Origin of the sequence: Nitrospirillum guanabarense (assembly GCF_034653355.1) — a bacterium.
Lineage (GTDB): Bacteria > Pseudomonadota > Alphaproteobacteria > Azospirillales > Azospirillaceae > Nitrospirillum.
Map to the genome: position 1 here is coordinate 658,507 of NZ_JAYEER010000001.1, position 113,637 is coordinate 772,143.

Sequence of the window (113,637 nt, forward strand, 5' to 3'; positions counted from 1 at the left end):
CCAGGTACCAGGTGCCCAGGTTCCAGATGATGGCCGCGATCAGCAGCGAGAACACCATGGCGAAGCCGGCGTCGCTGCCCACCTGCAGAATTAGTTCGACCGGCAGCAGCGAGACGATGCCGAAGGCGACGGCGCCGGTGGAGAACAGAACGCCGGCGAAGTTGCACAGGCCGGACCAGACCACCGCCACGTTGGCGGGCAGGGAGTGGGTGTAGATCACCGTGGCCACGGCGTTGGCCGTGTCGTGGAAGCCGTTCACGAATTCGAAGCCCAGCGCGATCAGCAACGCCACGCCCAGCAGCACGAAGGGCAGGACGGAGCGGGTGTCGACCCCGCTGAGGTCACTGATCAGGTTGACCGCCATGTAGCCCAGGCCCACGGCCATCAGGGCCAGGAACAGCAGGGTTCCATAGCGCGCGGCCGGGCCGCCGGAGGTTGCGACGGGGGAATGCACGGCTTCCGTATGCGCCATGGCGCCAGTCCTTCTTGAAAAAGCAGGTCCGGCACCCTAAGGCGCGAGTCATGACAACTTTATGTCGCAGGCCCCACCATTTGGTTAATAAATGGCCGATTTGCCTTAACCATAAAGGTGTGGGTCTGCTGGCCGGACATCCCAAACCCGCACTGGATCAAGGCCTTAGCAGCCCACAGCCATAAAGATCCTTTAATCGTTTTGCGCGTCCAAAAGGCGGCGGAGATCCCGCAGATCGCGAATATGAAAGCGCGCCCGGCCATCCCAAACGACGCCGGAACGGAGACTCTGGACCGTGGGCATGCCCAGGCTGTTACCGGCGGCGATTTCCGACTCCGGATTGTCGCCCACCACCAGTGCCTGGGCCGCCGGCACGCCGGACTGGTCCAGCAGCATCCGGAACAGCGCGGCCTTGCCCGGGTGCCCCGCCTCATCGATGGCGTCGATGTGGACGCTCTTCATATGAGGGGCAAGACCCAGCGCCCGCACCTTGCTCTCCTGCAAGCGGCGAAAGCCGGAAGTGACGAGGTAAAGCGGCAGGCCCAACTCGGCCAACAGGGGCAGGTCGCCATAGTCGGCCATGGCGCCCGTCACCTCCAGCCCCGCCGTCGCCGCCCAGGCGGCCTGGTGCATGGCGGGGCTGAAGCCGTGTGTCCGGCTGACCCAATCCAGAGGATGGCGCCAGATGTCGGCGAAGGCGGCATCCAGGGCGTCCGGGGCCAGGGTGCCGCCGTTGGCCGCCGTGATGGCGTCGAATACCGGCCGCATGAACGCCACGCCCATGCCGTCGGCCGGGGCCAGGCAGTTATCCAGGTCGAAGATGATGATCCGGATCATACGGCGACGCTCCCCTGCCGGCGCGGCGGCGAACCGGGTCAGAACAGATGGCGGAACAGCCAGAACAGGCCGCCGGCCAGGACGATGGAGGCCGGCAGCGTCAGCACCCAGGCCGTGGCCATGTTGCGCACCGTGGACCATTGCAGGCCGGAGCCATTGGCCGCCATGGTGCCGGCCACGCCGGACGACAGCACGTGCGTGGTGCTGACCGGTAGGCCGAAGACGTCGGCGGCGCCGATGGTCCCCATGGCCACCAGCTGGGCGGATGCGCCTTGGCCGTAGGTCAGATGCTCCTTGCCGATCTTCTCACCCACCGTCACCACGGTGCGTTTCCAGCCCACCATGGTGCCCAGGCCCAGGGCGATGGCGACGCCCACCTTCACCCAGGCGGGAATGTAGCGGGTGGCGTGGTCGTAGCGGCCCAGCAGATCCTTCATCACCGCGCGGTCGTCATCGTCAAGCAGCGGGAAGCCCTGCTTCTGCAGGCGGCGCAGCGCTTCGGCCGACAGGTACATGTCGTTGCGCATCTGGCCCTGCGCCACGCCGGACAGGGCACCGGAGAAGCGCAGCTGGTCGGCGATGCTGGCCGTCAGTTCGTGCAGGCCGCCCAGGGTGGCGCTGGTCAAGGTGCCGGTGCGGACATAATCCTCCACCACCGCGCGGGGGTCGGCCGGCATACGCTCGGAATGACGGCCCAGCACATCGCCAGCCCGGTCGAAAGTGGCGATGTAGGCCGGCGTGTCGGCGGCGGTGATGGCCCGGTTCAGGCCATAGGCGGCCGGCATGGTGCCGATCAGGATGAGCATGATCAGGCCCATGCCCTTCTGACCGTCATTGGACCCATGGGCGAAGCTGACGCCGGAGCACGTGAGGACCAGCAGGGCGCGAATCCAGGCGGGCGGCGGCCTCCTGCCCTTGGGCGCCTGGAACAGCGCCTTGTCCTTGACCAGGACCCGCATCAGCGTCAAGAGCCCCGCCGCGCAGACGAAGCCCACCATGGGCGAGATCAGCAGCGTCTGGATGATCTTGAGGGCCTGGCCCCAGTCCACGCCGCTGGCCGAGGCGCCGGGGGCGGCCATCAGCTGGTTCATCAGGCCGACGCCGATGATGGACCCGATCAAGGTGTGGGAGCTGGAAGATGGCAGGCCGAGGGCCCAGGTGCCCAGGTTCCACAGCACCGCCGCGATCAGCAGGGCGAAGACCATGGCGAACCCAGCCTCGCTGCCGACCCGCAAGATCAGTTCCACGGGCAGCAAGGACACGATGCCGTAGGCGACGGCTCCGGTGGACAGCAGCACACCGGCGAAGTTGCACAGGCCCGACAGCACCACCGCGGCATGCGCCGGCAGGGAATGGGTGTAGATCACCGTGGCCACGGCGTTGGCCGTGTCGTGGAAGCCGTTCACGAATTCGAAGCCCAGCGCGATCAGCAGCGCCACACCCAGCAGCACGAACGGCAGCACGGATCCTGTGCCCATCCCGCGCAGGTCGCCCGACACGTTGACCGCGACATAGCTCAGGCCAAGGGCCAACACGGCCAACAGCGCCACCGTGCCCAGGCGGGCGGCCAAGCCACCGGACACGGCGGGCAAGGGAGTGAGGGGGGACTCATCCAAGGACGGCTGGAGGGCCTCAAGGTGCGCCATGGGTTCAGGCTCCGGTGCGTTAGCCGTTGGCAGCGCGCAACGGCGCCGGAAGATGGCGTGAGACGGGGCGCGGGGCCTTGATCATGATCATCACGCCGCCTTGACTTTGCGTATGGTGGTCCAGGCGACCAGGCCTGGCAGGAAGACCACCAGGTCGCGCAGGCGGCGGGCGGCCGCCAGGGCCAAGGCGGTGGGCGCGTCCAGGCCAAGCGCGCCGCCCAGCAGCAGGAAGGCGCCTTCCTGCACACCCAGCGCGCCGGGCACGACGAAGGCCGCACTGCTGACGGCCTGGATCAGGCCCTCGATCACCAGGGCCTCGACCAGGCCCATCGGATGGCCCAGCGCCCACAGCGCCAGCCAGATCTCCCCCGCCCCCAGGGCCCAGCCCAGCAGCTGCCACAGGAAGCAGCCGGTGATGGCGCCGGTGCGGCGGTACATGGCCTTGGACGCGCGATCGATGCGGGCGCTGTGGGCCATGATGCCGGCCAGGCGGCCGGACGCCGCCCTGTCCAGCACGCCGGTGACCCTGGCGAACAAGCCGGCGCGCTGCACCAGGATGAACAGCGCCACCAGCGGCACCATGGCCAAAAGTCCCAGGGTCACCTGTCCGGCGATGCCCACGGGGCCCTTCAGCGCCACCAGCAGGCCCACCGCCAACAGGGAAAAGCCCAGCTGACTGAGGATGGAGATGGCCATGTCCACCACCAGGCTGGCGGCGGCCGGGGCCACCCGCACCCCATCCAGGCGCAGGATGCGGAAGGACACGATCTCCCCCCCGATGCGGGCCACGGGCAACAAACCGTTGACCGACTCGCGGATCCAGACATTGCGCGCCATGGCGCCCAGCGAGGGCCGCGTGGCCCCGGGCAGCAGCACCTGCCAGGCCCGGGCGTTGGCCACCATGGGCACGGCATGGAACAGGCCCGCCGCCACCAAGCCCACGCCGGCGGTCTTCAGCAGGGCCCACAGGGCGCTGGTGTCCTCGCGGGCGACCAGCACCACGGCCAGGACCAGCCCCAGCAGGGCGAACAGGCGGGCTGCCTTTTCCATGGGTGCGGGCCTATTCCAGGGTCACGGGCAGGTCGCGGAAACCACCCCGGGGAAAGGTGGCGGCCAAGGCGTTGACCTCGGGATCCAGCAAGGCGGCCAGCTCATCGCGGTAGCGATAGCCCGGCGCGCCGCCGGGCACGTCGTCGCTGGTGGCGGGGTGCAGGTAGATTTCCGTGACGCCGGCCGGCAGGCGGGCCAAGGCGCCGCGCAGCTTCTCCGCCGTGACGGCGCCGGTCCAGGCCAGGCCCAGCACCTGGTCGGGGGCGGCCAGGCCGGCGCGGCGCACCTTGGCGCGCAGCAGCTTGGCCCAGGGACCGGTCACGCGGTGCAAGCCCAGATCGGCCTGCGGTGTCACGGCGCGAATGACATCGGCCGGTTCCACCGGCACGCGCATGGCACGGGCCCCATGGCGGCGCGCCGCGTCCAGCAGGATGCGGCCCACGGTGGGGTGCAGGTGATAGTGCTTGTGGGCGTTGACGTGGTCCAGCTTCAGCCCGGTGGCGCGGAAGGCCTGGAACTGCGCCTCCACCTCGGCCGCGACCTGGGCCGCCACCTTGGGGCGGAAGAAGATGGAGGCCCCGACCTTGGCCAGATCGTTGCGGAACAGGCCGTCGGGCCCCACCAGGTCGGGAAGGCGGTCGGGAGGAAGGAAGGGCTTGCCGTCGACCAGCACGACATGCAGGCCCACCGCCAGGCTGGGCTGGGCATGGGCCAGCGCCACCGCCGCGTTGGCGGCGGCCCCCGCCACCATCAGGCTGGCGGCGGTCAGGATGCCATTGAGGTGGGCATCGATGACGGCGGCGTTGACGGCGGCCGACAGGCCGAAGTCATCCGCCGTAACGATCAGGCGCCGCCCCGATCCCCCATTGCTGGGGGTCGCGGCGGCGCCTGGCGTGGATACGGACATGAGAAGGTGTGTCCTGAACCCGAGATAGCAGGCGCTTAAGGGCCGGCGTCAGGCGGCGTTGCGGCGTTCGCGCAGGAACTGCCAGAACTCCACGCCCTCGCGCAGGCGGCGCTTCATCATGTCCCGGTCACGGACCATCTCGCCGACGATGGAGGCGATCTTGCCACTGCGGAAGTAGAACTTCTTGTAGAAGGTCTCGACCGAGCCGAAGATCTCGGAGTGGCTCAGGTGGTCGTAATGCAGCGGGGCGATCTGCACGCCGTGCTCGTCCACCAGCTCGGCGTTCGCGTCGTCCAGCCAGCCATTCTCGATGGCCTGCTGGTACAGGAAGGTGCCGGGGTACGGGGCGGCCAGCGAAACCTGGATGGTGTGCGGGTTGATCTTCGCCGCCCACTTGATGGTTTCCTGGATGGTTTCCTTCGTCTCGCCGGGCAGGCCCAGGATGAAGGTGCCGTGGATCTGGATCCCCAGCTCATGACAGTCCTTGGTGAACTTCTCAGCCACCTCGACGCGCATGCCCTTCTTGATGTTGTGCAGGATCTGCTGGTTGCCGGACTCGTAGCCGACCAGCAGCAGGCGCAGGCCATTGTCGCGCAGGACCTTCAGCGTCTCGCGCGGCACGTTGGCCTTGGCGTTGCACGACCAGGTGATGCCCAGCTTGCCCAGTTCCTTGGCGATGGCCTCGGCGCGCGGCAGGTTGTCGGTGAAGGTGTCGTCGTCGAAGAAGAATTCCTTCACCTGGGGGAAGTTCTTCTGCGCCCACGCGATCTCCTCCACCACGTGGCCGACGCTGCGGGTGCGGTAGCGGTGACCGCCCACGGTCTGGGGCCACAGGCAGAAGGTGCAGCGCGACTTGCAGCCGCGGCCGGTGTAGATGCTGAGGTACGGCGCCTTCAGGTAACCGATGAAGTAGTTCTCGATCACCAGGTCGCGCTTGTAGACGGGCGACACCCACGGCAGCGCGTCCATGTTCTCGAGGATCTCGCGGTCCTCGTTATGGACGATCACGCCCTCGGAATTGCGGAAGGACAGGCCCTTGATGTCCGACCACTTCTTGCCGTCGGCCACGTCCTTGATGGTGAAGTCGAATTCGTTGCGGGCGACGAAGTCGACGACGGGGGCCTGGGCCAGGCTCTTGTCCGCCTCGACCGCCACCTTGGCGCCGATCAGGCCGGCCTTCAGGTTGGGATTGACGGCCTTCAGCGCCTCGATCGTCGCCACGTCCGACTTGAACGACGGGGTGGAGGTGTGCAGCACCACCATGTCGAAGTCTTTGATCTGGGACGTGATTTCCGACAGCTTGGTCTTATGCGGCGGGGCGTCGATCAGCTTGCTGTTCTCGATCAGCGCGGCCGGCTGGGCCAGCCATGTCGGATACCAGAAAGACTTGATCTCGCGGCGCGCCTGGTAGCGCGAGCCGGCGCCGCCGTCAAAACCGTCGAAGGAAGGCGCCTGAAGAAATAGCGTCCGCATCATGACCCACCATTTTCGCCGACCGGCACCATTGTGCCGTCGGATTTGACCGAAAAGCGCTGTCCGCGCCAACTCACACGTCGAATGCCAAAGCTGGCAACGAACACCACAAATGACAAGACGTCTCTGATCAATCCAGGCCATCGCGGCCGGGACCGTGTGATCCGTGCATCAATCGTCACCTGAAGCACGAGACGGGCGGCCACCGCAAGCCCCAGCAGCAGCAGGGACCACGCATGCCAGCCCGCGAAAATTGCGCCGATGAAGGCCAAGGGCACCGGATGGGTGACGATGGAGCCGGCGTAGCCACCCGGATCCAGGCCCCGGATGGTGCGGGCCCAGCGCAGCTCGTGATTCAACAGGGCACCCAGGCTGGACTCGGGCGCCAGATGGCCAACGACGAACGGCGGGACCGCCACCGTCAGCCCCAGGACACGTACCGCCATGCCCATGGCGTGGTCGTCCGCCAGGATGTCGCGGAAAGCCATGAAGCCGCCGATGCGGTCCAGTGTCTCCGCCGTCAGGGCGATGGTGGAACCGAAGCAGGGCTTCGCCAGCCCCAGGCGCAGGCCCACCAGCACATTGGGCAGGAAGTGATGGTCCACAGCCCGGGCCGCCTGGTCCTGCCAGAAGGAGCCGGCGGCCACCGGATCGCCCCGGTAGAGGCAGGTGACCAAGCCAACGCCGGGCCGCGACAAGGCCCCCACCACCTGGGCCAGATAATCGGGCGCCACGGCGATGTCACTGTCGGCCAGTACCAGCACATCATGCCGGGCGACGGTCATCATGTTGATGACATTGGAAATCTTGGCATTGGCCCCGTGGCCTGTCCCGTCGACCACCAGATCGACGCGCACGGCGCCGCCGGACGCGTCAAACTCCCGCGCGACGGCGTTGACGATGGCGATGGCCGGATCGTCGACGGCCTGGACGCCGCACACCACCTGCACCGGGCCGCCATAGTCCTGGGTGGCCAGCTGCCGCAAGCGATCGGCCAGCCCCGGTTCCGCGCCGTGCAATGGCTTCAGCACCGTCACCGCCGGCGCGGGCCCGACCGTCGTCCCCGCGCCGCCCCCCGCACCGTCCAATGCCGGCGCGAAGAAGCGCCGCGCGCTGTCCGCCGCCGCCAGGGTGTAGAGCGTGCCCGTGGCGGACAGCGCCCCGAACCCCCAGCCCAGGGCGTCGGTCAACAGGGTGATCGAGAACGGCATGCCGTGCGGGACTCTCAAATAGAAACCGCCCGGCGGGCGGGCGCGATACTGTCATTCAAGGGGTGGTCTTAACGTAAGCGCGGCGCACATGCCAGCGAAGGCCGCCGCAACGCCGTCACCGCGACAATGCGATACACCGACGACAAAAGCACGTCCTGTGATGGCCGACATAGCTCCGCCAGCCGTGCGCGCTAATGGCTTTGAACGTCACCCGTCGACCGGCATATTGCGTTGCACGCTCCGACATTACACTTCGGGAGTGCATTTCCAATTGTGGTGGTCGACACCATCCTTTGTTATCCAAAATGCCGCACCCCAGCGTCGCGCCCCGGCCCCTCTCCTCGGGCGCGCGACCATTCCCGAAGCAGCGCAGCCCGATAGGCATCCCGCAGGAAAGTATGGCGAGCATGATCAGACAGTCCCGCGCGGCCCTGGCCGCCTGCCTCCTGATGGGCCTTATGCTGGCCGGCTGCGCCACCCCCCCCAACGGGGGCCGCGATGAACTGGGCGTGGTCGAGCCTTGGGATCCGATGGAAAACGTCAACCGCGTCACGTTTGACGCCAATATGTGGCTGAACGACAACGCCATCGGCCCCGCCTCCCACGCCTACCGCGACGTGGTGCCCGATTATGTGCAGGTGCGTCTGCGCCAGGGCATCGCCAACCTGGGCGAACCGCTGATCTTCGGCAACGATTTGGCCCAAGCGCGGATAAAGTCCGCCTTCACCACCTTCTGGCGCTTCGTCTTCAACAGCACCATCGGCCTGGCCGGCATGTACGATGTCGCCACCGACATGGGGCTGACGCGCCAGACCGGTGACTTCGGCCAGACGCTGTACGCCTGGGGCGTGCGCCAGAGCCCCTATTTCGTCCTACCCCTGTTCGGACCCTCCACCGTGCGCGACGGCGTGGGCCTGGGCGTGGAACTGTGGGCGGACCCCATGGGCCGGGTGTTCGACAAGGCGAACGGCGGTGATGCGAATTACGCCATCGGCGCGGTCGGGGGCCTGGACAAGGCCCGCAACCTGGACACCCTGGATGAGTTGCGCAAGGGCACCATCGACTTCTATGCCCTGCTGCGCAGCGTGTGGCTGCAGAACCGCCAGGCCGCGCTGGACGAAGCCATCGGCGTCACCTCCAACAATATGCCGACGATTCCTTAAACGATATCCTCAGGCGGCGGGCGGAGCCCATCCGGGTCCTTGCCTTCCCCGCTCCGCCCTGCGGTGTTCGCTCCGGCGGATACGCAAGAAAAAGGCCCGGCCTCCCGCATGGGGAAGCCGAGCCCGATTCCGGATTGGTGGCCTGGGCGGCTTAGGCGCCGGCCAGCAGCTTCTCCGCCTGCTGCTGCAAGCCCTCGATCAGGGCGTCGGCGCCGCCCTGCTGGACGGCGGCGGAGAATTCCGAACGCCGGGTGGCGAGCTGGCTGATGGTGCCGTTGAGGTAGACGTCGACGATACGGATCTGGTCGCCCTGGCCGCGCATCAGGTAATTCAACGGAACCGGCGGCTGGCCGCTGGGGGTCAGCTTGGTTTCAACCACCTTGTCGGCCCCGCGCGCCTTGGGCGTGGGATCGACGTCGAAGACCTCGCCGTTGAAGCCGTCGAACTGGTTGGCATAGGTGGCCACCGTCACCTTGGTAAAGGCGTCGATGGCGCCCTGCTGCTGCGCCGGCGTGAACTTCTCCCACGCCGGGCCCACGGCGAGGCGGGTCATGGTCGCCAGGTCGAAGGTGGCCTTGATCACCGGGTCCAACTTCTCCGCACGGCCCTTCACGCCCAGCTGCTTGGCCTGCTTCATGCCGCTCAGCAGCGCGTCGTAGAAGCCCTTGACCTTGGCGACCGCCGGGTCGGCGGCCTCCGCCACGGCCGGGGCCTGCTGGGCCAGGGCCGGCAGCGAAACGCCGGTGAGGGACAAGGCCAGGAAGGCCGCCGCGACGGCCTTCCCTTTGAGAGTGGTAGCGGTGACCTTGGTCGTCATGCCGTCCTCACCTGAGCGTTGGCCCCCAGCGCCTTGAGCACGGTGTCGACGATGCCGTTGGCGTTGAGGCCGGCCTCGTCATACTGCTTGGCCGGGTTGTCGTGTTCCTGATAGCGGTCGGGCAGCACCATGGGGCGGAACTTCAGGCCGTTGTCGAACAGCCCCTCCTCCGCCAGGAACTGCATGACCTGGGCGCCGAAACCGCCCACCGAGCCTTCCTCGATGGTCACCAGCACATCATGCTCAACCGCCAGCCGGCGCACCAGTTCCCGGTCGATCGGCTTGGCGAAGCGCGCGTCCGCCACCGTCGTCGACAGACCCCGCGCCGCCAGATCCTCTGCCGCCTTCACGGCCTCGCCCAGGCGCGTGCCCAGGCTCAGGATGGCCACCGCGTTGCCCTCACGGACGATCCGGCCCTTGCCGATGGGCAGCACCTCGCCCTTCTCCGGCATCTCCACGCCCACGCCCTCGCCGCGCGGGTAGCGCAACGCGATGGGGCCGGCGTCATAGGCCACCGCGGTCGCCACCATGTGCACCAGCTCCGCCTCGTCCGCCGCCGCCATCACCACCATGTTGGGCAAGCAGCACAGGTAGGCCAGGTCGAAGGCGCCGGCGTGCGTCGCCCCGTCCGCCCCCACCAGGCCCGCCCGGTCCATGGCGAAGCGCACGGGCAGGTTCTGGATCGACACGTCGTGCACCAGCTGGTCATAGCCACGCTGCAGGAAGGTCGAGTAGATCGCCACGAAGGGCTTGTACCCCTCCGTCGCCATGCCCGCCGCGAAAGTCACCGCGTGCTGCTCCGCGATGCCCACGTCGAAGGTGCGCGTGGGGAAGGCCTGGCCGAACAGGTCCAGTCCCGTGCCCGACGGCATCGCCGCCGTGATCGCCACCACCTTGTCGTCCGCCTTCGCCTCCTTCATCAGCGCGTCGGCGAAGACACGGGTGTAGGTCGGCGCGTTCGCCTTGGCCTTGGCCTGGGCGCCCGTCACCACGTCGAAGCGGCCCACCGCGTGCAGCTTGTCGGCCGACGCCTCGGCCGGCGCGTAGCCCTTGCCCTTCTGCGTCACCGCGTGGATCAGCACCGGGCGGCCGTTCGGCTCGTCCCGGATGTTCTCCAGGATGGGCACCAGCTGGTCCAGGTCATGACCGTCGATGGGGCCCACGTAGTAGAAGCCCAGCTCCTCGAACAGCGTCCCGCCCATGACCATGCCGCGGGCGTATTCCTCAACCCGCCGCGCCGCGTTCTGCAGCGGCCGGGGCAGGTGTTCCGCCACCTGGCGGCCGATGTCCCGCAGGTTGCGGTACTGGCTGCTGCTGACCAGCTTCGCCAGGTAGCCCGACACCGCACCCACCGGCGGGGCGATCGACATGTCGTTGTCGTTCAGGATCACCACCAGGCGCGAGCCCAGCGCGCCGGCGTTGTTCATCGCCTCATACGCCATGCCGGCGGAGATCGACCCGTCGCCGATCACGGCGATGACGTGGTTGTTCCCGCCGCCCAAGTCCCGCGCCACCGCCATGCCCAGCCCGGCCGAGATGGAGGTGGAGCTGTGCGCGGCACCGAACGGGTCGTACTCGCTCTCCGACCGCCGGGTGAAGCCCGACAGCCCGCCGCCCTGCCGCAGCGTGCGGATGCGGTCGCGCCGGCCCGTCAGGATCTTGTGCGGGTAGGCCTGGTGGCCCACGTCCCAGATGATGCGGTCCGCCGGCGTGTCGAACACGTAGTGCAGCGCCACCGTCAGTTCCACCACACCCAGGCCGGCACCCAGGTGCCCGCCCGTCACCGACACCGCGTCGATGGTCTCGGACCGCAGCTCGTCCGCAACCTGACGCAGCTGCTCAGGGCGCAGCGCGCGCAGGCGCTCAGGCGTCGGACACTGGTCCAACAACGGGGTCTTCGTCGCCATTCATCGGCTCCCAAATAATTCTAACCGACCTCTTACGGGCCGGTGACAGACAAACACTTTTGCATAGATCGTGATAAATCACGACTCTCGGTCGATAAGCATGAAGGGCAGGCCGCGCAACGAATCCGCCGCCGGACCGAAACCATCCAGACGGGCCGCCGCTTGCTCGGCCAGTTCCACCACCTTGGCACGGGCGGCGTCCAGGCCCAGCAAGGAGATCAGGGTCGCCTTGCCCTGCGCCTCATCCTTGCCGACGGTCTTGCCCGCCTTGCCGGCGTCGCCGGTGGCGTCAATAAGATCGTCGGAGATTTGGAAGACAAGGCCGAAATCCGCGGCGTAGTCGCGCAGCAGGGCGCGTTCCGCTTCGCTGGCGCCGCCCAGGATGGGGCCGGCCTCGCAGCAGAATTCGAACAGCGCGCCCGTCTTCAGCTTTTGCAGGGTCAGGATTTCGTCGTAGCCGAAGTCGGAATTCGGCGCTTCCATATCCATCATCTGGCCGCCGATCATGCCCAGCGTGCCGCCGGCTTGGGCCAGCTTGGCGATCAGGGCGCAGCGCACGCCCGCGTCGGCGTGGGCCGCCGGCTGGGACAGCACCTCGAACGCCAGGGTCAACAGGGCGTCCCCGGCCAGCAGGGCCGTCGCCTCGTCGAACTGGACATGGGTCGTGGGCTTGCCCCGGCGCAAGGTATCGTCATCCATGCACGGCAGGTCGTCGTGCACCAGGCTGTAGGTGTGCACCATCTCCACCGCCGCCGCGGCCTGCAGCCAATTGTCGTCGGACACGCCGAACAAGGCGGAGGACGACTTCACCAAGAAGGGGCGCAGGCGCTTGCCACCGGCGAACACGGCGTAGCGGGCGGCTTCCTGAACCCGGCCGATATAACGGGCGGGGGTGGGCAGCAGCGCCTCCATGCGCTGTTCGGTCTGGCGCGATGCGAGGCCCATGGCCTCCAGCAATTCACGACCCGAGGGGTAACGGCCCGAGGAAGAGGGTGCGGCGGAAGAAACTAGGCCGGTCACTTGAAGAAACCTCGAAGATGATGACGCGTCGTATACGCTGGGCACACTCCGCCAGCCATGTGCCAGTGTCAATTACCGGCGACCGCAGGGCGCCGTTGCGTCGCACGTAACAAGAGGTTCGGCAGAAATGAACGCGCGGGCGGCCGTTCCGCGAAATTATTCGATCAAGCCGGGCTTGGCGGTGTCGGCCGACACAGACGAAACCGCCAGAGACTCGGCGGCCTCGTCATGCGGCAGGTCGTCCGGCAAGGTTTGACCCGGCCAGCGCTCGGGCCAGGGGCCGGTCAGCAGGGCGGCCACGCTGTCCGCCTCCAACATGCCGCCCCGGCGGATCCACAGGTCACGCTCAGGACCGGAGGGCACGCTGGCGGCAACACGATAGCATTGCTCGGCAGCGCGCAGCAGCGTCCATTGCTTCGGCTGACCCATCTATGACACCCCGATGATCCAGCCTTGGCAACCGGCGGGACCGATACCGGCCGGCGGACTGGTTCTTTTGGCACCGGCCCGCCCCGGGCCGGTCGCCTTATTTCGTGAAGCCAAGAGGGTAAACAACCGCGCCGTCTGCGGCAACGCCCTTCATGCCACCGGGAGCTGAAATCCGCCCGCGCCGTGGACAAATCAGCCAGGAATTGAGGCGGCACGCATCGTATTGCTATAAAATTAATGAAAAATTAGAATGCGCCTCAGAATAGTTCCAGTGGCCGCGCCGATCGGAGGACACGGCCAGAAAATTTTGCAGCCGAGCCGTCGCTAAAACCTTTTAATAGAAAAGATTTTCTATGGCAGACCTGGATTCGAACGTTGGAGCCGCCGCCCCGCGGGTGGTTCTGGTGGAAGACGATGTGGACCTTCGGGAATTACTGGCCCACTGCCTGGGCAGCCAAGGCCTGGCGGTCACGACGGCGGGGTCGGGCCTCGAGTTGTACCAGCAGATCGCCAAGGAGCCGGCGGACATCGTCATCCTGGACTTAGGCCTGCCCGACCAGGACGGCTACGCCATCGCCAGCTTCCTGCGCGCCAACACCAACATGGGCCTGATCATTCTGACGGCCCGGTCGCGGGTGGACGACAGGCTGAAGGGCTTCACCAGCGGCGCCGACCTGTATTTCGTGAAGCCGGTGGACTGCCGGGAGCTGGCCATCGCCGCCACCAACCTGGCGCGCCGCCTGGCCGCCGGACCGGACATCAACGATCTTCCCGCCCCGCAGACAACATCGTCCAGCGAGCCCTGGGTACTGGACAATTCGCGCTGGTCCATCCTGTCGCCCCGCGGCCTGCCCGTGCGCCTGACCGCCAAGGAATTCGACCTGGTGGTGGCCCTGACGCAGGAGCCGGGCCGGGCGGTGGACCGCACCGCCCTGCTGGAAATGCTGGACTACGCCAACACGGTGCAGGGCAGCCGGGGCCTGGACGCGCTGGTCAGCCGCCTGCGCCGGAAAATCGAGGCCGCGGTGGGTGAGGCCTTCCCTATCCAGACCGTCCATGCCAAGGGTTACCTGTTCTCCGCCCCCATCAAGCAGCTGTAATCCCCCACCCCACCATGACGGCCCCCGCCCTGCCCCCAGTAGCGCCTCCCTGGCGGCGCCCCAGCGGATGGCCACGGGGTGGTTGGTTGTGGATCATCATGGTGGCGCTGCTGTGCGCCTTGCCCGCGCGGGCGGAGACAGGCCCCGCCGGCTGGACGGCGCCGCCCCTGTGGCTGGGGCCTGGGGCGGGGACGTTGTCCATCAGCGGCCATCTGGAATTCCTGGTCGACCCTGACGGGTCGCTGACCCTGGCCGACGTGACGGCGGGGGAAGCCAGTCACCGCTTCCAGCCCTTGGCCGGCAACCTCAACCGCGGCTTCACCCTGACCGACACCTGGGTCAGGATGCGCGTGGCGCGCGCGCCTGAAAGCGACGACACCTGGTACCTGGAGCTGCTGCCCAGTTTCCTTGACACGGTGGAGACCAATGTCGCCTACACAGGCTTGGACGCCCCGCCCCCGCCGGCCGAGGCCTATGCCAGGACGGTGCAGGGCGATAGCGAGCCCACGGCCAACCGCATGCTGCGTTTCCGCAGTTTCACCCAGCCGCTGGTGTTCGATGGCGCCGGCCAAGCCTGGATCTACATCCATATCCACACCACCAGCGCCACCATCCTCAGCGGCCAAGTCCATCGGCTGATACCGCTGATGAACCATGTCAGCGTGCAGTCCATCTGGCTGGGCTTCGTGCTGGGCATGGCGGTCGCGGTGCTGATCTCCAACCTCATCTACAGCTACTGGCTGCAGGAGCGGGTCTATTTCTATTACGCGCTCTATCTGACCTCCCTGATCGGCCTGGCCTTCGGATCTTTCGGCGCGCTGGCGCAAATCCTGCCTGGGCCGGCGCCCAAGCTGGCCAACCTGATCACCGGCAGCAGTGTCAGCGGCGGCATCCTGGCCGGCGCCCTGCTGACGGAGAAGTTCCTGAACCTGCGGCGCACGCTGCCGCTGATCAGCCTGCTGAACCGCATTCCCATCATTCTGGGCGCCCTGGGCATCGTCGCCACCTTCGCCGACTATTACACGATGGCCGGCGCCACGCTGGCCACGGTCACGTCGGCCTACATGTTCATCTATATCGGCAGCGCCATCTGGCTCGCGCGGCGGGGGCATCCGGGCGCCTTGATGTACAGCCTGGCCTTCGGCTCCGCCTGCATGGCCGCCCTGATGGGCTTCATGCGCACCCTGGGCGTGATCCCCGAGATCAGCCTGACCGAGGCGGTGTCGCAGGCGGCGGCGCTGGTGCACATGATCCTGATGAACATCGCCATCGCGTCACGCGTGCGCCGGTCGGAAAGGGAGCGCAAGGAAGCGCAGGCCGCCGCCCTGTCGGCCTCCGTCCATGCCGAGCAGCGGGCCCTGGACATGGTGGCGCTGCGCACCCGCGAGCTGTCGGCCGCCAAGGAAAGCCTGGAGGAGGCCCTAGCCGCCGAGCGCCAGGCGGTGCGCGAGCAGATCCAGTTCATCGACATGGTGTCACATGAATACCGCACGCCGGTGTCCATCATCCGCACCGGGATCGACATTTTGCAGATCAAGGGCGCCACCGCGTTGGCGGAGAGCACCAAGGGCCATGACCTGCTGAAGCGCATGGGCCGCGCCGTGGACCGGCTGGTGGAAATCATCGAGGTCGGCCTGCGCCGTGAGACCGACCGCTCCCCCGGCCTGCACCTGGAAACCCAGTCCCTGACCCTGGAAGGGGTGGTGGCGGAGGCCATCCGGTCCTTGCGCGCCTCGCATCCCGAACAGGAGGTGAGCCTGGAGGGTGAGGTGCCCGAGGAGATCCAGGGCGACCCGGCCCTGCTGAAGACCTCCATCCTCAACCTGCTGGAAAACGCCGCCAAATACGGCCCCGCCGGCAAGGCCATCCGGGTCGAACTGGCGCAGACCGCCACGCGCAGCACCGTGCGCGTGATCGACGCCGGCGCCGGCGTGCCGCCGGCCGACCGGGAGCGCATCTTCGGCAAGTTCGTGCGCCTATCCTCGGCCGAGCGCATCCCCGGCATCGGCGTGGGCCTCTACCTCGTGCGCCGCATCGCGGAGCTGCACGATGGGCGGGCCTATTACGACCACACCCGCCTGGACGGCTGCTGCCTGGTGCTGGAACTGGCGAACGCCCCGCTGCCCAAGGGGTGAGCCTGGCGGCTGAGGATCAACCCCGGCCGGGGCCGGCGCCCACCACCACCTCGCTGACCTGGATGGTCGGCGACAGGGTGGTGTAGTTGGCGATGTCGGCCACGATCTCCTCGGCCACCGGTCCAAAGGCGGACCAGAAGCTGTCGGCGGACTCGGCGAAGATGTGACACATGGCGACATAGGTCGGCGGCTCGTCGGGCGGGGCGCCGGACAGGCCCTTGTCCACGGTATAGAACAGGCAGGCGGCGCCCAGCTTTTCCTGGACCAGCGGCATGTGGCGGTCCCGGTAGTAATCGTGGTCGAAGCGGGCGCCGGGTTCACTGGCGTACAGCACGCTGACTTTGATCATGGCGTCGTCCTGGCTCAGGGTTCAAGCTTGTGGGATCGCGCCACGGTACGCCGCCGCCGAGCCCCGGCGTATTGTCCTATGGTTGTATGGCCCCCCTCATATTTCCTGGGGGGAATCTTCAGCCCTTCAGGAAGTCGCGTTCCACCAGATCCACCGGCATGGGCCGGGCGAACAGGAAGCCCTGCACCTCGGCGCAGCCCTGCTGGGCCAGCCAATGCCATTGCTCTTCCGTCTCCACCCCCTCGGCCACGGTCTTGAGGCCGAAGCTGCGCGACAAGTCCAGAACCGCCGTGGCGATGGCGGTTTCGGCGGGAATGTCGTTCACGAAGGACCGATCCAGCTTCAGCGCCGTCACCGGCAGGCGGCGCAGGTAGGCCAGCGACGAATAGCCGGTGCCGAAATCGTCGACGCTGATGCCCACACCCAGGTCGCGCAGCCGGGCCAGCAGCGCCTCGCTATGGTCCAGGTCGCGCATCATGCTGGTCTCGGTGATCTCGATGTTCAGCAGTTCGGGCGGCAGGTAGGACTTGGCCAGGCAATCCGCCACCAGGTCGACCAGCCCCGCCTCCTGCAGCTGCCGGGCGGAGACGTTGACGGAGACGGGCACGGAATGCCCCGCCGCCAGCCAACGCGCCGCCTGTTCACAGGCCGTGCGCAACACCCAGGCGCCGATGGGCACGATCAGCCCGGTTTCTTCCGCCAGCGGAATGAAATCGCCGGGCATGACCAGACGGTCCGGCTTCTGCCAGCGCAACAGCGCCTCCACCCCGCTGAGCTTGCGGGTCAGCGTCTCCAGCTTGGGCTGGTAATAGAGGACGAACTGGTTTTCCTCGATGGCGCGGCGCAGCGCCGTCTCGTTATGCAGGCGGGCGACGGCCCGATCCATCATCTCACGCGCGAAGAAGCGGTAGCGCCCGCCGCCGGCGGCCTTGGCCGTGCACATGGCGACGTCGGCGGCGCGCAGCAGCGGTTCTGGATCGCGCCCGTCGCCGGGAAACAGCGCCATGCCCACGCTGGCGGTCAGCGTCAGGGAATGGCCATCGATGGCGTAAGGGGTGGCCAGGGTGTCCAGGATGCGCTCGGCCAGGCGGGCCGCCATCTCGGGCTGGGCGATGTCCTCGGCCACCACGGCGAATTCGTCGGCGCCCAGGCGCGCCACGCTGTCGCCCGCGCGCAACACGCTGGTCAGGCGGGCGCCCACCTCGCGCAGCACCCGGTCGCCGACGTCCAGGCCGTAGCTTTCATTGACGGTCTTGAAGCGGTCCAGATCCAGGTGGAAGACGGCGACGTGATAGCCCGCCCGCTCCGCCTTGGGCAGGGAACGGCCCAGTTCTTCCGTCAGCAGCACGCGGTTCGGCAGGCCGGTCAGCAGGTCGCGCGTGGCCATGCGGCGCTGCGCCTCCTGGCTGGAGGCCAGGCGGGACAATAGCTCGTTGGTTCGGGCGGCGATATAGCCCAGCTCATCCCGCTCATGCCCCGCCGGCAGCGGCAGGGCCGTTTCCATGGGACGGTCGGGATTGATGCGGGAAATGGACCGGCCCAGGCTGAACAGCGGCCGGGTCACGTAGCGGTGCAGCACCGCCACCAGGGCCAGGCCCAGCAGCAGATTGCGCAGCACGCCGCTGACCAGGCCGGTGCCGGCCAGGATCAACAGGTCACGGGCCAGCACCACCGGGTCCAGGTCCAGGCGCAGTTCGCCGATGACCTCGCCATTGGGGCTGTTGGGTTGGCGCAAGGGGCGACGGATGGTGGACAGGTCGCCGAACACCAGGCGCGACAGCGGCCCCGTCAGCCAGCCGTCCTGCGCCGGCTTGCGCCGCACGCCAGCCAGCCGCTCATTATCCTTCAGCAGAATTTCCACGCCGGACACGGCGTGGAGCTTCAGGTTGTCCATGATAACCTGGTTGGCCAGCTGGGCATCCAGGTTCCACGCGGCGATGGCGGCGCTGCCCTCGACCTGGGCGGCGATGTCATCGATGATGGTCAGGACCTTCTCACGCTCACGGCTGGCGGCCCAGCCGATCTCCACCGCGGAAAAGGCGAAGCCGATGAGCAGGGCGGCCAGGGCGCCGCGCACGCCTTCCTTGAACGACAGGGAGGACCAGAACGACCAGTGGAAGCGGGAGCCGGCCACGCGGGGGTCGTCATCGCCCTTGCCGCCGCCCGGCGTTCCACCCACCAGCGAATTGTCATGGGTGTCGGCGCCGTCCGTCGGAGCGCCGCCCATGCCCGCCGCGGCCGCGCCAGAACCGGCCGGATCACCCGCCGAGTGGTGGAAAGAGTACCTGACCAACGAGAGTAGCGCCCCAAATGTCTTATGTTCGGGCCCGTGCCCCGTGACACCCGGGGCCGGCCGGCTGACGGCCGCATCCGTCATCCTGCCACCAGGAACAGGTTGTCGGGCGCCGCCTTCGCCGCAGTTTTATGGACGGCGATCAGTTCCACAAGTGTTTCCAGGCCCGGGCGGGTGGCGCCGGCCAGAAGTTGCACCATGACGGCGCTGACCCGCAGCAGGGGATACCGCCGGACACGGCCCTCGCGGTCCTTGGCCTCAAACCACCCGCGCTCCCGTGTTTCCACGTCGTAGAGGCTTTCGGCGTCGGAGCGGAAGCGACCCAGGAAGCCCACCAGCCGTTCCCGCACCCGGTCGGCCGTCAGGCCGCTGCAGGACAGGAAGAAATCGTCGCCGCCGATGTGGCCGGCGAACCCCCCCAGGGCGGAGGCCTGGACCTTCAGCTGCTCACTGAACATCAGGATGGCCCGATCACCCTGGCGGAAGCCGAAATAATCGTTGAACGGCTTGAAGTTATCGAAATCCAAATAGACCAGGACATGGTCGCGCTCGCCATCCGCCACCAGCGTTTCCACCTGGGCGGTGATGGCGTTGTTGCCCGGCAGGCGGGTCAAGGGGTTCTGGTCCACCGCCGTGGCCAGGCGGTGTTCGTGCAGCAGGCGCACCATCGACTGGCTGCTGAGAAAGCCGACATACTCGCCGCCCTCGACGATGATGACACCGTCGCTGTCCGCCGCCTCGGCGAACAGCTCGATCACACGTTCCAGGGGTGTCCCGATGTCGCAGACCGGGCAGGGGATGACGAAATCCTTCAGCGTGTTGCCGAAGGCGCGGTTGCGGAGGATTTCCGTGCCGTAACGCGAATAGACGAAAGGCTTCAGGTGGCGTTCGCGAATCAGGCCGCGCGGCACACCCGCCCGGTCCACCACCGGCACCACCGGCGGGGCGGCCAGATTCCCGAAATACTCCAGCAGCTTGGCCTTGGGCGCCTCCAGCGGCAGGGGCGCGATGCGCTCGATCAGTTCGAACAGGCGCTGACGGGCGTCGGACGGGCGGCGGCGGTCGCTGCGGGTCAGGGACTCGGCGATCTCGCTGACGTCGGCCAGCAAGCCGGTGCCGGGACGCCCCAGCAGGAAGCCTTGGGCATGGTCGCAGCCCAGATCACGGCAGACATAGAACTCACGCGAGGTTTCCACACCCACGGCGATGGTGGCCAAGCCCAAGGCGTGGGCGCTGCCGATCAGTTGGCCCAGCAAGGCGCGTTTGGCCTGGTCGCCGTCCACGCCGCTGATGAAGGCGCGGTCGATCTTCACATAACTGGGCGGGCTGGCCAGCAGGCGCTGGAAATCCGCCATGCCCACGCCGAAGCGGTCAAAGGCGACGTCGACCCGGCCCCGCCGGTCACCACCGTCACGGCCGGCGCGGGTTGGGACGGGGGCTGTTCCCGACGTCTCGTAGACCAGGTGCAGTTGTTCCCCGCGGCGGCGGGCGGCACCTGGCCCTGGGCCAGGGGATGGATGTTCAGGAACAGGCGCACCTCGGCCGTGCCGCCCGCCGCCAGGAAGGCGGCCACGGCGGCGGCCTGGATGTGCGCTTCCAAGGCCAGCAGCGCGCCCTCATCCTCCGCCGCCTGGAACAATGCCACCAAGCTGGCGAAGCCCGCCGCCTCCCACCCGCGCAGCAGGGCCTCGTGCCCGTGCACGCGCGCGGTACGCATCTGAACGATGGGTTGGAAGACGGGATGCAGGTGCGCCACAACGTCGCGCCAGCGGGGCGGCAGGGCAACGGACGCCCCCTCCCCCGCCGGCGGGGCGGCAGGGGGTGGCGCTGACGATCCGGCGGCCGGACGCCCCTGGGTTCCCTGCCGGGGGATGCCGGTCTCTCTCTCTTCAGGCATCAAGATCAAGGAGGGATCGGACCTTCAGGCCGCAATAAAGAGTGTGTCCTTCAGTAATATCCGTTGACGGTGACAGTTATGTGATGACCCGGCAACCGTTGATGCGCGGGCGCCGCATGCCAGGACGCCGGTGCACCAGAACCGGATGCCGTGATTTGTAGATTTCGGCGGCAATCGGCCTATGACAACGGCTTAGGCCGTGGGCGGGGCTTTCGGCGGCGCACACATGGCCTTATATCAGGGGCGGCACACCAGGCTCACGGGGCGGCCGCCATGGTCGGCCGCGCGATGCCAACGGAATCGAGATTCACCGAACATCCTCAACTTATAGGGGTAGTCATGCTGAAGGGTAAATCCGCCGTCGTCACCGGTTCCACCAGCGGGATCGGCCTGGGCATCGCCCGCGTCCTGGCCTCCAAGGGCGCCAACATCATGCTGAACGGCTTCGGCGACGCGACGGAGATCGAGAAGATCCGCAGCGGCCTGGAAAGCGAGTTTGGCGTGCGCGCCGCCTACAACGCCGCCGACATCTCCAAGCCGTCCTCCATCAAGGAGATGATCGACACCACGGTGGAAACCTTCGGGTCCATCGACGTGCTGGTCAGCAACGCCGGCATCCAGTACACGGCGGCCATCGAGGATTTTCCCGAAGACAAGTGGAACGCCATCATCGCCATCAACCTGTCCGGCGTGTTCTGGGGCATGCACTACGCCCTGCCCTACATGAAGAAGCAGGGTTGGGGCCGGCTGATCAACATCGCCTCAGCCCACGGCTTGGTGGCCAGCCCGCACAAGGCGGCCTACGTCGCGGCCAAGCACGGCGTGGTCGGCCTGACCAAGGTGGCGGCCTTGGAAACGGCCGAGATCGACATCACCGCCAACGCCATCTGCCCCGGCTGGGTGCTGACGCCGCTGGTGGAAAAGCAGATCAAGGACATGGCGGCCAAGGAGGGCATCAGCGAGAAGGACGCCGAGTTGAAGCTGCTGTCGGAAAAGCAGCCGTCCAAGAAGTTCACCACGCCGGAAGAGCTGGGCGAACTGGCCGCCTTCCTCTGCACCGACGCCGCCGCCCAGATGACCGGCGTGCCCCTGCCCATGGATGGCGGCTGGACGGCACAGTAATTTTTGGGATGCCCTGCGGGCGGGCCCATCCGGCCCCTTGCCATCCTCGCTTTCCAGTCCGCTCCGCTCCCCGGAAAGCTCCGGCGCCCGCAGTCGCGGGCTAGGGACAAAAGGGGCGGGTAAAGAAAAGGGGCGGTGCCTAACGGTGCCGCCCCTGCACTTTTCAGCGCATCAGTTGAACAGCGGCGCCGCTTTCTGCAGGGTGGTCCACACGCCCCACAGGATGGGCAGGCCCACCGCCAGCCAGGCCAGCAGGGCCGGGCCGTTCAGACCGCCCCGGCCGATGCCGAAGGAACCGCCAGCGGCGTTGGCGTGCGCGGTCTTGGCCTGCAGGGCCGCGACCTGGGCGTCGCTCATGAACCACTTGGCCGCCAACTGCTTGATGGCCAGGTTGCAGAGCAGGCCGATGATCAGGAACACCGCCAGGACATAGAAGGTGACGTCGTAGACATGATCCTTCGGCACCTTCAGCGCCAGTTCCGCCTCGCGGATGTAGCCGACCAGGATGGGGCCGACGATGCCCGCCACCGACCAGGCGGTCAGCAGCCGTCCGTGGATGGCGCCCACGAACTGGGTTCCGAAGATGTCGGCGAGATAGGCCGGCACGGTGGCGAAACCACCGCCGTACATGGAGAGGATGACGCCCACGGCCAGCACGAACAGCGCCACGCTGCCGGCGCGGGCCAGGCTGGGCGCCGCCGCGTACAGCACCAGCCCGAGGACGAAGAAGACGCAGTAGGTCATCTTGCGGCCCAGCTTGTCCGACATGGAGGCCCAGAAGAAGCGGCCACCGATGTTGAACAGCGAGATCAGGCCGGCGAAGGCGGCGCCGATGGTGGCGATGGCCGTCTTCTGCCCCGGGTCCAGCTGATCGAAACCCAGTTCGGGATGGCCGATCAGCTTGCCGGCGAAGATTTCCTGCAGCATGGGCGAGGCCATGCCGATGACGCCGATGCCGGCGCTGACGTTCAGGCACAGCACCGCCCAGATCAGCCAGAACTGCGGCGTCTTGTGCGCGTTGTCCAGGTGGACATGACCGTGGGTGATCATGGCCCGCCGCGCCGCCGCCGGCGGCGTCCAGCCATCCGGCCGCCAGCCGGCGGGCGGGATACGGTAGCCGAAGGAACCGGCCAGCATGAAGACGAAGTAGATCGCGGCCATGACCAGGAAGGTCTGCCACACGCCTGGGCCGTCCGGCCCCTTGAACTGGTTGATCAGGATGTTGGCCAGGGGGGAGCCGATCATGGCGCCGCCGCCGAAGCCCATGATGGCCATGCCGGTGGCCATGCCGCGCCGGTCGGGGAACCATTTGATGAGGGTGGAGACGGGCGAGATGTAGCCCAGCCCCAAACCCACGCCACCGACGATGCCGCCCAACCACACCAGCCAGAGCTGATGGACCATGATGCCCACCGCCGACACCACCATGCCGCCGCACCAGCAGAAGGTGGCGACAACCCCGGCGCGCCGGGGCCCCACCCGTTCCAGCCAGCCGCCCCACAGGGCCGCCGCCGAGCCCAGGAGGACGAAGAACAGGGTGTACATGATCTGGATGTCGGCCACCCGCCAGTTGCAGGTGGTGGTGGTGAGGGCCGCCAGCAGGGAAATCTCCTTGCAGGCCGCCTCATCCGTGCCCGCCAGGGCCTTGGACAGCGGCAACCAAAAGACGCTGAAGCCGTAGGCCATGCCAATGCAGAGATGAACAGCGAGCGCCGCTGGCGGCACCAGCCACCGATTAAAACCCGCCTTCGCGACTATTCGGTCCCGATCCAGGATCGAGCCGGACGAGTTTCCACCCGTGGGGCCCGAAGTTGCCACACTCATTGACGTCTCCCGCTTTATTTATGGCCAGTAAAAAGCAGATGACCGCCCTTTCAGGAGCGCCACCGATCCCCCCGGTGTACTATTTTTATTCTACACAGTTAGTCTAATTTACTTTTGGCAAACTTTCCACTGCCTTGAGAACCTCCGGGTCCAATCCAGAGCCGCCTTGGGCCACATACGCCTGGATCGCCTGGCGCATCCGGGGTTCCCAGAACCTGGCGATATGGTTGGCGATGCCGGCCGCCGCCTTGTCGCCCGGCTGGGTGGTGAAGAACTTGCCGATTTGATTGGCCATGTAGACCAGCTTGTCAGGCGACATGCCGTGTATTCCCTTGCTTCGCTTCCGTCCCATCGCCCGGCACGATCCGGCCGGCATGGGTGAAAACCTCGAACCCGTCGCGGCGGGCCACCGCCACCAGCGTGATGCCGGCGGCCTCGGCCGTGCGGATGGCCAAGGCGGAGGGGGCGGAGACCGCCACCAGCACCGGCACGCCCATGGCCGCCGCCTTCTGCACCAGCTCCACCGACACCCGGCTGCTCATCACCACCAGGCCGGCCGCGGCGTCGACGCCGCCTCGGATCAGGGCGCCGGCCAGCTTGTCCAGCGCGTTGTGGCGGCCCACATCCTCGCGCACCGCCACCATGCCTGTGCCCGGGCGCCAGAAGCCGGCGGCGTGGACGGCGCGCGTGTCCTCGAACAGCGGCTGGTGGTTGGCGAGGTCGTCGCGCGCGGCCGCCACCTGGTCGGCATCCACGGTGAAGCCCGGCGGCACCACCGGCAGGGCCCGCGTCGCCTCCGCCAGGCTTTCCAGGCCGCACAGGCCGCAGCCCATGGGCCCGGCCAGGCGCCGGCGACGGCGTTCCAGCGCCTCCCCCGGGGTCTTGGCCAGCCACAGGCGGACATTCACCCCTTCCGGCACCACCACCAGGTCCAGGTCGGCGATGTCCGCACGGCCGGTGATGATGCCCTCGGTCACGCTGAAGCCCAGGGCGAAGTCTTCCAGGTCGCGCGGGGTCGCCATCAGCACGGCGTAGGCGGCGCTGTCGTAGCTGATGGCCACCGCCGTCTCCTCCGCCACCACGCGCGTCCCCTCCATCGGGACGCCGTCGCGCCAGGCGACCCGGGTCGCGGGGCGTCTGGCGTCTGGCAGGGACAGGGACGGCGGGGCCTGGGCCTGGGGAACCGGCGTCACGCGGTCCGTCATTCAGCGGCATCCGTGCCGACGATGCGGCGGCTGAGGTCGCTGTGGGTCTTGTACTTCTCCTGCCAGTCGGACGGGCCGTTGCTGGGGCTGACCTGCACCGCCGTCACCTTGTATTCGGGGCAGTTGGTGGCCCAGTCGGAATAATCGGTGGTGATCACGTTGGCCTGGGTCATGGGGTGGTGGAAGGTGGTGTAGACCACGCCAGGCGACACCCGGTCGGTGATCAGGGCGCGCAGCGTGGTCTCGCCGGCGCGGCTTTGCAGCTTTACCCAGTCGCCGTCGCGCACGCCACGATTCTCCGCGTCGTGCGGGTGGATCTCCAGCCTGTCCTCCTTGTGCCATTCGCTGTTGGCGGTGCGCCGGGTCTGGGCGCCGACATTGTACTGGCTGAGGATGCGGCCGGTGGTCAGCAGCAGGGGGAAGCGGGCGCCCGTGCGCTCATCCGTGGGGATGTATTCCGTCAGCACGAACTTGCCCTTGCCCCGGGCGAAGCCGTTGATGTGCATGATGGGCGTGCCCTCGGGCGCGTCGTCGTTGCACGGCCACTGGACGGAGCCACGTTCGTCCAGCATCTCGTAGGTCACGTTGCGGAAGCCCGGCGTGGTGGCCGCGATCTCGGCCATGATCTCCGCCGGGTGGCCGTAGCTCATGGGATAGCCCAGGGCATTGGACAGCAGCTGGGTGATTTCCCAGTCGGCATAGCCGTTGCGCGGCGGCATGACCCGGCGCACACGGTTGATGCGCCGTTCCGCGTTGGTGAAGGTGCCCTCCTTCTCCAGGAAGGTGGAACCGGGCAGGAAGACGTGGGCGTAGTCCGCCGTCTCATTCAGGAACAGATCCTGCACCACCACGCATTCCATGGCCTTCAGGCCGGCGATGACGTGGTGGGTGTCGGGGTCGGACTGCACGATGTCCTCGCCCTGCACGTACAGGCCTTTGAAGGTGCCATCGACCGCCGCGTCCAGCATATTGGGAATGCGCAGGCCCGGTTCCTTCTCCAGGGTCACGTTCCACATGTCCTCGAAGATGGCGCGGGTGGCGTCGTCGTGGACATGGCGGTAGCCCGGCAGCTCATGGGGGAAGGAGCCCATGTCGCAGCTGCCCTGCACGTTGTTCTGGCCACGCAGCGGGTTCACGCCCACGCCGCGCCGGCCCAGATTGCCCGTGGCCATGGCCAGGTTGGCGATGGCCATGACGGTGGTGGAACCCTGGCTGTGTTCCGTCACGCCCAGGCCGTAATAGATGGCGGCGTTGCCGCCGGTGGCGTAGAGGCGGGCGGCGGCACGCAGCTCGGCCGCCGGCACGCCGGTGTAGTCCGCGATGGCCTCAGGGCTGTGCCGATCCTCGGCGACGAAGGCCGCCCAGTCCTGGAACTCGTCCCAGTCGCAGCGCTCCCGCACGAAGGCCTCGTTCACCAGGCCCTCCGTCACGATGACGTGGGCCATGGCCGTGACCACGGCGACGTTGGTGCCGGGCAGCAATGGCAGATGGTGGGCCGCCTCGATGTGCGGGGTCTTCACCAGGTCGATGCGGCGCGGATCGACGACGATCAGCTTGGCGCCCTGGCGCAGCCGCTTCTTCAGGCGGGAGCCGAACACCGGATGGCCGTCGGTGGGGTTGGCACCGATGATCATGACGACGTCGGTATCCTCGACACTGTCGAAGTCCTGCGTGCCGGCGGAGGTGCCATAGGCCGTGCCCAGGCCGTAGCCGGTGGGGGAATGGCAGACGCGGGCGCAGGTGTCGACGTTGTTGTTGCCGAAACCGGCCCGCACCAGCTTCTGCACCAGATACGTCTCCTCATTGGTGCAGCGGGAAGAGGTGATGCCGCCGACGGAGGCACGGCCATACTTCTCCTGGATGCGCTTGAATTCCGATGCCGTGTGGCTGATGGCCTCTTCCCACGACACCTCGCGCCACGGGTCGGTGATCTTGGACCGGATCATGGGCTTCAGGATGCGCTCGCGGTGCGTGGCGTAGCCCCAGGCGAAGCGGCCCTTCACGCAGGAGTGGCCGCGGTTGGCGGCGCCGTCCTTGTAGGGGACCATGCGCACCAGCTCGGTCCCGCGCATCTCCGCCTTGAAGCTGCAGCCCACGCCGCAATAGGCGCAGGTGGTGACGACGGAATGCTCCGGCTGGCCGATCTCGATGACCGACTTTTCCATCAGGGTGGCGGTGGGGCAGGCCTGGACGCAGGCGCCGCAGCTGACGCACTCGCTGTCCATGAAGTCCTCGTCCATGCCGGCCGAGACCTTGCTGGCGAAGCCCCGGTCCTGGATGGTCAGCGCGAAGGTGCCCTGCACCTCCTGGCAGGCCCGCACGCAGCGGGAGCAGACGATGCACTTCGACGGGTCGAAGGTGAAATAGGGGTTGGAGGTGTCCTTGGCCTGGCCCAGGTGGTTGGCCCCCTCCATGCCGTAGCGCACCTCGCGCAGGCCCACGGCACCCGCCATGTCCTGCAGCTCGCAATCGCCATTGGCGGCGCAGGTCAGGCAGTCCAGCGGATGGTCGGAGATGTACAGCTCCATCACACCCTTGCGCAGGCGCTTCAGCCGTTCCGTCTGCGTCGACACCACCATGCCCGGGGCCACCGGCGTGGTGCAGGAAGCGGGGGTGCCCGCCCGGCCCTGGATTTCCACCAGGCACAGCCGGCAAGAGCCGAAGGCGTCCAGCGTGTCGGTGGCGCACAGCTTGGGGATGGTGACGCCGCCGTCCATGGCGGCGCGCATGATGGAGGTGCCCTCCGCCACCGTCACCGTCTCGCCGTCGATGGTCAGGGTGACCATCTTGGCGTCGATGTCGCCCTTCAGGCCGCGGGGATGCGGGGTGCCGTAGTCGATCTCAGGAACCAAGCCCATGGCCGGACCCTCCTTCACTCAGCCGCGACCGGCAGGGGCCGGCCGTAGAAATCCTCGGGGAAATGGCGGATGGCGCTCAACACCGGATAGGGCGTGAAGCCCCCCAGCGCGCACAGCGACCCGAACTTCATGGTGTTGCAGAGGTCTTCCAGCAGCGCGATGTTGGCCGCCACGTCCCGGCCCGCCAGGATACGGTCCACCACCTCCGCCCCCCGGGTGGAGCCGATGCGGCAGGGCGTGCACTTGCCGCAGGACTCCTCGGCGCAGAATTCCATGGCGAAGCGGGCCATGTGGGCCATGTCCACCGTGTCGTCGAACACCACCAGGCCGCCGTGGCCGATCAGGGCGTCGCGCGCGGCGAAGGCCTCGTAATCATAGGGGGTGTCGAACTGGCTGGGCGGCAGGTAGGCGCCCAGGGGACCACCGGCCTGCACCGCGCGCACCGGCCGGCGGCTATTGGTGCCGCCGCCCACCTCCATCACGATCTCCCCCAGGGTCAGGCCGAAGGCCGTCTCGAACAGGCCGCCGTGCAGGACGTTGCCGGCCAGCTGGATGGGCATGGTGCCGCGCGACCGTCCCATGCCGAAGTCGGCGTAATGCTGGGCGCCCAGGTCCAGGATCACGGGGATGGTGGCCAGGGACAGCAGGTTGTTGACCACGGTGGGACGGCCGAACAGGCCCTTCAGCGCCGGCAGCGGCGGCTTGGCCCGCACCACGCCGCGCTTGCCCTCCAGGCTTTCCAGCAGCGCCGTCTCCTCACCACAGACGTAGGCGCCGGCGCCCACCCGCAGTTCCAGGTGGAACTCCACCTCGCTGCCCAGGATGTCCCGGCCCAGCAGGCCGGCGGCGCGCGCGATGTCCAGCGCCGCCCGCATGGTGGCGTTGGCGTGCGGATATTCGGAGCGGGAGTAGATGTAGCCTCGGGTGGCCCCCACCGCGAGGCCGGCGATGGTCATGCCCTCGATCAGGCAGAAGGGGTCGCCCTCCAGGATCATGCGGTCGGCGAAGGTGCCGCTGTCGCCCTCGTCGGCGTTGCAGACAATGTACTTCTGGTCCGCCGCCGCGTCGCGCACCGTCTTCCACTTGATGCCGGTGGGGAAACCGGCGCCGCCACGGCCGCGCAGGCCGGACTTGGTCACCGCCTCCACCGTCGCGGCACCGCCCACCTCGATGGCCTTGGCCAGGCCGCGATAACCGCCGGCGGCCTTGTAATCCTCCACCGATAGCGGATCGACGATGCCGCAGCGGGCGAAGGTCAGCCGCGTCTGACGGGCCAGGAAGGGATGGTCCTCCGGCCGGCCGACACGCAAGGGGTGCGTGGCGCCCGTCAGCCAGCCGGCGGTGAACAGGCCCGCCACGTCGCCGGCCTGCACCGGGCCATAAGCGATGCGGCCCAGGGGGGTTTCCACCTCCACCATCGGTTCCAGCCAGAACAGGCCGCGCGAACCGGTGCGCACAATGGTGACGGCGGTGCCGAGGGCGGCGGCCTGGGTCTCCACGGCGCGCGCCACCTCTTCCGCGCCCACCGCCAGGGCCGCGACGTCGCGGGGAATGAAGATGCGGGTGCTCATGGCGTCGACCAATCGTTGCGGGCCTCGTTCACGGCGGCGTCCAGCCGTTCGCGGTTCAGGCGCCCCAGGGGACGGCCGTCGATCAGGGCCGCCGGGGCGCAGGCGCACAGGCCCAGGCAATAGACAGGCTCAATCGTTACCTGCCCGTCGCCGGTGGTGCCGCCCCATTCCAGACCCAGGCGGCGCAGCAAGCCTTCCGCCAAGGCATGGCCGCCCATGGACTGGCAGGCCTCGGCCCGGCACAGCTTCACGACGTGGCGGCCGGCCTGGGCCTCCCTAAAGTCGTGGTAAAAACTTACGATTCCATGAACATCCGCACGGGAAAGGTTCAGCGCGTCCGCCAGCATGGGCACCGCATCCTGGGGCACATGGCCGAAGGTCTCCTGCAAGGCATGCAGTATCGGCAATGCAGGCCCTTCAAGATTTTGGTGCGCCGCAATGACTTCGGCGGCCTTTTCACGGTCCCAGGCGGTACTTGTTGTGGCAGACGTCACAGCAGCGGCCTCACTTCTCAGGCAATCTCCCTGTCATTAGAAGTTGGCTATCGCCGGACCATAATCAACGCAGCCGTTCCATGTTGCGATAGAAAACTTCTATCACGCCGCCCGGCCCGCATCCGCCCGGCCCCCGCGGCACATCGAAACCACATAGGACGCCCAAACAGGACGCCCGTCACTGGGACGTGGATCATGCGTGCGCGTATTTTAGTTGCGACATCAACCTTGCTGAGCCTGATGCTGACGGCTCCGATCGCGGTGCAGGCCGCCTCGGTCGACAGCCCGGCCGCGATGACGGCGACGGTCCCGGCCGTGCAGCCCACCGATCCGGCGATGGCGCAGGACGTGACGCAACTGCTGCGCGACTGGTCGGTCATCAAGTACCAGATGCACGACGACAAGGCCCAGGCCCTGAAGATGCGAGACCTGCTGGTCCGCGCCACCGACCTACGGAGCCGCTATCCCGGTCGGGCGGAGCCCCTGATCGGCACCGCCCTGATCCTGGGCAGCATCGCCGGCTATGAGCAGAACGCCGGCTCGCTGGAGCTGGTGCGCCAAGCCCGCGACCTGTTCGAACAGGCCGACAAGATAGACCCGACCGCCCTGGATGGCGCCTCGGCCGTGAACCTGGGTTCGCTCTACTACCTGATGCCGGGCTTCCCCATTGGTTTCGGCAGCGACAGCAAGGCCCGCAAGTATCTGGAGCGCGGCATCGCGCTAAGCCCCAACGGGCTGGAATCCAACTACTTCTACGGCGAGTTCCTGTCGCAGCAGGGCGAGTACGAGCGGCTCGCCAAGGTGCTGGCCCACGCCCTGGAAGCGCCGGTGTCGGTGACCCAGCCCGTGTGGGACGCCGGCCGCCGGGCCGAGGCCCGCGCGCTGTTGGCCGACGTCCGTCAGAAGCTGGTGGCGTCGAACTGATAGCTCCGCCTGACGCGCCGGGGGACAGCCCATCTGGCCACCACATCCGAAACCAGAACCCCCGGGATGGCCGCCGCCTCCCGGGGTTTTTTATCGGCCGGCCGGATGTCGTTACGACAGATCGACCGGGGCGCGACCGTCAGGGCGCCATGGGCTCGCCAAAGGTGCGGGCCACCTTCTTGGCCTCCGCCACCAGGGCGGCGGTCAGGGGGGTCATGGGGTCGCGGTAGGGCACCACCAGGCCGATATCGTGCACCGCCGCCGGGTCGACGATGGGGATGGCCCGGATCTCCTCCGGGAAATTGAAGGCCGTGGTCAGCACCTCGGGCATGATGCTGGCCCACTTGCCCGTGCGCACATGGGAGAACAGCACGATCATGGAATTGGATTCCAGGGTCGGGGCCGAGGTGGCGCCGGCGATGGCCAGCAGCCGGTCGATGATGCGGCGGTTCTGCATGTCGGGCGTCAGCAGGCACAGCGGTATCTCCCCCACCTCCGCCCAGCTGACCTGGGTGCGGGCGCCCAGCGGGCTGTCGCGGGAGATCAGCAGGCGGTACTGCTCGCGGTACAGGGGCACGGTGCGCACGCGGCCCAGGGGCTCGTTATCCAAATAGGTCAGGCCGGCGTCGATCTCCAACCCTTCCAGCAAGTGCAGGATCTCGATGGAGGTGCGCGACAGCACGGTGAAGCGCACGCCCGGATGCCGCTCGCGGTAGGGCGTGGTCAGGATGGGCACCATGGCCAGGGCCGTGGGGATGACGGCGATGCGCAGGTGGCCGCTGAGGCCGTGACGCAGGGCGCGTACCTCCTGGCGCATGGCGCGGGCGTCGCCCACGATGCGGCGGGCCCAGTCCAGCACCCGCTCCCCCTCCTGCGTCAGACCCATGTAACGGGCGCCGCGGTTGACCAGCAGCACGCCCAACTGGTCCTCCAACTGCTTCAGGCCGGCCGACAAGGTGGGCTGGGTGACGCCACAGGCCTCCGCCGCGCGGCCGAAATGCTGTTCCCTGGCCAGCGCGATGAAGAATTCCAGCTTGTCGATCATGCCGTCCGCGCCCCCCTTGGCCCGGGCCTCGTTCCCGGGCGCCCGCGTCCCGCGCATGATCGGTGAACAGGGTCCGTTGATACAAGACCGCGCGTGGGAGAGGGCGCAAATTGGAGCCAAGCGGCTCCGAACCGCCGTCTCATGGAACAGGGACCATACCATGTTCGATCCAACCAGTTACGTGGGCTTCCATACCGACCTCAGCCTGCTGGCCCTGGCCGCCGGGCTGGTTCTGATCGCCGGCCTGTTCATCGGCCGGGTGCCGCCGGCGCTGACGGCGTGCTACCTGGCGGCGGCCGTCCTGACCGACATCACCGGCTTCGGCTTTCCCTTCACCGGTTTCCTTCCCTCGCACGGCGTGGGGGCGCTGTCTCTGCTGATCCTGGTCGTGACGGGCGCCGCCCTCTACGCCTTCGGTTTGCGTGGGGCGTGGCGCTGGATCTACGCCGCCGGCCTCACCGCCAGCGTCTTCCTGCTGGCCTTCGTCGCCGTCGCCCAGTCCTTCCTGAAGGTGCCGGCCCTGCACGCGCTGGCGCCCACAGGCAGCGAGCCGCCCTTCGGCGCCGCGGAGGGTATCCTGCTGCTGCTGTTCCTGGGCACCGGCATCCTGGCCACCCGCCGGTTCCAACCCCAGGTCCGGCCGGCGGTGGTCCAGGCCTGAACACACGGGCGGCGCATCCCCTCTTACCCTCTGGACAGCACCGCCAACCGACCCCACGCTAATGGGGCTGGTTGACGGGCGAAGGACGGCGAGCCTGGGTGCGGATGATGGCGCGGTGGCGGGCATGGATGTGGATGACGGTGCTGTTGTGGGCCGCCTTCACCGGCGGCCCGCTGTCCGGCGTCGTACCCGCGCAGGCCGGCGTGGTGGAGCCGGCGCCCGCCGCCACCCTGACCGGTGACTGGCGGGGCACCCTGGACACCGGGCTGACGCGCCTGCGCCTGGAGTTCCATGTCACCGCCGCCCCCGGCCCCGCCGGCGGCGCCCCCGCCCTGGCCGGCACGCTGGACAGCGTCGACCAGCAGGTGATGGGCCTTCCCATCCCCAGCATCAGCCGGGAGGGCGACACCGTCACCTTCGACATCCCGGCCGTGCTGGGCGGCTACACCGGCACGCTGTCGGCCGACGGGCAGACCCTGACCGGTACCTGGCGGCAGGCCCGGCAGGCCCGCCCGCTGGCCCTGACCCGCCTGACCACGGCGCAGATTCAGGCGGAACAGGCGCGGCCCCAGGTGCCCCGCCCACCCTTCCCCTACCGCGCGGTCAGCGTGGCCTACGGCAACCCGGCGGCGCCCGACGTGAGGCTGGCCGGCACCCTGACCCTGCCGCCGGGCAAGGGCCCTTTCCCCGCCGCGCTGCTGATCACCGGATCGGGCCCCCAGGACCGCGATGAGACCATCGAGGGCCACAAGCCTTTCCTGGTCCTGGCCGACGCGCTGACCCGGCGCGGCATCGCCGTGCTGCGGGTGGACGACCGCGGCGTGGGCCAGTCCACCGGTGATTTCGATGCCGCCACCACGCCCGACTTCGCCACCGACGCCGCCGCCGGTGTCGCCTATCTGCGCGGCCGCGCCGACATCGACCCGCGCCGCATCGGCCTGATCGGCCACAGCGAGGGCGGGCTCATCGCCCCCATGGTGGCCAGCCGCGACCCCACCATCGCCTGGCTGGTGCTGATGGCCGGCCCGGGCGTGGATGGGGAAACCATCCTGCTGAACCAGAAGCGCCTGATCGCCGGGGCCACCGGCGTGGGGGCGTCCGGGGCCGAGCGCCTGGTGGACATGGACCGCCGCGAGTACGCCATCGTGAAGGACGAGCCGGATCCGGAACGCGCCCGCGCCCGCCTGCGCATCCTGCTGCAGGGCGGCATGATGGGCGGCGACAACCGCATCGCCACGTCCGAAGCGGTGATCGAGGCGGTGACCAAGCCCTGGTACCGCTGGTTTTTGACCTACGATCCCGCCCCCGCGCTGCGTACCCTGCGCCTGCCCGTTCTGGCCCTGGTGGGGTCCAGGGACCTGCAGGTCTCGGCCCCTGAGAACCTGCCGGCCCTGCGCGCGGCCCTGGCCGACGACCCCAAGGCCGAGGTGCGCGAGGTGCCGGGCCTGAACCACATGTTCCAGACCGCCGACACCGGCGCCCCCACCGAATACGCCCGCATCCCCGAGACGATCGCGCCCGTGGCCCTGGACCTGATCACCGATTGGGTGGCGGCGCATAGTGGGCGCCCCAAGCCGTGAGCGTGACGCTGCGCGCGCCCGCAGCCGACGAGTTGCCCGCCCTGCAAACGCTGGAGGCCGCCGCCCGCCGCCGCTACGCCGCCTGGCCGGACTTGGCCTTCGTCGCCGGCCGCCCACCGATCGCGCTTGAACGCCTGGCGGCCGGCACGGTGTGGGTGGCCGAGCACGCGGGACGACCCGCCGGCTTCATCCTGCTGCAGCCGCAGGACGGCCAGCTATACATCGCCAATATTTCGGTGGCGCCCGAGGCCGGTGGGCGGGGCATCGGGGCCGCCCTGCTGGCCCAAGCCCTCACCGGCGCCCGGACTTTGGGCGCCGAGGCCCTGACACTGACCACCTTCCGGGCACCGCCCTGGAATGGCCCCTGGTTCCGCCGCCATGGTTATACGCTCATGCCGGCGGAACATATAAGGCCGACCTTACGCGCGACACTGGAGCGCCAGGCCATCACCGTGGTTCCGGCAACACGGGAAGTGTTGTGGCGCCCGGCCGAATAGAATATTTTGATATTAGATAAATATTATGTTCACTCGCTATTAACATAGGTGCGCTTTTGCTTTTATTTAAAAATGGCGACCTGCATCGCTTGACAATTTTCGTAGCCTTGGCCTTGTGCCTGCTCGCCGCACCCTCTGCCGCCTTGGCCGGCAATGAATACGCGGAGATCGACACACAGCCGACCATCGCCGTCATGCAGAAGCTGGGTGCCACCCAGGGCCATGAAAATGATGCCCTGCTGGCAACCATCCAGCAGAAGTCGCAGGACTATCCGCCGGCCGTCTTTTTCCCGCTGGCCCGCATCCTGTTCCAGCAGGGCGACGTCGATGGCGCCATTTTCTGGATGAACGCGGGCCGGCTGCGGACCACCTTCGACGCCAGGCTGTGCACCGATGCCTCCGCCGGGGCCGGTGTGGGCGCCCTCGTGGCGACCCTTCCCAACGAGTTGCGCAAGGCCCAGTTCGACGATACGGCGAAACTGACCGCCATCATTGAGCGGGTGATTAAATGGGACGAGACCACCCCCTACAACTACGACCACCGTTGGATCGCCCTGCACGGGCTGGGGGCCATGCGCCGCTCCATGGGCATGGATAACAATGCCCCTGCCCAACCCCTGACCATCCCCCGGGATCAGTGGGACGATGTGGCCCGAAAGGGGCGCAGTGAATTGCGGGAAGGTATCGCCCAGGCCATCGCCACCGTGGAGAAGAACCGGCAAGCACAGCAGTCGAGCGCACCGCAGCAGGGTAAGTCGGCTCAATAAGGTAGGGGAGAACTGGGGCCCGGCCTGCACAGATCCTGCACAGTAAGTGCTTGGCCTTTCGGAGAAAATGCGCACCGGCCCCAGGTAGAACACGGTTAGCGTGGCGGTTGTCCATCAACCGTCCGAGCCGCCTCATGAGTACCGTCGCCCTCACACCCGACCGTCCCGCCATCTGGCCCATCCTGGCCGCCGCCGTCCTCTTCGCCGGCCTGGTGCTGGTCGACACCGCGCTGGAGTGGGAACCACCGTTCGACGCCCTGGCGCTGCTGGCGCTCCTCGCGCTCTGGTGTGGTGCTGCGATGGGGGCGGCAAGTCAGGCGGTGCGGGCGTGCCGTGACGGGCGGCCCGGGCGCGCCGTATCCCTGGCGATACTGCCCCTGGCCTTCCTGGTGACGGTGGTTCAACCCCGCCTGGTCATGGGTGGCGCACAGTCACTGGGGGACCGCTTGCACTTCGCCAAGGGACGCCCCTCGTACCTGGCCCAGGTCCGCGCCCTGCCGGATACCGGCGAGCCCAAGCTGTTGGTCTGGGGCTGGGGCGGCTTCATCGTCGCCTCGACCAGCCTGGTCTATGACGAGAGCGATGAGGTCACCCTGCCGCCCGAGCGGCAATCCGCCTCCTGGAAGACGCGGATCGAGCACACCGACCTCGCTTGCCCCTATGGCTATCGCGTGCGCACTGCGCTGGGCGGGCATTTCTATGCCGTGGGCGTGGGGTGCTAAGACACCGCGCAGCCGGCTACCAGCGCACTCATCGCCCCAGCCAGGCCCTCGGTGGTGATTGCCGGGCTCACTGCCGATCCTATGCGAAATTGAAGGCGGCGGGCGCGGCCCAGGCGGTCCAGCGCTGCGGTCGGGAAGGGCACCAGAACGCCGCTCATCCCATCGGCGACATACCGTCCGACGCCCAGGGGCAAGGGCCGGCCATCCAGGACCAGGGCCACGGGACAGGTGTCGTCCCCACCGCAGTCGGTTTCCAGCCACAGGGTAAGGGGGCCGGCCTCACAGCTCAGCGCCATGCCGGAAAACTCCCCCGCCCCGTCATGGGCGAGGCCGGCCTTGTCGCCATTGGCCACCCAACGCGGCGTATCGGCCGCCATCGCCGGGGCGGCGGCCAGCGCACCGAGGAGAACCAGACGCCTCATCACACCGCCAGCAACAGCGGCGCCATGGCGGCCATGCCCAGGCCGGCCAGGCGCGGGGCCAGGGACAGGCCGTTGCGTTCCGCCAGGCGGGACAGAGCGACGCCGGTGAGGTGCAGGACGGCGGAGGCGGTGACGAAGCCGAGGCCGTAGGCCAGGCCATCGGCGTCCGCCGGCATCTCCACCCCGTGAGCGGCGCCGTGGCAGAGGGCGAAAGCGCCGATCAGGACGGCGCCGGCGGCCAAGGGCAATCGCGCGCCGAAGGCCGTCAGCCAGCCCAGGGCCGCCACCGACAGGACGATGCCCCACTCGACACCCGGCAGCGCCAGGCCGTTGGCGCCGGCGGCGGCACCGGCGACCAGCAGGGCCAGGAAAGCCAGGGGCCACAGCCACACCGCTCGGCTGCCTTGCCCCCCTTTGGCCTGCTGCCCAGCCCAAAGGCCCACGGCGGTCATGGCGGCCAGATGGTCCAGCCCGCCGAAGGGATGGGCGAAGCCATCGGTGAAGCCATGGGTGTGGCCGGGCATGCCAGGGTGGGCGAAGGCCACGGCGGGGGCAAATGCGGCGGCGGCGGCCAGGGCGGACAGCAGGCGGCGGTGCATCATGGTCGGGTTCCCCTGTTCGATGTCTATAAAGCTCAGGCGGCCAGGCCGCCCTTTTCCCCTAGGCGGCCAGACCGCCGGCGCGTTCGATGAAGCGGGTGACGACGTCCAGGCCCTGCGCGGTCTTCAGGTTGGTGAAGACGTAGGGGCGTTCGCCCCGCATGCGCTTGGTGTCGCTGTCCATCACCTCCAGGCTGGCGCCCACCAGGGGGGCCAGGTCGATCTTGTTGATGACCAGCAGGTCGGATCGGGTGATGCCGGGGCCGCCCTTGCGCGGGATCTTCTCCCCCGCCGCCACGTCGATGACGTAGATGGTGATGTCGGCCAGTTCCGGGCTGAAGGTGGCGGCCAGATTGTCGCCGCCGGATTCGATCAGGATGATGTCCAGGCCGGGGAACTTGGCGTTCATCTGGTCCACCGCCGCCAGGTTGATGGACGCATCCTCGCGGATGGCGGTGTGGGGGCAGCCGCCCGTCTCCACCCCCAGGATGCGGTCGGGATCCAGCGCGCCGACGCGCGTCAGGATCAGGGCGTCTTCCTTGGTATAGATGTCGTTGGTGATGGCGACGATGTTGTAGATGTCGCGGAACCGCTTGCACAGCGCCTCCATCAACGCGGTCTTGCCGGAACCGACGGGGCCGCCGATGCCCACCCGCAGGGGCCCATGGGGGGAAGCGTTGGGGGAAGACGTGCTCATGAGCGGAACAACCTCGTGTATTGCGTCTCGTGGTTCATGGAGGCGATGTCGGCCACCCAGGCCGCCCCGCCCAGATCATCCAGGGTGCTGAGGGCCGCGCGGGCCGCGGAGGCCAGCACCAGCGGTTCCAGCCGCGCCAGCGCGCGCTGGCCGTCCGTCTGGCCCAGGGGCACCAGGCGCAGGGCCGCCGACACCAGATTGCCGACGAAGCCGTGCAGATAGCCCAGCAGGGTCGCCGGCAGGCTGAGGCCATGGCCGGCCGCCACCGCGCCCACCGCCACGGGGTAGGCCAGATCGCCCCCCATCGCCTTCAGCCGGTCGACAGCCTCACACGGCCAGGCCGAGGCGATGGCGGCGGCGAAGGCGCGGCCCTGGGACAGGCTTTCCAGCCGCCGTTCCGCCGTGGGCGTCAGGGCCGCCGCCAACTCGGCCACCTCGGCCAAGCCCGGCCAGTCGCCCGCCGCCGAAGCCCGCCAGGCCGCCGCCGCCAGCACGGCGTCGTTCCAGCCGGAGCCCAGGGCCAGCAGGTCATCCACCCAGGCCACCAGGGCATCCACCGTGCGGATGGTGCCGTCCTCCACCCCCCATTCCAGGCCGTGGCTGTAGGAGAAGGCGCCCACGGGGAAGGAGGCCGTCAGCCAAGTCATGAGGCGGTAGACGCCGGCGGCGTCGGTGATGGCCTCAGCCATGGCCGTGCCCGTGGTGATGATGGTGGTGCCCATGGTCATGGTCGTGATCATGCCCGTGACCATGGGAGTGGCCATGCCCGCCGCCGGCCGGGCTGTCGCCATAGGCGCCGCCCTCGGGGTCGAAGGGGGCGGAGACGGGCGTGACGATGGCGCCCAGGCCGGTCAGCATGTCGGCCAGCACATGGTCGGCGCGGATGCGCAGGCGGTCGCCGCGCAGTTCGGCCGGGATGTGGCGGTTGCCGATATGCCAGGCCATGCGCAGCAGGTCGCCGATGGCCTCGCACCGCACCTCCATCAGGTCCTCCGGCGCCGCCTTGACCGTCACGATACCGACGCCGGTCAGCACCAGCCCGTCGCCATGGCGAATATGCCGGGGGCTGGGCAGATCCAGCAGGAAGGCGCCGCCGTTCCCGTCCCGCTCCAGCCGCAGGCGCCGGCGGCAGCGGTGGTCGAAGTCCAGCGTCACGGCGCCCACCGCCTTGGCGGCATCCCAATAGCCGGCGGGCAGGACGGTGTGGACTTTGGGTAAATCAGTCACGGGGAGCCCTCAGAACAGGAAATAGCGCTGCGCCATTGGCAGCACGTCGGCGGGCTCGCAGGTGACGATCTGGCCGTCCACCCGCACCTCATAGGTTTCCGGGTCCACCTCGACATGCGGCGTGGCGTTGTTGTGGACCATGGCGGCCTTGCCGATGCCGCCGCGGGTGTTGGCCACGGCCAGCAGGGTCTTCTCCAGACCCAGGCGCTGCCCCAGCCCATCGTCCAGGGCCGCCTGCGAGACGAAGGTGACGGCGCTGCGCCGCACCGCCCGGCCATAGGCGCCGAACATGGGGCGGTAGTGCACGGGCTGCGGCGTGGGGATGCTGGCGTTGGGATCGCCCATGGGCGCGGCGACGATGGTGCCCATCTTCAAGACCAGGTCCGGCTTCACCCCGAAGAAGGCGGGCGACCACAGCACCAGGTCGGCCAGCTTGCCGGCGGCGACGGAGCCGACATGCGCGCTCATGCCGTGGGCGATGGCGGGGTTGATGGTGACCTTGGCGATGTAGCGCTTCACCCGGGCGTTGTCGTTCTCGCCCGTCTCTTCGCTCAGGCGGCCGCGCTGCACCTTCATCTTGTGCGCCGTCTGCCAGGTGCGGATCAGCACCTCCCCCACCCTGCCCATGGCCTGGCTGTCGGAGGAGATGATGGAGAGGGCGCCCAGGTCGTGCAGCACATCCTCCGCCGCGATGGTCTCGCGCCGGATGCGGCTTTCGGCGAAGGCCACGTCCTCGGGAATGTTGGGGTCCAGGTGGTGGCAGACCATGAGCATGTCCAGATGCTCATCCACCGTGTTGCGGGTGTAGGGCCGCGTGGGGTTGGTGGATGACGGGATGACGTTGGCCAGGCCGCAGACCTTGATGATGTCCGGCGCGTGGCCGCCGCCCGCCCCCTCGGTATGGTAGGCGTGGATGGTGCGGCCCTTGAAGGCGGCGATGGTGTCCTCGACAAAGCCGAACTCGTTCAGCGTGTCGGAATGGATCATCACCTGCACGTCGAAGCGATCGCCCACATCCAGGCAGGTGTCGATGGCGGCCGGGGTGGTGCCCCAGTCCTCATGCAGCTTCAGGGCCGCCGCCCCGGCGCGCACCTGTTCCTCCAGCGCCGCCGGCAGCGCCGCGTTGCCCTTGCCGGCGAAGGCCAGGTTCATGGGGAAGGCCTCCGCCGCCTCCAGCATGCGGGCCAGGTGCCAAGGGCCCGGCGTGCAGGTGGTGGCGTTGGTGCCGGTGGCGGGGCCGGTGCCGCCGCCCAGCATGGTGGTGACGCCGGACATCAACGCCTCTTCGATCTGCTGGGGGCAGATGAAGTGGATGTGGGTGTCGATGCCGCCGGCCGTCAGGATCTTGCCCTCGCCCGCGATGACCTCGGTGCCGGGGCCGACGATGATGTCCACGCCCGGCTGGACGTCGGGGTTACCGGCTTTGCCGATATGGTGGATGCGGCCGTCACGCAGGCCCACGTCGGCCTTGACGATGCCCCAGTGGTCGATGATCAGGGCGTTGGTGATGACGGTGTCGACGGCACCCCCCATTGGCCCCTGGGCGCGCGTCGCCTGCGACTGCCCCATGCCGTCGCGGATGACCTTGCCGCCGCCGAACTTCACCTCCTCGCCATAGGTGGTGAAGTCCTTCTCCACCTCCACGATCAGGTCGGTGTCGGCCAGGCGCACCCGGTCGCCCACGGTGGGGCCGAACATGTCCGCATAGGCGGCGCGGCTGATCCTCACGGCCATCAATTGCCTCCCTTAAGGGGACCGGAAACCTGGGCGTTGAAGCCGTGGACCGTCCGGGCGCCGCGATAGGGCACCAGGGTGACGGTGCGGGTCTGCCCCGGCTCGAACCGCACCGCCGTGCCGGCGGCGATGTCCAGCCGGTGGCCATAGGCCTGGGCGCGGTCGAAGTTGAGGCCCGCGTTGGTCTCGAAGAAATGGAAGTGGGAACCGACCTGGATGGGCCGGTCACCGGTGTTGGCCACGTCCAGCGTCACCGTCGGCAGGCCGGCGTTCAGCTCGATCTCGCCCTCGGCCGTGAAGATTTGTCCCGGGATCAGGGTCATGGATGGGCCCTCAACGAATAGGATTATGGACGGTGACCAGCTTCACCCCGTCGGGGAAGGTCGCCTCCACCTGCACGTCCGGGATCATCTCGGCGATGCCCTCCATCACCTGGTGGCGGCCCACCACGTGGGCGCCCTGGTCCATCAGCTCCGCCACCGGGCGGCCGTCGCGGGCGCCCTCGACCACGAAATCGGTGATCAGGGCGATGGCCTCGGGGTGGTTCAGCTTCACGCCCCGTTCCAGGCGGCGGCGCGCCACCATGGCCGCCATGGCGATCAGCAGCTTGTCCTTCTCACGCGGGGTTAGGTTCACCGCATATCCTCCCTCAGCAACGCCAGACGCGCGGGACCGGCATCCCGCGCAGGAATTCGATCAGGGGCGCCCAGGCCCGCAACAGGGTCTGGCCGTCGGCGGCCACCAGGCGCAGGGCCAGCAGGCCGTTCCAGGCGCTGGCCCCGGCCCTCACGCCATCGACGCGCAACAGGTCGCGCGCCGCGTCCACCCGCCCCTCCGCATCCGGCGCCACGTAGAGGCAGGACGCCACCGCCCGGCCGCCCCCCGCCACCGCCGCGCGGGCCAGCTGGGCATCGATGTCGCCGCCCAGGCGCACGGCATCGGCGTAGACCAGGCGCCCGCCCCGGCGGACGCGCCATTCGTCCCGGAACAGGCCGTGGGTCACCCGCTCCCCCCGGGCGGTGCGGCCGAACACCGTGGCCTCCGCCGCCAGCAGGGTGGCGTCCGGCTCCATCTCCACGTCCAGCCGGCGGCAGAGGCGGGCGCCATCGAACAGAATGGTCTCCTGCGGCAGCCAGTCCAGCCGGCCGGCCACGGTCAAACGGTTCAGCACCCGCGCCTCGCCGGCGCTGGCGCGGTAAATCTTCTCGGCGGCCTGGGTGGTGACGGCGGCGCAGGCGCCCGCCGCCACCATGACCTCGGTCTCTAGCACGTCACCGCCGGTCAGGCCGCCGCCGGTGTTGATCAGCACCCCCTCCAGGCCCGGCCCCTTGGGCAGCCGCAGGCGGGCGGATCCGGATTGGTAGAGACGGTCCAGGCGGGTGACCCCCTCGGCATCCACCTTCACACCCAGAACGACGCGGCCCTCCAGGCGCTGCAATCGGGTAGCCTGCGGCAGGGCGGCGTCAGGCATGACACCCACCATTCCCCCATGGCATGTCCCCACGCCGCGTCATCCCAGGCCACCCCACTGTTCCCAGGCCGGTGGTTCGCAACCACCGTGCCACGATTTGACCACGCGGTCAGCGCGGCATGGCGAACCGTGCGGGCCGAAACCATCGCCCAGAAATTGGGCGTCTGCCCATGTGCGCCTAAAAGATGGGCAGGCCCCATACGTCATTTGACGTACGGCCTCACAGCAAGGCCTCGGGGTGGCTGGCTGCCAGCAGGCTGCGCACGCGCGGCACCAGGAAGTCTGACAGCGACTGCACCTTGGCCGGCAGCAGGGCCCGGTGCGGATAGACGATGGCCAGTTGCACCGGCTCCGGCGGATGCTCGGGCATCACGATCTCCAGCGCGCCGGACTTCACCTCGTCCGCCACCTCCCACAGGGGTTTCAGCGCGATGCCGTGGCCATCCACCGCCCAGCGGGTCAGCACGTCGCCGTCATCGGCGTCCATGGGGCCGGCGATCGACAGCTTGGTGCTCTTGCTCTCGTCCTTGTCCCCATCGCCTTTGCGGGGGCTGGTCAGCGTCCAACGGTACTGCTGCGTGCCGGGGAAGCGCAGCAGCAGGCAGTCATGTTCCAGCAGATCGGACGGCGCCTTGGGCCGGCCGCGCGCCTCCAGATACCGGGGTGCCGCCACCAGCACGCGCCGCAGGTCGGCGATCTTGCGCACCACGAAGCTGCTGTCCTTCAGCGTGGCCATGCGGATGGCCATGTCCACGGACTCGCGCAGCAGATCCAGCAGATGGTCGGACAGGCGCAGGCGCACGTCCACCATGGGGTTGGCGGCGCGGAATTCCGGCACCAGGGGGCCCAGCACGCGCCGGCCGAAGCCCAGGGGTGCGGTCACCCGCACGCTGCCCGACGGCGCCCCCCCTTCCGCCGCGATGCTGCTGTGCGCCCGCTCCACCGCCTCCAACACCTCCAGGCAGTGCTGGTAGAAGACCAGGCCGGTTTCGGTGGCCTGCAGCTGGCGGGTGGTGCGGTTCAGCAGGCGGGCGCCCAGGTGCGCCTCCAGCTGCTGGATGCGATGGCTGACCAGGGCCGGCGACATGCGTAGGTTACGCCCGGCCGCCGACAGGCTGCCCAGGTCCACCACGCGCACGAAGACCTGCATGTTCTCCAGCAGGGCCATCACCCCATCCCCCGACTAAGCGACCGCTTCCAGGCGACAATCTCACCCCTAGGGCAGTTTCTATGCAAGGGCGGGGCCGCCATCCCGATCATGCACCCGCTGGCCTTGGATATAGGTCGCGCGCACGGCGCGGTCGTCGCCCAGGGTCATCAGCAGGAACAGCTCTTCCTCCAGGTCGCCCTGGATGACGTCGCGCCTGTGGGCCATGGCGGGGGTGGCGGACGGGTCCAGCACCACCAGGTCGGCGTAACGGCCGGGGGCGATCTGGCCGATCTCTTCCGTCAGGCCCAACGCGGCGGCGTTGCCCCGGGTCATGAGGTCGAAGGCGGCCAGCGCCGGCCAGCTTTGACCGCGCAGCTGCAGCACCTTGTACCCCTCCCCCGCCGTCCGCAGCAGGGAATAACTGGTGCCGCCGCCCACGTCGGTGGCCAGGCCCAGGCGCACCGGGCGCGCCGGGCTTTCCAGGGCGGCACGATCGAACAGGCCGCTGCCGATGAACAGGTTGCTGGTGGGGCAGAAGACGGCGATGGACGCCGTCTCGTGCATCCGGGCCATTTCCCGCTCGCCCAAATGGATGCAATGGCCGAACAGCGAGCGGTCGCCCAGCAGGCCGTAGCGGTCGTAGACGTCCAGGTAGTCCGCCGCCTCGGGATACAGGCGCGCCACCTGGCGGATTTCCTCATGGTTCTCCGACAGGTGGGTCTGCATGTAGACGCCGGGGTGCTCGCGCAGCAGCGCGCCCGCCGCCGCCAGCTGTTCGGGCGTGGAGGTGATGGCGAAGCGCGGCGTGACGGCGTAGCGCTGACGGCCCACGCCGTGCCAAGCGCCGATCAGCGCCTTGGAATGGTCATAGGCGGTCTGGGCGGTGTCGGTCAGGGCGATGGGGGCGTGGCGGTCCATCATGACCTTGCCCGCCACCAGGCCCACGCCGCGCGCCTCCGCCTCCGTGAACAGGGCCTTGACCGAGCCGGGATGGACGCTGCCGTAGACCACGGCCGACGTCGTGCCATTGCGCGCCAGCTCATCCAGGAAGAAGCGGGCGTTGCGGCTGGCGTGCGCGTGGTCGGCGTACCGCTGTTCCTCAATGAAGGTGTACTTCTCCAGCCACTCCATCAACTGCGCCCCGTAGGAGGCGATGACCTGGGTCTGGGGGAAGTGGATGTGGGTGTCGATCAAGCCCGGCAGGATCAGGCTGTTGGGGTAATGGTCCACCGCCATCCCGGCCGGCAGGGTGGGCAGCAGATCCGAGGCATTCCCCACCGCCGTGATGCGACCGGCCGTGACCACCACCAGCCCGTCGGCGATGTACCGATAGCTGTCGCGGTCGCCCGGGCCCTGGGGCGCGCGCAGGAAGGTCAAAAGCCGGCCGCGCAGGGCGGTGGTTCCGGGGGTGAACGCCATGACGAATATCCAGGTTACGGGACGCTTGCGGATGCCATATGGGGCGATGCCGCACCGGCGGACCAGGCGGCCAGGATGGCCCGTTCCTCCGGCGTGATCAGGGTGACATTGCCGGGCGGCATGGCGCTGCTGAGCGCGGCCTGGCGCCGGATGTCGTCGGCATGGCGCAGGATATCGCCCGGATTGTCAAGGATGACGCCATGCGGCGGGGCGTTGATGCCGTCCCAAGCCGGGGACGCCGTATGGCACATGCTGCACCGGTTCATCACCACCTCCTGCGCCTGGGCGAAGGTGGCGGTGGGTATTGCGGCGCTGGCGGCCGGGCCGCCGTCGGCCGACCCCTGGGCGCTGAGCCAGGCGGTCAGGACAATGCCCGCCGCCGCCACGGCCCAGGTCCACCAGGGCACCGGCTTGCCGGCGTGCTTGGTGTTGAAGAAATGGCGGATGGCGGCGCCCACCACCAGGATGACGGCGAAGATCACCCAGTTGTGGCGGGTCGCGTAGGTCAGCGGGTAATGATTGCCGATCATCAGGAAGACGACCGGCAGGGTCAGGTAGTTGTTGTGCATGGACCGCTGCTTCGCGGCCTTGCCCAGCGACGGGTCCGGCGTGCCGCCGGCCAGCAGCGTCGCCACCACCTTGCGCTGGTTGGGGATGATCAGCAGGAAGACGTTGGCCACCATCATGGTGCCGATCAGGGCGCCCATCTGCAGCATGGCGCCGCGCGGGCTGAAAACGTGGGTCGTGCCCCAGCAGGCCGCCACCAGGAAGACGAAGCCCACCGCCGCCAGGGCGCCGTTGTGCCGGCCCAGGGGGAGCGGCACATCAGGTCATAGACGATCCAGCCCGCGGCCAGCAGGCCGACGCTGAGGCCGATGGCCTGCCATTGCGTGAACGCCATGACCGACTGGTCGATCAGCAGCAGGTCCGCCCCCCGGTAATAGAGGACGCACAGCAGGAAAAAGCCGCTAAGCCAGGTGGTGTACGCCTCCCACTTGAACCAGGTGAGTTCGGCCGGCATCTGGCTGGGCGCCACCAGGTACTTCACCATGTTGTAGAAACCGCCGCCGTGGACCTGCCAGGCCTCCCCCTGCACACCCTGCGGCAGGTGCGGCCGCTTGCGCAGGCTGGCGTCCAAGGCCATGAAGTAGAAGGAGGATCCGATCCACGCCACCGCCGCCACGATATGCAGCCAGCGCGCCAGCGTATTGACCCATTCCCAGAAAATGAACTCCATGGCCCCGCCGCCCCGCCTTTTTGTGCAACCGCACAACGCTACGGGGACGGGCGCCGTCGCGCCAGGGTTCGCGTATCGGCAACAGCTTCAAAAATCATGGAAAGCCGACGGGCGTCATGCCCGATCAGGCCGCGTTGCCGTCCCACCATCTCAGCACCCGCAGCGCCCGCAGGGTGACCCAGGGCGACGGCTTGCCCGGCCCGTCGTTGACCTTGAACCACACCCGCCCGCGCAGATCCCAGTCCAATGGCCAGGTGCCGTCAGCCTGGCGACGGGAGCGGAGGTGGGTAACGGCCTCCGCCAGCCTTGGGTCAGGCGGCGCAACGGTCAACTGGCCGGCGGCGCGGAAATAGTCCAGGGCGCGCAGGATGTCATAGCGCCAGCGGTTGGGATGCAGCAGGTCCAGGAACTGCGGGTCGGCCGGTTCGCCCGTCGTCAGGCGGCGGAACAGGTGGCGGGCCAGCAGGTAGTCCTCCCCCGTGCGCCGCGCGTCCCACGAGCGGTCGGTGCCGCCGGTGGCGCGCTCATACTCCAGCAGGCCTTCCAGCACGTTGAGGGTGCTGGCGAAGGAGGAACAGGTGGAGCCGGCGGCGCGCTCGCAATTCCAGCCGCCGTCCGGCTGGCGGTCATCCACCAGGCGTTCGACCAGGGCGGCGACGTCGGCGCCAAAATAGGCGCCGTTGGCCACCGTGCGGCCGTTGATGCATTCCTCCACCTCGCCCTGCCAGTAGGGCTGGCCACCCTCATCCCAGCGGGAGTGGGCACCGATCAGGGCGACAGTGCGGCGGGCCCGCTCCGTCGTGGGGTCCAGGCCGAATTCCCGCAGCTGGTCCAACGCGAAAGCGGTGGCCGTCCACGGCTGGCCGCTACGGTGCCACTCATCCGGGGTGAAATCGGCGGGGAAGAAGGCGCCGCCGGCCCATTGCCCGTCCGCATCCTGGCAGGCCAGCAGGCGGGCGCCCCAGCCTTCCGTTTCCACCTTGGCGCGTTCCGCCGCCCAATCCGCTTCCGGCAAGTCCAGCAGGTCACGCATCACTTGCCAGCGGATGGCCGGGTCGGCGCGCGTCAGCCAAAGGATCACCGCGTCTTGCTCAGGCATGGGCCATTCCCCCGTTTGCGCATCCGGGATATTAGCGCGTCCGCAGCACCGCCGCGATACGGGCCACCGCCTGGTCAACATCCACCGGGGTGGTCCCCCGTCCCAGGCCAAAACGCAGGCTGCCGAAGGCCGCCGCCGCGTCCAGGCCCATCGCCGTCAGCACATGCGAGGGCTGGCCGGTGGTGGAGCGGCAGGCGGAACCGGTGGACAAGGCGAGGTCGGGCAGGTCCAGCAGAAGGTCGGCGGCGTCCACGCCCGGCAGCGTGACATTGAGGCAGCCGGGCAGGCCATCGGCCGGGCCGTTGCGCGTGACGCCGGGAACGGCGGCGCTCAGGCCCGCCCACAGCCGCGCCGTCAGCGCCACCAGACGATCGCGATCCGCGTCGCGCCGCCGCAAAACCAGCCGCGCCGCCTCGGCGAAGCCCATGATCAAGGCGGTGGGCGGCGTACCCCAGGACCACGGTGCCGCCGGCGCCAACCCCGCCCGCGCCACCAGCGCGCCCACGCCCTGCGGCCCATAGAGTTTATGCGCCGACAGGGTGATCATATCGGGTCCGGAACGATCCTCGCCCCCCAGGGCCAGCGGCCCGGTGGCCACGCGCTGCACCCCGTCGCAGTGCCACAGGGCGCCGTGGCGGCGGCACAGGTCGGCCACGGCCGCCAGCGGCTGCGGGCTGCCGACCTCATTGTTGGCGGCCATGAGCGACAGCACGGGCCGGGGACCGGCCCGACTCAAGGCGGTCTCAAGCGCATCCAGGCGGATGACGCCCTTGCCATCCACCGGCAGCAGGGTCACGGCATGGCCGGCGGCGCGCAGGCCGTCCAGCTGGCGCAGCACGCTGTCATGCTCGACCGCCGAGACCAGCAGCGGGGCGCCGGCCGGCGCCAGCCCCTGAAGCGCCAGGCGGTTGGCCTCGCTGGCGCTGGGGGTGAAGGTGACTGTCGCATCCGCCGGCGCATCCACCAGCGCCGCCACGGCGCGGCCGGCCTGGGCGACGGCCCGTGCGGCCTGGCGGCCGGGATTGTGATGGGCGGACTGGGCATTGCCGGCGTGGTCCGGGTGGAACCAGGGCAGCATGGCGGCCAGCACGGCGGGGTCCAGGGGCGTGCTGGCCAGATGATCCAGATAGATCACGCCGGTGTCGGCGCCGGCCAACGGACCGCCCTCCCCTGGATGGCCGCCCACTAGATGGCCCCGTAGATGTCGCCCATCATCACCGTGGTCTGCGGCGGCCGGCGCAACAGGGCCGTCAGCACCTCCGCCGCCGTCAGGGCGGCGATGACCTCCGGCCGCTTGTCGCCCGACAGGCCCGCGCCGATGGGGCAGATCAGGCGCCGCAAATGGTTGGGATTATACCCCTGCGCCTGGTACCAGCGGGAGAAGCGCTGGCGCTTGGTGTGCGACCCGATGAGGCCGACATAGGCCGTATCGGTGCGCTGCACCGCCTCCGCCGTGATGGCGAAGTCCAGGTCGTGGTTGTGGGTCATGATCAGGTAGCCGGCGCCGGGTGGGGCCAGGGCCACCTGGCTGGGCAGTTCCGTCGCCACGCGGATGTCGGCATCCACCGGCGGGTCGGGCGGGAATTCCGAGGCGCGGCTGTCCACCCATACCAGGCGCAGCGGCAGGGGCGCCATGGCGCGGGCCACCGCCTTGCCGACATGGCCGGCACCGAACAGCATCAGCCAGGGCTGACCGGCCAGGGCCGTCGCCTCCGCCGCGCGCAGGCGGTACAGCACCGCCTCGTCCACCCGCTCCACCGTCAGCACGACATGGCCGCCGCAGCATTGGCCCACCGCCGGGCCCAGGGGCACGTCCAGGCGCACCGGCTCGCCGCCCTCCGCCAACAGGCGGCGGGCGGTTTCCAGGCCCAGATGTTCCAGCCGGCCGCCACCCACCGTGCCTGTCTGCCAGTCGGCGCCCACCGCCATGGAGGCGCCGACCTCACGCGGGGTTGAGCCGCGCGCCTCCGTCACCGTGACCAGCACCACGGCCTCACCCCGGGCCAGGCAGGCGGCCAGGCCGGCGGATTGCGGACCGGGGGCGGAGAGCGGAACCTTGGGTGCCGTCATGCCGTCCGCTCCCGCAGGCGTTCGATGCAGGCCAGCACCCGTTCCGGCGTGGCCGGCGCGTCCAACTGCGGGCAGATCTTATGATCCGCCACGCTGGCCACGGCGTCGGACAGGGCATGCAACACGCTGATGCCCAGCATCAGCGGCGGCTCGCCCACCGCCTTGGACCGGTGGATGGTGTCCTCCACATTCGGGCTGTTTCGTACCAGGCGGACGTTGAACTGGCGCGGGCGATCGCCGCAGGCCGGGATCTTGTAGGTACTGGGGGCGTGGGTGCGCAGGCGGCCCTGGGCATCCCACCACAGCTCCTCCGTCGTCAGCCAGCCCATGCCCTGGATGAAGCCGCCCTCGACCTGGCCCTTGTCCAGGGCCGGGTTCAGGCTGTCGCCGCAGTCGTGCAGGATGTCCACGCGGTCCACCACATACTCGCCCGTCAATGTGTCCACCGTCACCTCCGCCACCGACGCACCATAGGCGTAGTAAAGGAAGGGGCGGCCCTGGCCCTCGGCCCGGTCCCAGTGGATCTTGGGCGTCTTGTAATAGCCGGTGGCCGACAAGGAAATGCGGCCCATGTACGCGGCCTTCGCCACCTCCCTGAAGGTCAGCAGCTGGTCGCCCACCCGCACCCCGTCGGCGGTGAAAACCACGGCGTCTTCGGAAACGTTCCAATGGCCGGCAGCGAATTCCACCAGGCGGGCCTTCAGCACGCGGGCGGCGTTCTGCGCCGCCTTGCCGTTGATGTCGGCACCGGAGGAGGCGGCGGTGGCCGAGGTGTTGGGCACCTTGCCCGTGGTGGTGGCGGTGATGCGGATGCGGCCGATATCCACCTGGAACTCATCGGCCACCACCTGGGCCACCTTGGTGTTCAGGCCCTGCCCCATCTCCGTCCCGCCATGGTTCAGGTGGATGGAACCGTCGGTATAGATATGGATCAGCGCCCCGCCCTGGTTGTAGGGCGTGAAGGTGAAGGAGATACCGAACTTCACCGGTGTCAGGGCCAAGCCCTTTTTCAGGTAAGGGTTGGCGGCGTTGAAGGCGCGGATGCCCTGACGGCGGGCGCGATAGTCCGACCATGCCTCCAATTCATCGACCAGGGGGCCGATGATGTTGTCCTCGATGGTCTGGTGATAGGGCGTCACGTTGCGGTCGGTGGTGCCGTAGAAGTTCACCTTCCGCACGTCCAGCGGGTCCAGGCCGGTGGCGAAGGCCACCTCCTCCACCATCCGCTCGGCGGCCACCATGCCCTGGGGGCCGCCGAAACCGCGGAAGGCGGTGTTGGACACCGTGTTGGTCTTCAGCGGCAGGGAGGACATGCGGGCGTTGCCGTAGAAATAGCAATTGTCGGCATGGAACAGGGCGCGGTCCGTCACCGGGCCCGACAAATCCGCCGCGAAGCCGCAGCGCGCGGCGAACAGCATGTCGGTGGCCAGGATGCGGCCCTGGTCGTCAAAACCGACCTGATAGTCCACCTCGAAATCGTGGCGCTTGCCGGTGATGCGGAAGTCGTCGTCGCGATCGGGACGCAACTTGGCGGCGCGACCCGTCTTCTTGGCCACCAGGGCGACACAGGCGGCGAACAGGTTGGCCTGGGTCTCCTTGCCGCCGAAGCCGCCGCCCATGCGCCGCACCTCCACCGTCACCGCCGCGTCGGGAATGTCCAGGACGTGGGCGACGATATGCTGCACCTCGCTGGGGTGCTGGGTGGAGACGTGGACCAGCACGTCCTCATCCTCCCCCGGGATGGCCATGGCGATCTGGCTTTCCAGATAGAAATGCTCCTGCCCGCCGATCTTGATGCGGCCGGACAGCGTACGGGGGGCCGTCTTCAGCGCCGCCTCGGCATCGCCCAGGCGCAGGGTCATGGGCGGGGTGACCAGCGTGCCCGGATCGCGCGCCGCCGCAATGTCCAGCACCGCCGGCAGATCCTGGTATTCCACCTTGGCCAGTTGCGCCGCGCGGCGGGCCTGGTCGCGCGTCTCGGCCGCCACGGCGAACAGGGGGTGGCCGTGGTACTGCACCACATCCTCGGCGAACAGCGGCTCGTCATGACGCAGGCCGGCACCGATGTCATTGTCGCCCGGGATGTCGGCGGTGGTGAACACCGCCACCACGCCCTGGGCCTGGCGTACGGCCGACAGGTCCATGGACAAGATGCGGGCGTGGGCGCGGGCGGCCAGGCCCAACTGCACATGCAGCAGGCCGGCGGGCTCGGCGATGTCGTCGACGTACAGCGCCTCCCCGCTCACATGCTTGTGCGCGCTTTCGTGGTGGCGGCTGTCGTGCACGGCGCCGTCGACGCGGCGAGCGACCGCCGGGATGTCGATGGGGGTCTTGTCAGGCATGGGGCACCGCCTTTGCGATGTCGCAACCCTGTGATCGCTGAGCGAGGACACGGGTGGCGGGGGCATCGACCACACTTTCCGCCTGGAACTTCAGCAACAGGTTGCCGGCCACGGTCAAGCGATAGACGGCGCTGGCGCGCCAGTCGCTGAGGGGGGTGAAATCCTGGGCCAGGGCCGCCTTGGCGTCCCGCGCGGCCGCCGCGTCCCAAGGCCGCCCCAGCAGCGCCGCCTCCGCCGCGTCCGCCCGCTTGGGCGTGCCCGCCATGCCGCCATAGGCCAGGCGGGCGCGGGTGACGTGGCCATCATCGCCCAGCGTCACCAGGAAACAGGCGCAGAGGGCGGAGATGTCCTGGTCAAAGCGCTTGGAGATCTTGTAGGCGGCGAACAGGTCGCCCTTGCCCGGCTTGGGCACGGTCACGCTTTCCACGAACTCACCCGGCTGGCGGTCCTGTTTGCCGTAGGCCAGGAAGTAGTCCTGCAGCGGCAGCGTGCGGCGCTGCGCACCCCGTCGCAGGGTCAGGCTGGCGCCCAGGGCGATCAGGGCCGGTGGAGTGTCGCCAATGGGGGAACCGTTGGCGATGTTGCCGCCGATGGTGCCGGCGTTGCGCACCTGCTCCGCCCCCACCCGGCGCAGCAGTTCGTCCAGGTCGGGGTGCAGCCTGCCCAGGGCCGCCTTGGCGGCGGTGAAGGTGACGCCGGCCCCCAGTTCCAGGGCATCACCCCGGTCCGTGATGCGTGCCAGGCCGGCCACGCGGCCGGTGTAGATCACGGTGGACAGCACCTTCTGGTGCTTGGTCACCCACAGACCCACGTCGGTGGCACCGGAGACGATGGTGGCGTCGGGGTTGGCCAGCACCAGGTCGGCCAGTTGGTCCACCGTGGCCGGCGCCAGGAAGCGGCGGCCGTCGCGCCCCGTCTCCACCACCGCGTCATCGGCCAGGGCCGCCAGCGCCCGGGTCACGGTGGGCAAGGCGTCGTCTATGTGGTCCGGCGTCCGGTCGCGCAGCTGTTGGGCCGCCGCCACGATGGGGGCGTAGCCGGTGCAGCGGCAGAGGTTGCCGGCCAGGGCGTCATCGATGCGCTGCTCATCCAGCATGCCCCCTGAGAGCGCCGCCTCCGCCCGGTTCAGGGCGTACAGCGACATGACGAAGCCGGGGGTGCAGAACCCACATTGCGAGCCGTGGCAGTCCACCATGGCCTGCTGCACCGGGTGCAGGCCACCGTCCGGCCGCTTCAGATGCTCCACCGTCAGCAGCTGGCAGCCGTCCAGGGTGGCCAGGAAGCGGATGCAGGCGTTGATGGCCTCATACTTCACGGCACCGTCGACCAGGCGACCCACCACCACGGTGCAGGCGCCGCAGTCGCCCTCGGCGCAGCCCTCCTTGGTGCCCATGCGGCGTTCCGTGCCGCGCAGCCAGTCCAGCACGGTCAGCGTCGGATCCACGTCGGTCAGCGTGCGCGATTCATTCCCCAGCAGGAAGCGGATGGTGGTGCGATGGGCCATCTCAGCTGCCCCGGTATGTCGAGTAGGCGTAGGGGCTGATCAGCAAGGGCACATGGTAGTGCTGGCCGGCATCGGGTATCGCGAAGCGAATGGGCACCTCATCCAGGAAAGGCGGGGCGGTCAGGGCCACGCCGCGCGCCTGGAAATAGGCGCCGACCGCGAAAGTCAGCTCATAGCGGCCGACGGTCAAATCGGCACCCGCCAGCAACGGCCCGTCGCAGCGGCCGTCGGCGTTGGTGCGGGCCTCCGCCACGCGGGTGCGGGCGCCGTCGTCGCCCAGCCGGTCCAGCACGATGGTGATGCCGGCCCCCGGCCTGCCCGCCATGGTGTCCAGCACGTGGGTGGTCAGGCGCCCTTCGCCCCGGCCCGCACTCATATGGCCTGCACTCATGATGATCGCCCGTTCTTCGCCCTGATCTCGCTTATGCACAAAAGGTACATGGGGTCTGACCGCCCCGTCAGCCAGCCACCCCAGGGAAAGTCTTTCAAAACAATCAGGAAAGCGCCCGTGCCCGCGCGCACGATATGCTGACCTCGCCATGCTGGACCTTTAAGGGTCGCGGCGGCAACCCTATCGGGCGATGATGCGCCTTAAGGGGCTGGCGGAAAACGGGGACGGGCACGGGCATGATGACGGCGGACTATCCACGCGACCTGATCGGCTATGGCGCCAACCCGCCCCAGGCGGACTGGCCGAACGCCGCCCGCATCGCGGTTCAGCTGGTGCTGAACTATGAGGAGGGCGGGGAGAACTGCATCCTGCATGGCGACGCGGCGTCCGAGGCCTTCCTATCGGAAATGGTGGCGGCCCAGGCCCTGCCCGGCGTGCGCCACATGTCCATGGAATCGCTGTATGAATACGGCTCCCGCGTCGGCGTCTGGCGCCTTTTGCGCCTGTTCGAGAAGAAGCGCATTCCCCTGACCATCTTCGCCGTGGCCATGGCGGCGGAACGCCACCCGGACGTCATCCGCGCCATGGTGGACCAGGGCCATGAAATCGCCAGCCATGGCTATCGCTGGATCAATTACCAGTATATGGACCCGACCGAAGAGGCGGCGCACATGGCCAAGGCCATGACCATCCTGGAACAGGTCAGCGGCACGCGGCCGGTCGGCTGGTACACCGGCCGCACCAGCCCCAACACCCGCCGCCTGGTGGCCGAGCATGGCGGCTTCCTCTACGACGCCGACGCCTATGACGACGACCTGCCCTATTGGCAATTGGTAGGCGACAGGCCGCAGCTGATCGTGCCCTATACCCTGGACTGCAACGACATGCGCTTCGTCCAGGTCCAGGGCTTCCATTCCGGCGACCAGTTCTTCACCTACCTCAAGGACAGCTTCGACGCCCTGTACGCGGAGGGGGCGGAGACGCCGCGCATGATGTCGGTCGGCCTGCACTGCCGCCTGGTGGGCAAGCCCGGCCGTATCCAGGCGCTGGAACGCTTCCTGGATTACGCTGCGGCCCATGAGGGCGTTTGGTTCGCCCGGCGCGCCGACATCGCCCGCCACTGGCACGCCCGCCATCCTTATAAGGGGTCCGGCGCATGACCGGCTTCTTTGAGACGCGCGACGCCTTCGTTGCCCGCTTCGGCGGCGTGTTCGAGCATTCCCCGTGGATCGCGGAAGCCGCGTGGGATGCCGGCCTGCCCGCCGACGCGCGCACGGCCGACGGCCTGCACGCCGCGCTGGTGACGCAGTTCCGGGCAGCCAGCCGGGAGCGGCGCCTGGGTGTGCTGCTGGCCCACCCCGACCTGGCCGGCCGCCTGGCTGTGCGGGGGGAACTGACGGCGGATTCCACCGCCGAACAGGCCTCCGCCGGCCTGGACAAGTGCACACCCGAGGAATACGCGCGCTTCCAGGAACTGAACGACGCCTATAAGGCGCGCTTCGGCTTCCCCTTCATCCTGGCGGTGCGCGGCCTGACCCGCGCCGCCATCCTGGAAAATTTCGAAAGCCGCGTGGCCAATGATGCGGAGACGGAATTCGCCACGGCGACAAACCAGGTGGAGCGCATCGCGCTGCTGCGTCTGAAGGAAATGCTACCGTGATCTTCGGCCCCGCCCTAATGGCGCGCCTGGACGACTTCGCCCGGCACAGCGCCGACCGGCCGGCCCTGACCCGCCTGTACCTGACGCCGGAGCACCGTGCCGCCGCCGACCAGCTGCTGACCTGGATGCGTGAGGCGGGGATGGCGGCGCATTTGGACGCCGCCGGCACCGTCGTCGGCCGCTATGAGGGAGACACGACCGGTCTGCCCGCCCTGCTGCTGGGCTCACACATCGACACGGTGCGCAACGCCGGCAAATACGACGGCAATTTGGGTGTGCTGGCGGCCGTCGCCGCCGTCGCCGAACTGAACCGCCGGGGGGAACGCCTGCCCTACGCCATCGAGGTGCTGGGCTTCGGCGATGAGGAGGGCGTGCGCTTCCCCGTCACCCTGACAGGCAGCCGCGCCGTGGCAGACACCATCGCCCCCGACGCCATGGCCGCGCGCGACCGCGACGGCATCGCCCTGGGCGCCGCGCTGAAGGATTTCGGCGGCGACCCCGACGGCCTGGGGGCCGTGGCGCGCGACCCGTCCCAGGTGCTCGGCTTTGTCGAGGTGCATATCGAGCAGGGCCCGGTGCTGGAATCCCGGGGCCTGCCCCTGGGCATCGTCACCGCTATCAACGGCGCCAGCCGCTACGCCGTCACCGTCACCGGCCAGGCGGGCCACGCCGGCACCGTGCCCATGGCCCTGCGCCACGACCCCCTGGCGGCGGCGGCGGAAATGGTGCTGGCGGTGGAGACGGCCGGCGGGGCCGAACCGGATTTGGTTGCCACCGTGGGCCGCATGGAGGCCAAGCCGGGTGCGGTCAACGTCATCCCCGGCCAGGCCACCTTCACCATCGATCTGCGCAGCCCGCGTGACGACAGCCGCAAGAAGGCCGCCGCCGGTCTGCTGGGCACCCTGGCCGCCATCGCCAAGCGCCGGGGCGTGGCGCTGGACATCCAGCCCACGCACGACGCCCCCGCCGCCCACTGCCACCCCGGCCTGATGCGCCAGCTGGGCCAGGCGGTGGCGCGGGCCGGCATCATCCCCCACCACTTGCCCAGCGGCGCTGGCCACGACGCCATGGCCCTGGCGGCGTTGTGCCCCATGGCCATGCTGTTCGTCCGCTGCAAGGGCGGCATCAGCCACAACCCCGCCGAAAGTATCACGGTGGAGGACGCCGACCTGGCCGTCACCGTGCTGCTGGACTTCCTGCGCCGTTTCGACCCTGTTTCCCCTCCTTGAAGGACCCCTGTCATGACCGCCGACACCGCCGCCACCATCCAGGGGGCCGTCCACACCTTCCTGACGGCCAAGCGGGAGGAGCAGGTGCGCTTCCTGGCGGAGCTGATCAAGGTGCCCTCCGACAACCCGCCGGGTGACTGCGCCCCCCACGCCGCCCGCGCCGCCGAACTGCTGGAGGGCCTGGGTTACGCCGTGGAACGCCATGTCGTGCCCGACGCGTTGGTCAAGGCCAACGGCATGATCAGCGCCACCAACCTGATCGTGCGCCGCACGTTTGGTGCCGGCGGCCCCACCATCGCCCTGAACGCCCATGGCGACGTGGTGGCGCCGGGCGAGGGCTGGACCGTCGATCCCTATGCCGCCACCGTCAAGGACGGCTGGATGTACGGGCGCGGCGTCGCCGTCTCCAAATCCGACTTCGCCAGCTACACCTACGCCCTGATGGCGCTGGATGAGCTGGCGCGCCACGGCGTGGCGCTGAACGGCACGGTGGAACTGCACCTGACCTACGATGAGGAGGCGGGCGGGGAAATTGGGCCGCGCTGGCTGTTGGACCAGGGCCTGTCCAAGCCCGACTATGCCGTGTCCGCCGGCTTCAGCTATGGCATCGTCACCGCCCATAACGGCTGCCTGCATCTGGAGGTGGAGGTGCGGGGCAAGTCCGCCCACGCCGCCCTGCCCGCCACCGGCATCGACGCGCTGGAGGCCGCAACCGTCATCCTCAGCTGGCTGTACCAGCACCGCGCCGGCTATGTCGCCACCGTTTCCGCCGTGCCCGGCATCGGCAGCCCGCAGCTGACCGTCGGCCTGATTTCCGGCGGCATCAACACCAATGTCGTGCCCGACCGCATCACCTTCCGCCTGGACCGCCGCATGATCCCGGAGGAACAGGGCGCCACGGTGGAGGCCACCCTGCGCCAGGTCATCGCCGCGGCGGCCGCCGAACGGCCGGAGGCGACCGTGGCCGTGCGCCGCATCCTGCTGGCCGAGCCCCTGAAGCCCATCGCCGGCACCGACCGCCTGACGGACGCGATCAGCCGCCACGCCACCCGCATCCTGGGTGAGCCTGTCGCCGCCAAGGGCGTGCCCATCTACACCGACGCCCGCCACTACGCGGCGGCCGGCATTCCCACCGTGCTCTACGGCGCCGGCCCACACACCATCGAGGAAGCCAACGCCCACCGCGCGGATGAGCGCCTGCCGCTGAGCGACCTGTACAAGGCGACCGAGGTCATGGCCCTGACGCTGGTGGACTTTCTGACGGCCTGACGCCCCAGCCCCCGCCTCACCGCCCAGGCCGGCGGGGGTTCCACGGCTTGCCGCGGACGATCTGCGCCAGGACCAGGGCGCCGTTGATCAGACCCATCACGCCCAGGATCACGGCGCCGAAGCGCGCGCCATGCACCAGGCCGATGGCCACGACATTGTCCGCCACCAGCACACCGATGGCCACCAGGGTCACCACGGCCATGAGCAGGAAGCCCGCACGCTTCTGCGGCGTGCGCATGCCGTGGACGCAGATGGCGAGGATGGCCAGCAGGCCCAGTGCGGCGATGATGTCGAGAATCATGACGGCTGATCACGCTTAAGCAGGACTACCGCTGTCTTACGGGATGGCTTGCCGCCTTGGCTATCGGTTTTCACCGTGTCCCATTGACCTTGCTGGCGAGCACGCGGATGACTATGATGACCAATATAGTCATCAAAAGGGGAACGGTATGAAAACCTGGACCATCGCGGAAGCGAAAGCCAAGTTCAGTGAGGTGATCGATCGCGCCGCCGCCGGAACCCCACAGGTCATCTCTCGTAATGGCCGCACCACCGCCGTGATCGTCTCGGCCGAGGAGTGGGAACGCAAGACAAGGCGTGTGGGCAATCTGGCCGAATTCTTCGCCGCGTCCCCTTTGCGTGATTCCGGCTTGATAGTGGAACGGGCGGTAGATAGCGCCCGCGAGATTGATCTGTGAACTATCTGCTGGATACCAACGTGGTGTCGGAATGGGTGAAACCTCACCCTGACGCCGGCGTCATCGAATGGCTGGCCACGGCTGATGAGGATCGCCTCTACCTCAGCGTCGCCACCCTGGCGGAACTGCGTCAAGGCGTGCAGCGATTGGCGCCGGGGCAGCGCCGAGCCCGACTGGATACATGGTTGCGGGATGACCTGCCCTTGCGTTTCGATCGCCGTGTCCTGGCCATCGACACGGCGGTGGCCGATGCCTGGGGTGCCATCGTGGCGCGCGGCCAGGCAACCGGCCGATCCATTAGCGTTATGGACGCCTTCATCGCCGCCACGGCGGAAATTCACGACCTTACATTGGTGACGCGCAACGTCGCCGATTTTGGCCTGTTGCAGCAGCCGATTTTAAATCCTTGGCGGACTGACTGACAACACCTGCTGTGGCCCCCGACGAGGCCCTTGACTCATCGGTTCGCCATGACTTACCGTAAGTCATGTCTTACGAACAAGCGCTGACCGCCCTGGCCGATCCTACCCGGCGGGCGGTGTTTGAGCGGTTGCGGGCGGGGCCGCAGCCGGTGGGGGAGTTGGCGCGGCATCTGCCTATCAGCCGACCGGCGGTGTCACAGCACCTGAAGGTGCTGAAGGACGCCGGGCTGGTGACTGATCGGGCGGAAGGGACCCGCCGCATCTATCACGTCGACCCGCACGGCTTGGGCGCGTTGCGCCGCTGGCTGGACCAATTCTGGGAGACCGCGCTCGACGCCTTCGCGGCCGAAGCGGAGAGGACCGCCGACAAACCATAAGAGGGAGGCACCGCCGTGACGCTAGCCGAACGCACCATCGCCATCGCCCCCGTGGTCAAGACCGTGACGGTGAAGGCCGGCCAAGCCCACGCCTTCACCGTCTTCACCACCCGTTTCGCCAGCTGGTGGCCGGCCACCCACCATATCGGCAAGGCGCCCCTGGCCAACGCCATCATCGAGCCCAAGGTCGACGGCCGCTGGTACGAAGTGGGTGACGATGGGTCGGAATGCGATTGGGGCCGCGTGCTGGCGTGGGAGCCGCCGGCCCGCCTGGTGCTGAGCTGGCACCTGGACGGGGATTTCCAATTCCGTACCGACACCTATTCGGAGGTGGAGGTGACCTTCACCGCCCTGGATGAGACCCTGACCCGGGTGACGCTGGAACACCGCGACCTGGAGCGCTTCGGCGCGGAGAATGGCGAGCGCCTGCGGGCCAAGGTGGGCAGCGACGGTGGCTGGGGCGGCATCCTGGACCTGTACGCGACCGCCGCCAACGGGTGAAAACGGAACGGGGGCCAAGGGGAGGAGACTCGATGGGGAAGATGGTCGACCGCGCGCTGGCGGTGCTGCTGATCCTGGGCGCCGGCGGGCACACCGCCGGGTCTTTCAATGCTTATGGCAGCCAGCCCATGGTGCTGCTGTGGGCCTTGAGCGCCAGCATCCTGGTCATCCTGATCGGCGCCCTGAACCTGCTGCGCAGCACCCGGGCGGGGGACCGGCCGCTGGCCTGGATCTGCGCCGCCGGGCTGCTGGCGTGGATGGGCTGCTGCATCGCGTTCGCCGCCATCGCCGGCACCTGGCTGGAGCCGCACGCCGCCCTCTTCCTGCTGCTGTCGGCCGGCCTGCTGGGTTTCAGCCTGCGGACCGCGCTGCGCCCCGAAGGATGGCCGCCAGCCGGCTGACGGCCGGCGCGATGGCCTCCGCCTTCACCCCGCCATAGCCGAAAGCCAGGCCGGCGACCCCAGGCCGCAGGGCGTAGTTGGCCAAGCTTTCCACCCCGATACCAGCGGCCAGCGCCTGGGTGGTGACGGTGTCGGCATCCACCGGCCGGCGGAAACGCGTGGCCAGGTGCAGGCCGGCCACCGCCGGCACCGGTTCCAGCAGGTCGGCGCAATGGGTGGCCAGCGCCCCCAGCAGGGCCGTGCGCCGTTCGTCATACAGGGTGCGCATGCGCCGGACGTGGCGGGCCAGGTGCCCCTCGGCCATGAAAGCGGCCAGCGCGTCCTGCTCCACCACCGGGGCGTGCCAATCGGCCACCTGCTTGGCCTTCAGCACAGGGTCCCGCGCCCAGGCGGGCACGGCGATGAACCCGAGACGCAGGCCCGGGAACAGGCTTTTGGAGAAGGTGCCGACGTAGAACACGCGGCCTTCGCCATCCAGGGTCTGCAAGGCGTCCAGCGGCCGGCCGCCGTAGCGGAACTCTCCATCGTAGTCATCCTCCACGATCACGGCGCCCGAGGCCGCGGCGTAGGCCAGCAACGCCTGGCGCCGCCGGGGCGACAGCGGCACACCCAGGGGGAACTGGTGCGACGGCGTGACATAGACCACGGCCGCGTCCGGCGGCAGGGCGTCGACCACCAGGCCCTCCTCATCCACGGGGGTGGGATGCAGACGGGCCCCGGCCGCCAGGAAGGCGCCGCGGGCGGAGGCATAGCCCGGATCCTCCATCGCCACCACCGGCCGACCCGGCGTCACCAGCGCGCGGGCCAGCAGATCGAAGGCCTGCTGCGCCCCGGCGGTGATAACGATGTCCTCCGCCCGGCAGGCCACGGCGCGGGTGAAGGAAACATGGCCCGCCACCGCCGCCCGCAGCGACGGCCGGCCCGCCGGTTCGCGATAGCCCGGCTGGGCGCGGGCGAAAGCGCGCAAGGCCCGGATGTACAGCCGCCCCCAGATGTCGAAGGGGAAGGCGCTGGTGTCCGGCAGGCCCAAGCGGAAATTGACCGCCACCTCGGGCGGGACGGTGGGCGCGCGGGCCCCGCCAGGCGTCAGCAGGGCCGGGTTCAGGCGCACGCCCGGGGGCGGACCGGGCGGCGGCGCGCCCGCCTGGGCCTTGGGGCGCGTGTCGGCGACGAAGGTGCCGGCGCCGGTGCGGGCGACGACGTAGCCCTCACTCAACAGCAGATCATAGACCATGACCACCGTGGTGCGGGACAGGCCCAGTTCCTGCGCCAGGGCCCGGCTGGGCGGCAGGGCCAGACCCGGCGCCAGCCGCCCGTCCAGGATGGCGGCGCGCAACTGGTCATGCAGGGCGCGGCGGACATGGCGGGAACCGGGCGGTGGCAGCGTCAGGCCCAGTTCCAGGGCGATGGTCATGGGGTGTTCATGGTTCCAAATTGGACCACCAACAATACCATGGATCGGTTCTCGTTCATGGTCCAATTCCAGGCCATGCTGGGGGACATCGGATTGTGAAGGAACGCCCCTGATGCGCACCCTGTTCTATGCCGGCCTCCTGGCCGCCGCCCTGGCCACCACAGCCGCCGCCGACACGGCGACCGTGAGCGATGAAAGCGGCCAGGGCCGGGCGGAGGCGGCGGGCAGTGGCCTGTTGGGCCTGCCCGGCCCCGCCGCCACGCTGACCACCCTGGAAGGGAAGCGCATCGACCTGTCCGCCTACTACGGCAAGAAGCCTGTGTACCTGAAGTTCTGGGCCACCTGGTGCGTGCCCTGCCGGGAGCAGATGCCGGGCTTCGAAGCGGACTACGAGGCGTTGGGCGACAAGATGGCCATCATCGCCGTCAACACCGGCTTCAACGACAAGCCGGCGACGGTACGCGACTTCCGCCAGAAGATGGGCCTACGCATGCCGGTGGTGGTGGACGACGGTAGCCTGGCCGCCGCCCTGAACCTGCGGGTGACGCCGCAACACGTGGTCATCGGCCGCGACGGCCGCATCCTGTACGTCGGCCATCTGGCGGACGACAAATTGCACCAGGCGCTGCAGGCGGCCCTGGCGGAGGGCGGGAGTGCCGCCGGCATCGCCACCGCCCCTGGCCATCCGCAGGAAGCGACCTATAAACCAGGCGACATCCTGCCAGGACTGACCACCAGCATCACCACCGGCCAGGCCTTCCCCGTGGGTGGCCCCAGCCGCGACGGCAAGCCGCGCGCCGTCCTGTTCTTCTCCCCCTGGTGCGAGTCCTATCTGGCCGCCAGCCGGCCGGCCATGGCGGCCGCCTGCCGCCAGGCGCGGGAGGTGGCGTCCAGCCTGGCCGACCAGGGTCAGGCCCATTGGCTGGGCGTGGCCTCGGGCCTGTGGGCTTCGGCCAAGGACCTGGCCGACTACCAGGCCAACCCCAAGACGGCGGTACCAAGCGGCCTGCCCCTGACCCTGGACGCCGATGGCCACCTGTTCCGCGCCTTCGGCGTGCGCGAGGTGCCCAGCCTGGCCATCATCGACGCCAAGGGCCGCATCACCCGCATCATGGGGCCGGGGGAAATCACCCTGGCCACCGCCCGGCGCACCGTCGCCCAGGCCCGTTGACGCGCAAACCGGAGGAAACCTCATGACCAGTCTCACCGCCCATCCCATCGACGCCCTGGCCCAGGCCTGGGTTCCGCTGCGCCCCGGCCTGTCGTTCCGTCCCCTGCACTTCGCCGACGACGGCTATGACCTGCAGCTGCGGGTGGAGCCTGGCACCGTCATCCCCCGCCACCGCCACAGCGGGGAGGTTCACGCCTACACCCTGTCCGGATCGCGGGAGATCATCGAGACGGGGGAGGTCATCGGCCCCGGCGTCTTCGTCCACGAACCGGCGGGCAATGTCGACAGCTGGCGCACGGTGGGGGATGAGCCGTGCGTCATCCACATCAGCCTGACGGGGGATATCGATTATCTGGATGAGCGGGGCCACGTGATAGGGACCACCAACAGCGCCAGCGCGCGGGCCGCCTATCTGGCCTGGTGCGCCGCCCAGAGGGTCGAGCCCCACCCCGCCCTGGCCTGATGAAAGCATCGCCATGCACGCCATCTGCGAGACCTGCGGCACCCAGTTCGCCGTCACGACGCCACCCGAGCGCTGCCCCATCTGCGAGGATGAGCGCCAATATGTCGGCTGGCGGGGCCAACGCTGGACCACCATGGACGGGCTGGCCGCCCGCCACCGCAACCGGCTGGAGCAGGATGCGGGCCTGTTGGCGCTGGGCATGACGCCGCCCTTCGCCATCGACCAGCGCGCCCTGCTGCTGCCCACCGATGCCGGCACCATCCTGTGGGAATGCGTGCCACTGGTGACGGAGGAAGGGGTGGCGGCGCTGAAGGCGCGGGGTGGCGTGGACAGGATCGTCATCTCCCATCCCCATTTCTACGCGTCCATGGTGTCGTGGAGCGAGGCGCTGGGGAATATCCCGATCCTGCTGCATGCCGCCGACCGCGACTGGGTCATGCGCCCGGCGCCGCAGGTGGAGTTCTGGGAGGGCGACCACCTGGTCCTGTCGGACGCCGTCACCCTCATCCGCTGTGGCGGGCATTTCCCCGGCAGCACCGCCCTGCACTGGCGCGACGGTCCCCGCCCCGGCGGCGCCCTGTTCCCCGGCGACGCGCTGCAGGTGGTGATGGACCGCCGGCACGTCACCTTCATGTACAGCTACCCCAACTATCTGCCCATGACGGCGGCGGACGTGCGGGGTATCCGCGAGCGGCTGGCCGGGTGCACGTTTGAGGACGTCTACGGCTACACCTGGGGCCGCAACATCATCGGGGGCGGCCGCCAGGCGGTGGATGCCTCGTTCGACCGCTTCCTGAAACGGGTGGAGGCCTGATCAGGCCTCCACCGCCACCTTGGCATGGCGGTCGACGTAGGCGCCGATATGCTGGGCCAGCGTGGCGGCCTGCATGCGGATGTCCGGCACGGCCGTCATTTCCCAGAAGGTGCCGCGCGTGACCGGACCGATGGCGTAAAGCCCGGGGACCGGCCGACCGCCGACGTCCAGCACCCGCGCCTCGGCATCCACGTCCAGACCCAGGTGCAGGGGATCGGGGCGGATGGTGCCCTGGGCCAGCAGGTCGCGCACCAGCGGGTCGGTCACCCGCAGGATGTCACAGGCCGGGCCGGAACAGTTGATGACCTGGTCGACCGGGAAGGTGATGTCGCCGTCCTCGTTCCGGGGGCGGTAGGTCACGCGCACCCGGCCCTGCAGGGCGTCGGGCACCTCCTCGATGGACTGCAGCCGGCCGGCGGTGACGATCAGCGCGCCCGTGGCCTGCAAGGCCGTCAGCTGGGTGGCGACGGCCGGCGCCAAGCGGTGACGGTGCACGTCCCACCAGGGACGCAGGTGGCGCAGGAAGCGCTTCTTCTCCCCCAGCGGCAGGGCCTGCCAATAGGCCACCGTGCGCGGGCGCAGGCTGTCGATCACCGGCTGCCAGGCGCGCCCGGCCGCCTGTTCCTGCCGCACCAGCCGGCGCACATGGGCCAGCGCGCGGGAGAGGGAGGTGGGCATGTCCGGTGGCGGCGGCACGACATGGGGCACGGCATCGGTGTGCCGGCGGGGCAGCAGGCCACGGCGCGACAGCGCCACGATCTGCCCCTGGTGGCCGCGCGCCCGCAGGGACAGCACCGTGTCGACCATGGTCAGCCCGGTGCCCACCACCAGCACGCTGTCGCGCACGCCGATATCCCGCGCCACGCTGGGCGCCCAGGGGTCGGGGTGGAAACGGCTGGACCGGAAAAAGGCGCCGTCGAACAGGAGCGGCGGCTGCGGCGGGAAATTGCCGATCGCCAGCACGGCCGCATCCAGCTTGTATTCCCGGCCCACGTCCAGGCGCACCACCATGCGCCCGCCCTCCTGCCGCAGGGCCACCGCCGTGTCCGGCACCAGGATGAGGCGACCGGCGGAGCGTGACTGCTTGGCGGCGTCCGAGATCAGCTTTTGCAGGTAATGGCCGTAGGTCTGGCGCGCGACGAAGCTGGCGGGGCCGGCCCCGGCCGCCCCCGGCACCGCATCGCCCTGCTGGCGCAACCAGGCCAGGAAATGCTCCGGCTGGTCGGGAAACGCGCTCATGTTCCCGGCCCGGACGTTCAGCAGGTGGGCGGGATTGCCGGTGGCGTAGGCCAGCCCCCGGCCGAAGTCGGAGGCGCGTTCGATCAACAGGATGCGGGGACAGTCGGCCCCGCGGGAAAGGAGGTGCAAGGCCAGCAAAGAACCGCTGAAGCCCGCGCCGATGATGGCGATGGTCGGCCGTGTCGTCATGGGTGTTCCTACCCGGCGCCGGTGGGGTGAGCCCAAGGGGCCGCAAATTGATCCCCATGCTCAATGGCGTCCACCCCCGCTGTCAAGCGACGTTTGGCTTACATACCACATTGGTGGTAGCGTGAAATAGAATGGGCGATAGACCAGTCAAACGGCAAGCGATCTATACAATTCTGGCATGGCTCCCCCGCCGCGCCCCGTTCCAGGCCGACGCTTGCGAGACTGCGACGATCTGCGTCATGCTCTCGTCGTATGTTGAATAAAAATATGAACACAAAAAAAACGTTGTTCCTGTCCGTCCTCCTGATGGCGGGCGGGACAACCCATTGGGAGCCTTTCATCCATGACCGTTTCCTCAAGGTCCCTGTCCCTGGGCAAGCACCGCCGGGCCGCCACCGCACTAGCGTTGATCCTGGCCGCCCCCCTATTCGTTCCGGCCGCCCAGGCGGCCGATCCGGCACCGCAAAGCAATGCCACCTTGAGCGACCTGGACGAGGTGGTGGTGACCGGCACGCGGCGCAGCGACCGCACCGTCGCCTCCTCCCCCGTGCCCATCGACGTGCTGCCGGTGGATGAGCTGGAGAAGACCGGCCTGGTCCAGACCACCCAGATGCTGCGCGCCCTGGTGCCCAGCTTCAACTTCCCCCAGCCGGCCAACACCGACGGCACCGACCACGTGCGCCCCGCCACCCTGCGGGGCCTGAGCCCCGACCAGACCCTGGTGCTGGTCAACGGCAAGCGCCGGCACGTCAGCGCCGTCCTGAACCTGAACGGCAGCGTGGGCCGCGGGTCCGACGCCGTGGACCTGAACACCATCCCGTCCATCGCCATCGAGAAGATCGAGGTGCTGCGCGACGGGGCCGCCGCCCAATACGGTTCGGACGCCATCGCCGGCGTCATCAACATCCGGCTGAAGGGCCAGGACAGCGGCGGCAGCGCCGCCGTGGAGTATGGCGAGTACGGCGCCGGCGACGGCCAGACCGGCAGGGTGGAGGCCAATGTCGGCCTGCCGCTGCCCCGCAACGGCTACGTCACCCTGTCGGCGGAGGCGCACCGGTCGCGTCCCACCGACCGCTCCGGCGACGACCCCCGCCAGCAGTATCTGACGGCCGGCGACCCGCGCGAGGCCACGTTCAACCGGCACGACAGCCGCTTCGGCGACCCGCTGGACAAGGAATACAACCTGTTCCTGAACGCCAGCCTGCCGGTGAACGACAAGGCGGAGATTTACGCCTTCGCCAGCCTGGGCCAACGCGACGGTCAGAGCGCCGGCTTCTTCCGCCGGGCCCAGGACGTGCGCACAGTGCGGGCCCTGACGCCCGACGGCTACCTGCCCTTCATCACGTCCAAGCAGCTGGACCTGTCGACGACGGTGGGCGCGCGCGGCGACCTGCCCGACGACTGGACCTATGACCTGAGCGTCGATTACGGCCGCAACCGCTTCGACTATGGGGTGGAGAATTCGGTCAACGTCTCGCTGGGCACGGCCAGCCCGCGCAGCTTTTACGCCGGCGAACTGGTGTCGGACGAACTGGTGGGCAACCTGGATGTCCGCAAGCTGGCCCATGTCGGCTTCCTGCCCGACACGCTGTCCATCGCGGTGGGCACCGAGGTGCGGCGCGAGGACTACACCATCAAGGCGGGCGAACCCGCCAGCTACATCAACGGCGGCGTACGGGTGCTGGACGGGCCGTCCAAGGGCACGCCGGCCGCCCCCGGCGCCCAGGTCTTTCCCGGATTCGAGCCGGCCGACGCCGGCACCAACAGCCGGGGCAGCGTCGGCACCTATGCCGAGCTGGAAACCAAGCTGACGCCCGACTTCCTGGTGAACTTGGCCGGCCGGTATGAGCATTACAGCGATTTCGGCGACACCACGAACGGGGAGCTGTCGGCCAAGTACGACCTGATCTCCTTCCTCTCCGTCCGCGGTGCCATCAGCACCGGCTTCCGCGCGCCGTCGCTGGCCCAGTCGCACTATTCCGCCACCAGCACCGTGTTCATCAACAGCGTGCCCTATGACGTCCGCACCTTCCCGGTGACGGATCCGGCGGCCAAGGCGCTGGGTGCCGAGCCGCTGAAACCGGAGAAGTCCACCAACTACAGCGCCGGCCTGGTGTTCCGCCCGGCGGACAACTTCTACGCCACTGTGGATTTCTACCAGATCGACATCGACGACCGCATCGTGCTGTCGGAGAACCTGACCGGGGCGGCGGTGGTGCGGCTGCTGGCGGCCAACGGCGTGACCGGCGTCGGCGGCGGCCGTTTCTTCACCAACGCCATCGATACCCGCACCCGGGGTGTGGATATCGTCGGCCGCTATGCCATCGACCTGGGCGACGCGGGCAGCCTGTCGCTGACCGCCGGCCTGAACCTGAACGACACGGAAGTGACGCGGGTGGAGGGCAATCCGTCGCAGCTGGCCAGCCTGGGCACCGCCGTCTTCCGCTTCGGCCGGTCGGAAAAGGGCCGCATCGAGAAGGGCCAGCCCAAGAACAAGCTGAACCTGGCGGCCACCTATGACTGGGACAAGCTGTCGACCACGGTGCGCACCACGCGCTACGGCAGCACCACCTCGCTGGACAGCAGCAACCCGGCGCTGGACCAGACCTATGGCGCCAAGTGGATCACCGACATCGCCATCAGCTATCAGGTGACGGACGCCATCGGCGTGACCGTCGGGGCGGACAACGTGTTCGACGTCTATCCCGACAAGGTCATCGCCGCCAACAGCACCAGCGGCATCTATCCCTACAGCAACTACTCGCCCTTCGGGTTCAACGGCGCGTTCTATTACGGCCGCGTCAGCTACAAGTTCTGAGCGGTCGGCATGGAAACGGTCACCCTGAGCATTCCCGGGGTGGCCGTTTCCTTCTTGTCAGGCCTTGGGCGCGGGCTTGGGCTTATGCGCGTCGAGAAAGGCGCGGAACTGCTCCTGGTCCAGGAAGTACAGTTCCAGGCACTTCTCGTAATCGGCCTTTTCCTTGATGACGCGGCAGAGGCTTTCCGCGTCCTCGTTCTCTTTCTGCTGCTGGATCACCGCCTTCTTGTCGGCGTCGGCCGGCGGGGCGCTCTGGGCCGCCGCCGGCAAGGACAGCAGCAGCGAGGCGGCAAGGGGGGCGCAAAGGATGAGGGCGGAAAGGGCGCGCACCTGGGATCTCCTGACGGCTGGAAGGACGGCCCCGGGACGGAGCGCCCTGAACAGCCGGAAGTTTAGCCGCCAACGGTTAAGGTTCAACATCGCGTTTTCATAGCCGGCGGCTATGGCGGACACCCGTGCCCGGCTTGAAAGTGTTCCAGGATTTGGGCGGTGGCAGCGCTGGCCCCCAGCCCTCATAATGCCCTGGACTGGCAACGGCATACCCACCCGGAGGCGGGTCCCGCCGTGAAATGAAAAAGGATAAGGGGCGAGGGGAATGAGCATGGGGGCACTGCGCACCCAGATGGGGCGCACCCGGTTGGGGCGCACCCGCACGACACTGGCCGCGGGCGCCTTGACGCTGCTGGCCGCCTGCGCCACCGATGGCGGCCGTGACGCGGCGCCGCCGTTCCCACCCCTCCCGATGGCCGAAGCGCCCCAGGGGCCGGAATCCCAGACGGCGGAATCCCGGACGGCCGCCCTGTTCGGCCGCCTGCGCGCCGACCCCGTGCGCCTGGCCATGTTCCTGCGCCGGTTTCCCAAGGGGGCGGACCTGCACAACCACATGAGCGGCGGCATCTATGCCGAGAACATGGTGGGTTGGGCGGCGGCGGAATCGGCGTGCGTCGACCCCAAGGCGCTGGTGCTGAAGCCCGCCCCCTGCACCGGCGGCCTGGTGCCGGCGGCGGACGCGCGGCGCGACGTCGGCCTGTACAACCGGCTGATCAATTCCCTGTCCATGCGCAACTTCGTGGCGGGGCCGGAGTCCGGTCACGATCACTTCTTCGACAGCTTCGCCAAGTTCGAGCCGGCGCTGACGGCCCGAGTGCCCGAAATGCTGGCGGAGGCGGCCAACCGCGCCGCCGCCAGCCACGTGCTGTACCTGGAACTGATGTGGTCCAACGGCATGTCCAAGGCGGCGGCCCTGGCCGCCCCGCTGGGCGCGCCGGCACCCGGCAGCGTCCCCGGCGACACCGCCACGTTCGACGCCTGGCGCGCCAAGGTGGAGCCCGGCCTGCCGGCCATCATCCGTGCCGCCAAGGCCGATACCGACGCGGCGGAGGCGCGCATGCGCCAGATCCTGCGTTGCGGCACCGCCGACGCCCAGCCGGGCTGCGCCGTCACCATCCGCTATCTGGCCCAGGTCATCCGCGTGCTGCCCGCCCCACAGGTGTTCGCGCAGAGCCTCTATGGCTATGCCCTGACCGCCGCCGACCCGCGCTTCGTCGGCGTCAACCTGGTGGCGCCGGAGGACAACCCGGTGACGCTGAAGGACTATGGCCTGCAGATGCGCCTGCTGGGCTATCTGGGGAAAATCCACCCAGCGGCCAACCTGTCGCTGCACGCCGGTGAACTGGCCCTGGGCCTGGTGCCGCCGGAGGATCTGCGCGACCACATCCGCCTGGCGGTGGAGGTGGCGGGCGCCAAGCGCATCGGCCATGGCGTCGATATCGGGCAGGAGACGGACGCGCAGCATGTGCTGAAAACCATGGCCGACCGGGGCGTGCTGGTGGAGATCAACCTGACCAGCAACGACGTCATCCTGGGCGTGAAGGGCCGCGACCACCCCATCACCACCTACCGCGCGTTCGGTGTGCCCCTGGCCCTGTCCACGGATGACGAGGGCGTGTCGCGCATCGACCTGACGCATGAGTATGTGCGGGCGGCGGAGACCTACGGCCTGGATTATTCCACGCTGAAGACCTTTTCCCGCGACGGGCTGGAGCACGCCTTCCTGCCGGGCGCCAGCCTATGGGCCGCGCCGGGCCAGCTGGCCACACCCTGCGCCGCCGATCATGCGGGCACGGTCCCGTCCGCCGCCTGCCAAGCCTTCCTGGAGCAGAGTCCCAAGGCCGCCCTGCAATGGCGCCTGGAAGCGGACTTCCGTGATTTCGAGGCGGCCGTGGCCGCCGAGGCTGAAACCGGCTTGTGGGGCCAGGGCCACGGCCCTAAAACCACGGCCGAATCCCTTGGCAAATCCCCCAATTGAGTTTGAAGCGAGAGACCGCGCCCATGCGCCTCCTGATCGACACCGACACCGCCGGCGATGACGCCTTTTCCCTGCTGCTGGCCCTGCGCAACCCGAAGGTGACGTTGGAGGCCATCACCATCTGCCACGGCAACGTGACCTTCGACCAGTGCGTGGAGAACGCGCTGTACACGGTGGAGGCCGCCGGCCGTGGCGGCGAGGTGCCGGTCTATCCCGGCGCCCGCCTGCCGATGATGCGCAAGCCGCTGGACGCGGCCTACGTCTTCGGCAAGGACGGCATGAGCGACGCCAACTACCCGCCAGCCAAGCAGCGGCCGGAGGTGAAGCACGCCGTCGACGCCATCATCGACACCGTCCTGGCCCACCCGGGTGAGGTCACCATCATCGCCCAGGCGCCCCTGACCAACCTGGCCCTGGCGGTGATGAAGGAGCCGGCCATCGCCCAGGCCACCAAGCATTTGTGGATCATGGGCGGCACCGACAACGCCGTGGGCAACGTCACCAGTGCGGCCGAATTCAACTTCTACGTCGATCCCGAGGCCGCCAAGATCGTGGTCAACGCCGGCTTCAAGGCCAGCCTGCTGACCTGGACCCGCTCCATGGTCGAGGGCGTCATCACCAGCGCCGAGTTGGACGCCATCGCGGCCCTGGGCACGCCGGTGTCCCAGTTCTTCACCCGCGTGAACCGCGACAGCCTGGCCTTCTCGCGTGAGCGCCAGCGCATCGACGGCAGCATCCATCCCGACGCCCTGACCTGCGCCTGCGCCTTGGACGAAAGCCTGGTGCTGGAGGCGGAGGAGTGCGTGGTGGACGTTGAGACGGCGGGCGTCCTGACGCGCGGCTATTCCAGCGTCTCCTCCGCCATCCTGCCGGACGCGGCGGACGCCGACCCGGACCTGGCGCCCCAGGTGCCCAACATGCGCGTCATCAAGCGTGCCGACCGCGAGGGCTTCGTCCGCCTGATGACGGACGCCGTGCGCTGATCCGGATGGCGTCACCACCACCGATGGTGGCGCTTTCTCCCCCTGCCCCTTTGGTGTAGCCTGTCCGGATAGACTACCGAACCGAGCTGTTTCCAAAGCGTCTTATGACGCACGTCCCGGCACCTTCGATCATTCAGGACCGAATACGCGGGGGGCTAGATGAGTGGCACTATCGTGGACCGCCGCGCCCTGTTGCTGGGTATGGGCGCCGTCGGCCTGGACTTGGCCTTGGGTCGCCGCGCCGCCCGCGCGGCGGTGCCACCCCCGCGTTTCGCCCCCTTGCGTTTCGTCTACGCCGACAACGTGGTGCCCTTCAGCTATGCCGACGCGGACGGCAACGCCACCGGCCTGCTGAAGGACGACGTGGATGTGGTGACGGCCACCGCCGGCTACAGCCAGACCACCAGCCTGATGCCCTGGGGCCGCGCCCAGGCCACCGTGCGGGCGGGCCAAGCCGACGGCTTCTGCACCGTGCCCTCCGCCGACCGCGCCGTTTATGTCCAGTTCTGCCTGCAGCCGGTGATGACCAGCGACATCGGCATCTGGCACCGCCGCGACGACGACCGTTTCAAGGCGATTGGTAGCCTGGAAGAACTGGCGGCTTTCCGTCTGGGCAGCTACGTCGGCAACGGCTGGGCGACGGAGCACATGGACGCCATCCCCACGCTGGCGGTGGTTCCGGATCCCGTCAGCGTCCTGAAGATGGTGGCCGCCGGCCGCATCGACGCGTTCGTCCATGATGAGCTGCAGATGGGCTATCTGGCCCGCGCCGCCGGCTTGACCGGCGCCCTGACCTACGCCCCCCGCCCCTTCCTGGGCACGGTGGTGCGGACCCTGGCCATCCGGCGCAGCCTGCCCGACTGCGCCGCCGTGGTGGCGGCCCTGGACGCCGCCATCCTGGCCCGCCGCACCGACCTGGACGCCCTGACCCACCGCGTGCGCCTGGGCATGGCCTGACCGAAGGCGCGCTTAGAGCGGGGTGCGGCAGGGTGTAGATTGCGTCCCGTGGGGAAACGGGGGCCCGCGTGGGACGGAAACGCCGATATCGAAAAGGCCTGGGACAACGGGCGCGCCGTGCCGCCCTGCTGGTCGCCGCCGTCCTTGGCGCGTGGACCGGGGCGGGTGCCTCTCCCGCGCCTGGCGGCTTGCCGACACCGGTTCAGGAACTGCGCATTCCGCGTCACGGGCCGTCGGACGCCAAAGCCCCCGCCATGTGCGAGGAAATCCTGCTGGCTTTGAGCCGGCAGGTGGATGGCGTGCGGCTGGTGTGGTCCACGGACTGGCTGACCCACGATCGGGCGGCCCAGGAATTGGCGGCGGGGCGGCTGGACGCGGATTGCGGCTATTACCGCACGCCGGAACGGGAGGCCCGGATACTCTATTCCCGCCGGGCCGTCATCCGCATGGAAACGGTGCTGGCCGTCCGCACCGGTGATCCGGCCACCGTCGCCACCTTCGATGAATTGCGGATCGCGTTGGCGGACGGACACGACACCGTCCTGGTCAATGCCGGCTCCGCCTTCCTGGACCGGCTGCACCGCGCCGGCATCGAGGACCGCAATATCGACGCCTGGGCCGCCCACAGCGACACCAATCTGCGCAAGCTCATGAGCGGCCGGGGCCGCTTCTTCATTTTCCGCAACCCCGGTCTGACGGAAGTCATCCAGAACAACGGGTGGGACACGCGGATCCGCGTCCTGCCCCACCCGCTGGCGGTGGACGACCAGTACATGGTCTTCTCACCCCACCTCGACCCGGGGGTGCGCGAACGCCTGGAAGCCGGCCTGGAACATCTGGCGGCGGACGGCACGCTGGCGCGCATCATCCAAGGCCATTCCGGCCGGGCGGCCCAACCCTGACTCAGCCCGCGTCCTTCACGCAGCGGAAGCCCACCAGGGCGGAGCGGTCGCGCGAGGGCGCCATCAGCAGCAGCTTGCCGTGCTGGTCGTTGCGGTAGGCCTGTGGGAAATACCAGATGGAACCCTGGGGCTGGTACAGGCTGCCCCCCCGCAGGATGGCGGCACGGGTGTGGTCGTCCTGGTATTCATCCGTCCACTGCCAGACGTTGCCGACCAGATCCTGGACGCCGAAAGGGCTGATCCCCGCCGGATGGGCGCCCACGGCGTCGGGTGGGCGCACGGCACGGCCCCGTTCGGGCGCGGGCACGGCGTCATCCCGCCAGGTGTCGCCCCAGGGATAACGGCGGCCGTCCGCGCCTTGCGCGGCGTACTGCCATTCCCATTCGTGCGGCAGTCGCTTGCCCGCCCAGGCGGCGTAGGCGCGCGCGTCCTCCTGCGACACCCAGGTGACCGGGCGGTCATCCCAGCCGGCCGGATAGGTGCCGCCCCTCCAATCCCTCAGGAAGTTGCGGTCGTCCTTGGGATGGTAGCCGCTGGCGTCGAGGAAGCGCTTGAACTGCGCGTTGGTCACGGGGAAGCGGTCCATGAAGAAGCGCGGCAGCGACAGGCGGTGCTCATGGTAACGCCGCGCCTCCCCCTCCCACGGGTAGGCGACATCGACGCCGGCGTTGGTGCCACCCTCGATCTCCAGCCCTTGGACGCGGAAGGTGAAGTCGCCGGCCGGAATCTCCACCATGCCTTCAGGTGCGCCGGCGGCGGGGGCCGTGGTCGGGATGTCGACCAGGCGCTGGGGCAGCGGCGACCAGGCGCGCGGCAGGCTGGCCAGATCGGTGGCCGTCATCGCCTTCATGGCCCGCATCAGGTCCCCGGTGGCGGCGTCCGGGCGGCCGGGCAGGGCCAGCACGGTGCCGAAGCCCTGGGCCTCCAGCGGGAAGGACAGCAGCAGCTGGCCGCCTTCACGGCGCGGCGTCAGTTCCACGCCGTGATAGAGGTCGAAATAGCGCAGGGCCGCCCCGTCCGCCGGCACGGCCAGCACCGTCTGATCCAGCGGGTGGTCGTTGCGGTTCACGATGGTCCAGGCCACCCGGCCGTCGGCGCCAGGCCAGCGGCTGGCGTACACCCCGGCGGCACGGGTGGGATAAAAGGGCTGCCAGTCCGGGCTGGACAAAAGGGGTCCCAAGCCCCGTTCCAAGGTCGCCACCCGGCGCATCGCCTCGCCATCGCGGGCGCTGATGCCGTTCCAGATACCCCAGACGTTCTCCCACGCCTCCCAGCCGACGCCGTTGAAGAAGGCGTAGTGCAGGTCGTCGGTCTTGTCCCGGGCCCAGCGGTCCGAGATGTTGACCATGTGCCGGGGCTCCAGCCATTTGTAGCGGTCGACCTTGGGCACGGGCGCGAAGGTGTATTGGCCCCAGGACATCAGGTCCCAGGCCACCGCCTCGTCCGCCAGGACGCCTTCCGGCTGGAAGGCCAAGGGATGGCCCGCCTTGTCCGCCGCGAGGGAAAAAGCCAGCGGCACGCCGTCCTGGGTGTCGCCGTTGATGCCATCGATGCCGATCTGCCTGGCGAGATCGGCGATGGCCTGCGGCCAGGGCCGATCCGGCGCCCGCGTCCCCTGGTCCCACATCATCATGGGCAGCAGCACGCGCACGCCCCGCCGGTGAAAGTCCGCCACCATGGCCTTCACCCCCGGCAGCCCGCCCGGCAGGTTGGTCACCTGATCCAGCTGGTTGCGGTCGTCGATGCCCATGTTGGGGTAATCGGGCCACAGCAGCACGGCGTCGATGCCGCCGAAGCGGGCCGTCAGATCATCCAGATACCGGTCGACGGTGTAGCGGCCCGCCACCGGGTCATAGAAATAGCGATCCTCCACCATCATCTGGGTTTGGACGAAGCTGGTGCGCGTCCAGGCCAGCCGGGGGTCGTCATAGCGGGCGGGGTCATAGCCGACGCGGATGCGGCGTTCCTGGCGCCAATGGCGGACATCGGCCAGCCAGGCCTCATAATCGGCGCCGGTGCAATCCCGGGTCCCGCCCTCCCACGCCTCCCGCCAGGTGAGGCAGGCCGGGCCGTTGATCATCGGCTGTTTCCAGCTGCCGTAGGGCACCGTCTGGGTGTCCTGCGCACCGGCCGGGACGCTGAGGAGGAAGGTGCCCAAGAAAGCGGCGGCGATCCGGCGGCGCATGCACCGTCCCCCTCAATGCTGGGCCAACAGGCCGGTCATCAGCAGGTCCAGGATGCCTTCCTTGTCTTCCTTCAGGCAGACCTGGGCATTGGCGGGGCCCGCCGCGGGCGTCGTCTCGCCCCTGTCGCCCACCATCAGGCGCAGCGGCGTGGTGGGGCACAGCTTCGGGTCCAGCACATAGGCCACCGGCACCAGGTCGAACAGGGTGGGCGTGATCTGGCCCCAGCCGTTCAGGTGGCGCCACTGGTGGTACATCAGGGCCAGGGCATCGGTCATGGGTGTGCCGTTGGCGAACAGGAGGTCGCGCTTCACCTCGTCCAGCTTCAGCTGGGTGCTGTCGAGCGGCATCACCACCAGGGGCACGCCGCTGGTGAACAGCTTCTTGGCCGAGGGGATGTCGGAATAGATGTTGTACTCCGGCGTCGGGCCCTTCAGCGGGCCGTAGCCCGTGTCGTCATAGCCGGCATGGACGGAGCCGCCCATCATCACCACCCGCTTCAGCTTGGCGAAGCCGGTGGGGTCGCGATCGACCAGGGCACCCAGGGTGCTGGGCGGCGCCAGGGAAATGAGCGTGACCTGCCCTGGGTAGCGGCGCGCCTGGTCCAGGATGAAGTCCACCGAGGACGGCACGGGCGTGGCCGGCGCCGGCTGCCCCTCCGCCCAGCGCTTTTGCGTGTAGGGCGTGGCGTTGGGCGTGGCGGGCCCTTGCGCCACGGGAATGTCCGCACGACCGGCGATGGTCAGCAGGCGTTGCAGCTGGCGCACCCGCAAGCCGGTGTCGCCCCAGGCCGCCGTGACGCCCAGGATGTCCAGGCGCGGATCATTCAGGGCCGCCGCCAGCGCGAAGGCGTCGTCGATGTCATCGCCGATGTCGGTGTCGATGATGACCTTTTCCTTGAGGGGCGCGCCCTCTTTGGCGATGGCCGGAGTGGTCAGAAGAACGGCGCCCAGCGCGCCCGCGCGCAGGCAACGGAACAGGAAAGCGATCCGGGTCATGGGAAATGCCTTTGCGGCCGGCCGGGTAGAAACAGGGGCCCGCCGCTGCCACGGCCGGGCCCCTGGAACAGACCCTGTCACACCTTCCCGGCAACGGCCAGCGCCGCCGGGAGGATGCCAGGGGTATTAGAACGAGTACTTGGCCTGAACGCCGATGATACGGGGTTCGTTGACCATACCCGTCAGGTTGTTGAAGTCGATGGCGCCGATGACGCGCACCTGGTCCAGCACGTTGCGGACGAAGGCCGCGACCTCATAGCCGGCGTCGTTCTTGTAGCCCAGGCGCAGGCCGCCATCCAGCAGCCACTTGCCGGTGAACTCCGTCGACTTGTACAGGAAGAAGTTCACGTCGCTGCGGTAGGCCCAGTCGGTGTAGAAGAACACCTCGCCCTTGTCGCCCACCGGCACGCCGTAGCGGAAGGTGGCGTTCAGCACCCATTCCGGCGCCTCGGGCAACGGGTTGCCGTCCAGCAGGGCGTTGCCCTGGGCGTTCAGCGCGTTGGTCACGGTGCAGCCGCCGCCGCAAGTGGCGACCGACACGTTCGGATCCTGGATTTCGGTGTGGTTGTAGCTGCCGCCGAAGGTGACCAGCATGTGCTCCACCGGCTTGGCTTCCAGTTCCGCTTCCACGCCGTAGCCGATGGCATGGTCGGCGTTCAGCAGGCGGGCGGTGTTGCTGGCGCCGCCCACGGCGGTCAGCTGCATGTCGCTGGTGTCGTAGTAGTAGCCGGTCAGGTTGAAGCTGGCGCGCTTGTCGAACAGCGACGACTTCACGCCCGCTTCATACGAGATGGTGGTCTCGGCCTTGGCGGACGAGGTGGTGTTGGCGAAGGCGATGCGGTCCTGGATGGACGGGGCCAAGTAGCCGGTGGCCACGCGGGCGAAGACATTCACGTCGCTGTTGACGGCGTAGTCGGCCGAGATGTCCCAGGAGGCATTGCCGCCGTTGACGCTGGTGCGCAGGTAGATCGGGCCGGTGAAGCCGAAGTCGCGGATGGATTCAACCGACTTGTTGTCGTGCGAATAGCGCACGCCGCCGCCCAGGGTCAGGTCGTCGGTGATCTTGTACTTCACCGAACCGAAGACGCCGTCGGTCTCGCTGCGGTCCTTGTGGCGAACCTGGTTGTCGATCGACCCGTCGGCGGTGACGTAGTCGTAGTCCTTACCGGTCAGGTAGGAGTTGAAGTAGTACAGGCCACCCTGCAGCAGCCACGGGCCCAGGTCGTTGGAAGCGAAGCGCAGTTCCTGGCTCAGCTCACGCGGGGAGTTGTAGCCGCCGGTCTCCACCGAGAACGGCACGTCGGAAGGGACGCCGCCGTCGATGTCGCCGCGGCTGAACACGTTGGCGCGCTCAAAGCCGCTGACCGAGGTGACGGTCACGGGGCCGGCGTCATAGACGACGTGCAGGTTGGAGCCGAAGGAATTCAGCTTCTGCGGGTTGGCGCCGTCCTGGTTGGCCTTCTCGATGTCGAAGCCCGGGACCAGGTCGTTGGTGCCCTTCTGGATAATGTTGGCACGGAACAGACGGGCGGACCCGTCCAGCTGGCGGCCGTGGACGTTCAGCAGGATGTCCAGGTTCTCGTTCGGCGTGTATTCCAGCTGGAAACGGCCGGCCAGGTCGCGATAGCCCTCGAAGTCGGTGTCGTTCTTCGTCGAGATGTCTTCGTTCTGGACCCAGTCGTTGCGGCGCTGCAGGCTGACCGAGGCGCGGTACTTCAGCACGTCCTTGACGATGGGGCCGCCCACGGCGCCGGTGAAGTTCACCGTGTCATAGCTGCCGTAGGTCAGGTCGGCGAAGCCGCCGAAGGTGTCACTGGGCTTGGCGCTGTCGATCTTGACCACGCCGGCCGGGGTGTTCTTGCCGAATAGCGTGCCCTGCGGGCCGCGCAACACTTCCACGGCACCCACGTCGAAGACCGGGAAGGCCTTCAGCATGGGGTTTTCCATGGCGACGTCGTCGAACACCACCGACACCGGCTGGGAGGCGTTAGGGTCGAAGTCGGCGTTGCCCAGGCCGCGGATGTAGAAGCGCGGATAGGTGCGGCCGAAAGACGACTCCGCCTGCAGGCTGGGGGCGCGCCCCGCCAGGAAGCGGATGTCCTGGCCACCGGAGTTCAGCACGTCCAGCTTTTCGCCGCTGATGGACGTGACGGCGATCGGCACCTCACGCTCCAGCGCCGGCCGGCGTTCGGCCGACACGATGATCTCATCCAGCTTGTCGGAATTGTCATCGGCGGCGCGCGCCACGCTGGCCAGACCCAGCAGGCTCAAAGCCGACATACCCAGCAGCGCGGACTTCAGCCCGCGGCCCTTCTCAACCCTCATCATGCTCGATCCCTTCACTTTTTCCAGGCCCTTGCCGGACCTGCTTTTGCGTTGCCCGTCGCACCGATCCCCCGCCCAAAGGCTAGGCTGGGAACAGCCGGGGGAGGGTACACGGCAGATTTCGTTTGCGGCAGCCCCACTACTACCGAAGGTCTTTCAAATCCAACAAGAAAGCGAGGATCCGACCGAAATTTTGCCGCAACGCACATATTTGATGCGCGGGTGTTGCCGCAATGCGGCACCGAACCTGGGTCTTAGCAAGAATGGCGCCAATTCGGGACGGTCCCAGACATTCGTGAGACGCGCGAAGGGAACGCTCTGCCTTTGAAGGCCATTTGCCCGCAATCTAGGCAAGACGCCTGCGGAACCGGCCCAATCCTTAGGCACGACATTGAGGCTTTACCCCGGAGGGAAGGTTTGGGGTGGAAGTGGCTGGAAGGCGTATGTTACCCCCTCCTGCGGTTAAGGACGATGATGCCGGGCCGATCCATCGCCCTGATCTTCACCATGGCCATCCCCCCGCCAGTAAGGCGAAGCCGCCAAAGACCGAGGCCTTCATGTCGTCTTCCGCCGCCTTTGTCCGATACGCTCTCGATCGTCTGCTGCCGCTGTGCCGCGACCGGTTCGCCGATGGGCCGCATGGCGGTTTCCATGAACGCCTGGACGCGGCGGAACAGCCCCTGCCCTTGGGCTATAAGCGGTCCATGGTGCAGGCCCGCCAACTTTACGTGCTGGCCCATGCGGCGCTACAGGGCGACCGCAGCGGCCAAGCCGCCGCCGAACGCGGCTACGATTTCCTGGTCCGCCATTTCTGGGATGACGGTAACGGGGGCTGGTTCTTCAAGGCGCAGCCGGATGGCCAACCTCTTGACAGATCCAAGGACTTCTATGGCCACGCCTTTGTCCTATTTGGCCTCGCCTATGCGCATGCCGCCTTCGGCGCCCCCCGCGCACTGACGCTGGCGCAGGAGACCTGGTCGCTGATGCGCGATCGCCTGGCCATGCCGACACTGGCGGACGGCGGTTGGGGCGGCTTGGCGGAAGGGGCCAGTGCCGAGTGGGTGCCCAATGGCGCGACACGACGCCAGAATCCACACATGCATCTGTTGGAAGCGCTGCTGGCGCTGCACGAATTCACCGGCGACGGCGCCTGGCTGTCGGAAGCCACCACCGTCGTCCGGCTGTTCCAAGCCCGCTTCTTCGACGCCGCGACCGGCACCCTGGGGGAATTCTTCACCCAGGACTGGCGGCCTGATCCCGCCACCGGCCACATCGTGGAGCCCGGCCATCATTTTGAATGGGCGTGGCTGCTGGATCGTTACGTCAGCCAGGGCGGCGACGCCGCCCTGCTGCCCCTGGCCGACACCTTGTTCAACAAGGCGGTCGCGCATGGCTTCCTGCCCGACGGCGGCATCATGGACCAGATGGATGCCCAAGGTGCGCCCATTCTGCGCACACGGCGCATCTGGCCCGTGGCCGAAGCCATCAAGGCCACCCTGTCCCACACCCGCCGCCATCGCGGCACGCCCGCCGGCGACGCCGCCGAAGCCCTGGCCCAACGCCTGATGGCCCATCTGCAGGCCGCCTTCCTGGATCCGACCAGCGGCCGGTGGATCGAAACCCAGGATGAAGTGGGCGCCCCCAGCATGCGCGACCTGCCAGGCAGCACGCCTTACCACCTGTTCCTGGCGGCGATGGAGGCCGCGCGCGCCGCGGCCTGAACCAGGCGCTCAGGCGCGCCGGTTCAGGCTGGCCGTCCAGGGGTCGAAATTGGCCAGCGTCCGGAAGGCGTCGGAAAGCGGAGCCGGCCGGTCGAGCAACTCTACCAGAGACCAAGCCATCTCCAGGGGGGGGAGTGCCGGACGGGAATTGCCCCCTCGGCCCACCACATGCTCGTGAGCGAAAGCCACGGCCCCCTCCACGATGGCGGACACGGCCAGAGGCCGCGCGCCATCCCCAGCCCAGCGCATGTCCTCGATACCGCGTACGCCACCGGTCATCGATTCCATGCCGATGATGGGGTTGTGGGGAGCGCTGAACAGCAGCCCCACGGACGTGCGGTTCATATGTAGGCGCCGCAGGATGGATGGAGCCACGCTGTTGACACTGAACAGCGCCGCCATCTGGCGCGCGCGCTGCCGGCGCCGGCTTTCCTCCGTGTCCGCCAGGCAAAAGGAATAGCCGTGGATGTCGAGATTCACGATACCGCGCAGCGCCACCTCCAGCGCTTCCTGCGTGGCGCCCTCCCATCCCAGGTCAACCAATGCCACGGGCGCGTCTTGTTCCAAACCCAAGCGTCGCATCTGGTCGAACAGGGCTCGGCGGTTGCGTCGGCAAATCTTCAAAATCTCGAAGCGATATTCGAAGAGGAACCCACGGAGACGCGCTTGCGTCGCCGGCGAAAGTTCGACTTCGTCCCCGAGATCATATCGCTCCATGACTTCCGGCGCGGGCGCGGGAACACCGATACGCTCCAGCACCTCGAACGGCGCCAAGCCGTCGGACCCCGCGGTCAGGAACGGCAGATGTTGTGGAAAGTTCTGGTCATCGATCGTCGCCAGGGCGAAGGCCGTCCCTGAGCCTGGAAGGAGGCTGCAAGGCGGCAAAGTCCACGCGCCGGGGTTTTCACGGACGATCCGATCCAGCAAATGACCGTCGTGAGAATGAAACAGCACATGTTGAACATCATTCAGCTTGGCCTGGCCTTCCATCCAGTTCAAGAAGCCGACAGCGGCGGGGCCAGCCACATGGTAACCCAGATCATGGGCCGATAGCGTGCCTGCGGGCAGGGTGGCGGAAGCGGAAATCGCCGAACCGACGGATCTGCCATCGCCCTGGTCGTGGCCCTGGTAATAGATGGTGGCCAATCCCCTGGAGCGGGCCTGGGCGATGTCGCCACCGATATGCAAGATGCGATCCCGAGGCACTTCCAGATAATCGATGGCCAGGTCGAACAGGTCGCCATCCCGGCCCGCCGTGAGGTTACAGTCGCCGGAAATGAACAGGGCGACGGATTCCAGCCCGTGACGGCCGAGCGCCTCACGGACGAAAGCGCGGCCCAGATGGCTGTCGGCGATAATCAGTACACGCCGCCCCTGCGCCAGGGCGTGCCGGAATGCGTCAAACGCCACGATGTCCGGACAGAGCAGATCCAGTTCCAAAGCGATCTCCGCCGCCTGCATCGCCTGCGCCAGCGCCGAATCCAGCACCATGCAGTCGTAGATGCCGGCCAGCGTGACCTCTCGCCGGCCCGCCTTGCGCGCGCGGTCGAAAGCTTCCGCTTGGGCCGCTTTGCGCTGGGCGGCGAATCCCGGTTGGGCGAAGCGCCGCGCCAGCGTGTTGAAGACGGCCTCAGGCGTCGTCGCACGCTGGAACAGCGTACCATGAAAACCGAACGATACCGCCTGGGCGGCCGCGATGGCGTCGCGCAGGGCCGAAGCCAAAGGCATGGCCGCCTCTGGAGATGAGGTGGGAGGGGCCATGATCTCTAAGGCGGTGGTATTGGTTTCGGCCATCATCACACGATTTCGAAATTAGCGCCGTTGGGATGCAGATTGGGATTGCTGAAGGGATCGTGCAGAAACAGGCCGGGATGCCGCTCATACAGCCGCAACCGTTCCCGTTCCAGCCGCGCCATTTTTTCCGGCGACACGAAGTCCAGGCCCCGGCTGATGGATTCGTGATGGATCAGTTCCGCGGCCTGGCACATGACGTTGTAATAGCCGGCCTCATGCAGGCGCATGCAGAGGTCCACGTCGTTGTAGGCCACGGGCAGGGTCTCATCGAAGCCACCCACCGCTTCGAACTTGCGCCGTTCCACCATCAGGCAGGCGCCGGTCACGGCCAGCCAGTTGTATTCCAACAGATTACGCAGGAAGTAGCCGTAGTGGTTCCGGTCCTGCCGCAGGAAGGCGTGGCTTGGACCGTTGTAGAGGTTCAACACGCCCGCATGCTGCGTCTTCTCGGCCCCCGGGTAAAGCAGCTTCGCCCCCACCGCGCCCACGTGATTCAACTGCGCGTAGCCGGCCATGCGCTCCAGCCAGTCGGTCGTCAGCACCTCGGTATCGTCATTCAGGAACAGGAGGATATCGCCCGTGGACGCGGCGACGCCCAGGTTGTTCAATTCCGAATAATTGAAGGGCGCGTCATGGCGGATGACTTTGGCCCCCGGCCAGGATCGGATGCGCTTCAGGTAGCCCAGTGTGGCGGGTTCCCGGCTGCCGTTGTCCAACACCACGATCTCGTACCGATCATAGCTGGACAGGGCGCGGATGCTGTCGAGGCAGGCCGACAGCACCGGCTGGTTGTCGCGTGATGGTATGATGATGGAAATGGTGGGCGTGCCCTGGATGTCGTAGCGCACGCGGTGATAGGCGGGCAGCTGGGGCAGCGGCTCAAGGGTGCCTTTCAAGCCCCGGCGGGCCAGGGTGTCAGCGCGCAGCCGTTCGGATACGGACACCACATAGGGCTTGGCGTTCAGGTCGGCCGCGGTGGATTGCGGGATGATGCGCCAATGATAGAGCACCTTGGCCACATGCTGGATGCGCGTGGTCCTTTCCATCAATCGCAACACCAGGTCCCAGTCCTGGCAGCCGTCGTAATCCGAGCGGAGACCGCCCAGTTCGTCCAAGAGGCCGCGCCGGATGCAGCTGACATGGCACGTGTACATCGTGCTCATGATCGTGTCGGGTGACCAGTCCGGCTTGAAGAAGGGCTGCGTGAACCGCCCCTCTTGGGTGATCTTGTCCTCGTCGCTGTAGACGAAGTCCGGATCATGCGTGGCGATGCATAGCGCCAGCTCATACAAGCAGTCGACCGTCAGCTCGTCGTCATGGTCGAGGAAAACGACGAAATCGCCCGTGGCGGCGGCCAAGCCGGCGTTGGTGGCGCCGGAGATGCCTTGGTTGGCCGGCTGCCGCAGGATGGTGACGCGTGGATCGCGCGGCTGCGCCAACGCCGCCCGCGTCGCCGGGTTGGGGCTCGCGTCATCCACCAGCACCAGCTGCCAATGCGGATACCACTGCGCCTCCACCGAGCGGATGGCGGCTTCCAACAAGGCCGGCGGCGTGTTGTAGACAGGCACCACGACGGAGAAAGTGGTGGAGAGATCGTTGAGCCGCGCCTGTAGGTCCGCAGGCCGGCGGGGGGTGCGATAGACATAGCCGTCGGGCCCGCGCAAATCCGCCAGGGCACCCTTGGTCGATGACAGATCGGTGCCCGGTTCGCCCTGTTGCGCGCCACCCGGCGCCACGCCGTTCAGCAGCCAGAACTTGACTCCGCTGATGCCATGGTCATGCCGAATCCGGCGAACGTCGGCGAGGGTCATCGACAGTCCCCGGCGCCGGACGGCCCACAACAACGTGGCCAGTGTGGCGCGACCTTGGAAAGTACGACGCAACAACCAACGAATGGGCGCGGTCAACCGCCAACTGCGCGACTGATAAATCCGTGTCAGTTCCGCCCGCAACGCGACGTTCACCGCCTCGGTATCCTGCAAGGCGAGCCCGCGCGCGCCGGCCAGCTGATTGAGGCGCGCAATGGTGCGATCGCGATCCGCCAGGGTCCGCGTCAGGCTTGCGATGTCGCTATCCCGTTCCGCCAGAACACGCACCGCGCTGCCCTCATCAGCCGGGGCCGGTGTACTAGAGAGTGTCATCGTCAATACCAAGTCATTATTTCGAACCACGGCGCGAATCAAGAAAATGGCCGCAGCCATTACTTCGGTTTTCTCAAGAGGAAAACCTGCGGAACGCTATATGGATCAGGTAGCGCTGTCAACAAACGGCCCCTGCCGCCCCGGTACAGGGAGGTCAGGCACGCCTTTCACTCCCGCCCGGCCGCCACGGCGGCGGTCGGGCTCGGTTCACCGAACCGCCGCGCAACGACGGACCAGCCTTCCCGGCCGGCCGCGACCGCGGCATCCGCCAGCGACAGCACCCGGTCGCGCCGCCGGTCCGGGGCGGCGCAGGCGGCGTGCAGGGCTTCGCCCAGCGCCTGCAGCTGCTTGAGGCCGGCGTTGCCGGCGGTGGAGATCAGGTCGTGCGCCTCGGCCCGCAGCCCGTCCAGGTCGCCCCGGGCGCGCAGCGTCGCCACCCGGTCCAGCCGCTCCCCCCATGGGTCACCAGGCTGGCGATGAGGCTCTGGAACTGCTCACGGCCGGCGATGACCTCCAGCCGCTGCAGCACGCTGTCGTCCAGCACCGGGGCGGCCGGCAAAGGATCGGCCGGGGCCGCCGCCGGCGCCCGCGCATGGGGCGAGGCATTGGTCCAATGTGCCACGGCGCCCAGGAACTTGCGCTGGTCGAAAGGTTTGGCCACCACGTCGTCCATGCCGGCGCCCAGGTATTCCTCGCGCATCCCGGCCATGGTGTTGGCCGTCAGGGCGATGATGGGCACGCGCACGCCGTCCTGGCGCGCGCGAATGAGCCGCGTGGCCTCCAGCCCGTCCATGCGTGGCATCTGCACGTCCATCAGGATCAGGTCGAAGACGGCGCCCGGCGCGGTCGCCGCCCGCACGCCATCCTCGCCATCCTCGGCCAGGGTCACCTCGTACCCTTCCTTGCGCAGCATCAGGAGGGCCACCTGCTGGTTGATCTGGTTGTCCTCCACCAGCAGCACGCGGCGGCCGGCGCCCACCTTGGCCGGGTCGGCTTTGGCCGGGGACGCCGCCAGCTGGCTCAGGAACAGGCGGCTCAGCACGTCCAGCAGGGTCTGCCGGCGCACCGGCTTGGCCAGAACGGCGGCGAAGACGTCGACATCGGCACTGCCCCGGTCCATGACCCCGAAGGAAGAGATCAGCACCAGCTTGGACTCGGCGAAGCGGCTGTCTTGCCGGATGCGCTGGCCCAGCTTATCGCCGCGGGTGCCGGCCATGGAAAAGTCCACCAGGACCAGGTCGGGCGGCCGACCCGCTTCCCAGCTTCTTTCCAGTGCCGCCAGGGCCGACGCCGCGCCATCCGCCAGACTGACCACGAGGCCCAGGTCGCTGAGCGCCCGGCTCAGGATCTTCTGGTGCAGGGGGATGTCATCCACCACCAGCACCCGCAGGCCCCTGATACCGTCCACCAGGGCGTTCTGGTCCACCAGGGTGGCGGCGACCGGCCGCAAGGGCACGGTGAACCAGAAGGTGCTGCCCTGTCCGGCGGCACTGTCCACGCCGATCTCGCCGCCCATCAGTTCCATCAGCTGGCGGCAGATGGACAGGCCCAGGCCGGTGCCGCCGAAGCGACGGGTGATGGAGCTGTCGGCCTGGCTGAACTTCTGAAACAGACGGGCGCGCTGTTCCTCGGGTATGCCGATGCCGGTGTCGCTGACGGCGATGCGCACCCAGCGGCGGCCGTCCGCCACGGTGGCCGCGCCCGGTTCCTGTCCGATCTCGATGGCGACTGTGCCGGAGGTGGTGAACTTGATGGCGTTGGACACCAGGTTGGCCAGGATTTGCCGCAGGCGGGTGGGGTCGCCGCGATAGGCGCCGCGCGCCGCGTCCTCCACATAGCAGACCAGGTCCAGATCCTTTTCCGCCGCCTTGGGCGACAGCAGCATGGCGACGCTGTCCGCCAGCTCGTCCATGGAGAAATCGATCTCCTCCAGCTCGACTTTGCCGGCCTCGAGCTTGGAGACGTCCAGGATGTCGTTGATGATGGACAGCAGCATCTCCCCACTGTCGTGGATGGCGGCCGCCAGCACCCGCTGCTCCGCGTCCAGCGGGGTGTCCAGGATCAGTTGCGCCATGCCCAGCACGCCATTCATGGGCGTGCGGATCTCGTGGCTCATATTGGCCAGGAATTCAGACTTGGCGTGGCTGGCCGCCTCCGCCGCCAGGCGGGCCTGGTCGCGCTGTTCCGCCAGGGTGGCCATCTCCAGCGCCTGGGCCTGCAGGGCCGCCTCGGCCCGGCGCCGCTCCGCCACCTCGACCTCCAGCCGGGCGACGGTGGCCGTCCGTTCCTCTAGCAGCATCTGCTTCTCGTGGAAGCTGAGTTGCTTGCCTAGGGCGCCGCCCAGGGCCTTGGCCATCATCCGCAACAGGGCCACGTCCTCGGCCGTGAAGGCGCTGGGTTCCGTGCCCATGACCTTCAGCACGCCGACCACACGGCCCGCCTCGAACAGCGGCGCGCAGATCATGGAGCGCACGCCCACCATGCGGCAGGCGTTGCGGTCCACACGGTCGTCAGTCTCGCTGTCCTCGCACATCAGGACCTTTTCGGTCTCGACGCAAAAGCCGGACAGGCTGCCGTTGCGCTTCAGCCGCACGCCCACGAACTGCGACACGGCCCCGCTGGCGGCGCGGTAGACCATGTCGTCGCCTTCCGCCAATTCGACGACGGCGCCCTTGGCGCGCGACAGACGTTGCAGGCGGTCGACCACCGTCTGCATGAACGCGTCCAGGTCCAGTTCGGAATCGGCCAGCAAGGACTGGGTGAGCACCACTTCGCTCAGGCGTTCCACCTGATGCTCCAGTGCGCGGATGCGATCCGCCTCGGACTCCGACCGGGTCACGCCTGCCTCTTCCACGCTCAAGCCATCGTACCTAGTCATACCCAGGTACTCACTATACGTGTGTCCCGCCCCGCGGACATCGTCCAAGTGGGGCGCAAGGATTATCTTTGGCAGTAAATGATGTGCCACACCAGCCACAGCGCACCCGTAGCAGGGCGCGGCCTGGACGACCCATCGTGGTTCACGCAACCTTAACGTGGACGCTATATCGCTATATTTGGTGGAAAGCGCCTCGGTCCACGTCAGGCTAGCCAGGAGATGCCCCATGAACATCAGCAAGACCGTCTTGTCGGGTATCGGCGGCATCGCCGCCCTGGCCGTCGCCCTGTCGGGAATCATCGCCTTCGTCGCCGCCCGGGACCTGGCGGCGCAGGCTGCCGCCGGGCGCAGCCTGGCGGCCTATGGCGACGCCTTGCGGCTGGGCGCCCTGCTGGCCTCGGAACGCGCCGCGTGGAACGGCGCCTTCAGCGCCGACGGCCCTGTGGACACCGGGGCCGCCGGCGCGCCGGGCAAGGCCATGGCGGCCACGGACGCGGCCCTGGCCGCCGCCCGGGCCAGCGCCGCCGACGCCGGCCTGGACCCCGCCGGCCTGGGCCAGGCGGAAAAGCTGCTGGCCGACATGCGCGCGGGCGCAAAGTCCGAAACGTCCAGGGGCAAGGCCGACCGGGCGGCGGACGGCGCGGGACGCATGCAGGAGGGCATCGCCGCCGCCGCGGGCGCCGTGGACCGTACCGCCGACCTGGCCTTCCGCCGCACCGCCGCCTCGGCCGCCGACCTGACGGTGCCCCTGCAGATCGCCGCCATGGCGCAAGACCTTCGCGCCACCGCCGGCACCCGTTCCGCCATCCTCAGCCTGTTCCAGGCGGGCCAGACCTTGGACGCCAAGCGCCTGCAGACCGCCACCCAGCTGACCGGCCAGGTGGCCACGCTGTGGCGCCTGCAGACGCAGGCCGTGGCCAACCTGGGCAGCCCGGCCAAGCTGGCGGACGCGCTGGCGACCGAGGAAAGCACCCTGATGAAGGAGGGGGAGCCGCGCTATCAGGCCATCCTGGAGGCGGCGCGCACCGGCGCGCCCAGCCCCATGGACAACGCCGCCTGGCGCGCCTGGACCAGCCCCATGCTGGACAAAGCCTTGATTTTGCGCGACCGCGCCCTGGAAACGGCACGCGACATGGACCGCGACGCCTTGGCGGAGGCGCGCTGGCGTCTGCTGCTGGGTGGCCTGACCCTGGCCTTCGTCGCCGGCATCACCGCCCTGGTGGCCTGGGTGCTGCGCCGCCGCGTGACCCTGCCCATCAAGGATCTGACCCAGGCCATCACCCGCCTGGCGGAGGGCGACCTGGATGTGGCCATCGCCACACCCCGCGTGCAGGACGAGGTGGGCGCCATGGCGACCGCCCTGATCGTGCTGCGCGACAACGCCGCCCAAGCCCGCGCGGCGGAGCGTGACGCCGCGTTCGCCCGCCAGGCGGCGCTTAACCGCGCCCAGGTGGTGGATGGCCTGTGCCGCGATTTCGACAGCCGCGCCACCACGGGCCTGAACGCCATGGAAGAGGCGGCGGACCATCTGGCGGCCACCTCCGCCGCCATGACGGAAACGGCGCAGCACTCCAGCCGCCAAGCCTCCACCGTGGCCAGCGCCGCCCAGACCGCATCCAGCGGCATCAACACCGTGGCCGCCGCGGCGGAGGAACTGTCAGCCTCGATCTCCGAGATCAGCCGCCAGATGGCCCAGTCCACCACTATCGCCAACGACGCCATGGCCAAGGCGGAGGAGACGGACCAGGCCATCGCCGTTCTGGCCGCGGCCAGCGCCAAGATCGGGGAGATCGTGGGCCTGATCACCGCCATCGCCAGCCAGACCAACCTGCTGGCCCTGAACGCCACCATCGAGGCCGCCCGCGCCGGGGAGGCCGGCAAGGGCTTCGCCGTCGTGGCGTCGGAGGTGAAGAATCTGGCCAACCAGACGGCCCAGGCAACCGACGAGATCACCCGCCAGATCGGAGAGATCCAGTTGGTGACGCGCAGCGCCGTGGCCGGGGTGCGCGCCATTTCCGACGTCATCCACACCATGGGTGGTATCACCGCCGGCATCGCGGCGGCGGTGGAGGAACAGGGGGCGGCGACGCAGGAGATCGCCCGCAATGTGCAGGAGGTGGCCATGTCCACCCACCAGATCACCGCCAGCATCGACGACGTGCGCACCGCCGTGGAGCAGTCCACCACCGTGGCCGGCGACCTGCGCCAGGCCGCCACCTCCATGACCGACCGGGCGGAACGGCTGAAGGGCGACGTGGCGGGCTTCCTGGGCGGCGTGCGGACGGCGTGATCTGGTAAGCTCGCGCGCTTGGCCCTACAAGGATCCCCAGTGCAAATGGGGGATCACATGCATCTGATGGACCGCCCGCTGACACCCAATGACCTGGACCTGGTGTGCCGGCACCGTGCCGCCATGTTCCGCGAGTTCAGCCGGCCGGAAGAGGCCATCGCGGCCATGGCGACGCCCTTCCGCGACTGGCTGGCGCCCCGCCTGGCCGATGGGCGCTATTTCGGCTTCGTCCTGGATGACACGGACGGCGCGGCCATGGCCGGCATCGGCCTGATGGAGATCGACTGGCCGCCCCATCCCGCCCATCCCGGGGAAGACCGGCGCGGCTATATCCTGAACGTCTATGTCGAACCCACCCACCGCCGCCGGGGCCTGGCCCGCCGGCTGATGGATCTGGCGGAGGCGGAGTTCCGCCGGCGCGGCGTCGCCTATGCCATCCTGCACGCCACGGCGGCCGGCCGGCCCCTGTACGAACAGGCGGGCTGGGGCCCGACCACCGAGATGGCCAAGGCCCTTTAGGCTTAGGCGCGCGCCAGGCCCAGGCCCTCGTCGATCCAGCCTGTCAAGCCGCCGATCATCTCCTTCACCGGGCGGCCCATGCGCGCCAGCTTCAGCGCCGCCTTGGTGGAGCCGTTGCAGTGTGGTCCGGCGCAATAGACGACGAACAGGGTACCGGCCGGATACTCGGCCAGGCGCGTCTCACTCAGTTGCCGGGTGGGGATGTTGACGGCGCCCGGCACATGGCCGGCGGCGTACAGGGCCGGGGTGCGCACGTCGATCAGCACGAAGTCCTTCACCTCATGCTGGGTGGCGTACCAGACGTCGGCGCAGTCGGTCTCGAACGCCAGCTTGGCTTCGAAGTGCGCGGCGGCGGCGTGGGAGGCGGCGGCTGGCGTCTTGGCGACGACGGAGGGGCCGGCGGATGTTGAGGCGGCGGCGGTCATGGTCGGTATTCCCTGTCAGGCGGTGGTGATGCCCCTTTCTCGCCCGGCGTCCGAATTCCCGCCAGTGGCGCGTCCGCCAATAGGCGGGCATTTCCAGCCAAACAACGCCTAAACGGAAGAGGGCTGGCGCGAACGCCCCTGTTGCCCCATATTATGACCATGGATAGGGATAATTGATGAGGCGCCCATGGGCCCGCACGCGGCCTTCCTGGCGGAAGTGATGGCGTCCGACGGCTTGGTCGCCACCGACCGCCTGGCAACCCAATTGCACATCACCAAGACCGAACTGGCAGGGGCGATGGGCCTGTCCCGCGACGCCGTCTCCAAATCCAGCCGGTTGCGCGCGCCCAGCACCCAGGCCCGGCTGCGCGACGGGGTGGAGATCATCAATCGCATCCTGGCCTGGTCGGGTTCCCTGCCGCAGGCCTTCGCCTGGTACCGGGCGCAGCCCATCCCATCCTTTGGCGATCAGACGGCCGAGGACCTGGTGAAGGAAGGCCGGGCCGAGGCGGTGAAGCGATACCTGAGCCGCATCGCCGTCGGCGGCTACGCGTGAGGCTGACGGGCCTGGTCTACCGGGCACACAACCCGCGTTGGGCATTCCTGCCGGACTCTGGCGACGGGGCCGCCCGGTTCGGCGGACGCTTCAACCCGCCGGGACTGCCAGCCCTCTATACCGCGCGCCGCCTTGAGACGGCTTGGCTGGAGGCGCAGCAAGCCTTCCCCTTCAAGGCGCAGCCCATGACGATGGTGGCCTATGAAGTGGACTGTGCGGGCGTCGTGGATTTGACCGACCCCGCCGAACGGGCTGCCCATGGCATCGATGGGGCCGACTTGGCCTGCGCCTGGGAGGATCTGGCCGACCGGGGCCAGATACCAGCCAGTTGGCGAATTGCGCAGCGGCTGCATCAGGCGGGGCATGTCGGCATCGTGGTGCCCAGCTTCGCCCCCGGCGCCGGCGCCATCGACATCAATGCCGTCTTCTGGACCTGGGGACCGATGCCGCCCCATCAGGTGCGGGTGATCGACGACGCAGGGCGCCTACCCCGCAACGACCTGTCGTGGCGCTGATGCCCGGGGCCCGATCCTGCTGACAGCTTCTGTCACCCGGCGCGGCTAGGAAGGTCCCACCAGACAAACGCAGGACGAAGGCACGCGATCCTATGGCCCGCCCCAACTACATCGAGCTGCCCACCCGCGACATCGCGGCGTCGCAGCGCTTTTACGAACAGGCCTTCGGCTGGTCGCTGACCGGCTTCGGCCCCACCTACGCCTGCACCATGACCGGTGATGTGGACATCGGCCTGCAGGCCGACGCGGCGGAGGCGACCAAGGCTCCCCTTACCGTCATCCAGGTGGATGATCTGGAGGCGGCGCTGGCCGCCGTGACCGCCGCCGGCGGCACCGTCGTCCGCCCGACCTTCAGCTTTCCCGGGGGCCGCCGTTTCCAGTTCACCGACCCCTCGGGCAATGAGCTGGCGGTGATGCAGCCGGACGCCGACCACGGCTGACAACGCGTACCGCTGGAGGAGTGCCCCCTAGCCTGAACGGTTAGGGCAAATCCTCCGGCCAAAGCTGCGCCGTGTGCAGGACACGCAGAATGAGGATAACGCCCTTTTCCACATGATACGCGGCAGTGCACGGCGTATCGGGGATCACCAGTTCTCGTGTCGGCGGCACACACCCGGGCCGACCTTCTCGGGAAAGGCCTTCAAGCCTTGGACGGCGGCATGGATACGATCATCCATGACCAAGGCGGCTTGGGGATTCCGCTCGGCCAGATAGTCGAAGATGCGCTCGCGATCCGTAACGGCCCAGGGGGACCAGCGCAGTTTCACGTATCACCCTCGTCCGCGTTGCCCGCGACCCGGCGCAGGGCGGCGCGCCGCTGCGCGAAGCGGGCCTCCACCTCCTCTTCCTCCAGGCTGGGGCGGGCATCTTCCAGCGCTTGGCGCACCTTGGCGCGAAACCAGGCATCGTGGGCGGGACCATCCGCTAGCAGGAAGGGCAGCGCCCCCTCATTGGCGGTCCGGGTCAGCAGGATACGCACGGCATCCGATACCGTCAGCCCCATGCTTTCCAGCACGGCGGCAGCCCGCTCCTTCACATCGGCGTCAATGCGCGTCTGCACCAAGGCATTGCTGACCATCGCATCCTCCTTCATAGTTTGCATGACAATGTAATGCATTTGATGGCTAAAGACCATATCCACCAGGCAAGGCCTTGGCGCCCACGCCAATAAACGGGCATTTCCGGCCACGCCGGCGATGTGCCCTTGGCGTCCCTTTCGCGTCGGTGTTTCATGACCCCCATGACCCTGCGCCGCCCCGCCCCCGCCGCTCCGCCGCCCCCGCGCAACCGCACCGTGGCCGTCCTGGCCTATGACGGGCTGTGCACGTTCGAGTTCGGCGTGGCGGTGGAGGTGTTCGGCCTGCCCCGGCCGGAGATGGCGGATTGGTACGAGTTCCGCGTCTGCGCCGCCGACGCCGGCCCCCTGCGGGCCGTGGGCGGCATCCAGGTGCTGGCCGACGGCGGGCTGGAGGATCTGGCCGGCGCCGGCACCATCATCATCCCCGGCTGGCGCGGCAAGGACGCCCCGGTGCCGCCGGCCCTGCTGGAGGCCCTGCGCCGGGCGCACGCCGCCGGGGCGCGGCTGGTGTCCATCTGTTCCGGCGTCTTCGTCCTGGCGGCGGCCGGCGTGCTGGCGGGCAAGCGCGCCACCACCCACTGGCGTTATGCCCAGGCCCTGGCGGAACGCTTCCCCGACATCCGGGTGGAGCCCGATGTGCTCTATGTGGACGAGGGGTCCGTGCTGACCTCAGCCGGCAGCGCCGCCGGCCTGGACTTGTGCCTGCACATCGTGCGCCGCGACCATGGCGCCCGCATCGCCAACCAGGTGGCCCGCCGCCTGGTCATCCCGCCCCATCGCGACGGCGGCCAGGCCCAGTTCGTGGAGGCGCCGCTGGCCGATGAGGCCGCCCCCCTGTCGGCCCTGTTCGACTGGATCCGCCGCAACCTGGACCAGGACTTGCCCTTGGCCCGCCTGGCCGTGCAGGCGCGCATCAGCGAGCGTACCCTGGTGCGCCGCTTCCGCGAGGCCACTGGCACATCGCCGAAGGATTGGATTCTGACGGAACGCCTGAACCGCGCCCGCACCCTGCTGGAGGCGACGTCCCTGCCGCTGGAACAGGTGGCGGCCGACTGCGGCTTCGGCAGCGCCGACACCCTGCGCCACCATTTCCGCGCCCGCCTGCGCACCAGCCCCGCCGCCTACCGCGCCCGTTTTGCCGACGCGGCCGAGTAACCCCTTATAATTTTCCCCCGCAGGCGTTCACGGCGGCCAGGACATTGGCGACGTCCTCGGCCACTGTCTGATGGCTCCCACCGACCAGCAGCGTCGCCTTGGCCGTGCCGCCCGGCACAATCTCGGTGGGCAAAGGCGGGCGCAGCAGCGACACGGCCACCCCCCGTACCCACAGCGCCGATCCGTCCGGCCGCGTCAGGCGGGCGAAGTCCTGGGCCAGGCCCAGGCGGGCCAGCAGGGCGTCCGGCGCCTCCGCCGTCGTCACCCCTTCCGCCAAGCCGCCCAGCGCCGTCCCGGATGGACCCCCAACCAGGGTGCTGATGCCGCCGGCATCGATATGGATGGTGGTGCCGGCGGATGTCTTGATCTCGGCCATCGTCTTCCTCCTCACAGCAATTTTGCTCCAGCCAAACCCAGGGCCGCATCGGCGGCCTAGACGCGCATTCGGCCATCAGCCATCCGGCCTTGCCGCCAGGGCCGCACAAAACCGGTTGCGCCAGTCCGGGCCAAACCCTAGAGTGCCCGCCATATGACAAGGTTGTCATATGCCCCGTCGGGCCCCTTCCGGCGGCAATAAAACTAGGGAGTAGACGTTCGTGCCCCATGCGCCGTTTGGGTCCTGCCTGCCTTCCATTCCCCGTGCCTTCACCCGCCGCCTTGCCGCTGGTGCCGCCCTCAGTGCGCTGATGATTGGGGGCGTGCTGACCTCGCCGGCCCACGCCCAGATCGCGCTGGAGGCCGAGATGTCGGCGCGGGCGACCGCCGCTGCCGTGCCGCCCACCCCGTCGGTGCCGGGGCCGTGGATGAACACCAAGCTGTCGCCGGATGAACGGGCGCGCCTGCTGGAAAGCCAGCTGACCCTGGATGAGCGCATCGGCATGCTGCACGGCATCATGGCCCTGCCCTACAAGATCGAGGGCCTGCCGGACGGCGTCGTCTGGTCCGCCGGCTACATCCCCGGCGTGCCGCGCCTGGGCATCCCGGCACTGCGCGAGACGGACGCCAGCTTGGGTGTGGCCACCCCCCACCGCCTGCGCCCCGACGGCGCCACCGGCCTGCCCGCCGGCCTGGCCATCGCCGCGACGTGGAGCCCGGAACTGGCCTACCAGGGTGGCGCCATGGTGGGTGACGAGGCGACGCGCAAGGGCTTCAACGTCCTGCTGGGCGGCGGGGTGAACCTGACGCGCGAGGCGCGGAACGGCCGCAACTTCGAATATCTGGGCGAGGACCCCCTGCTGGCCGGAACGCTGGCGGGCCAGGCCATCCGCGGCACCCAGGACCAGCACATCGTGGCGACGGTGAAGCACTTCGCCATCAACAGCCAGGAATCGAGCCGCCGCGCCGTGAGTGCCGTGATCGATGAGGCGCCGCTGCGCGAAAGCGACCTGCTGGCCTTTCAGTTCGCCATCGAGGCGGGCAAGCCCGGCTCGGTCATGTGTTCATACAACCGCGTCAATGGCCCCTGGGCCTGCGACAGCGACTTCCTGCTGAACAAGGTGCTGAAGGGTGACTGGGCCTATCCCGGCTGGGTCATGTCCGACTGGGGCGCCACCCCGGCCTTGAGCGCCGTCACCAACGGCCTGGACCAGCAATCGGGCGAGCAGATCGACAAGGAGGTGTTCTTCGATAAGCCGCTGAAGGCGGCGGTCGAGGGCGGCCAGATCCCGGCGGCCCGCGTGTCGGACATGGTGCGGCGCATCCTGCGTTCCCTCTTCGCCACCGGCGTGTTCGACGTGAAAGCGCCCACCGGCCCCATCGACTTCCAGGCCCACGCCGACATCACCCGCACGGTCGCCGAACAGGGCATCGTGCTGCTGAAGAACAAGGGTGACGTGCTGCCCTTCGCCAAGGGCAAGCGCATCGCCGTCATCGGCGGCCTGGCGGATGTTGGCGTGCTGTCGGGCGGCGGCTCATCCCAGGTGCTGGCGGCCGACGGGCCCAACCATGACTACAAGAACGGCGCCTTTGTCCACATCGGCGGCACCGGTGAACTGGTCCACATCTCCGATGCCGTCTACCAGCCCGATGCGCCGCTGAAGGCCATCGAGGACAAGGCCGGCAAGGACAACGTGTTCTTCGCCGATGGCCGCTACGTCAGCGAAAGCGTGGCCGCCGCCAAGGACGCGGACATCGCCATCGTCTTCGCCACGCAATGGAACATCGAAGGCCAGGACGTGCCGGATCTCAGCCTGCCCCAGGGCCAGGACGCCGTCATCGCCGCCGTGGCCGCCGCCAATCCCAACACCATCGTGGTGCTGGAGACGGGCGGCCCCGTCGCCATGCCCTGGCTGGACAAGGTCGCGGGCGTGGTGGAGGCTTGGTACCCCGGCACACGCGGCGGCCAGGCCATCGCCAACGTGCTGTTCGGCGACGTGAACCCCTCGGGCCACCTGCCCATCACCTTCCCCAAGGACGAGAGCCAGCTGCCCAGCCCGGTGCTGGCCGGCTTCTATGAGCGCGACCGCACCAAGCTGATCGACGCCCATTATCCGGAGAAGTCGGACGTGGGCTACCGCTGGTACGCGGCCAAGGGCCTCACGCCCCTGTTCCCCTTCGGCTACGGCCTCAGCTACACCACCTTCGCGCAAGGCGGGCTGAAGGCATCGGCCGGCACCAAGGCCGGTGAGGCGATGAAGATCAGCTTCACCGTCACCAACACCGGCAAGCGCGGCGGCCAGGACGTGGGGCAGGTCTATCTGGTGTCGGGCCCGCAGGGCAGCCGCACCCGCCTGCTGGGCTTTGGCCGGGTGGACCTGAAGCCGGGCGAGAAGAAGACGGTCAGTGTCAGCGTCGACCCGCGCCTGCTGGCCGATTTCGACGCCCAGGCCCATGAATGGAAGGTGGCGGCCGGCAGTTACACCGTGGCCCTGGGCAGCGACGCCCTGAGCCTGGGGGAGAAACAGACCGTGACGCTGAAGGCCCAGACCCTGAAGCCGTGACGGGATCGCCTGGCAAGTCGCCCCGGCGCTTGCCAGGCCCCACCCCTGGGGCCGACACTGGCGGCAAAACAGCCGCCTGGGAGAACGCCTCATGTCCGCCGCCGCACAAGCCGACATCTTCGACTACGTCGTCGTGGGCGCGGGTTCGGCCGGGTGCGTGCTGGCCAACCGGCTGTCGGCCGACCCGGCCGTGCGCGTGGCCCTGGTGGAGGCCGGCGGCAAGGACGACTGGATCTGGTTCCACATCCCCGTCGGCTATCTGTTCGCCATCGGCAATCCCCGCGCCGACTGGATGTTCAGGACCGAGGCGGTGCCAGGATTGAACGGCCGCAGCCTGGCCTATCCGCGCGGCAAGGTGCTGGGCGGCTGTTCCGCCATCAACGCCATGATCTACATGCGCGGCCAGGCCGCCGACTATGACAGTTGGCGCCAGATGGGGTTGCAGGGCTGGGGGTGGGAGGACGTGCTGCCCATCTTCCTGGCGCAGGAGGACCATGTGGCAGGCGGCAGCCTGTTCCACGGGGCCGGCGGCGAATGGCATGTCGACCATCCCCGCGTCCGCTGGGCCCTGCTGGACGCCGTCATCGACGCCGCCGAGCAATGCGGCATCCCCCGCACCGAGGATTTCAACCGGGGCGACAATGAGGGCTGCGGCTATTTTCAGGTGAACCAGAAGGGCGGCCGGCGCTGGAGCGCGGCCCGCGCCTTCCTCGACCCCGTCCGCCACCGCCCCAACCTGACCGTCATCACCGGCGCCCTGGCCGACCGCCTGGTGTTCGAGGGCACGCACGCCACCGGCGTGCGTCTGCGCACCCCGGATGGCATCCGCACCCTGGCGGCGCGGCGGGAGGTGGTGGTGGCCACCGGCGCCGTGGCCACGCCCGCCTTGCTGGAACGTTCCGGCATCGGCGCCGGCCAACGGCTGCGCGATCTGGGGGTGGCGGTCGTGGCCGACCGGCCAGGGGTGGGCGAGAACCTGCAGGATCACCTGCAACTGCGCCCCATCTTCAAGGTGACGGGCGTGCCCACCATGAACCTGCTGTACAAATCCCTGCCCCGCCGGGCGTGGATGGGCTTGGACTATGCCCTGCGCCGGCGGGGGCCACTGACCATGGCGCCGTCGCAACTGGGCGCCTTCACCCGCAGCGGGCCGGAATACGCCACCCCCAACCTGCAATTCCACATCCAGCCCCTGTCGCTGGACAAGTTCGGCGACGCCCTGCACTCCTTCGGCGCCTTCACCGCCAGCGTCTGCAACCTGCGCCCCACCAGTCGGGGCGGCATCCACGCCCGCAGCCCCGACGCCGGCGACGCCCCCGTCATCCAGCCCAACTACCTGGCCACGGAAGAGGACAGGCGGGTGGCGGTGGACAGCCTGCGCCTGGCCCGCCGCATCGCCCAGGCCCCGGCGCTGGCGGCCTTTCACCCTGAGGAATACAAGCCCGGCACCCACTTGCGGAGCGACGCGGACATCGCGCGCGCCGCCGGCGACGTGGGCACGACCATCTTCCACCCCGTGGGCACCGCCCGCATGGGAACGCCCGACGACGCCCTGGCCGTCACCGACGCCCGACTGCGGGTCATCGGGGTGCAAGGCCTGCGCGTGGCCGACGCCTCGGTCATGCCGCGCATCACCTCGGGCAACACGGCCTCGCCCACCATGATGATCGCGGAGCGGGCGGCGCGGATGATCGTCGAGGACTGGCACACCTAAGCCGCCCCGGATGCGGGTCACCCAGGCCAAGGTGCGCCGCATAGATATTCACACACATGAGAGTGAATATTGACTTTGCCCCGAGCCTGCCCCATGGTGCCGACACACGCCGGCATGTGATCGGCGATCTTGGGGAGGGAGAGCGTCCATGAGGGCCAGGCTACTCGCGTCCGCTTGCGCGGTTACGCTGTTCACCATTTCCGCGCCGACGCTGGCGCAACAGGCCGCTCCGGCGGCCAGCGCGGCACCGGCTGGCAGGGCCGACCAGCCGGCCGTCGACAGCCTTCAGGAAATCGTCGTCACCGCCACCCGCCGGCCGGAGCGCCTGCAGGACGTGCCGCTGAGCGTCACCGCCTTTTCGCAGGAGGAAATGACCAAGCAGGGCATCGTCGGTTACGAGGGGTTGGCGCGGGAGACGCCGGGCGTGGTGCTGAACAAGCCCACCGCCAACTTCAACAACTTCACGGCGCGGGGCATCGCCACCAACGGCTATGGCGCCAACCTGCAGAGCACCGTCGCCATCTATATCGACGAGTTGCCCATCTCCACCATCGGCAACACCACGGTCATCGACCCCAACCTGTTCGATGTGGAACGGGTGGAGTTCCTGCGCGGGCCTCAGGGCACGCTGTTCGGTTCCGGCTCCCTGTCCGGTGCGCTGCGCATCCTGCTGAAAAGCCCGGACCTGCAGAAATACGACACCAGCGCCCTGGTCGACATCGGCCTGACGGGGTCGGACTCCTGGCGCCAGCGCTATAACGCCATGGTCAACGTGCCCCTGGTGGAGGATAAGCTGGCCCTGCGCGTCGTGGGCTTCCACCGGCATGAGGAAGGCTACGTCGACAACATCGGCACGGGCGTCCACAACTCCAACACCCTGATCGACGATGGCGGGCGCATGAGCCTGCTGTGGAAGGCGACGGACCGGCTGCAGGTCAAGCTGCTGGCGTCGTATGAGGACAGCAATCCCCACGACAGCGCGCTGGTCGACACCAGGCTGGGCCGGGACAAACGCAACTCAAATGAGCCCGACCTGTTCACCGGCAAGCTGGCCACCGGCAACGGCACCATCGACTACCAGTTCGATTTCGGCCATTTCACCAGTTCGACCACCTGGTCGGAATTCGACCAGAAGTTCTTCGTCGACCTGGCCGGCACTTTCGCCGGCACCATCCCCTTCGGCCTGGACGCCTCCGCCTTCCAGAACACCTTCGTGGAGGAGGCGCGGCTGTCGTCCGACCCGGGCGGCAAGTGGGACTGGACCATCGGCACCTTCTACCTGGACCGCCGCCTGGACGTGGACTACCTCTACCGCTCGTCCCTGGCCTACCTGAAGGCCCACGGCATGACCGGGGTGCCGGACCAATACTACCAACGCAACTACACCTACGCGAATTCACACGAACTGGCCGGCTTCGGCGAGATCAGCTACCATTTCACGGACCAGTTCTGGCTGACCGGCGGCCTACGCTACGGCAGCACCGACGCCCAGGCCTTCACCCAGGGCGGCTACAACTCCAACTACCTGGTGAACGCGCTCTCCGGCATACCGGGGCCGTTGACCATCACCTCCGTGGCGCCGGCCACCGGCGTGAAGGCGGAAGGCAGCCAGCCATCCTACAAGGTCAGCGCCTCATTCAAGCCCATCCCCGAGCTGACGACCTACGCCACCATCGCCACCGGCTTCCGCGCCCCCGTGGTCAACGCCTATGGCGGCCGGGCCAGCGTGGTCAACGCCAAGGACCTGATCATCCCCAACGGGGCGGATTCCGACGACCTCACCAACTATGAGATTGGCGCCAAGAGCCGCTGGTTCGGCGGGGAGCTGACGGCCAACCTGGCCATGTACCTGATCGACTGGAGCAACATCCAGGTGCAGGCCAATCGCGTGTCGGACAGCGTGCAGTTCGCCACCAACATCGGCGCGGCGCAAAGCAAGGGCGTGGAGGTGGAGATCGCCGCCATGCCGGTGACCGGCCTGACCCTGGGCTTCAACGCCTCCTACAACGATAGCCGCGTGACCAAGCTGAGCGCCGCGGAGGCCGCCATTTCGGGCGCGGTGTTGGGTGCGCGCCTATCCTTCCCCAAGTGGCAGGGATCGGTGTTCGCCCAATACACCTTCGACCTGACGCCGGACATGCTGGGCAACTTCGCCGTCAACCTGCAGCACGTGGGATCCTTCCCCAGCGAGTTCCCGCACGTGCCGGGGCAGCCAACCACCATGAACCCCACCTACGGCTACACCGACAGCTACCAGAACGTGAACATGACATTCAGCGTGGCGCGGGACGAATGGACGGCCACGGCCTATGTCGAAAACCTGTTGGACGACCATTCCATCACCTACATCCACCCCGAAGCCTTCCTGGCCAACCGCTACGGCACCATGCGCCCGCGCACCGCAGGCATCCGCCTGACCTATGGGCTGTGAGCGATGGCCGTGTCCGAACCGCTTCCCGCGCCCGACGCGCCACCTTCAACCACGTTTTCCCCGGCGGCGCTCCCCGCGCCGCCGGCGGGGCGGGCGTGGTTTGTGCTGGGCATGCTGTGTTTCGTCTACGTCCTCAACTTCCTGGACCGGCAGCTGCTGTCCATCCTGGCCAAGCCCATCCAGGATGACCTGGGCATCACCGATGGCCAGCTGGGCCTGATCAGCGGCCTGTATTTCGCGGTCTTCTATTGCTTCATCTCCATCCCCGTGGCCTGGCTGGCGGATCGCACCAACCGGGTGCGGGTGCTGTCGATCGCCTGCGCCTTGTGGAGCGCCGCCACCATTGCCTGCGGCATGGCCTCGGCCTACCCCCAGCTGGTGGCGGCGCGCATGGCGGTGGGGGTCGGGGAAGCCGGGGGCGTGCCGCCCTCCTACGCCATCATCACCGACTATTTCCCGCCTGGACGGCGCGGCACGGCGCTGGGCCTCTATAATTTCGGGCCGCCCCTGGGCCAGGCCCTGGGCGTGGCCTTCGGCGCCGCCATCGCCGCCGCGTACAGCTGGCGCAGCGCCTTCCAGCTGCTGGGTGCCGTGGGTGTCCTCGCCGCCCTGGCGGTCATCCTGCTGGTGCGGGAGCCGCGGCGCGGCGGGCTGGACATCGCACCCGCCGACCCGCCGGTGGCGGCACCCCTGCCCAAGGCGGGATTCCGGGAGACGGTGGTGATGTTCTTCACCCGCCCCGCGCTGCTGCTGACGGCGCTGGCCACCGGCGCCACCCAGTTCGTCACCTACGCCCTGCTGAACTTCACCACCCTGTTCCTGATGCGGGAAAAGGGCATGGCGCTGACCCAGGTGGCGGTCTACTACGCCCCGCTGATCGGTATCGGCGTCAGCGCCGGCATGTACGTTTCCGGCCGGTTGATCGACCGGTTCGGGACGCGGGCCAAGCAGAGCTACGCCCTGATACCCGCGCTGGCCCTGTGCGCGGCGGTGCCCTTCTTCATCGGCTTCGTCTGGGCGCCCAGCTGGCCCCTGGCCCTGCTGTTCCTGATCGGCCCCACCTTCCTCAACTACTTTTACCTGTCCCCGGCCGTGACCCTGGTGCAACAGGAGGTGCGGCCGGACCAGCGCGTGCTGTCCGGCGCCCTGCTGCTGCTGGTCATGAACCTGATCGGCCTGGGCCTGGGGCCGACATACCTGGGCGCCGTCAGCGACCTGCTGCGCGCCAGCGACCCCCGGAACTTCCTGCAACTCGCTTTCTACACGCTGGTGCCGTTCTACGGCTTGGCGGTCCTGCTGTTCCTGGCCTTGGCGCGGGCGCTGCGGACCGAAGCGACCCGGACTGGAGACTTGTGATGCCTATCTTTTTACGCCAGGCCCTTTTACGCCAGGGCGTCTGCGCCGCCGCCCTGCTGCTGGCCGGCGGCGCCTTGGCCGCCGTCGATCCGGTGGTGCGGGCGCCGGCCGGCGCCGTGGAGGGGCGGACGGTCGGCGACCTGGACGTCTTCAAGGGTATCCCCTATGCCCAGCCACCGGTGGGGCCGCTGCGCTGGAGGCCCCCGGCGGAGCTGCCGGCCTGGGCCGGCGTGCGCCCGGCGCGGGAGTATGGCGCCGCCTGCGTGCAGCCCGCTCCCCGCCCCGGCAGCCTTTACGCCGACCCGCCAGCCAAGATGGCGGAGGACTGCCTGACCCTGAACGTTTGGGCGCCCAGGGGTGCCAAGAAGGTGCCCGTGCTGGTGTGGATCCACGGCGGCGCCCTGGTCGGCGGCGCCAGCAGCAAATCCCTGTACGACGGTGCCAAGCTGGCGGCGCAGGGCGTGGTCGTCGTCTCCATCAACTATCGCCTGGGCGTGCTGGGCTATCTGGCCCATCCCGCCTTGAGCGCGGAATTGCCGGACGGCGTCTCCGGCAACTATGGCCTGCTGGATCAGATCGCGTCTCTGCGCTGGGTCCGGCGCAACATCGGCGCCTTCGGCGGCGACGCCGGCAACGTCACCATCGCCGGGGAGTCGGCCGGCGGCCTCAGCGTCATGTACCTGATGGCGGCTCCGCCGGCGCGTGGCCTGTTCCACAAGGCCATCGCCCAGAGCGCCTACATGATCTCCACGCCCGAGCTGAAGGCCCCCCGCCATGGCGAGCAGGCGGCGGAGGCCATCGGCGCCCATGTCGCCACGGCGCTGGGCGCGGCCGACATCGCGGCGCTGCGGGCCATGGAGGCGGAGGCCCTGACCACCGCCGCCGCCAAGGCCGGCTACGCCCCTTTCGGCACCATCGACGGCCGCACCCTGCCCCGCCAGCTGGTGGAGGTGTTCGACCGCCAGGAGCAGGCGCCCGTGCCGCTGATGGCCGGCTTCAACAGCGGCGAGATCCGTTCCCTGCGTTTCCTGGCCCCGCCGCCGCCGGCTGATGCCGCGACCTATGAGGCGACCATCCGCGCCCGCTATGGCGACATGGCGGACGATTACCTGAAGCTGTACCCCAGCAGTGACCTGGGCGAGAGCATCCTGGCCAACACCCGTGACGCCATGTACGCCTGGACGGCGGAACGGCTGGCGGTGAAGCAGACGGCGCTGGGCCAACCGGCCTTCCTCTATTATTTCGACCACGGCTATCCCGCCGCGGACGACAAGGGCCTGCACGGCTTCCACGCCTCGGAAATCCCCTATGTCTTCGGCACGGTGGATGCCACGCCGCCCTTCTGGCCCAAGGTGCCGGACACGGCGGAGGAACGGCGCCTCTCCGCCGCCATGGCGGGCTACTGGTCGTCGTTCGCCAAGACGGGCACGCCCGCCGCCGCTGGCCAGCCGGCTTGGCCGCGCTATGACGCCGACGCCGCCTACATGCACTTCGCGGCCACGCCCGAGCCGGCCACCCATCCGCCGCCCGGTAGCTACGATTTGCAGGAGGCGGCGATGTGCCGGCGCTGGGCCGCCGGCGACCAGCCCTGGAACTGGAACACCGGCATCATCTCCCCCGTCCTGGCGAAGGTGGCGGGATGCCGATGATCGACCTGCCTATGATGGACGGTGCCATGCAGGACTACGCCCTGACGCTGGACAAGTTCCTGCACCATGCCGCCAAGTGGCACCCCCACGCCGAGGTGGTCACAGCGCGCGAGCACGGCCGCGACCGCATCGGTTACGCCGACCTCAGAACGCGCAGCCTGGCCGTTTCCGGTCTGCTGGCCGGCTTCGGCGTGCGCCAGGGCGACCGCGTCGCCACCCTGGCCTGGAACACGCAGGCGCACGTGGAGGCCTGGTACGCCATCATGGGCTTGGGCGCCGTCTGCCATACCCTGAACCCGCGCCTGACGGGCGCTCAATTGGCCGCCATGGTCGTGCCGGTCCGACGCCCGCGTGCTGGTGGCCAGCGCCGACCTGCTGCCCCTGGCCCGGCGCATCGCGGACCAAGCGCCGAGGCTGGAACACGTGCTGGTCATCGACGGTGGGGTGGATGACGCCGCCTGGCCGGAAGAGGCGCCCCCCGCCGCCGCGCTGGAACCCCTGATCGCCGGGGCGCCAGCCAACGTCGCCTGGGGCGAGTTCCCCGAGGACGCGCCGTCCGGCCTGTGCTTCACCTCCGGCACCACCGGCGCGCCCAAGGGCGTCACCTACACCCACCGGTCCAGCTTCCTGCACACCCTGCGCATCCTGCAGGCCGACGTCATGGCCTTTTCCGGCACCGACAGCGTGCTGGCCGTGGTACCCATGTTCCACGCCAACGCCTGGGGCCTGCCCTTCGCGGCGCCGGCGGTGGGGGCCAAGCTGGTGCTGCCCGGCCGGCATGCCGATGGCGCCAGCCTGGCACGGCTGATCGCGGCGGAAGGGGTGACCGTGGCGGTCGGCGTGCCCACCGTCTGGCTGGGCTTGGTGGAGCATGTGGAGACCACCGGCATCGAACTGCCCACCCTGACGCGTATCCTGGTGGGCGGGGCGCCACTGGCCCCGGCCCTGATGCAGCGCATCGAAAGCCGCCTGGGCGTCACCGTCCAGACCAGCTGGGGCATGACGGAGATGTCGCCCTCCGGCACGGTGACGCCGCCGGGCGACCCGTCGCGGGCCGCCGCCATCGCCGGCCGGCCGGCGGTGGGCGTGGATCTGCTGCTGACCGACGCGGACGGCAACCCCTTGCCGGAACAGCGGGAAGTCGAGGGCCATCTGCGGGTGCGGGGCGCCTCCGTCATCCAGCGCTATTTCGGGCAGGAGGAGTCCGCCACCGACGCCGCCGGCTGGTTCGTCACCGGCGACCTGGCGCGCATCGACGCGAACGGCAACCTGTTCATCACCGGCCGGGCCAAGGATCTGATCAAATCCGGCGGCGAATGGATCAATCCGGCGGAGATCGAGGCGGTGGTGGGCGCCCTGCCCCAAGTGTCGCTGGCCGCCGTCATCGGCCGGACGGACGTCAAATGGGGGGAACGTCCTGTGCTGCTGGTGGAGCTGTGCGGCGACCAGGGGATCAGCGACGAGGACCTGCTGGCCCCCCTGCGCGGCAAGGTGGCACCCTGGTGGATCCCCGACGCGGTGGTGCGCCTGGCGCATATGCCCCTGGCATCGACCGGCAAGATCGATAAAATCCGCCTGAGGGCCGATTATGGAGACGGTTGAGGCGGCCGGCGGCCCGGCCGACGAAAGGCCGCCGCCGGACAGCCAGGACGGAAAGACTGCGTGGCATCTGAACAAGCGAAACCCCGCCGCCGCACGACCAAGGCCGAGCAGCGGGCCGAGATGACGGAACAGATCCTCGATGAAGCCGAGTATCTCTTCTCCAAGCATGGGCTGTACGGCGTCACGCTGAAGGACGTGGCCAAGCGCGTGGGCGTGCACCACACGCTGCTGAACTACTACTTCGAGGACAAGAAGAAGCTGTTCGACGCCGTGTTCGCCCGGCGCGCCGCCGTCACCAGCACCCGGCGCATCCAGGCGCTGGACGACTATGACGCCTCCACCGGCGGCAAGCCGACGGTGGAGGGCGCCCTGCACGCCTTCCTCGACACCGATCTCGACCTCTATATCGAGGGCGGGGAAGGTTGGAAGAACTACGCGGCGCTGAGCGCGCAGGTGGCCAACACCCCCGAATGGGGGGCGGAGCTGATGGACCAGCACTTCGATCCCGTGGTGCTGCGCCTGATCGGCCTGCTGAAGAAGGCCCTGCCCGGCTGTGCCGAGGAGGACATCTTCTGGGGCTATCACTTCGTCACCGGCGCCCTGCTGCTGACGCTGGCGCGCACGGGCCGCATCGACAAGCTGTCGGGCGGCTTATGCAAGTCCGACGACTTCGCGGCGGTCAAGGCGCGCATGGCCGCGTTCATGGCCGCCGGCCTGCGGGAGGTGTGCAAGCCCAAGGAGGGTTGAGGCGTCCGGCCTCATGGCTCGACCCACCCATGATATTCACTAACTTGTTAGCTAATTTTTTAACGAGAGGAAAAAACGATGCGAGAGGGGAAGATGCGAGAGGGAAAAATGCGGCCGCTGGAGGATCATGTCGCCATCGTCACCGGGGCCGGCAGCGGCCTGGGGCGGGCGCATGCGCTGTACCTGGCCAGCCAGGGGGCCAAGATGGTGGTGAACGACCTGGGCGCCGCCGCGGCGGAGACGGTGGCGGGCGAAATCCGGACGCGCGGCGGCCACGCCCTGGCCATCGCCGCCTCGGTGACCGACGAGGCGGCGGTGGCGGCGATGGTGCGGCAGGTGATGGACGCCTGGGGCCGCGTCGACATCCTGGTGAACAACGCCGGCATCCTGCGGGACAAGAGCTTCGCCAAGATGACACTGGACGATTTCCGCCTGGTGGTGGACGTCCACCTGATGGGGGCGGCCATCTGCAGCAAGGCGGTGTGGGACATCATGCGGGCGCAGCGCCACGGCCGCATCGTCATGACCACGTCGTCCTCCGGCCTCTACGGCAACTTCGGCCAGGCCAACTACGGCGCCGCCAAGATGGCCCTGGTCGGCCTGATGCAGACCCTGGCCATCGAGGGCGAGAAGTACGGCATCCGGGTTAACTGCCTGGCCCCCACCGCCGCCACCCAGATGACCCACGGCGTGCTGCCCGGCACCAGCCTGGACCTGCTGGATCCGGCCCTGGTCAGCCCCGGCCTGCTGGCCCTGACCGGCGACGACGCCCCCACCCGCGCCATCCTGTGCGCCGGCGCCGGCCACTTCGCCCGCGCCAGCGTCACCCTGTCCACCGGCCGCTACATTGGCGCCGGCGAGGGCGCGGGGAAACAGGTTGTGGCCAACTGGGACGCCATCTCCGACCGCACGGACGAGATCGTGCCCACCTACGGCTTCCTGCAGGCCGAACGCGAGGTGGCCAGCGCCGGCCTGGCGGACACGGCCGCGGTGGCGGAGTGAGGTGACTTGTCCGGCACCAAGGCCGGCGAGGCGATGAAGATCAGCTTCATTGTCAGCAACACCGGGAAGCGCGCCCCATCGGCCGGGGAGGCATCCAGGCGCGTGGCGGTGGACAGCCCGCGCCTGGCCGACGCCGCCGTCATGCCGCGCATGACCCCGGGGCAACACCACCTCACCCACCATGATGGTCGCGGAGCGGGTGGCGGCGATGATGTTGGAGGATGCGCGCCAGCGGTGGCGGCGATCTTCATGCCCCCGCCAGCGCGTAGGCGCCCAAGATCGCCGACAGAAGGCCCGGGAAGCGCTGATCCACCTCGGAACAGCGCGAATGGTTGCGCATCTCCACGCCGTGCCGCTCGCACCGGATCAGGCCGGCCTCGCGCAGCACCTTGATGTGGTGGGATAGGGATGATTTGGGGATGACCCGGTCACCCACCACCGCGAACGCGGAGCATGCCTGGACGCAGCCCATTCCCGAAATCTGGGTGAAGATCGCCGCCCGTATCGGATCGGACAGGGCATGGAGGATCGCTTCCGGTCGTACGTCTTCAAGCGCGGGGTGAAAGAGGGGCCTCATGATTTTTTTAATATGTGGGGGGTTGATGGCCAGTTCAATAGTTCCGATATTCCGAACTATGGGACAAGCCGCCATTTCGCGGCTGCCTTGATCGAAGGGAATGGAAAAAATGGGAAAGCTTACCGGTAAGGTCGCCGTGGTGACGGGCGCGTCCAAGGGTATCGGCGCCGGCATCGCCAAGGCGCTGGCGGCGGAAGGGGCTGCCGTGGTGGTCAACTACGCATCGAGCAAGGCCGGCGCGGACGCGGTGGTCCAAGCGGTCACGGCGGCTGGCGGCAAGGCCATCGCCGTGCAGGGCGATGTCGCCAAGGCGGACCAGGCGCAGGGTTTGATCGACGCCGCGGTCAAGGAATTCGGCCGCCTGGACATCCTGGTCAACAACTCCGGCGTTTACGAATTCGCCTCCATCGAGGAGGTGACCGAGGCGCATTACCGCCGCATATTCGACGTCAACGTGCTGGGCCTGCTGCTGACCACGCAGGCGGCCGCGAAGCACCTGGGCGAGGGTGGCAGCGTCATCAACATCTCGTCCGCCGTCACCAGCGTGCTCATGCCGAACTCGGCCGTCTATACCGGGACCAAGGGCGCGGTGGACGTCATCACCGGCGTTCTGGCCAATGAGCTGGGCCCGCGTAAGATCCGGGTCAACGCCATCAATCCGGGCGTCGTCGAGACCGAGGGCACCCATGCCGCCGGGGTCATCGGTTCCGAGCTTGAACAGGGCTTCGTGGCGCAGACCCCGCTGGGCCGCATCGGCCGGCCGGACGACATCGGGGCCGTGGCCGTCTTCCTCGCCTCCGACGACGCCCGCTGGCTGACCGGCGAACGGTTGACCGCCAGCGGCGGCCTGCGCTGAGCGTCATGCCTTATTCGTGTGCTCCCCCTTCACGGGGGAGCACACATTCATGCTGGCGTGCCGGAAGCGTCCGGCCGGGCGCTTGAAGGCCAGGCGCAGCCAGGCCAGGGCGGCGATGGCGATCACCACCAGCGAGACCAGCGAGCCCTCGACCCCGAAGGCGCCGCCGGTCAGCCACGGCGCGCCGGCCAGATCCCCCCGCACCAGGCCGGACGTGACGGCATGGCCTGACACAGGGATCGAGGACACCTGGCCCACGCTGTAATTCCAGGCGACGTGGCCGCCGATGCACAGCCACAGGCGGCGCGTCCTCATGTAAATGGCCGCCTGCAGCAGGCCGAAGGCGCAGGCGGCCGCCACCGCCAGCACGGAGATGCCCTCGTTGGGCAGATGCGCCAAGGCGAACAGCAGGGCGGAAATGGCGAGGACGGCGCGGCTGCCCCAGGCCCGCTCGGTCACACCGAACACGATGCCGCGGAACACCGCCTCTTCCGCCAGCGCGACCAGCACCAGTTCGGCCAAGGGCAGGAAAAGCGCCAGGCCGACGCCATTCACCCCGTCGATGCGGTAGACGCCCAGCCCGGCCAGACGAAGGCCGCCGCCAGCGGTTGCGGCCACACGACGCGGTACGGCTTATCCACCAGCTTGGCGGCGAGGATCATCACCAGCGGCACCGGCGCGAAGGTGAGCAGCGCCGATGCGGCGTTGACGCTGTTGACCGCCGCCCCCGGTATACAAACCTCCCTCATCCAAGCCCCTTCCCAAATCCCCGTCCGACCGCTATAAGCGATTGCGAGTTATTTGCAACACGGGCGATGGGACGCCGCCCGGGGGATATGACAGTGACCAGTGTGACCAGAGACCAGGCCGGCGGCGACGCCGTGGCCAGCCAGAGCATTCGTGCGCCCGGTGAAGCGCGCCGCTTGTCGGTGAGGGGCCCGGCGGGCGGCATCACGGGGCGGTGGGTGATCTACCAGGTCCACTGGCTGCTGGGCATCACGCTGGGCTTCGTCCTGGCCCTGATGGGCATCACCGGCGCCACCATGAGTTTCGAGGACCAGATCATGCGGGCGTTGAGCCCCGGCGTGATCACGGTGGCGCCGCGCGAGGCGCCGGTGCTGGCGCCCGACGCGCTGCTGGCCCGGGTGCGCGAGCAGCGGCCCGACACGCGGGTGGAGGGGGTATTCCTGTCCGCCCGCAAGGATGAGGCGGCGCGCGTGCTGTTCGCCGGCGGCACGGGCGGCAACCGGGGGGAACGCGCTTATGTCGACCCCTACGACGGCACCGTGCTGGGCCGCGCCACGGGGGAGGAATTCTTCGCCTTCGTCCGCCGGCTGCACCGCTGGCTGGCCCTGCCCGGCAACGGCGACGGACTGGGCCGGCAGATCACGGGGGCAGCCGTCATGGCCCTGCTGTTCTTCTGCCTCTCCGGCCTGTATCTGCGCTGGCCCCGCCGGCCGCTGGACTGGCGCGCTTGGCTGGCGCTGGACACGGGGGCCAAGGGCCGCGCCTTCCTGTGGTCCTTGCACGCCGTCATCGGCACCTGGGTGCTGCTGGTCTATCTGGTCATCGGCCTGACCGGGCTGTGGTGGTCCTACGACTGGTACCGCGACGGGGCCGTCCAGTTGCTGACCGGGCAGCCGCTGCCGGCACGCGAGGAAGGCCCGAAAGGCGAGAAAGGCGGCCGGGAGCGGGGCAAGGGGGGCCCCGAAGCCGCGCCGGTGTCCGTCGACACCGCCTGGGCCGGCTTCCTGGCGCGCGAGGACGGGCATTACGCCATGGCGCTGCTGACGCCGCCGGGCAGGCCGGACGGCCCCACCCGCGTGCGTTATCGCCCCCTGGGCGCGCCGGCGGACCAGGCCTATGACGAGATGGTGCTGGATACCGCCACGGGCCAGGTGAAGTCGGAAAGCCATTACGCGGACAAGAAGCTGGGCGCCCAGTTGCTGGCCGGCGTGCTGACCGTGCACCGGGGCACCTATTTCGGTACCGGCGGCGCCGTGGTCTTCATGGTGGCCGCGGGAGCCATGCCCCTGTTCACCATCACCGGCCTGTTGATGTACCTGGACCGCCGGCGCAAGAAGAAGGCGGTGCGCCTGGCCCGGGGCGGTGCCCAGAATGCGGCCATCGCCGCCCTGCCGCCCACCGCCGCCAGCACCACCCTGACCATCGCTTACGCCAGCCAGACGGGCACGGCGGAACAGCTGGCCTGGCGCACGGCCGGCGCGCTGCGCGACGGCGGCCTGGCGCCCGAGGTGCTGCCGCTGGCCAAGCTGGATCCGAAGACCCTGCGCGGCCGCCTGCTGGTGGTGGCCAGCACCTATGGCGAGGGGGAGCCGCCGGACGACGCCCGCGCCTTCGCCAGGAAGCGCATGGGCAGCCCCGCCGACCTGGCCGGCGTGGAATTCGCCGTGCTGGCCCTGGGCGACCGGCAGTATGAGACCTTCTGCGGCTTCGGCCGCGCGCTTGACCGCTGGCTGGGCGCCAGCGGCGCCACCCGCCTGTTCGAGCCTGTGCTGGTGGACGACAACAACGCCGAGGCCCTGCACCAGTGGCAGGAGCAGCTGCGGAGCATCGGGGCCGGCACCGCGCCCGACTGGGCGCCGGACGCATACGGCCGCTGGCGCCTGGTGGAGCGCCGCCTGCTGAACCTGGGCAGCCCGGGCGGTCCCGCCTACCACCTGTCGCTGGAGCCCCTGGACCAGCCCCTGCCCCTTTGGGCGGCCGGCGACATCGCCCAGATCCTACCCGGCAACGACGCCAGCGCCCATCACCGCGACTATTCCATCGCTTGCCTGCCCTCCTCCGGCCGCCTGGACCTCCTGGTGCGCCAGCAGACGCGGCCCGACGGCACGTTGGGCCTGGGCTCCGGCTGGCTGACCGCCGGTGTCGCGGTGGGGGATGAGGTGCGGCTGCGCCTGCGGCCCAACCCCGGCTTCCACGCCCCGGCGACGGCGGTGCCCATGATCCTGATCGGTGCCGGCACCGGCCTGGCCGGCCTGCGCGGCCACCTCAAGCACCGCCAGACGCAGCGCCAGGGCGACGCCTGGCTGCTGTTCGGGGAACGGCATGCCGCCACCGACGCCTGGCATGCTGAGGAGATCGCTGCCTGGCAGGCGGACGGCACGCTGGCGCGCGCGGACCTGGTCTATTCCCGCGACGGCCAGGGCTATGTCCAAGATCGCCTGGCAGCCCAAGCGGACGAGGTGCGGGCCTGGGTGGACCGGGGCGCCGTGCTGTACGTCTGCGGCAGCCTGGAGGGCATGGCCCCGGGCGTGGACGGCGCGCTGGAGGCCATCCTGGGCCGCGACCGCCTGGACGCGCTGACAGCCGAGGGGCGTTATCGCCGGGATGTTTACTGATCCCTGCGCGCGATTTAAGTCGCCCGCACGACTAGCCTAGTCGGCAGGATCAGCGACTCCGGGTGCTCGCCATTGATGAGCGCCAGCACGGCCTGCGCCAGGCGCACGCCGCCCTCCGTCCAGTTCTGGTGGACGGAGGTCAGGGCCGGCGTGTGGAAGGCGGCCATGGGGGTGTCGTCGTAGCCGATGACGGACACGTCGTCCGGCACGGTGAGCTTCGCCTCCGTCAAGGCGCGCATGGCGCCCAGCGCGATGGCGTCGCTGCAGGCGAAGATGCCATCGAAACCGCCTCCCAGGGAACCCCCGGGCGTGTCGGCCAGAAGGCCCCGCACCGCCGCCACGCCGGCGTTGAAGGTGAAGTCGCAGGGCGCCAGCGCCACCAGCACCGCCCCGGCCGAGGCCAGCGTCTCGGCGAAGCCGTGCAGGCGTTCGGCGTTCTCGCGGTGGCGGGTGTCGCCCAGGAAGACCAGGCGGCGGCGGCCGGTTTCGATCAGGCGGGCGGCGGCCAGCGCCCCGCCCTGGTGGTTGTCGCTGCCCACGAAGACGGGATCCACGCCCGGCTGGGGGGCGCCCCACACCACCAGCGGCACACCCATGGGCAGCAGCTGGCGCACGGCCGTGTCGTCGGCCCCCTGGCCCAGCAGGATGGCGCCGTCGGCCGCTTGCACCGCCGCGGCCGGCTGCGACTGCCCCGTGGTCAGCAGCACGTTGTAGCCAGCGGTGGTCAGTTCCTGGCAGATGCCGCCCAGCAGGTCCAAGGGAAAGGGCCCGGACATGGGGCGTTCCGGCGTGGGTTTCATGTCCACCACCACGGCGATGGTGTGGCTGCGCTGCAGGCGCAGGTTCCGCGCCGTGGCGTTGAAGCGATAGCCCATCTCGCGCGCCAGTTCCTGGATGCGGCGGCGCGTGTCCTCACGCACGGACGGGCTGTCGCGCAGGGCCCGCGACACGGTGATGATGGACACCTGCGCCCGTTCCGCCAGATCGGCCATGGTCAGGCGCCCGGCGTCACCGGGGACGGCGTCCGCCATCACGGACGAGGCCGCCGGGCGGCTGGACTTGGCGGGGCGCGGGCTCATCAGCGGGTCCGAAACGAGAAAGGAAGCCGGGAAAGAGGAACATCCCCATAAACGGACATTCCAGGTGATGACTGTTTCATAAACCCACTGTGCTTGCCAGACGAGGCCTTGCCAAGCGCAGGCTGGCCCTGCCCGGCGGCGTCACCGAGTCGCCCTCCAGTCCCATATGCGGATAGACGTTCCACCCGGCCCAATCCCCTATTCCCCTCTTTCCCGCAGGGTAGACCGGCGCCCATTCCCAGCCGGCGTCCACGCCTGTTCCGCAGCCCAGCCCTAGCATTGAATGACATCGATAACAATAGTGGCGGCATGCCTTACCCCCACACGGGGGAAGGCGCCGATACTGATACGCCAAGGGTTTGAAGGAACCACCGCATATCCAGGAATTATGCTGCATCCGCGAAGTGCAGGCGCAGCAATGTTTGTCCCGTTTATGCCCCTGGTGTTGCGCCATTGCATCGCCCCCCGGCTTCGTGACTCTCAAATGACATCGATGTCTTGTTATCGATGTCATTCGATGTTATCGATGCCCCCATTCAAGCAGGGGTGGTAGGCGACCCAATCAGGGCGTGCCATCCCGATAAGAAGCCTT

General features: G+C 68.7%; 103 protein-coding genes and 1 pseudogene (1 of these 104 only partly in view). 45 read left to right on the plus strand and 59 right to left on the minus strand.

Annotated features, from left to right (window positions below):
- The 7 genes from UAA55_RS02730 to hpnI all read right to left on the minus strand — a co-directional run.
- A protein-coding gene (locus UAA55_RS02730) for an inorganic phosphate transporter (RefSeq protein ID WP_322951131.1) crosses the window boundary here: on the minus strand, positions 1 to 472 show its 5' end (the start). 1,118 nt of this gene lie to the left of the window's left edge; the window shows 472 of its 1,590 coding nt (coding positions 1-472); the start codon lies at positions 470 to 472; its stop codon lies beyond the left edge, outside the window.
- A 192-nt stretch (positions 473 to 664) separates the two neighbouring features.
- Complete coding sequence (locus UAA55_RS02735) at positions 665 to 1,309, minus strand: HAD family hydrolase (RefSeq protein WP_322951132.1); 645 nt, start codon at positions 1,307 to 1,309, stop codon at positions 665 to 667.
- Between the two features lie 38 nt (positions 1,310 to 1,347).
- The gene (locus UAA55_RS02740; RefSeq protein ID WP_322951133.1) at positions 1,348 to 2,955 is read right to left on the minus strand and encodes an inorganic phosphate transporter; all 1,608 of its coding nucleotides are present in this window, start codon (positions 2,953 to 2,955) and stop codon (positions 1,348 to 1,350) included.
- Positions 2,956 to 3,045: 90 nt separating this feature from the next.
- Complete coding sequence (locus UAA55_RS02745) at positions 3,046 to 4,005, minus strand: lysylphosphatidylglycerol synthase domain-containing protein (RefSeq protein ID WP_322951134.1); 960 nt, start codon at positions 4,003 to 4,005, stop codon at positions 3,046 to 3,048.
- A gap of 10 nt (positions 4,006 to 4,015) precedes the next feature.
- Positions 4,016 to 4,912 (minus strand): hopanoid biosynthesis-associated protein HpnK, encoded by an 897-nt coding sequence (gene hpnK / locus UAA55_RS02750; protein WP_322951135.1) that lies wholly within the window; start codon positions 4,910 to 4,912, stop codon positions 4,016 to 4,018.
- 48 nt (positions 4,913 to 4,960) lie between these two features.
- A complete protein-coding gene (gene hpnJ / locus UAA55_RS02755; protein WP_322951136.1) occupies positions 4,961 to 6,388 on the minus strand; it encodes a hopanoid biosynthesis associated radical SAM protein HpnJ in 1,428 nt (475 codons plus the stop codon).
- Complete coding sequence (hpnI, locus tag UAA55_RS02760) at positions 6,385 to 7,596, minus strand: bacteriohopanetetrol glucosamine biosynthesis glycosyltransferase HpnI (protein ID WP_322951137.1); 1,212 nt, start codon at positions 7,594 to 7,596, stop codon at positions 6,385 to 6,387. The genes hpnJ and hpnI overlap by 4 nt, the downstream gene beginning before the upstream one ends.
- A 407-nt stretch (positions 7,597 to 8,003) precedes the next feature.
- Here hpnI and UAA55_RS02765 point away from each other — a divergent pair, with 407 nt between their 5' ends.
- Positions 8,004 to 8,759, plus strand: a complete 756-nt coding sequence (locus UAA55_RS02765) for an MlaA family lipoprotein (RefSeq protein WP_322951138.1) — start codon at positions 8,004 to 8,006, stop codon at positions 8,757 to 8,759.
- A 151-nt stretch (positions 8,760 to 8,910) separates the two neighbouring features.
- On the opposite strand, the gene UAA55_RS02770 is transcribed toward UAA55_RS02765, so the two are convergent.
- The 4 genes from UAA55_RS02770 to UAA55_RS02785 all read right to left on the minus strand — a co-directional run bounded on the left by UAA55_RS02770 (position 8,911) and on the right by UAA55_RS02785 (position 12,932).
- Complete coding sequence (locus UAA55_RS02770; RefSeq protein ID WP_322951139.1) at positions 8,911 to 9,576, minus strand: ABC transporter substrate-binding protein; 666 nt, start codon at positions 9,574 to 9,576, stop codon at positions 8,911 to 8,913.
- Positions 9,573 to 11,483, minus strand: a complete 1,911-nt coding sequence (gene dxs / locus UAA55_RS02775; protein WP_322951140.1) for a 1-deoxy-D-xylulose-5-phosphate synthase — start codon at positions 11,481 to 11,483, stop codon at positions 9,573 to 9,575. The genes UAA55_RS02770 and dxs overlap by 4 nt, the downstream gene beginning before the upstream one ends.
- A gap of 78 nt (positions 11,484 to 11,561) precedes the next feature.
- Positions 11,562 to 12,428: a polyprenyl synthetase family protein gene (locus UAA55_RS02780; protein WP_322951141.1), complete on the minus strand. Its 867-nt coding sequence runs from the start codon at positions 12,426 to 12,428 to the stop codon at positions 11,562 to 11,564.
- Positions 12,429 to 12,659: 231 nt separating this feature from the next.
- Positions 12,660 to 12,932: a hypothetical protein gene (locus tag UAA55_RS02785; protein WP_322951142.1), complete on the minus strand. Its 273-nt coding sequence runs from the start codon at positions 12,930 to 12,932 to the stop codon at positions 12,660 to 12,662.
- A 353-nt stretch (positions 12,933 to 13,285) separates the two neighbouring features.
- On the opposite strand from UAA55_RS02785, the gene UAA55_RS02790 reads away from it, so the two are divergent.
- Positions 13,286 to 14,032, plus strand: a complete 747-nt coding sequence (locus UAA55_RS02790) for a response regulator transcription factor (protein ID WP_322951143.1) — start codon at positions 13,286 to 13,288, stop codon at positions 14,030 to 14,032.
- An 86-nt stretch (positions 14,033 to 14,118) separates the two neighbouring features.
- Positions 14,119 to 16,167 carry a sensor histidine kinase gene (locus UAA55_RS02795; RefSeq protein ID WP_322951144.1) on the plus strand — a complete coding sequence of 683 codons (2,049 nt, stop codon included), beginning with the start codon at positions 14,119 to 14,121 and terminating at the stop codon, positions 16,165 to 16,167.
- A 16-nt stretch (positions 16,168 to 16,183) separates the two neighbouring features.
- Here UAA55_RS02795 and UAA55_RS02800 read toward each other — a convergent pair whose 3' ends face one another.
- The 4 genes from UAA55_RS02800 to UAA55_RS02815 all read right to left on the minus strand — a co-directional run bounded on the left by UAA55_RS02800 (position 16,184) and on the right by UAA55_RS02815 (position 20,706).
- On the minus strand, positions 16,184 to 16,516 hold the full coding sequence (locus tag UAA55_RS02800; protein ID WP_322951145.1) for an EthD family reductase: 333 nt from the start codon (positions 16,514 to 16,516) through the stop codon (positions 16,184 to 16,186).
- A 118-nt stretch (positions 16,517 to 16,634) separates the two neighbouring features.
- The gene (locus UAA55_RS02805) at positions 16,635 to 18,743 is read right to left on the minus strand and encodes a putative bifunctional diguanylate cyclase/phosphodiesterase (protein ID WP_322951146.1); all 2,109 of its coding nucleotides are present in this window, start codon (positions 18,741 to 18,743) and stop codon (positions 16,635 to 16,637) included.
- A 146-nt stretch (positions 18,744 to 18,889) separates the two neighbouring features.
- Entirely contained in the window at positions 18,890 to 20,164 is a 1,275-nt protein-coding gene (locus UAA55_RS02810; RefSeq protein ID WP_322951147.1) for a GGDEF domain-containing protein, read from the minus strand.
- A complete protein-coding gene (locus tag UAA55_RS02815) occupies positions 20,119 to 20,706 on the minus strand; it encodes an EAL domain-containing protein (RefSeq protein ID WP_322951148.1) in 588 nt (195 codons plus the stop codon). The genes UAA55_RS02810 and UAA55_RS02815 overlap by 46 nt, the downstream gene beginning before the upstream one ends.
- Before the next feature lie 339 nt (positions 20,707 to 21,045).
- Here UAA55_RS02815 and UAA55_RS02820 point away from each other — a divergent pair, with 339 nt between their 5' ends.
- Positions 21,046 to 21,828 carry a 3-hydroxybutyrate dehydrogenase gene (locus UAA55_RS02820; RefSeq protein WP_322951149.1) on the plus strand — a complete coding sequence of 261 codons (783 nt, stop codon included), beginning with the start codon at positions 21,046 to 21,048 and terminating at the stop codon, positions 21,826 to 21,828.
- Positions 21,829 to 21,999: 171 nt separating this feature from the next.
- On the opposite strand, the gene UAA55_RS02825 is transcribed toward UAA55_RS02820, so the two are convergent.
- The 6 genes from UAA55_RS02825 to UAA55_RS02850 form a co-directional block, all read right to left on the minus strand.
- Positions 22,000 to 23,514 carry an OFA family MFS transporter gene (locus tag UAA55_RS02825; protein ID WP_322951150.1) on the minus strand — a complete coding sequence of 505 codons (1,515 nt, stop codon included), beginning with the start codon at positions 23,512 to 23,514 and terminating at the stop codon, positions 22,000 to 22,002.
- A 241-nt stretch (positions 23,515 to 23,755) separates the two neighbouring features.
- Positions 23,756 to 23,971, minus strand: coding sequence for a formate dehydrogenase subunit delta (locus UAA55_RS02830; protein ID WP_322951151.1), 216 nt, complete (start codon positions 23,969 to 23,971; stop codon positions 23,756 to 23,758).
- Positions 23,961 to 24,857 (minus strand): formate dehydrogenase accessory sulfurtransferase FdhD, encoded by an 897-nt coding sequence (gene fdhD / locus UAA55_RS02835; protein ID WP_322951152.1) that lies wholly within the window; start codon positions 24,855 to 24,857, stop codon positions 23,961 to 23,963. The genes UAA55_RS02830 and fdhD overlap by 11 nt, the downstream gene beginning before the upstream one ends.
- Positions 24,854 to 27,715 (minus strand): formate dehydrogenase subunit alpha, encoded by a 2,862-nt coding sequence (gene fdhF / locus UAA55_RS02840; RefSeq protein WP_322951153.1) that lies wholly within the window; start codon positions 27,713 to 27,715, stop codon positions 24,854 to 24,856. The genes fdhD and fdhF overlap by 4 nt, the downstream gene beginning before the upstream one ends.
- A gap of 14 nt (positions 27,716 to 27,729) precedes the next feature.
- Positions 27,730 to 29,286 carry a formate dehydrogenase beta subunit gene (locus UAA55_RS02845; protein WP_322951154.1) on the minus strand — a complete coding sequence of 519 codons (1,557 nt, stop codon included), beginning with the start codon at positions 29,284 to 29,286 and terminating at the stop codon, positions 27,730 to 27,732.
- Entirely contained in the window at positions 29,283 to 29,780 is a 498-nt protein-coding gene (locus UAA55_RS02850; RefSeq protein WP_322951155.1) for a formate dehydrogenase subunit gamma, read from the minus strand. The genes UAA55_RS02845 and UAA55_RS02850 overlap by 4 nt, the downstream gene beginning before the upstream one ends.
- A gap of 195 nt (positions 29,781 to 29,975) precedes the next feature.
- On the opposite strand from UAA55_RS02850, the gene UAA55_RS02855 reads away from it, so the two are divergent.
- A complete protein-coding gene (locus UAA55_RS02855; protein ID WP_322951156.1) occupies positions 29,976 to 30,704 on the plus strand; it encodes a tetratricopeptide repeat protein in 729 nt (242 codons plus the stop codon).
- Positions 30,705 to 30,843: 139 nt separating this feature from the next.
- On the opposite strand, the gene UAA55_RS02860 is transcribed toward UAA55_RS02855, so the two are convergent.
- Positions 30,844 to 31,749: a LysR family transcriptional regulator gene (locus UAA55_RS02860; protein ID WP_322951157.1), complete on the minus strand. Its 906-nt coding sequence runs from the start codon at positions 31,747 to 31,749 to the stop codon at positions 30,844 to 30,846.
- Positions 31,750 to 31,909: 160 nt separating this feature from the next.
- Here UAA55_RS02860 and UAA55_RS02865 point away from each other — a divergent pair, with 160 nt between their 5' ends.
- The 5 genes from UAA55_RS02865 to UAA55_RS02885 all read left to right on the plus strand — a co-directional run bounded on the left by UAA55_RS02865 (position 31,910) and on the right by UAA55_RS02885 (position 35,976).
- Positions 31,910 to 32,410 (plus strand): hypothetical protein, encoded by a 501-nt coding sequence (locus tag UAA55_RS02865; protein ID WP_322951158.1) that lies wholly within the window; start codon positions 31,910 to 31,912, stop codon positions 32,408 to 32,410.
- A gap of 134 nt (positions 32,411 to 32,544) precedes the next feature.
- Complete coding sequence (locus UAA55_RS02870) at positions 32,545 to 33,990, plus strand: alpha/beta hydrolase family protein (protein ID WP_322951159.1); 1,446 nt, start codon at positions 32,545 to 32,547, stop codon at positions 33,988 to 33,990.
- Positions 33,987 to 34,487: a GNAT family N-acetyltransferase gene (locus UAA55_RS02875; RefSeq protein ID WP_322951160.1), complete on the plus strand. Its 501-nt coding sequence runs from the start codon at positions 33,987 to 33,989 to the stop codon at positions 34,485 to 34,487. The genes UAA55_RS02870 and UAA55_RS02875 overlap by 4 nt, the downstream gene beginning before the upstream one ends.
- Positions 34,488 to 34,600: 113 nt before the next feature.
- Positions 34,601 to 35,254, plus strand: a complete 654-nt coding sequence (locus UAA55_RS02880; RefSeq protein WP_322951161.1) for a hypothetical protein — start codon at positions 34,601 to 34,603, stop codon at positions 35,252 to 35,254.
- 134 nt (positions 35,255 to 35,388) lie between these two features.
- Complete coding sequence (locus tag UAA55_RS02885; protein WP_322951162.1) at positions 35,389 to 35,976, plus strand: hypothetical protein; 588 nt, start codon at positions 35,389 to 35,391, stop codon at positions 35,974 to 35,976.
- Here the strand turns inward: UAA55_RS02885 and UAA55_RS02890 are convergent.
- From UAA55_RS02890 to uraH, 18 genes and pseudogenes are all read right to left on the minus strand, one after another.
- A complete protein-coding gene (locus tag UAA55_RS02890; protein WP_322951163.1) occupies positions 35,973 to 36,398 on the minus strand; it encodes a hypothetical protein in 426 nt (141 codons plus the stop codon). The genes UAA55_RS02885 and UAA55_RS02890 overlap by 4 nt on opposite strands.
- Positions 36,398 to 37,000 carry a HupE/UreJ family protein gene (locus UAA55_RS02895; RefSeq protein ID WP_322951164.1) on the minus strand — a complete coding sequence of 201 codons (603 nt, stop codon included), beginning with the start codon at positions 36,998 to 37,000 and terminating at the stop codon, positions 36,398 to 36,400. Before UAA55_RS02895 ends, UAA55_RS02890 begins: the two co-directional genes overlap by 1 nt.
- A gap of 58 nt (positions 37,001 to 37,058) precedes the next feature.
- Positions 37,059 to 37,694, minus strand: a complete 636-nt coding sequence (ureG, locus tag UAA55_RS02900; protein WP_004273348.1) for an urease accessory protein UreG — start codon at positions 37,692 to 37,694, stop codon at positions 37,059 to 37,061.
- The gene (locus UAA55_RS02905) at positions 37,691 to 38,434 is read right to left on the minus strand and encodes an urease accessory protein UreF (RefSeq protein WP_322951165.1); all 744 of its coding nucleotides are present in this window, start codon (positions 38,432 to 38,434) and stop codon (positions 37,691 to 37,693) included. Before UAA55_RS02905 ends, ureG begins: the two co-directional genes overlap by 4 nt.
- Positions 38,376 to 38,921 (minus strand): urease accessory protein UreE, encoded by a 546-nt coding sequence (locus UAA55_RS02910; protein ID WP_322951166.1) that lies wholly within the window; start codon positions 38,919 to 38,921, stop codon positions 38,376 to 38,378. Before UAA55_RS02910 ends, UAA55_RS02905 begins: the two co-directional genes overlap by 59 nt.
- A 9-nt stretch (positions 38,922 to 38,930) precedes the next feature.
- Positions 38,931 to 40,655, minus strand: coding sequence for an urease subunit alpha (gene ureC, locus UAA55_RS02915; protein WP_322951167.1), 1,725 nt, complete (start codon positions 40,653 to 40,655; stop codon positions 38,931 to 38,933).
- Positions 40,655 to 40,972 (minus strand): urease subunit beta, encoded by a 318-nt coding sequence (locus tag UAA55_RS02920; RefSeq protein ID WP_322951916.1) that lies wholly within the window; start codon positions 40,970 to 40,972, stop codon positions 40,655 to 40,657. Before UAA55_RS02920 ends, ureC begins: the two co-directional genes overlap by 1 nt.
- 16 nt (positions 40,973 to 40,988) lie before the next feature.
- Positions 40,989 to 41,291, minus strand: a complete 303-nt coding sequence (locus UAA55_RS02925; RefSeq protein WP_004273333.1) for an urease subunit gamma — start codon at positions 41,289 to 41,291, stop codon at positions 40,989 to 40,991.
- A 13-nt stretch (positions 41,292 to 41,304) separates the two neighbouring features.
- Positions 41,305 to 42,126, minus strand: coding sequence for an urease accessory protein UreD (locus UAA55_RS02930; RefSeq protein WP_322951168.1), 822 nt, complete (start codon positions 42,124 to 42,126; stop codon positions 41,305 to 41,307).
- 220 nt (positions 42,127 to 42,346) lie between these two features.
- Positions 42,347 to 43,294: a LysR family transcriptional regulator gene (locus tag UAA55_RS02935; RefSeq protein ID WP_322951169.1), complete on the minus strand. Its 948-nt coding sequence runs from the start codon at positions 43,292 to 43,294 to the stop codon at positions 42,347 to 42,349.
- Between the two features lie 60 nt (positions 43,295 to 43,354).
- Positions 43,355 to 44,695, minus strand: coding sequence for a guanine deaminase (gene guaD / locus UAA55_RS02940; RefSeq protein ID WP_322951170.1), 1,341 nt, complete (start codon positions 44,693 to 44,695; stop codon positions 43,355 to 43,357).
- Between the two features lie 14 nt (positions 44,696 to 44,709).
- Positions 44,710 to 45,932: pseudogene (locus UAA55_RS31155) on the minus strand (urate hydroxylase PuuD).
- A gap of 124 nt (positions 45,933 to 46,056) precedes the next feature.
- On the minus strand, positions 46,057 to 47,031 hold the full coding sequence (locus tag UAA55_RS02955; protein ID WP_322951172.1) for a hypothetical protein: 975 nt from the start codon (positions 47,029 to 47,031) through the stop codon (positions 46,057 to 46,059).
- Positions 47,032 to 47,062: 31 nt separating this feature from the next.
- A complete protein-coding gene (locus UAA55_RS02960; protein WP_322951173.1) occupies positions 47,063 to 48,187 on the minus strand; it encodes a cysteine desulfurase family protein in 1,125 nt (374 codons plus the stop codon).
- A 29-nt stretch (positions 48,188 to 48,216) separates the two neighbouring features.
- The gene (gene xdhC / locus UAA55_RS02965; RefSeq protein ID WP_322951174.1) at positions 48,217 to 49,101 is read right to left on the minus strand and encodes a xanthine dehydrogenase accessory protein XdhC; all 885 of its coding nucleotides are present in this window, start codon (positions 49,099 to 49,101) and stop codon (positions 48,217 to 48,219) included.
- Entirely contained in the window at positions 49,098 to 51,443 is a 2,346-nt protein-coding gene (xdhB, locus tag UAA55_RS02970) for a xanthine dehydrogenase molybdopterin binding subunit (RefSeq protein ID WP_322951175.1), read from the minus strand. The genes xdhC and xdhB overlap by 4 nt, the downstream gene beginning before the upstream one ends.
- The gene (xdhA, locus tag UAA55_RS02975) at positions 51,436 to 52,947 is read right to left on the minus strand and encodes a xanthine dehydrogenase small subunit (RefSeq protein ID WP_322951176.1); all 1,512 of its coding nucleotides are present in this window, start codon (positions 52,945 to 52,947) and stop codon (positions 51,436 to 51,438) included. The genes xdhB and xdhA overlap by 8 nt, the downstream gene beginning before the upstream one ends.
- 1 nt (position 52,948) lies before the next feature.
- Positions 52,949 to 53,338: a hydroxyisourate hydrolase gene (gene uraH / locus UAA55_RS02980; protein WP_322951177.1), complete on the minus strand. Its 390-nt coding sequence runs from the start codon at positions 53,336 to 53,338 to the stop codon at positions 52,949 to 52,951.
- A 236-nt stretch (positions 53,339 to 53,574) separates the two neighbouring features.
- Here uraH and puuE point away from each other — a divergent pair, with 236 nt between their 5' ends.
- The 4 genes from puuE to UAA55_RS03000 are packed head-to-tail and all read left to right on the plus strand — an operon-like array spanning position 53,575 to position 57,496.
- On the plus strand, positions 53,575 to 54,498 hold the full coding sequence (puuE, locus tag UAA55_RS02985) for an allantoinase PuuE (RefSeq protein WP_416235153.1): 924 nt from the start codon (positions 53,575 to 53,577) through the stop codon (positions 54,496 to 54,498).
- Entirely contained in the window at positions 54,495 to 54,998 is a 504-nt protein-coding gene (gene uraD / locus UAA55_RS02990) for a 2-oxo-4-hydroxy-4-carboxy-5-ureidoimidazoline decarboxylase (protein ID WP_322951178.1), read from the plus strand. The genes puuE and uraD overlap by 4 nt, the downstream gene beginning before the upstream one ends.
- Positions 54,995 to 56,227, plus strand: a complete 1,233-nt coding sequence (locus UAA55_RS02995) for an allantoate amidohydrolase (protein ID WP_322951179.1) — start codon at positions 54,995 to 54,997, stop codon at positions 56,225 to 56,227. The genes uraD and UAA55_RS02995 overlap by 4 nt, the downstream gene beginning before the upstream one ends.
- Positions 56,228 to 56,239: 12 nt before the next feature.
- Positions 56,240 to 57,496, plus strand: coding sequence for a M20/M25/M40 family metallo-hydrolase (locus tag UAA55_RS03000; protein ID WP_322951180.1), 1,257 nt, complete (start codon positions 56,240 to 56,242; stop codon positions 57,494 to 57,496).
- Between the two features lie 16 nt (positions 57,497 to 57,512).
- Here the strand turns inward: UAA55_RS03000 and UAA55_RS03005 are convergent, their stop codons facing one another.
- The gene (locus tag UAA55_RS03005; RefSeq protein WP_322951181.1) at positions 57,513 to 57,797 is read right to left on the minus strand and encodes a hypothetical protein; all 285 of its coding nucleotides are present in this window, start codon (positions 57,795 to 57,797) and stop codon (positions 57,513 to 57,515) included.
- Between the two features lie 148 nt (positions 57,798 to 57,945).
- On the opposite strand from UAA55_RS03005, the gene UAA55_RS03010 reads away from it, so the two are divergent.
- The 5 genes from UAA55_RS03010 (at position 57,946) to UAA55_RS03030 (ending at position 59,895) form a co-directional block, all read left to right on the plus strand.
- Positions 57,946 to 58,194, plus strand: a complete 249-nt coding sequence (locus UAA55_RS03010; protein ID WP_322951182.1) for a type II toxin-antitoxin system Phd/YefM family antitoxin — start codon at positions 57,946 to 57,948, stop codon at positions 58,192 to 58,194.
- Positions 58,191 to 58,616, plus strand: coding sequence for a type II toxin-antitoxin system VapC family toxin (locus tag UAA55_RS03015; RefSeq protein WP_322951183.1), 426 nt, complete (start codon positions 58,191 to 58,193; stop codon positions 58,614 to 58,616). Before UAA55_RS03010 ends, UAA55_RS03015 begins: the two co-directional genes overlap by 4 nt.
- Positions 58,617 to 58,681: 65 nt before the next feature.
- Complete coding sequence (locus UAA55_RS03020; protein WP_322951184.1) at positions 58,682 to 58,993, plus strand: ArsR/SmtB family transcription factor; 312 nt, start codon at positions 58,682 to 58,684, stop codon at positions 58,991 to 58,993.
- 15 nt (positions 58,994 to 59,008) lie between these two features.
- The gene (locus UAA55_RS03025; RefSeq protein ID WP_322951185.1) at positions 59,009 to 59,494 is read left to right on the plus strand and encodes an SRPBCC family protein; all 486 of its coding nucleotides are present in this window, start codon (positions 59,009 to 59,011) and stop codon (positions 59,492 to 59,494) included.
- Positions 59,495 to 59,526: 32 nt separating this feature from the next.
- The gene (locus UAA55_RS03030) at positions 59,527 to 59,895 is read left to right on the plus strand and encodes a hypothetical protein (RefSeq protein WP_322951186.1); all 369 of its coding nucleotides are present in this window, start codon (positions 59,527 to 59,529) and stop codon (positions 59,893 to 59,895) included.
- Here the strand turns inward: UAA55_RS03030 and pdxR are convergent.
- A complete protein-coding gene (gene pdxR / locus UAA55_RS03035) occupies positions 59,846 to 61,309 on the minus strand; it encodes a MocR-like pyridoxine biosynthesis transcription factor PdxR (protein ID WP_322951187.1) in 1,464 nt (487 codons plus the stop codon). The two genes, UAA55_RS03030 and pdxR, sit on opposite strands and share 50 nt — an antisense overlap.
- A 112-nt stretch (positions 61,310 to 61,421) precedes the next feature.
- On the opposite strand from pdxR, the gene UAA55_RS03040 reads away from it, so the two are divergent.
- Genes UAA55_RS03040 through UAA55_RS03050 form a run of 3 tightly spaced genes read left to right on the plus strand, consistent with a single transcriptional unit; the run spans position 61,422 to position 63,757 of the window.
- Positions 61,422 to 62,480, plus strand: coding sequence for a redoxin domain-containing protein (locus UAA55_RS03040; RefSeq protein ID WP_322951188.1), 1,059 nt, complete (start codon positions 61,422 to 61,424; stop codon positions 62,478 to 62,480).
- Positions 62,481 to 62,502: 22 nt separating this feature from the next.
- Positions 62,503 to 62,943 carry a cupin domain-containing protein gene (locus tag UAA55_RS03045; RefSeq protein WP_322951189.1) on the plus strand — a complete coding sequence of 147 codons (441 nt, stop codon included), beginning with the start codon at positions 62,503 to 62,505 and terminating at the stop codon, positions 62,941 to 62,943.
- 13 nt (positions 62,944 to 62,956) lie between these two features.
- The gene (locus tag UAA55_RS03050; RefSeq protein ID WP_322951190.1) at positions 62,957 to 63,757 is read left to right on the plus strand and encodes an MBL fold metallo-hydrolase; all 801 of its coding nucleotides are present in this window, start codon (positions 62,957 to 62,959) and stop codon (positions 63,755 to 63,757) included.
- On the opposite strand, the gene UAA55_RS03055 is transcribed toward UAA55_RS03050, so the two are convergent.
- The gene (locus UAA55_RS03055) at positions 63,758 to 65,185 is read right to left on the minus strand and encodes an FAD/NAD(P)-binding protein (RefSeq protein ID WP_322951191.1); all 1,428 of its coding nucleotides are present in this window, start codon (positions 65,183 to 65,185) and stop codon (positions 63,758 to 63,760) included.
- A 343-nt stretch (positions 65,186 to 65,528) separates the two neighbouring features.
- Between UAA55_RS03055 and UAA55_RS03060 the strand changes: the two genes are divergently transcribed.
- Positions 65,529 to 68,003: a TonB-dependent receptor plug domain-containing protein gene (locus UAA55_RS03060; RefSeq protein ID WP_322951192.1), complete on the plus strand. Its 2,475-nt coding sequence runs from the start codon at positions 65,529 to 65,531 to the stop codon at positions 68,001 to 68,003.
- A 57-nt stretch (positions 68,004 to 68,060) separates the two neighbouring features.
- Here UAA55_RS03060 and UAA55_RS03065 read toward each other — a convergent pair whose 3' ends face one another.
- Positions 68,061 to 68,333 (minus strand): hypothetical protein, encoded by a 273-nt coding sequence (locus tag UAA55_RS03065; protein WP_322951193.1) that lies wholly within the window; start codon positions 68,331 to 68,333, stop codon positions 68,061 to 68,063.
- A 265-nt stretch (positions 68,334 to 68,598) separates the two neighbouring features.
- Here UAA55_RS03065 and UAA55_RS03070 point away from each other — a divergent pair, with 265 nt between their 5' ends.
- From UAA55_RS03070 to UAA55_RS03085, 4 genes are all read left to right on the plus strand, one after another.
- Positions 68,599 to 70,311, plus strand: a complete 1,713-nt coding sequence (locus tag UAA55_RS03070; RefSeq protein WP_322951194.1) for an adenosine deaminase — start codon at positions 68,599 to 68,601, stop codon at positions 70,309 to 70,311.
- A gap of 23 nt (positions 70,312 to 70,334) precedes the next feature.
- Positions 70,335 to 71,294, plus strand: coding sequence for a nucleoside hydrolase (locus UAA55_RS03075; RefSeq protein WP_322951195.1), 960 nt, complete (start codon positions 70,335 to 70,337; stop codon positions 71,292 to 71,294).
- A gap of 159 nt (positions 71,295 to 71,453) precedes the next feature.
- On the plus strand, positions 71,454 to 72,251 hold the full coding sequence (locus UAA55_RS03080) for a substrate-binding periplasmic protein (RefSeq protein ID WP_322951196.1): 798 nt from the start codon (positions 71,454 to 71,456) through the stop codon (positions 72,249 to 72,251).
- A 254-nt stretch (positions 72,252 to 72,505) separates the two neighbouring features.
- Positions 72,506 to 73,153: a substrate-binding periplasmic protein gene (locus UAA55_RS03085; RefSeq protein WP_322951197.1), complete on the plus strand. Its 648-nt coding sequence runs from the start codon at positions 72,506 to 72,508 to the stop codon at positions 73,151 to 73,153.
- Between the two features lies 1 nt (position 73,154).
- On the opposite strand, the gene UAA55_RS03090 is transcribed toward UAA55_RS03085, so the two are convergent.
- The 3 genes from UAA55_RS03090 to UAA55_RS03100 all read right to left on the minus strand — a co-directional run bounded on the left by UAA55_RS03090 (position 73,155) and on the right by UAA55_RS03100 (position 78,662).
- The gene (locus UAA55_RS03090; RefSeq protein ID WP_322951198.1) at positions 73,155 to 75,338 is read right to left on the minus strand and encodes a formylglycine-generating enzyme family protein; all 2,184 of its coding nucleotides are present in this window, start codon (positions 75,336 to 75,338) and stop codon (positions 73,155 to 73,157) included.
- A gap of 12 nt (positions 75,339 to 75,350) precedes the next feature.
- Entirely contained in the window at positions 75,351 to 76,334 is a 984-nt protein-coding gene (locus tag UAA55_RS03095; protein WP_322951199.1) for a nucleoside hydrolase, read from the minus strand.
- 126 nt (positions 76,335 to 76,460) lie between these two features.
- Positions 76,461 to 78,662: a TonB-dependent receptor gene (locus tag UAA55_RS03100; protein WP_322951200.1), complete on the minus strand. Its 2,202-nt coding sequence runs from the start codon at positions 78,660 to 78,662 to the stop codon at positions 76,461 to 76,463.
- A gap of 554 nt (positions 78,663 to 79,216) precedes the next feature.
- On the opposite strand from UAA55_RS03100, the gene UAA55_RS03105 reads away from it, so the two are divergent.
- The gene (locus tag UAA55_RS03105; RefSeq protein ID WP_322951201.1) at positions 79,217 to 80,380 is read left to right on the plus strand and encodes an AGE family epimerase/isomerase; all 1,164 of its coding nucleotides are present in this window, start codon (positions 79,217 to 79,219) and stop codon (positions 80,378 to 80,380) included.
- Positions 80,381 to 80,389: 9 nt separating this feature from the next.
- Here UAA55_RS03105 and UAA55_RS03110 read toward each other — a convergent pair whose 3' ends face one another.
- The 4 genes from UAA55_RS03110 to UAA55_RS03125 form a co-directional block, all read right to left on the minus strand.
- Positions 80,390 to 82,177 carry a hypothetical protein gene (locus UAA55_RS03110; protein WP_322951202.1) on the minus strand — a complete coding sequence of 596 codons (1,788 nt, stop codon included), beginning with the start codon at positions 82,175 to 82,177 and terminating at the stop codon, positions 80,390 to 80,392.
- Positions 82,177 to 84,315 carry a glycosyltransferase family 2 protein gene (locus UAA55_RS03115; protein WP_322951203.1) on the minus strand — a complete coding sequence of 713 codons (2,139 nt, stop codon included), beginning with the start codon at positions 84,313 to 84,315 and terminating at the stop codon, positions 82,177 to 82,179. The genes UAA55_RS03110 and UAA55_RS03115 overlap by 1 nt, the downstream gene beginning before the upstream one ends.
- 167 nt (positions 84,316 to 84,482) lie before the next feature.
- A complete protein-coding gene (locus tag UAA55_RS03120; RefSeq protein WP_322951204.1) occupies positions 84,483 to 84,752 on the minus strand; it encodes an Hpt domain-containing protein in 270 nt (89 codons plus the stop codon).
- Positions 84,692 to 87,193, minus strand: coding sequence for a response regulator (locus UAA55_RS03125; protein ID WP_322951205.1), 2,502 nt, complete (start codon positions 87,191 to 87,193; stop codon positions 84,692 to 84,694). Before UAA55_RS03125 ends, UAA55_RS03120 begins: the two co-directional genes overlap by 61 nt.
- A 226-nt stretch (positions 87,194 to 87,419) precedes the next feature.
- On the opposite strand from UAA55_RS03125, the gene UAA55_RS03130 reads away from it, so the two are divergent.
- Both UAA55_RS03130 and UAA55_RS03135 read left to right on the plus strand, forming a co-directional pair.
- Positions 87,420 to 89,483 (plus strand): methyl-accepting chemotaxis protein, encoded by a 2,064-nt coding sequence (locus UAA55_RS03130; RefSeq protein ID WP_322951206.1) that lies wholly within the window; start codon positions 87,420 to 87,422, stop codon positions 89,481 to 89,483.
- A gap of 45 nt (positions 89,484 to 89,528) precedes the next feature.
- A complete protein-coding gene (locus tag UAA55_RS03135) occupies positions 89,529 to 90,002 on the plus strand; it encodes a GNAT family N-acetyltransferase (RefSeq protein WP_322951207.1) in 474 nt (157 codons plus the stop codon).
- A 2-nt stretch (positions 90,003 to 90,004) separates the two neighbouring features.
- On the opposite strand, the gene UAA55_RS03140 is transcribed toward UAA55_RS03135, so the two are convergent.
- Positions 90,005 to 90,427 carry a rhodanese-like domain-containing protein gene (locus UAA55_RS03140; RefSeq protein WP_322951208.1) on the minus strand — a complete coding sequence of 141 codons (423 nt, stop codon included), beginning with the start codon at positions 90,425 to 90,427 and terminating at the stop codon, positions 90,005 to 90,007.
- Positions 90,428 to 90,614: 187 nt separating this feature from the next.
- On the opposite strand from UAA55_RS03140, the gene UAA55_RS03145 reads away from it, so the two are divergent.
- The 3 genes from UAA55_RS03145 to UAA55_RS03155 all read left to right on the plus strand — a co-directional run bounded on the left by UAA55_RS03145 (position 90,615) and on the right by UAA55_RS03155 (position 91,938).
- Complete coding sequence (locus UAA55_RS03145; protein WP_322951209.1) at positions 90,615 to 90,983, plus strand: antitoxin Xre/MbcA/ParS toxin-binding domain-containing protein; 369 nt, start codon at positions 90,615 to 90,617, stop codon at positions 90,981 to 90,983.
- Positions 90,980 to 91,498 (plus strand): RES family NAD+ phosphorylase, encoded by a 519-nt coding sequence (locus tag UAA55_RS03150; protein WP_322951210.1) that lies wholly within the window; start codon positions 90,980 to 90,982, stop codon positions 91,496 to 91,498. Before UAA55_RS03145 ends, UAA55_RS03150 begins: the two co-directional genes overlap by 4 nt.
- A gap of 92 nt (positions 91,499 to 91,590) precedes the next feature.
- Positions 91,591 to 91,938 carry a VOC family protein gene (locus UAA55_RS03155; protein WP_322951211.1) on the plus strand — a complete coding sequence of 116 codons (348 nt, stop codon included), beginning with the start codon at positions 91,591 to 91,593 and terminating at the stop codon, positions 91,936 to 91,938.
- 144 nt (positions 91,939 to 92,082) lie between these two features.
- Here UAA55_RS03155 and UAA55_RS03160 read toward each other — a convergent pair whose 3' ends face one another.
- Complete coding sequence (locus UAA55_RS03160) at positions 92,083 to 92,265, minus strand: type II toxin-antitoxin system RelE/ParE family toxin (protein WP_322951212.1); 183 nt, start codon at positions 92,263 to 92,265, stop codon at positions 92,083 to 92,085.
- Complete coding sequence (locus UAA55_RS03165; protein ID WP_322951213.1) at positions 92,262 to 92,576, minus strand: type II toxin-antitoxin system RelB/DinJ family antitoxin; 315 nt, start codon at positions 92,574 to 92,576, stop codon at positions 92,262 to 92,264. The genes UAA55_RS03160 and UAA55_RS03165 overlap by 4 nt, the downstream gene beginning before the upstream one ends.
- A 153-nt stretch (positions 92,577 to 92,729) precedes the next feature.
- Between UAA55_RS03165 and ftrA the strand changes: the two genes are divergently transcribed.
- Positions 92,730 to 93,731, plus strand: a complete 1,002-nt coding sequence (gene ftrA / locus UAA55_RS03170) for a transcriptional regulator FtrA (protein WP_416235154.1) — start codon at positions 92,730 to 92,732, stop codon at positions 93,729 to 93,731.
- A gap of 4 nt (positions 93,732 to 93,735) precedes the next feature.
- Here the strand turns inward: ftrA and UAA55_RS03175 are convergent, their stop codons facing one another.
- Positions 93,736 to 94,107, minus strand: a complete 372-nt coding sequence (locus tag UAA55_RS03175; protein ID WP_322951214.1) for a hypothetical protein — start codon at positions 94,105 to 94,107, stop codon at positions 93,736 to 93,738.
- A gap of 220 nt (positions 94,108 to 94,327) precedes the next feature.
- Between UAA55_RS03175 and UAA55_RS03180 the strand changes: the two genes are divergently transcribed.
- The 9 genes from UAA55_RS03180 to UAA55_RS03220 all read left to right on the plus strand — a co-directional run bounded on the left by UAA55_RS03180 (position 94,328) and on the right by UAA55_RS03220 (position 107,171).
- On the plus strand, positions 94,328 to 96,670 hold the full coding sequence (locus UAA55_RS03180; RefSeq protein WP_322951215.1) for a beta-glucosidase family protein: 2,343 nt from the start codon (positions 94,328 to 94,330) through the stop codon (positions 96,668 to 96,670).
- 91 nt (positions 96,671 to 96,761) lie between these two features.
- On the plus strand, positions 96,762 to 98,384 hold the full coding sequence (locus UAA55_RS03185; RefSeq protein ID WP_322951216.1) for a GMC family oxidoreductase: 1,623 nt from the start codon (positions 96,762 to 96,764) through the stop codon (positions 98,382 to 98,384).
- A 148-nt stretch (positions 98,385 to 98,532) separates the two neighbouring features.
- Positions 98,533 to 100,815, plus strand: coding sequence for a TonB-dependent receptor (locus tag UAA55_RS03190; protein ID WP_322951217.1), 2,283 nt, complete (start codon positions 98,533 to 98,535; stop codon positions 100,813 to 100,815).
- A 111-nt stretch (positions 100,816 to 100,926) separates the two neighbouring features.
- The gene (locus UAA55_RS03195) at positions 100,927 to 102,171 is read left to right on the plus strand and encodes a spinster family MFS transporter (protein ID WP_322951218.1); all 1,245 of its coding nucleotides are present in this window, start codon (positions 100,927 to 100,929) and stop codon (positions 102,169 to 102,171) included.
- Positions 102,171 to 103,820 carry a carboxylesterase/lipase family protein gene (locus UAA55_RS03200; protein WP_322951219.1) on the plus strand — a complete coding sequence of 550 codons (1,650 nt, stop codon included), beginning with the start codon at positions 102,171 to 102,173 and terminating at the stop codon, positions 103,818 to 103,820. Before UAA55_RS03195 ends, UAA55_RS03200 begins: the two co-directional genes overlap by 1 nt.
- Complete coding sequence (locus UAA55_RS03205; protein WP_322951220.1) at positions 103,817 to 104,272, plus strand: AMP-binding protein; 456 nt, start codon at positions 103,817 to 103,819, stop codon at positions 104,270 to 104,272. Before UAA55_RS03200 ends, UAA55_RS03205 begins: the two co-directional genes overlap by 4 nt.
- The gene (locus UAA55_RS03210; protein ID WP_322951222.1) at positions 104,172 to 105,422 is read left to right on the plus strand and encodes an AMP-binding protein; all 1,251 of its coding nucleotides are present in this window, start codon (positions 104,172 to 104,174) and stop codon (positions 105,420 to 105,422) included. The genes UAA55_RS03205 and UAA55_RS03210 overlap by 101 nt, the downstream gene beginning before the upstream one ends.
- Before the next feature lie 60 nt (positions 105,423 to 105,482).
- On the plus strand, positions 105,483 to 106,169 hold the full coding sequence (locus UAA55_RS03215) for a TetR/AcrR family transcriptional regulator (protein WP_322951223.1): 687 nt from the start codon (positions 105,483 to 105,485) through the stop codon (positions 106,167 to 106,169).
- Between the two features lie 108 nt (positions 106,170 to 106,277).
- Positions 106,278 to 107,171: an SDR family NAD(P)-dependent oxidoreductase gene (locus UAA55_RS03220; protein ID WP_322951224.1), complete on the plus strand. Its 894-nt coding sequence runs from the start codon at positions 106,278 to 106,280 to the stop codon at positions 107,169 to 107,171.
- Between the two features lie 247 nt (positions 107,172 to 107,418).
- Here the strand turns inward: UAA55_RS03220 and UAA55_RS03225 are convergent, their stop codons facing one another.
- Positions 107,419 to 107,904 (minus strand): ArsR/SmtB family transcription factor, encoded by a 486-nt coding sequence (locus UAA55_RS03225; protein ID WP_322951225.1) that lies wholly within the window; start codon positions 107,902 to 107,904, stop codon positions 107,419 to 107,421.
- Between UAA55_RS03225 and UAA55_RS03230 the strand changes: the two genes are divergently transcribed.
- A complete protein-coding gene (locus UAA55_RS03230) occupies positions 107,858 to 108,604 on the plus strand; it encodes a glucose 1-dehydrogenase (RefSeq protein ID WP_322951226.1) in 747 nt (248 codons plus the stop codon). The two genes, UAA55_RS03225 and UAA55_RS03230, sit on opposite strands and share 47 nt — an antisense overlap.
- Positions 108,605 to 108,607: 3 nt before the next feature.
- Here UAA55_RS03230 and UAA55_RS03235 read toward each other — a convergent pair whose 3' ends face one another.
- Positions 108,608 to 109,222, minus strand: a complete 615-nt coding sequence (locus UAA55_RS03235; protein ID WP_322951227.1) for a CPBP family intramembrane glutamic endopeptidase — start codon at positions 109,220 to 109,222, stop codon at positions 108,608 to 108,610.
- Positions 109,156 to 109,353 carry a hypothetical protein gene (locus UAA55_RS03240; RefSeq protein WP_322951228.1) on the minus strand — a complete coding sequence of 66 codons (198 nt, stop codon included), beginning with the start codon at positions 109,351 to 109,353 and terminating at the stop codon, positions 109,156 to 109,158. The genes UAA55_RS03235 and UAA55_RS03240 overlap by 67 nt, the downstream gene beginning before the upstream one ends.
- A gap of 93 nt (positions 109,354 to 109,446) precedes the next feature.
- Here UAA55_RS03240 and UAA55_RS03245 point away from each other — a divergent pair, with 93 nt between their 5' ends.
- Complete coding sequence (locus UAA55_RS03245; protein ID WP_322951229.1) at positions 109,447 to 111,966, plus strand: sulfite reductase flavoprotein subunit alpha; 2,520 nt, start codon at positions 109,447 to 109,449, stop codon at positions 111,964 to 111,966.
- Positions 111,967 to 111,980: 14 nt separating this feature from the next.
- On the opposite strand, the gene UAA55_RS03250 is transcribed toward UAA55_RS03245, so the two are convergent.
- Complete coding sequence (locus UAA55_RS03250) at positions 111,981 to 113,045, minus strand: LacI family DNA-binding transcriptional regulator (RefSeq protein WP_322951230.1); 1,065 nt, start codon at positions 113,043 to 113,045, stop codon at positions 111,981 to 111,983.
- Positions 113,046 to 113,637 lie beyond the last annotated feature (592 nt).

Bases quoted from the DNA above. Each gene is read 5' to 3' on its own strand.
- UAA55_RS03145 (WP_322951209.1), top strand. From the start codon at position 90,615: ATGGGCCCGCACGCGGCCTTCCTGGCGGAAGTGATGGCGTCCGACGGC.
- UAA55_RS03085 (WP_322951197.1), top strand. From the start codon at position 72,506: ATGTGCGAGGAAATCCTGCTGGCTTTGAGCCGGCAGGTGGATGGCGTG.
- UAA55_RS02855 (WP_322951156.1), top strand. From the start codon at position 29,976: ATGCGTGCGCGTATTTTAGTTGCGACATCAACCTTGCTGAGCCTGATG.
- UAA55_RS02810 (WP_322951147.1), bottom strand. From the start codon at position 20,164: ATGGCGGATTTCCAGCGCCTGCTGGCCAGCCCGCCCAGTTATGTGAAG.
- UAA55_RS03110 (WP_322951202.1), bottom strand. From the start codon at position 82,177: ATGATGGCCGAAACCAATACCACCGCCTTAGAGATCATGGCCCCTCCC.
- UAA55_RS02890 (WP_322951163.1), bottom strand. From the start codon at position 36,398: ATGAGGCGTCTGGTTCTCCTCGGTGCGCTGGCCGCCGCCCCGGCGATG.
- UAA55_RS03220 (WP_322951224.1), top strand. From the start codon at position 106,278: ATGCGGCCGCTGGAGGATCATGTCGCCATCGTCACCGGGGCCGGCAGC.
- UAA55_RS02785 (WP_322951142.1), bottom strand. From the start codon at position 12,932: ATGGGTCAGCCGAAGCAATGGACGCTGCTGCGCGCTGCCGAGCAATGC.
- UAA55_RS02930 (WP_322951168.1), bottom strand. From the start codon at position 42,126: ATGCCTGACGCCGCCCTGCCGCAGGCTACCCGATTGCAGCGCCTGGAG.
- UAA55_RS03155 (WP_322951211.1), top strand. From the start codon at position 91,591: ATGGCCCGCCCCAACTACATCGAGCTGCCCACCCGCGACATCGCGGCG.
- UAA55_RS03050 (WP_322951190.1), top strand. From the start codon at position 62,957: ATGCACGCCATCTGCGAGACCTGCGGCACCCAGTTCGCCGTCACGACG.
- UAA55_RS03140 (WP_322951208.1), bottom strand. From the start codon at position 90,427: ATGACCGCCGCCGCCTCAACATCCGCCGGCCCCTCCGTCGTCGCCAAG.
- UAA55_RS02955 (WP_322951172.1), bottom strand. From the start codon at position 47,031: ATGCCTGAGCAAGACGCGGTGATCCTTTGGCTGACGCGCGCCGACCCG.
- UAA55_RS02765 (WP_322951138.1), top strand. From the start codon at position 8,004: ATGATCAGACAGTCCCGCGCGGCCCTGGCCGCCTGCCTCCTGATGGGC.
- UAA55_RS03135 (WP_322951207.1), top strand. From the start codon at position 89,529: ATGGGGGATCACATGCATCTGATGGACCGCCCGCTGACACCCAATGAC.
- UAA55_RS02770 (WP_322951139.1), bottom strand. From the start codon at position 9,576: ATGACGACCAAGGTCACCGCTACCACTCTCAAAGGGAAGGCCGTCGCG.
- UAA55_RS03020 (WP_322951184.1), top strand. From the start codon at position 58,682: ATGTCTTACGAACAAGCGCTGACCGCCCTGGCCGATCCTACCCGGCGG.
- UAA55_RS02870 (WP_322951159.1), top strand. From the start codon at position 32,545: ATGACGGTGCTGTTGTGGGCCGCCTTCACCGGCGGCCCGCTGTCCGGC.
- hpnI (WP_322951137.1), bottom strand. From the start codon at position 7,596: ATGCCGTTCTCGATCACCCTGTTGACCGACGCCCTGGGCTGGGGGTTC.
- UAA55_RS03075 (WP_322951195.1), top strand. From the start codon at position 70,335: ATGCGCCTCCTGATCGACACCGACACCGCCGGCGATGACGCCTTTTCC.
- UAA55_RS03005 (WP_322951181.1), bottom strand. From the start codon at position 57,797: ATGATTCTCGACATCATCGCCGCACTGGGCCTGCTGGCCATCCTCGCC.
- xdhA (WP_322951176.1), bottom strand. From the start codon at position 52,947: ATGGCCCATCGCACCACCATCCGCTTCCTGCTGGGGAATGAATCGCGC.
- UAA55_RS02830 (WP_322951151.1), bottom strand. From the start codon at position 23,971: ATGTCGCCTGACAAGCTGGTCTACATGGCCAATCAAATCGGCAAGTTC.
- UAA55_RS02735 (WP_322951132.1), bottom strand. From the start codon at position 1,309: ATGATCCGGATCATCATCTTCGACCTGGATAACTGCCTGGCCCCGGCC.
- UAA55_RS03195 (WP_322951218.1), top strand. From the start codon at position 100,927: ATGCTGTGTTTCGTCTACGTCCTCAACTTCCTGGACCGGCAGCTGCTG.
- hpnJ (WP_322951136.1), bottom strand. From the start codon at position 6,388: ATGATGCGGACGCTATTTCTTCAGGCGCCTTCCTTCGACGGTTTTGAC.
- UAA55_RS03010 (WP_322951182.1), top strand. From the start codon at position 57,946: ATGAAAACCTGGACCATCGCGGAAGCGAAAGCCAAGTTCAGTGAGGTG.
- uraD (WP_322951178.1), top strand. From the start codon at position 54,495: ATGACCGGCTTCTTTGAGACGCGCGACGCCTTCGTTGCCCGCTTCGGC.
- UAA55_RS02845 (WP_322951154.1), bottom strand. From the start codon at position 29,286: ATGAGCACCCGCATCTTCATTCCCCGCGACGTCGCGGCCCTGGCGGTG.
- hpnK (WP_322951135.1), bottom strand. From the start codon at position 4,912: ATGTCCGTATCCACGCCAGGCGCCGCCGCGACCCCCAGCAATGGGGGA.
- UAA55_RS02895 (WP_322951164.1), bottom strand. From the start codon at position 37,000: ATGATGCACCGCCGCCTGCTGTCCGCCCTGGCCGCCGCCGCCGCATTT.
- UAA55_RS03080 (WP_322951196.1), top strand. From the start codon at position 71,454: ATGAGTGGCACTATCGTGGACCGCCGCGCCCTGTTGCTGGGTATGGGC.
- UAA55_RS02885 (WP_322951162.1), top strand. From the start codon at position 35,389: ATGAGTACCGTCGCCCTCACACCCGACCGTCCCGCCATCTGGCCCATC.
- UAA55_RS03185 (WP_322951216.1), top strand. From the start codon at position 96,762: ATGTCCGCCGCCGCACAAGCCGACATCTTCGACTACGTCGTCGTGGGC.
- UAA55_RS03070 (WP_322951194.1), top strand. From the start codon at position 68,599: ATGAGCATGGGGGCACTGCGCACCCAGATGGGGCGCACCCGGTTGGGG.
- ureG (WP_004273348.1), bottom strand. From the start codon at position 37,694: ATGAGCACGTCTTCCCCCAACGCTTCCCCCCATGGGCCCCTGCGGGTG.
- UAA55_RS03095 (WP_322951199.1), bottom strand. From the start codon at position 76,334: ATGACCCGGATCGCTTTCCTGTTCCGTTGCCTGCGCGCGGGCGCGCTG.
- dxs (WP_322951140.1), bottom strand. From the start codon at position 11,483: ATGGCGACGAAGACCCCGTTGTTGGACCAGTGTCCGACGCCTGAGCGC.
- UAA55_RS03125 (WP_322951205.1), bottom strand. From the start codon at position 87,193: ATGACTAGGTACGATGGCTTGAGCGTGGAAGAGGCAGGCGTGACCCGG.
- puuE (WP_416235153.1), top strand. From the start codon at position 53,575: ATGATGACGGCGGACTATCCACGCGACCTGATCGGCTATGGCGCCAAC.
- ftrA (WP_416235154.1), top strand. From the start codon at position 92,730: ATGACCCCCATGACCCTGCGCCGCCCCGCCCCCGCCGCTCCGCCGCCC.
- UAA55_RS02790 (WP_322951143.1), top strand. From the start codon at position 13,286: ATGGCAGACCTGGATTCGAACGTTGGAGCCGCCGCCCCGCGGGTGGTT.
- UAA55_RS02745 (WP_322951134.1), bottom strand. From the start codon at position 4,005: ATGGAAAAGGCAGCCCGCCTGTTCGCCCTGCTGGGGCTGGTCCTGGCC.
- UAA55_RS02805 (WP_322951146.1), bottom strand. From the start codon at position 18,743: ATGGGCGGCGCTCCGACGGACGGCGCCGACACCCATGACAATTCGCTG.
- fdhF (WP_322951153.1), bottom strand. From the start codon at position 27,715: ATGGGCTTGGTTCCTGAGATCGACTACGGCACCCCGCATCCCCGCGGC.
- guaD (WP_322951170.1), bottom strand. From the start codon at position 44,695: ATGGCGTTCACCCCCGGAACCACCGCCCTGCGCGGCCGGCTTTTGACC.
- UAA55_RS03240 (WP_322951228.1), bottom strand. From the start codon at position 109,353: ATGAGGGAGGTTTGTATACCGGGGGCGGCGGTCAACAGCGTCAACGCC.
- UAA55_RS03060 (WP_322951192.1), top strand. From the start codon at position 65,529: ATGACCGTTTCCTCAAGGTCCCTGTCCCTGGGCAAGCACCGCCGGGCC.
- ureC (WP_322951167.1), bottom strand. From the start codon at position 40,655: ATGGCCGTGAGGATCAGCCGCGCCGCCTATGCGGACATGTTCGGCCCC.
- UAA55_RS02935 (WP_322951169.1), bottom strand. From the start codon at position 43,294: ATGGCCCTGCTGGAGAACATGCAGGTCTTCGTGCGCGTGGTGGACCTG.
- UAA55_RS03175 (WP_322951214.1), bottom strand. From the start codon at position 94,107: ATGGCCGAGATCAAGACATCCGCCGGCACCACCATCCATATCGATGCC.
- xdhB (WP_322951175.1), bottom strand. From the start codon at position 51,443: ATGCCTGACAAGACCCCCATCGACATCCCGGCGGTCGCTCGCCGCGTC.
- UAA55_RS03205 (WP_322951220.1), top strand. From the start codon at position 103,817: ATGATCGACCTGCCTATGATGGACGGTGCCATGCAGGACTACGCCCTG.
- UAA55_RS03165 (WP_322951213.1), bottom strand. From the start codon at position 92,576: ATGGTCAGCAATGCCTTGGTGCAGACGCGCATTGACGCCGATGTGAAG.
- UAA55_RS03230 (WP_322951226.1), top strand. From the start codon at position 107,858: ATGGGAAAGCTTACCGGTAAGGTCGCCGTGGTGACGGGCGCGTCCAAG.
- fdhD (WP_322951152.1), bottom strand. From the start codon at position 24,857: ATGACGGACCGCGTGACGCCGGTTCCCCAGGCCCAGGCCCCGCCGTCC.
- pdxR (WP_322951187.1), bottom strand. From the start codon at position 61,309: ATGACCATCGCCCTGGAACTGGGCCTGACGCTGCCACCGCCCGGTTCC.
- UAA55_RS03040 (WP_322951188.1), top strand. From the start codon at position 61,422: ATGCGCACCCTGTTCTATGCCGGCCTCCTGGCCGCCGCCCTGGCCACC.
- UAA55_RS03115 (WP_322951203.1), bottom strand. From the start codon at position 84,315: ATGACACTCTCTAGTACACCGGCCCCGGCTGATGAGGGCAGCGCGGTG.
- UAA55_RS02865 (WP_322951158.1), top strand. From the start codon at position 31,910: ATGTTCGATCCAACCAGTTACGTGGGCTTCCATACCGACCTCAGCCTG.
- UAA55_RS02800 (WP_322951145.1), bottom strand. From the start codon at position 16,516: ATGATCAAAGTCAGCGTGCTGTACGCCAGTGAACCCGGCGCCCGCTTC.
- xdhC (WP_322951174.1), bottom strand. From the start codon at position 49,101: ATGACGGCACCCAAGGTTCCGCTCTCCGCCCCCGGTCCGCAATCCGCC.
- UAA55_RS03250 (WP_322951230.1), bottom strand. From the start codon at position 113,045: ATGAGCCCGCGCCCCGCCAAGTCCAGCCGCCCGGCGGCCTCGTCCGTG.
- UAA55_RS02820 (WP_322951149.1), top strand. From the start codon at position 21,046: ATGCTGAAGGGTAAATCCGCCGTCGTCACCGGTTCCACCAGCGGGATC.
- UAA55_RS02825 (WP_322951150.1), bottom strand. From the start codon at position 23,514: ATGGCCTACGGCTTCAGCGTCTTTTGGTTGCCGCTGTCCAAGGCCCTG.
- UAA55_RS02815 (WP_322951148.1), bottom strand. From the start codon at position 20,706: ATGCCTGAAGAGAGAGAGACCGGCATCCCCCGGCAGGGAACCCAGGGG.
- UAA55_RS03130 (WP_322951206.1), top strand. From the start codon at position 87,420: ATGAACATCAGCAAGACCGTCTTGTCGGGTATCGGCGGCATCGCCGCC.
- UAA55_RS03045 (WP_322951189.1), top strand. From the start codon at position 62,503: ATGACCAGTCTCACCGCCCATCCCATCGACGCCCTGGCCCAGGCCTGG.
- UAA55_RS03190 (WP_322951217.1), top strand. From the start codon at position 98,533: ATGAGGGCCAGGCTACTCGCGTCCGCTTGCGCGGTTACGCTGTTCACC.
- UAA55_RS03100 (WP_322951200.1), bottom strand. From the start codon at position 78,662: ATGATGAGGGTTGAGAAGGGCCGCGGGCTGAAGTCCGCGCTGCTGGGT.
- UAA55_RS03200 (WP_322951219.1), top strand. From the start codon at position 102,171: ATGCCTATCTTTTTACGCCAGGCCCTTTTACGCCAGGGCGTCTGCGCC.
- UAA55_RS02740 (WP_322951133.1), bottom strand. From the start codon at position 2,955: ATGGCGCACCTTGAGGCCCTCCAGCCGTCCTTGGATGAGTCCCCCCTC.
- uraH (WP_322951177.1), bottom strand. From the start codon at position 53,338: ATGAGTGCAGGCCATATGAGTGCGGGCCGGGGCGAAGGGCGCCTGACC.
- UAA55_RS02780 (WP_322951141.1), bottom strand. From the start codon at position 12,428: ATGGGCCTCGCATCGCGCCAGACCGAACAGCGCATGGAGGCGCTGCTG.
- UAA55_RS02905 (WP_322951165.1), bottom strand. From the start codon at position 38,434: ATGATCACGACCATGACCATGGGCACCACCATCATCACCACGGGCACG.
- UAA55_RS03055 (WP_322951191.1), bottom strand. From the start codon at position 65,185: ATGACGACACGGCCGACCATCGCCATCATCGGCGCGGGCTTCAGCGGT.
- UAA55_RS02860 (WP_322951157.1), bottom strand. From the start codon at position 31,749: ATGATCGACAAGCTGGAATTCTTCATCGCGCTGGCCAGGGAACAGCAT.
- UAA55_RS03000 (WP_322951180.1), top strand. From the start codon at position 56,240: ATGACCGCCGACACCGCCGCCACCATCCAGGGGGCCGTCCACACCTTC.
- UAA55_RS03105 (WP_322951201.1), top strand. From the start codon at position 79,217: ATGTCGTCTTCCGCCGCCTTTGTCCGATACGCTCTCGATCGTCTGCTG.
- UAA55_RS03030 (WP_322951186.1), top strand. From the start codon at position 59,527: ATGGGGAAGATGGTCGACCGCGCGCTGGCGGTGCTGCTGATCCTGGGC.
- UAA55_RS03090 (WP_322951198.1), bottom strand. From the start codon at position 75,338: ATGCGCCGCCGGATCGCCGCCGCTTTCTTGGGCACCTTCCTCCTCAGC.